At 71.7% G+C, this 115343-nt stretch carries 96 protein-coding genes (2 of these 96 only partly in view); 34 read left to right on the forward strand and 62 right to left on the reverse strand.

The genetic code is table 11. The features are described 5' to 3' along the window. From ACZ9QC_RS29200 to ACZ9QC_RS29210, 3 genes are all read right to left on the reverse strand, one after another. Positions 1-142, reverse strand: the start of a protein-coding gene (locus tag ACZ9QC_RS29200) for a sulfite oxidase (protein WP_472921843.1). 1364 nt of this gene lie to the left of the window's left edge; the window shows 142 of its 1506 coding nt (coding positions 1-142); its start codon is at positions 140-142; the stop codon falls past the left edge of the window. Positions 143-752: 610 nt separating this feature from the next. Beyond that, positions 753-1505: an anti-sigma factor gene (locus ACZ9QC_RS29205; protein ID WP_472915831.1), complete on the reverse strand. Its 753-nt coding sequence runs from the start codon at positions 1503-1505 to the stop codon at positions 753-755. Continuing rightward, positions 1502-2086, reverse strand: coding sequence for a sigma-70 family RNA polymerase sigma factor (locus ACZ9QC_RS29210; RefSeq protein WP_472915832.1), 585 nt, complete (start codon positions 2084-2086; stop codon positions 1502-1504). Before ACZ9QC_RS29210 ends, ACZ9QC_RS29205 begins: the two co-directional genes overlap by 4 nt. 314 nt (positions 2087-2400) lie before the next feature. Here ACZ9QC_RS29210 and ACZ9QC_RS29215 point away from each other — a divergent pair, with 314 nt between their 5' ends. After that, entirely contained in the window at positions 2401-2643 is a 243-nt protein-coding gene (locus ACZ9QC_RS29215) for a chaplin (RefSeq protein WP_472915833.1), read from the forward strand. A 260-nt stretch (positions 2644-2903) separates the two neighbouring features. Further along, positions 2904-3758, forward strand: coding sequence for a DUF4394 domain-containing protein (locus ACZ9QC_RS29220; RefSeq protein ID WP_472915834.1), 855 nt, complete (start codon positions 2904-2906; stop codon positions 3756-3758). Between the two features lie 199 nt (positions 3759-3957). On the opposite strand, the gene ACZ9QC_RS29225 is transcribed toward ACZ9QC_RS29220, so the two are convergent. Together ACZ9QC_RS29225 and ACZ9QC_RS29230 are read right to left on the reverse strand one after the other, a co-directional pair. Continuing rightward, on the reverse strand, positions 3958-4245 hold the full coding sequence (locus tag ACZ9QC_RS29225; RefSeq protein WP_472915835.1) for a hypothetical protein: 288 nt from the start codon (positions 4243-4245) through the stop codon (positions 3958-3960). Between the two features lie 574 nt (positions 4246-4819). Continuing rightward, on the reverse strand, positions 4820-5539 hold the full coding sequence (locus tag ACZ9QC_RS29230) for a TetR/AcrR family transcriptional regulator (protein ID WP_472915836.1): 720 nt from the start codon (positions 5537-5539) through the stop codon (positions 4820-4822). A gap of 134 nt (positions 5540-5673) precedes the next feature. On the opposite strand from ACZ9QC_RS29230, the gene ACZ9QC_RS29235 reads away from it, so the two are divergent. The 3 genes from ACZ9QC_RS29235 (at position 5674) to ACZ9QC_RS29245 (ending at position 8109) form a co-directional block, all read left to right on the forward strand. Beyond that, a complete protein-coding gene (locus tag ACZ9QC_RS29235; protein WP_472915837.1) occupies positions 5674-7317 on the forward strand; it encodes an MFS transporter in 1644 nt (547 codons plus the stop codon). 97 nt (positions 7318-7414) lie between these two features. Continuing rightward, the gene (locus tag ACZ9QC_RS29240) at positions 7415-7591 is read left to right on the forward strand and encodes a hypothetical protein (RefSeq protein ID WP_472915838.1); all 177 of its coding nucleotides are present in this window, start codon (positions 7415-7417) and stop codon (positions 7589-7591) included. Positions 7592-7647: 56 nt separating this feature from the next. Continuing rightward, entirely contained in the window at positions 7648-8109 is a 462-nt protein-coding gene (locus tag ACZ9QC_RS29245) for a GNAT family N-acetyltransferase (protein WP_472915839.1), read from the forward strand. A 7-nt stretch (positions 8110-8116) separates the two neighbouring features. On the opposite strand, the gene kstD is transcribed toward ACZ9QC_RS29245, so the two are convergent. Further along, complete coding sequence (kstD, locus tag ACZ9QC_RS29250) at positions 8117-9910, reverse strand: 3-oxosteroid 1-dehydrogenase (RefSeq protein ID WP_472915840.1); 1794 nt, start codon at positions 9908-9910, stop codon at positions 8117-8119. Between the two features lie 288 nt (positions 9911-10198). Between kstD and ACZ9QC_RS29255 the strand changes: the two genes are divergently transcribed. Next, positions 10199-11110, forward strand: coding sequence for an alpha/beta fold hydrolase (locus tag ACZ9QC_RS29255; RefSeq protein WP_472915841.1), 912 nt, complete (start codon positions 10199-10201; stop codon positions 11108-11110). A 31-nt stretch (positions 11111-11141) separates the two neighbouring features. Here the strand turns inward: ACZ9QC_RS29255 and fxsT are convergent, their stop codons facing one another. From fxsT to fxsBH, 4 genes are all read right to left on the reverse strand, one after another. Continuing rightward, positions 11142-15080 carry an FxSxx-COOH system tetratricopeptide repeat protein gene (gene fxsT / locus ACZ9QC_RS29260; protein WP_472915842.1) on the reverse strand — a complete coding sequence of 1313 codons (3939 nt, stop codon included), beginning with the start codon at positions 15078-15080 and terminating at the stop codon, positions 11142-11144. Then, complete coding sequence (locus ACZ9QC_RS29265) at positions 15077-16414, reverse strand: TIR-like protein FxsC (RefSeq protein ID WP_472915843.1); 1338 nt, start codon at positions 16412-16414, stop codon at positions 15077-15079. The genes fxsT and ACZ9QC_RS29265 overlap by 4 nt, the downstream gene beginning before the upstream one ends. A gap of 111 nt (positions 16415-16525) precedes the next feature. Further along, positions 16526-17308, reverse strand: a complete 783-nt coding sequence (locus tag ACZ9QC_RS29270) for an AAC(3) family N-acetyltransferase (RefSeq protein ID WP_472915844.1) — start codon at positions 17306-17308, stop codon at positions 16526-16528. Continuing rightward, the gene (gene fxsBH / locus ACZ9QC_RS29275; RefSeq protein WP_472915845.1) at positions 17301-19463 is read right to left on the reverse strand and encodes a radical SAM/SPASM protein FxsBH, inactivated beta-hydroxylase extension form; all 2163 of its coding nucleotides are present in this window, start codon (positions 19461-19463) and stop codon (positions 17301-17303) included. Before fxsBH ends, ACZ9QC_RS29270 begins: the two co-directional genes overlap by 8 nt. A 545-nt stretch (positions 19464-20008) precedes the next feature. Here fxsBH and ACZ9QC_RS29280 point away from each other — a divergent pair. Beyond that, positions 20009-20923, forward strand: coding sequence for a DUF4231 domain-containing protein (locus ACZ9QC_RS29280; protein ID WP_472915846.1), 915 nt, complete (start codon positions 20009-20011; stop codon positions 20921-20923). 38 nt (positions 20924-20961) lie between these two features. On the opposite strand, the gene ACZ9QC_RS29285 is transcribed toward ACZ9QC_RS29280, so the two are convergent. The 5 genes from ACZ9QC_RS29285 to ACZ9QC_RS29305 all read right to left on the reverse strand — a co-directional run bounded on the left by ACZ9QC_RS29285 (position 20962) and on the right by ACZ9QC_RS29305 (position 27590). After that, positions 20962-21453, reverse strand: coding sequence for a hypothetical protein (locus tag ACZ9QC_RS29285; protein ID WP_472915847.1), 492 nt, complete (start codon positions 21451-21453; stop codon positions 20962-20964). Between the two features lie 285 nt (positions 21454-21738). Beyond that, entirely contained in the window at positions 21739-22776 is a 1038-nt protein-coding gene (locus ACZ9QC_RS29290; RefSeq protein ID WP_467333557.1) for a rod shape-determining protein, read from the reverse strand. Between the two features lie 176 nt (positions 22777-22952). After that, a complete protein-coding gene (locus tag ACZ9QC_RS29295) occupies positions 22953-24446 on the reverse strand; it encodes a carboxyl transferase domain-containing protein (protein ID WP_472915848.1) in 1494 nt (497 codons plus the stop codon). A gap of 52 nt (positions 24447-24498) precedes the next feature. Continuing rightward, positions 24499-26016, reverse strand: coding sequence for an acyl-CoA synthetase (locus ACZ9QC_RS29300; protein ID WP_472915849.1), 1518 nt, complete (start codon positions 26014-26016; stop codon positions 24499-24501). 119 nt (positions 26017-26135) lie between these two features. Further along, the gene (locus ACZ9QC_RS29305) at positions 26136-27590 is read right to left on the reverse strand and encodes an SLC13 family permease (protein WP_472915850.1); all 1455 of its coding nucleotides are present in this window, start codon (positions 27588-27590) and stop codon (positions 26136-26138) included. A gap of 274 nt (positions 27591-27864) precedes the next feature. On the opposite strand from ACZ9QC_RS29305, the gene ACZ9QC_RS29310 reads away from it, so the two are divergent. After that, complete coding sequence (locus tag ACZ9QC_RS29310; protein ID WP_472915851.1) at positions 27865-28575, forward strand: FadR/GntR family transcriptional regulator; 711 nt, start codon at positions 27865-27867, stop codon at positions 28573-28575. 36 nt (positions 28576-28611) lie between these two features. Here ACZ9QC_RS29310 and ACZ9QC_RS29315 read toward each other — a convergent pair whose 3' ends face one another. Continuing rightward, on the reverse strand, positions 28612-29682 hold the full coding sequence (locus tag ACZ9QC_RS29315; RefSeq protein WP_472915852.1) for a MerR family transcriptional regulator: 1071 nt from the start codon (positions 29680-29682) through the stop codon (positions 28612-28614). 345 nt (positions 29683-30027) lie between these two features. Between ACZ9QC_RS29315 and ACZ9QC_RS29320 the strand changes: the two genes are divergently transcribed. The 3 genes from ACZ9QC_RS29320 to ACZ9QC_RS29330 all read left to right on the forward strand — a co-directional run bounded on the left by ACZ9QC_RS29320 (position 30028) and on the right by ACZ9QC_RS29330 (position 34777). Then, the gene (locus ACZ9QC_RS29320) at positions 30028-30867 is read left to right on the forward strand and encodes a DUF3152 domain-containing protein (protein WP_472915853.1); all 840 of its coding nucleotides are present in this window, start codon (positions 30028-30030) and stop codon (positions 30865-30867) included. 315 nt (positions 30868-31182) lie between these two features. Beyond that, positions 31183-32070 carry an ATP-grasp domain-containing protein gene (locus tag ACZ9QC_RS29325; protein ID WP_472915854.1) on the forward strand — a complete coding sequence of 296 codons (888 nt, stop codon included), beginning with the start codon at positions 31183-31185 and terminating at the stop codon, positions 32068-32070. Between the two features lie 130 nt (positions 32071-32200). Then, positions 32201-34777 carry a LuxR C-terminal-related transcriptional regulator gene (locus ACZ9QC_RS29330; RefSeq protein WP_472915855.1) on the forward strand — a complete coding sequence of 859 codons (2577 nt, stop codon included), beginning with the start codon at positions 32201-32203 and terminating at the stop codon, positions 34775-34777. Here ACZ9QC_RS29330 and ACZ9QC_RS29335 read toward each other — a convergent pair. The 12 genes from ACZ9QC_RS29335 to pgfA all read right to left on the reverse strand — a co-directional run bounded on the left by ACZ9QC_RS29335 (position 34755) and on the right by pgfA (position 49110). Continuing rightward, positions 34755-35222, reverse strand: a complete 468-nt coding sequence (locus ACZ9QC_RS29335; RefSeq protein ID WP_472915856.1) for an ATP-binding protein — start codon at positions 35220-35222, stop codon at positions 34755-34757. The two genes, ACZ9QC_RS29330 and ACZ9QC_RS29335, sit on opposite strands and share 23 nt — an antisense overlap. Continuing rightward, on the reverse strand, positions 35219-36139 hold the full coding sequence (locus ACZ9QC_RS29340) for an MEDS domain-containing protein (RefSeq protein ID WP_472915857.1): 921 nt from the start codon (positions 36137-36139) through the stop codon (positions 35219-35221). The genes ACZ9QC_RS29335 and ACZ9QC_RS29340 overlap by 4 nt, the downstream gene beginning before the upstream one ends. A 171-nt stretch (positions 36140-36310) precedes the next feature. Then, positions 36311-36907 (reverse strand): hypothetical protein, encoded by a 597-nt coding sequence (locus ACZ9QC_RS29345; protein ID WP_472915858.1) that lies wholly within the window; start codon positions 36905-36907, stop codon positions 36311-36313. Then, positions 36876-37712 carry an FkbM family methyltransferase gene (locus ACZ9QC_RS29350; RefSeq protein WP_472915859.1) on the reverse strand — a complete coding sequence of 279 codons (837 nt, stop codon included), beginning with the start codon at positions 37710-37712 and terminating at the stop codon, positions 36876-36878. Before ACZ9QC_RS29350 ends, ACZ9QC_RS29345 begins: the two co-directional genes overlap by 32 nt. After that, positions 37709-37975 (reverse strand): Trm112 family protein, encoded by a 267-nt coding sequence (locus ACZ9QC_RS29355; protein WP_472915860.1) that lies wholly within the window; start codon positions 37973-37975, stop codon positions 37709-37711. Before ACZ9QC_RS29355 ends, ACZ9QC_RS29350 begins: the two co-directional genes overlap by 4 nt. Next, complete coding sequence (locus ACZ9QC_RS29360) at positions 37972-38886, reverse strand: hypothetical protein (protein ID WP_472921844.1); 915 nt, start codon at positions 38884-38886, stop codon at positions 37972-37974. The genes ACZ9QC_RS29355 and ACZ9QC_RS29360 overlap by 4 nt, the downstream gene beginning before the upstream one ends. 15 nt (positions 38887-38901) lie before the next feature. Then, positions 38902-39660 carry a class I SAM-dependent methyltransferase gene (locus tag ACZ9QC_RS29365; RefSeq protein ID WP_472915861.1) on the reverse strand — a complete coding sequence of 253 codons (759 nt, stop codon included), beginning with the start codon at positions 39658-39660 and terminating at the stop codon, positions 38902-38904. Then, on the reverse strand, positions 39660-41324 hold the full coding sequence (locus ACZ9QC_RS29370; protein ID WP_472915862.1) for a condensation protein: 1665 nt from the start codon (positions 41322-41324) through the stop codon (positions 39660-39662). Before ACZ9QC_RS29370 ends, ACZ9QC_RS29365 begins: the two co-directional genes overlap by 1 nt. Further along, complete coding sequence (locus ACZ9QC_RS29375; protein ID WP_472921845.1) at positions 41321-45763, reverse strand: alpha-(1->3)-arabinofuranosyltransferase domain-containing protein; 4443 nt, start codon at positions 45761-45763, stop codon at positions 41321-41323. The genes ACZ9QC_RS29370 and ACZ9QC_RS29375 overlap by 4 nt, the downstream gene beginning before the upstream one ends. Further along, positions 45760-46440 (reverse strand): class I SAM-dependent methyltransferase, encoded by a 681-nt coding sequence (locus ACZ9QC_RS29380; protein WP_472915863.1) that lies wholly within the window; start codon positions 46438-46440, stop codon positions 45760-45762. Before ACZ9QC_RS29380 ends, ACZ9QC_RS29375 begins: the two co-directional genes overlap by 4 nt. A 164-nt stretch (positions 46441-46604) precedes the next feature. Continuing rightward, positions 46605-47756, reverse strand: coding sequence for a glycosyltransferase family 4 protein (locus ACZ9QC_RS29385; protein ID WP_472915864.1), 1152 nt, complete (start codon positions 47754-47756; stop codon positions 46605-46607). Positions 47757-48078: 322 nt separating this feature from the next. Next, positions 48079-49110 (reverse strand): cell envelope lipid trafficking protein PgfA, encoded by a 1032-nt coding sequence (pgfA, locus tag ACZ9QC_RS29390; protein WP_472915865.1) that lies wholly within the window; start codon positions 49108-49110, stop codon positions 48079-48081. Positions 49111-49426: 316 nt separating this feature from the next. On the opposite strand from pgfA, the gene ACZ9QC_RS29395 reads away from it, so the two are divergent. The 4 genes from ACZ9QC_RS29395 to ACZ9QC_RS29410 all read left to right on the forward strand — a co-directional run bounded on the left by ACZ9QC_RS29395 (position 49427) and on the right by ACZ9QC_RS29410 (position 52804). Beyond that, positions 49427-49579 carry a hypothetical protein gene (locus ACZ9QC_RS29395; protein WP_472915866.1) on the forward strand — a complete coding sequence of 51 codons (153 nt, stop codon included), beginning with the start codon at positions 49427-49429 and terminating at the stop codon, positions 49577-49579. Positions 49580-49582: 3 nt separating this feature from the next. Then, entirely contained in the window at positions 49583-50824 is a 1242-nt protein-coding gene (locus tag ACZ9QC_RS29400) for a PucR-like N-terminal domain-containing protein (RefSeq protein WP_184894554.1), read from the forward strand. Positions 50825-51155: 331 nt separating this feature from the next. Further along, positions 51156-51929, forward strand: coding sequence for an IclR family transcriptional regulator (locus tag ACZ9QC_RS29405; RefSeq protein ID WP_184894556.1), 774 nt, complete (start codon positions 51156-51158; stop codon positions 51927-51929). Beyond that, complete coding sequence (locus tag ACZ9QC_RS29410; protein WP_472915867.1) at positions 51926-52804, forward strand: SMP-30/gluconolactonase/LRE family protein; 879 nt, start codon at positions 51926-51928, stop codon at positions 52802-52804. Before ACZ9QC_RS29405 ends, ACZ9QC_RS29410 begins: the two co-directional genes overlap by 4 nt. Positions 52805-52843: 39 nt before the next feature. On the opposite strand, the gene ACZ9QC_RS29415 is transcribed toward ACZ9QC_RS29410, so the two are convergent. From ACZ9QC_RS29415 to ACZ9QC_RS29425, 3 genes are read right to left on the reverse strand one after another with little or no spacing between them, the layout of a single operon-like run. Continuing rightward, complete coding sequence (locus ACZ9QC_RS29415; protein WP_472915868.1) at positions 52844-54304, reverse strand: MAB_1171c family putative transporter; 1461 nt, start codon at positions 54302-54304, stop codon at positions 52844-52846. After that, positions 54301-55071, reverse strand: a complete 771-nt coding sequence (locus ACZ9QC_RS29420; protein WP_472915869.1) for a toxin-antitoxin system, toxin component — start codon at positions 55069-55071, stop codon at positions 54301-54303. Before ACZ9QC_RS29420 ends, ACZ9QC_RS29415 begins: the two co-directional genes overlap by 4 nt. Then, a complete protein-coding gene (locus tag ACZ9QC_RS29425) occupies positions 55068-55700 on the reverse strand; it encodes a transcriptional regulator (RefSeq protein ID WP_472915870.1) in 633 nt (210 codons plus the stop codon). The genes ACZ9QC_RS29420 and ACZ9QC_RS29425 overlap by 4 nt, the downstream gene beginning before the upstream one ends. Before the next feature lie 346 nt (positions 55701-56046). On the opposite strand from ACZ9QC_RS29425, the gene arfA reads away from it, so the two are divergent. The 3 genes from arfA to ACZ9QC_RS29440 are packed head-to-tail and all read left to right on the forward strand — an operon-like array spanning position 56047 to position 59354. After that, a complete protein-coding gene (gene arfA / locus ACZ9QC_RS29430; protein WP_472915871.1) occupies positions 56047-57561 on the forward strand; it encodes an arabinosylfuranosidase ArfA in 1515 nt (504 codons plus the stop codon). Positions 57562-57607: 46 nt separating this feature from the next. Continuing rightward, positions 57608-58066, forward strand: coding sequence for an RrF2 family transcriptional regulator (locus ACZ9QC_RS29435; RefSeq protein WP_472915872.1), 459 nt, complete (start codon positions 57608-57610; stop codon positions 58064-58066). 52 nt (positions 58067-58118) lie between these two features. Next, a complete protein-coding gene (locus ACZ9QC_RS29440) occupies positions 58119-59354 on the forward strand; it encodes an IS701 family transposase (protein ID WP_472915873.1) in 1236 nt (411 codons plus the stop codon). Positions 59355-59553: 199 nt separating this feature from the next. On the opposite strand, the gene ACZ9QC_RS29445 is transcribed toward ACZ9QC_RS29440, so the two are convergent. The 13 genes from ACZ9QC_RS29445 to ACZ9QC_RS29505 form a co-directional block, all read right to left on the reverse strand. After that, positions 59554-60390, reverse strand: a complete 837-nt coding sequence (locus tag ACZ9QC_RS29445; protein ID WP_472915874.1) for a phosphotransferase — start codon at positions 60388-60390, stop codon at positions 59554-59556. A gap of 86 nt (positions 60391-60476) precedes the next feature. Continuing rightward, positions 60477-60938: an ATP-binding protein gene (locus tag ACZ9QC_RS29450; protein WP_472921846.1), complete on the reverse strand. Its 462-nt coding sequence runs from the start codon at positions 60936-60938 to the stop codon at positions 60477-60479. A 371-nt stretch (positions 60939-61309) separates the two neighbouring features. After that, entirely contained in the window at positions 61310-62050 is a 741-nt protein-coding gene (locus ACZ9QC_RS29455) for an SDR family NAD(P)-dependent oxidoreductase (RefSeq protein ID WP_472915875.1), read from the reverse strand. Positions 62051-62176: 126 nt separating this feature from the next. After that, a complete protein-coding gene (locus tag ACZ9QC_RS29460) occupies positions 62177-63715 on the reverse strand; it encodes a BTAD domain-containing putative transcriptional regulator (RefSeq protein WP_472915876.1) in 1539 nt (512 codons plus the stop codon). Positions 63716-63827: 112 nt separating this feature from the next. Continuing rightward, positions 63828-65087 (reverse strand): ABC transporter substrate-binding protein, encoded by a 1260-nt coding sequence (locus ACZ9QC_RS29465; protein ID WP_472915877.1) that lies wholly within the window; start codon positions 65085-65087, stop codon positions 63828-63830. Positions 65088-65421: 334 nt separating this feature from the next. Beyond that, positions 65422-67089, reverse strand: coding sequence for a pyridoxal phosphate-dependent aminotransferase (locus ACZ9QC_RS29470; protein WP_472915878.1), 1668 nt, complete (start codon positions 67087-67089; stop codon positions 65422-65424). Between the two features lie 188 nt (positions 67090-67277). Next, positions 67278-68405, reverse strand: coding sequence for an aldose epimerase family protein (locus ACZ9QC_RS29475; protein WP_472915879.1), 1128 nt, complete (start codon positions 68403-68405; stop codon positions 67278-67280). 6 nt (positions 68406-68411) lie between these two features. Next, a complete protein-coding gene (gene mmsB / locus ACZ9QC_RS29480; protein ID WP_472915880.1) occupies positions 68412-69656 on the reverse strand; it encodes a multiple monosaccharide ABC transporter permease in 1245 nt (414 codons plus the stop codon). Beyond that, entirely contained in the window at positions 69653-71203 is a 1551-nt protein-coding gene (mmsA, locus tag ACZ9QC_RS29485; protein WP_472915881.1) for a multiple monosaccharide ABC transporter ATP-binding protein, read from the reverse strand. The genes mmsB and mmsA overlap by 4 nt, the downstream gene beginning before the upstream one ends. A 32-nt stretch (positions 71204-71235) precedes the next feature. Further along, positions 71236-72348 (reverse strand): multiple monosaccharide ABC transporter substrate-binding protein, encoded by a 1113-nt coding sequence (gene chvE, locus ACZ9QC_RS29490; protein WP_472915882.1) that lies wholly within the window; start codon positions 72346-72348, stop codon positions 71236-71238. A gap of 136 nt (positions 72349-72484) precedes the next feature. Then, positions 72485-73453, reverse strand: coding sequence for a hypothetical protein (locus ACZ9QC_RS29495; protein ID WP_472915883.1), 969 nt, complete (start codon positions 73451-73453; stop codon positions 72485-72487). Positions 73454-73575: 122 nt separating this feature from the next. Next, positions 73576-74598, reverse strand: a complete 1023-nt coding sequence (locus ACZ9QC_RS29500) for a zinc-dependent alcohol dehydrogenase (protein WP_472915884.1) — start codon at positions 74596-74598, stop codon at positions 73576-73578. Beyond that, entirely contained in the window at positions 74595-75752 is a 1158-nt protein-coding gene (locus ACZ9QC_RS29505) for a mandelate racemase/muconate lactonizing enzyme family protein (RefSeq protein WP_472915885.1), read from the reverse strand. The genes ACZ9QC_RS29500 and ACZ9QC_RS29505 overlap by 4 nt, the downstream gene beginning before the upstream one ends. A gap of 763 nt (positions 75753-76515) precedes the next feature. Here ACZ9QC_RS29505 and ACZ9QC_RS29510 point away from each other — a divergent pair. From ACZ9QC_RS29510 to ACZ9QC_RS29535, 6 genes are all read left to right on the forward strand, one after another. Beyond that, complete coding sequence (locus ACZ9QC_RS29510) at positions 76516-77559, forward strand: LacI family DNA-binding transcriptional regulator (protein ID WP_472915886.1); 1044 nt, start codon at positions 76516-76518, stop codon at positions 77557-77559. Between the two features lie 141 nt (positions 77560-77700). After that, a complete protein-coding gene (locus ACZ9QC_RS29515) occupies positions 77701-78702 on the forward strand; it encodes an ABC transporter substrate-binding protein (RefSeq protein WP_472915887.1) in 1002 nt (333 codons plus the stop codon). Positions 78703-78800: 98 nt separating this feature from the next. Continuing rightward, complete coding sequence (locus tag ACZ9QC_RS29520; RefSeq protein ID WP_472915888.1) at positions 78801-80339, forward strand: sugar ABC transporter ATP-binding protein; 1539 nt, start codon at positions 78801-78803, stop codon at positions 80337-80339. Then, positions 80336-81436 (forward strand): ABC transporter permease, encoded by a 1101-nt coding sequence (locus tag ACZ9QC_RS29525; RefSeq protein WP_472915889.1) that lies wholly within the window; start codon positions 80336-80338, stop codon positions 81434-81436. The genes ACZ9QC_RS29520 and ACZ9QC_RS29525 overlap by 4 nt, the downstream gene beginning before the upstream one ends. After that, entirely contained in the window at positions 81433-82464 is a 1032-nt protein-coding gene (yjfF, locus tag ACZ9QC_RS29530; protein ID WP_472915890.1) for a galactofuranose ABC transporter, permease protein YjfF, read from the forward strand. The genes ACZ9QC_RS29525 and yjfF overlap by 4 nt, the downstream gene beginning before the upstream one ends. 198 nt (positions 82465-82662) lie before the next feature. Continuing rightward, complete coding sequence (locus ACZ9QC_RS29535) at positions 82663-83388, forward strand: SCO2400 family protein (protein ID WP_472915891.1); 726 nt, start codon at positions 82663-82665, stop codon at positions 83386-83388. Positions 83389-83913: 525 nt separating this feature from the next. Here the strand turns inward: ACZ9QC_RS29535 and ACZ9QC_RS29540 are convergent. From ACZ9QC_RS29540 to ACZ9QC_RS29555, 4 genes are all read right to left on the reverse strand, one after another. Continuing rightward, complete coding sequence (locus ACZ9QC_RS29540) at positions 83914-86286, reverse strand: hypothetical protein (RefSeq protein WP_472915892.1); 2373 nt, start codon at positions 86284-86286, stop codon at positions 83914-83916. 303 nt (positions 86287-86589) lie between these two features. Further along, a complete protein-coding gene (locus ACZ9QC_RS29545; RefSeq protein ID WP_472915893.1) occupies positions 86590-86898 on the reverse strand; it encodes a hypothetical protein in 309 nt (102 codons plus the stop codon). Next, a complete protein-coding gene (locus ACZ9QC_RS29550) occupies positions 86891-88129 on the reverse strand; it encodes a hypothetical protein (protein WP_472915894.1) in 1239 nt (412 codons plus the stop codon). Before ACZ9QC_RS29550 ends, ACZ9QC_RS29545 begins: the two co-directional genes overlap by 8 nt. Positions 88130-88245: 116 nt before the next feature. Beyond that, complete coding sequence (locus ACZ9QC_RS29555; protein WP_472915895.1) at positions 88246-88683, reverse strand: MarR family winged helix-turn-helix transcriptional regulator; 438 nt, start codon at positions 88681-88683, stop codon at positions 88246-88248. A gap of 140 nt (positions 88684-88823) precedes the next feature. Between ACZ9QC_RS29555 and ACZ9QC_RS29560 the strand changes: the two genes are divergently transcribed. Beyond that, positions 88824-89846: an NADP-dependent oxidoreductase gene (locus tag ACZ9QC_RS29560; protein ID WP_472915896.1), complete on the forward strand. Its 1023-nt coding sequence runs from the start codon at positions 88824-88826 to the stop codon at positions 89844-89846. Positions 89847-89957: 111 nt separating this feature from the next. On the opposite strand, the gene ACZ9QC_RS29565 is transcribed toward ACZ9QC_RS29560, so the two are convergent. Together ACZ9QC_RS29565 and ACZ9QC_RS29570 are read right to left on the reverse strand one after the other, a co-directional pair. Then, complete coding sequence (locus ACZ9QC_RS29565) at positions 89958-91166, reverse strand: serine hydrolase domain-containing protein (protein ID WP_472915897.1); 1209 nt, start codon at positions 91164-91166, stop codon at positions 89958-89960. A gap of 26 nt (positions 91167-91192) precedes the next feature. Then, the gene (locus ACZ9QC_RS29570; RefSeq protein WP_472915898.1) at positions 91193-93748 is read right to left on the reverse strand and encodes a M14 family zinc carboxypeptidase; all 2556 of its coding nucleotides are present in this window, start codon (positions 93746-93748) and stop codon (positions 91193-91195) included. 222 nt (positions 93749-93970) lie between these two features. Here ACZ9QC_RS29570 and ACZ9QC_RS29575 point away from each other — a divergent pair, with 222 nt between their 5' ends. The 4 genes from ACZ9QC_RS29575 (at position 93971) to ACZ9QC_RS29590 (ending at position 97369) form a co-directional block, all read left to right on the forward strand. Beyond that, positions 93971-94594, forward strand: coding sequence for a TetR/AcrR family transcriptional regulator (locus ACZ9QC_RS29575; protein WP_472915899.1), 624 nt, complete (start codon positions 93971-93973; stop codon positions 94592-94594). 62 nt (positions 94595-94656) lie between these two features. Further along, on the forward strand, positions 94657-95826 hold the full coding sequence (locus tag ACZ9QC_RS29580; RefSeq protein WP_472915900.1) for a GDSL-type esterase/lipase family protein: 1170 nt from the start codon (positions 94657-94659) through the stop codon (positions 95824-95826). Positions 95827-95921: 95 nt separating this feature from the next. After that, positions 95922-96755: an EI24 domain-containing protein gene (locus tag ACZ9QC_RS29585; protein WP_472915901.1), complete on the forward strand. Its 834-nt coding sequence runs from the start codon at positions 95922-95924 to the stop codon at positions 96753-96755. Beyond that, positions 96752-97369, forward strand: coding sequence for a LysE family transporter (locus tag ACZ9QC_RS29590; RefSeq protein ID WP_472915902.1), 618 nt, complete (start codon positions 96752-96754; stop codon positions 97367-97369). The genes ACZ9QC_RS29585 and ACZ9QC_RS29590 overlap by 4 nt, the downstream gene beginning before the upstream one ends. Here the strand turns inward: ACZ9QC_RS29590 and ACZ9QC_RS29595 are convergent. Both ACZ9QC_RS29595 and ACZ9QC_RS29600 read right to left on the reverse strand, forming a co-directional pair. Next, positions 97341-98642, reverse strand: a complete 1302-nt coding sequence (locus tag ACZ9QC_RS29595) for a pyroglutamyl-peptidase I (RefSeq protein ID WP_472915903.1) — start codon at positions 98640-98642, stop codon at positions 97341-97343. The two genes, ACZ9QC_RS29590 and ACZ9QC_RS29595, sit on opposite strands and share 29 nt — an antisense overlap. Before the next feature lie 171 nt (positions 98643-98813). Next, positions 98814-99410 carry a TetR/AcrR family transcriptional regulator gene (locus ACZ9QC_RS29600; protein ID WP_472915904.1) on the reverse strand — a complete coding sequence of 199 codons (597 nt, stop codon included), beginning with the start codon at positions 99408-99410 and terminating at the stop codon, positions 98814-98816. A 116-nt stretch (positions 99411-99526) separates the two neighbouring features. On the opposite strand from ACZ9QC_RS29600, the gene ACZ9QC_RS29605 reads away from it, so the two are divergent. Further along, a complete protein-coding gene (locus ACZ9QC_RS29605) occupies positions 99527-102001 on the forward strand; it encodes a glycoside hydrolase family 3 protein (RefSeq protein ID WP_472915905.1) in 2475 nt (824 codons plus the stop codon). 23 nt (positions 102002-102024) lie between these two features. Here the strand turns inward: ACZ9QC_RS29605 and ACZ9QC_RS29610 are convergent, their stop codons facing one another. Continuing rightward, complete coding sequence (locus ACZ9QC_RS29610) at positions 102025-103014, reverse strand: aldose epimerase family protein (RefSeq protein WP_472915906.1); 990 nt, start codon at positions 103012-103014, stop codon at positions 102025-102027. 15 nt (positions 103015-103029) lie between these two features. Further along, positions 103030-103929 carry an SGNH/GDSL hydrolase family protein gene (locus ACZ9QC_RS29615; protein ID WP_472915907.1) on the reverse strand — a complete coding sequence of 300 codons (900 nt, stop codon included), beginning with the start codon at positions 103927-103929 and terminating at the stop codon, positions 103030-103032. Between the two features lie 276 nt (positions 103930-104205). On the opposite strand from ACZ9QC_RS29615, the gene ACZ9QC_RS29620 reads away from it, so the two are divergent. After that, on the forward strand, positions 104206-104700 hold the full coding sequence (locus ACZ9QC_RS29620; protein ID WP_152168417.1) for a DUF3145 domain-containing protein: 495 nt from the start codon (positions 104206-104208) through the stop codon (positions 104698-104700). Positions 104701-104862: 162 nt separating this feature from the next. Here ACZ9QC_RS29620 and fabF read toward each other — a convergent pair whose 3' ends face one another. The 5 genes from fabF to fasR form a co-directional block, all read right to left on the reverse strand. Next, on the reverse strand, positions 104863-106134 hold the full coding sequence (gene fabF, locus ACZ9QC_RS29625) for a beta-ketoacyl-ACP synthase II (RefSeq protein ID WP_184894639.1): 1272 nt from the start codon (positions 106132-106134) through the stop codon (positions 104863-104865). A 103-nt stretch (positions 106135-106237) separates the two neighbouring features. After that, entirely contained in the window at positions 106238-106486 is a 249-nt protein-coding gene (locus tag ACZ9QC_RS29630; protein ID WP_152775753.1) for an acyl carrier protein, read from the reverse strand. A 113-nt stretch (positions 106487-106599) separates the two neighbouring features. Next, complete coding sequence (locus ACZ9QC_RS29635) at positions 106600-107631, reverse strand: ketoacyl-ACP synthase III (protein ID WP_215455200.1); 1032 nt, start codon at positions 107629-107631, stop codon at positions 106600-106602. A 13-nt stretch (positions 107632-107644) separates the two neighbouring features. Beyond that, positions 107645-108559 (reverse strand): ACP S-malonyltransferase, encoded by a 915-nt coding sequence (locus ACZ9QC_RS29640; RefSeq protein ID WP_472915908.1) that lies wholly within the window; start codon positions 108557-108559, stop codon positions 107645-107647. A gap of 89 nt (positions 108560-108648) precedes the next feature. Further along, positions 108649-109851 carry a fatty acid biosynthesis transcriptional regulator FasR gene (gene fasR, locus ACZ9QC_RS29645; protein ID WP_472915909.1) on the reverse strand — a complete coding sequence of 401 codons (1203 nt, stop codon included), beginning with the start codon at positions 109849-109851 and terminating at the stop codon, positions 108649-108651. Positions 109852-110038: 187 nt separating this feature from the next. Here fasR and ACZ9QC_RS29650 point away from each other — a divergent pair, with 187 nt between their 5' ends. Next, positions 110039-110698, forward strand: coding sequence for a pirin family protein (locus ACZ9QC_RS29650; RefSeq protein ID WP_472921847.1), 660 nt, complete (start codon positions 110039-110041; stop codon positions 110696-110698). Between the two features lie 7 nt (positions 110699-110705). Here ACZ9QC_RS29650 and ACZ9QC_RS29655 read toward each other — a convergent pair whose 3' ends face one another. The 3 genes from ACZ9QC_RS29655 to ACZ9QC_RS29665 form a co-directional block, all read right to left on the reverse strand. After that, positions 110706-112520 carry a serine/threonine-protein kinase gene (locus tag ACZ9QC_RS29655; RefSeq protein ID WP_472915910.1) on the reverse strand — a complete coding sequence of 605 codons (1815 nt, stop codon included), beginning with the start codon at positions 112518-112520 and terminating at the stop codon, positions 110706-110708. A gap of 123 nt (positions 112521-112643) precedes the next feature. Further along, entirely contained in the window at positions 112644-113471 is an 828-nt protein-coding gene (locus ACZ9QC_RS29660; protein ID WP_472915911.1) for a serine hydrolase domain-containing protein, read from the reverse strand. Positions 113472-113506: 35 nt separating this feature from the next. Then, a complete protein-coding gene (locus tag ACZ9QC_RS29665; RefSeq protein ID WP_472915912.1) occupies positions 113507-113983 on the reverse strand; it encodes a GNAT family N-acetyltransferase in 477 nt (158 codons plus the stop codon). 95 nt (positions 113984-114078) lie between these two features. On the opposite strand from ACZ9QC_RS29665, the gene ACZ9QC_RS29670 reads away from it, so the two are divergent. Together ACZ9QC_RS29670 and ACZ9QC_RS29675 are read left to right on the forward strand one after the other, a co-directional pair. Continuing rightward, positions 114079-114573 carry a MerR family transcriptional regulator gene (locus ACZ9QC_RS29670; protein WP_472915913.1) on the forward strand — a complete coding sequence of 165 codons (495 nt, stop codon included), beginning with the start codon at positions 114079-114081 and terminating at the stop codon, positions 114571-114573. Further along, a protein-coding gene (locus ACZ9QC_RS29675) for an aldo/keto reductase (RefSeq protein WP_472915914.1) crosses the window boundary here: on the forward strand, positions 114570-115343 show its 5' portion. Its footprint extends 252 nt past the window's final position; 774 of the gene's 1026 nt are visible here — the first part of the coding sequence; it begins with the start codon at positions 114570-114572; its stop codon lies beyond the right edge, outside the window. Before ACZ9QC_RS29670 ends, ACZ9QC_RS29675 begins: the two co-directional genes overlap by 4 nt.

The raw sequence follows: 115343 nt of genomic DNA on the forward strand, positions 1-115343 counted from the left end.
GGACACCCCATTGGAGAACGAGTTTGTCGGCCGTCCCGAAATTCCGGATGGCCCAGTCCTTCACGGCCGCGGGTGTGCGGTCGATGGTCGCGCCACCGACCGCGACGACGGGGCTGGACTCGGGCCTGACCAGCGCCGACATCAGCTCGGCCGCGGCCAGTGCCGCCAAGCCGGCCAGCGCGCCGCTGAGCGCGCCCAGGGCCGGCCGTGCCCGGCCGATGCCCTGTCGCGTTTCCTTCTCGTCGTCCCTCACGTGAGGAATCCGGCCCCGGGCGGACGGCGGATTGGTCGGAACCCCGATCCGGTGAATCTTTTTCTCGGACCAATCCGCCGCCGCTGCCGCTACGGATGTAAAGCCGCTGCCTTCGCCACGGATGGAATAGCGGATTGCTTGACCGGTGGAATGGAATTCGCCGGACCGCGTGCCGCGCCGCCCCTTCGCGAGAATCGCCGGGCCGGTGCGTCGGTCCGGCCCCCGCCCGGAGAGCCGCCGGTCGCACCACGCGTCGCTCGCGGCGACCGCGGCGCCCGCCCCCGGGGAGGGAGCACGCGGCCGGAGGCCGAGGGCCCCGGCCCGTGGACATCCACGTCGTGCCGCTCCGGCAGGCCAGGGCCCTGGACGTGGCACGCGCCGCCCGTGACATCGTGGCGCGCGCCGCCCGTGACATCGTCGAGCGGCAGCTCGCCGCCTGCTCCCGACCCGGATCCCGGCACAGGTCACGGGGCGGCCACGGGCCGGGTTCTCGCGCCGCTCAGGCCGGGAGGGTCATCAGGGCGAGCGGGGCCGAGGTGGGTTGCTTCGAGCCGCCGCCGGGTTCGACGGTGATGCCCATGCCCGTCGCCGTGCCCACGGCGCCTCGCATCAGCACGGCCTGGTCGGCGCGACCGGGGTCCATCAGGCCGGCCGACCGCATGGTGCCGCCGTCGTCGAACCACAGCTGGTAGACCTTGCCGCGCGGGGGGCCGGTCATCCCGGAGGCCAGAAACACGGCCTTGTCCCGGCTGCGGGAGACCACCACCGCGCCGGTGGCGCCCCCCGGCAGCGCGGCGGCCTCGGTCCTGGCGTCCGGTGCGGCCAGTACGCCGGCGATCTCCTCCGTCCCCTGCTCGGCCCGCTGCGCCCGGCTCAGTGCGTCCTCGGCCCGCTCGTGCTGCCACACCGTCGTCCCGCCGAGCGCCGCCGCGGCCACGAAGCAGGCGGCCAGCGTCCACCGCGACAGCAGACGGGCCCGCAGCCTCGTCCGGCCCCGGGCGGCCTGGACCGGTCCGCCCGGTCCCTCCTGCCGGACGGTGGTGATCCGCCGCAGAACCCGCTCGCGCAGCGCCGCCGGCGGCGTCACCGACGAGGCGAGTCCCAGCCGGGCCGCGGTGGCGGCCAGTTCGGCCGTCTCCCGCGCGCACGCCTCGCAGCCGGAGAGGTGCCGCTCGAACGCGTCGCGTTCCCTGTCGGGCAGTGCGTGCAGGGCGTAGGCGCCTGTCATCAGGTGCGGATCGGTGGTCGTCACGCCGTCACTCCCAGGCAGTCGCGCAGCCGGATGAGTCCGTCCCGCAAGCGGGTCTTCACCGTGCCGAGCGGAAGCGACAGCGCCTCCGCCACCTGGCGGTAGGACAGCCCGCGGTAGTAGGCCAGGGTGACGGCCTGGTGCTGGATCTCGGTCAGCGTGCGCAGACAGCGCCGTACCTGTTCGCGCTCCAGCCGTGCCTCGACCTGCTCGGTGACCTCGTCGTACTCGGGCGTCCGCTCCAGCAGGGCGGCCTTGTGGTCCCGGATGCCCGCGGCCTCCACCGAACGCACCCGGTCCACCGCCCGACGGTGCGCCAGTGTGAGGATCCAGTTGATGGCGGTCCCCCGGTCACGGCGGTATCGGGGGGCGGTGCGCCACACCTCCACCAGGACCTCCTGTGCCACCTCCTCCGACTGGGCCTGGTCGCGCAGTACCGCCCGCACGACTCCCAGGACCGGGCCGGCGACGGCGTCGTACACGGAGGCGAACGCGGTGTCGTCCCCCAGCGCGACAGAGCTCACGAGCTCCTCCAGGTCCGGCTCGTTCGAGGGGTTTCTACCGATGTGTACGGCTTCTTTCACTGACGGCCTCCACGCCTGGGACTTCTCCGGACGTAATCCGATCCCGGTGGGGCGGCGGATTGGTGTCCCTGCCGAGATAAACGCAGGTGGGCGGTTCGGGAAGCGCCGGGTGCCCGCATCGTGGCCACCACACTCGTATGCCTGTTCACCGCTCGCCCGTGGGCTCGTCCCCGCCGCCCCCTTCGAGTGACTCACGCGGGCCGCGGCAATCCACGCCGGTCGCGTGCCCGGATCAACCGTGGCCGTCGCACCGTGCGGCGGACTCGTCGGCCTGTGGCCGCCGACGTCGAACGTCGACCGAAGAAGAGGTCCCCATGAAGTCTCGCGTCATCACGTACTCCGCGGCGTGCGCCGTCGCCGGTGCCGTCGTCCTGGCCGGTGCGGCCGTCGCGTCGGCCGACAGCGGCGCGCAGGGCGCGGCCGTCGGCTCTCCCGGGGTCGTGTCGGGCAACGTCGTCCAGGTGCCGGTCAACGTTCCGGTCAATGTCTGCGGCAACACCGTCAGCGTCATCGGGCTGCTCAACCCCACGTTCGGCAACACGTGCGTCAACGGCTGAGGCCACCGCGTCCTTCACGAGCCGTCCGGTGAGGCAGGCGCCCAAGGGCGTCCGTGGCCGCTGACACCGGGACCCGTCCGTACGACTCAGGGCTCTCCGCCCGGCCGTGCGGACGGGTCCTGTGTGTGACGGCCGCGGAGGCGGGCCATGGGCCGTACGGGTGTCATTCGAGGCGGGTGCCCATCCGCACGGTGTGGGGCGACGGATTCCGGCAGAGCCTCGACGGTCCCGTCCGGGGCGTTCCACCTCTGGGAGTGAACATGCGTAAACGTACTGTCGCGGCCGTCGGGCTCCTGCTCGCCGCCTCGTGCGCCGGGCCCGCGCTCGCGTCCGGCGAGACCCCGACCGTGGCCTGGCACGCCGGACCGAGCGCCATCGGTCTGACCGGCGACCAGCGCCTGGTGGAGTTCCATGTCGACCGGCCCGCCGGCGCCTGGTCACTGGGCAGGGTTTCCGGACTCACCGGCGACACCAGGCTCGTCGGGATCGACTTCCGGGTCCAGAACGAGAGGCTCTACGGCGTCGGAGACAAGGGCGGCATCTATACGCTCGACACCGGCAACGCCAAAGCCAGGAAGGTCTCCCGGCTGACCGTCGCGCTCTCCGGCACCGCGTTCGGCGTCGACTTCAACCCCGCGGCCAACCGACTCCGGGTCATCTCCGACACCGGGCAGAACCTACGGCACAACATCGACGACCCCGCGGCCCCGCTCACCACGACGGTCGACGGCGTCCTGACCAACCCGACCACGCCGCCGTCCACCGCCACCGGCGTGACCGGCGCCGCCTACACCAACAACGACCTCGCCCCGGCGACCGCGACCACCCTGTTCGACCTCGACACCACCCTGGACCGGATCTCCCTCCAGTCACCGGCCAACGCCGGCACCCTCGCCCCCACCGGCAACCTCGGCACCGACGCGGCCCGCGACGCCGGCTTCGACATCCACCACAACCCCGTCACCGGGGCGAACCGGGGCTACGCGGCCATCGCCACCGGCGGTGTCCACCGCCTGTACAGCGTGAACGTACTCAACGGCAGGGCAACCGACCAGGGCGCCTTCCCGAAGAAGTACCGGGTCACAGACCTGGCACTGCCCATCGACCAGAAGTAGAGGCCGGTACTCCGGTCGGCCTTCGCGAGAAGGGGCGGCCGGAGCGCAGTGAGTTCGACACCCTGGCCGCCTACGTCGATGCCTGCTCCGGCCTGGTGAGAGCGAGCATCGCGGAGTCACGTGTGACGGCCCGTCCGCCGGGCGACGGACCGTCACACGTGCCGGGGGCGCGGGCGCCGAAGCGAGCGGCCGGCACTTCTCAGCACTTCTCGTCGTCTATGTACGCGGTCAGCGCGTCCAGGTCCACCGACGAGTCGTCGAGGGCTTCGCGCAGCAGATCGCCGGCGCCCTTCGCGTCGTCCGCCACCAGCAGCTTGCACACCGTCGCCTGCATCCCGGGGCTCCGGGCGTTCCAGATCTCGTCGTAGCGTGCCTCGTCCCCCGTGGGGGCGGTGCTGCTGGGCGTCGAGGCGGTCGTGTCGTCGCTGGTGCCGCAGGCGACGAGGAACAGGCCGGCGGCGATCAGGACGGTTGCGGTGCGGCGCATGGGGCTCCCTGTGAGGCGGTTATGAGGCAGCATCGTGCGCGTGGTGGGGGTGAGGCAACCCCTGTGTGGCCATGTTGTGACCCGTTGTAGCGGTGGCCTCAGTGGGCGGTGGGGGGTGCCTGCCATAGCCTGGTCCCGCTCGCCCATAGACGTCACGAAATGCCCTGTGGGCGGGGGCACTTGGCTCCGAACGCGTCGCCGAAGCGCTCGCGGCGGCCCGTGAGGCCGCCACCGGGATCCTGGAGCGCGGGCAGCGGGACGGTGTCTTCCAACTCCCAGCTGCCGCCCGCCGTGCGGAGCGCCGGAGAGCGCCGGACCGGAGGCGATGCACGTAGCCCTGCTGGAGTCCGTCAACACCGGGGCACTGGAGGACGACGGGCACCGCATCGCCACGACCGCCCTCATCGCGGCCGGCGTGCTGGAGAAGTGGGCGAGTGCCGTGGTCGAGGAGGTCGCGTCGGCGATGCGCGCGGCCGCGGCCGGCGAGGTCTGCCCCGGCCTACCGCCGGCTCGGGTCGGCCGGGCGGAAGGCGGTCGGCCCCGGCGGGTGCGAGCGGGGCGCGGCCCCGGGGTTTCAGAAGGGGCTCGGGGGCGACCCGGTCCCGCGTACGTGGGCGACCTTCGCGGCGGCGGCGTCGGGGGCGACTCCGGCGGCGATCAGGGCGGCGGTGGCGGCGCCGGTGCCGTCGTCGGACCAGATGCCGCGGCTCACGCAGTCGAGCAGGGTCAGCAGCTGGGACTCGATGACTCGGCCGAGCGGGGCGGGCGGGACGGTCGCCTGGAAGACCCCCTGTCGGCGGCCGTGGGCGAGGACCGCCGTGACCAAGTCGCGGGCGGGGGCCAGTAGTTCGTCGGCGCGGGCGGGGAGGAGGTCGTGGCCGCGGGCCAGCCGGATGAGGGTGCGGTAGCGGTCGCCGACGGGCCACAGCGTGAGGACGCATCGCGCGAGGTCGGCGGCGGCGTCGGCGGTCGCCGCGGGGGTGCCCGTGACCGCGAGCCGGATCGCCTCCGCGGCCTCGGCGGCCAGGCCCTCCACGAGCGCGGCGCGGCCGGCGAAGTGGACGTACACGGTGCGCCGGGCCACACCGGCGGCAGCGGCGATGTCCTCCAGGCGGCTGTCGGGGTCGCGGGCCAGTTGACGCCGGGCGGCCTCAAGGATCCGGGCGCGGGTGGCGCGCGCGTCACGGCGCTGTGCGGCGGGAGCCCGGGCCGGGGCGTGAGCACGGGGGCGTATCGGTGCCGTTGCCGGTGGCGGCGGTGGCGGCGGTGGCGGCGGTGCTGGGCGGGTCGTCACAGCGGTACCTCGGGAGCGGGTGGAAGGAGGGGGTCCACTGCAATAGTTGCACAGCAACGGGCAATAAAATAGTCTGCACATCGATGAGCAATTAAGTGCTTCCGTTCGTCGTCCCGTCCCCTTAGGAGCTTCCGATGCCCTTCCTCGCGAACACCCCCGTGGAGAAGATGACCGGTCCGTACACACGGCGCTGGTGGGCGCTGCTCGTGCTGTGCCTGAGCCTGCTGATCGTGGTGATGGCGAACACGTCGCTGATCGTCGCCGCCCCCGACATGACCACGGACCTGGGCCTGAGCAGCAGCGATCTGCAGTGGGTCGTCGACGGCTACACCGTCCCGTACGCGGCGCTGATGCTGGTGCTGGGCGCGATCGGCGACAAGTACAGCCGGCGCGGCGCGCTGGTCCTGGGGCTGCTGGTCTTCGCGGGTGGTTCGGTGATGGGGAGCATGGTCGACGAGACCTCGCTGGTCATCGCGGCCCGCGCGATCATGGGCGTCGGTGCCGCGGTCGTGATGCCGGCCACGCTGTCCCTGCTGGTCGCGACCTTCCCCCGGAGCGAGCGCGTCAAGGCCATCACCGCCTGGACCGCGACCTCCGGCCTGGCGATAGCCGTCGGACCGCTGGTCGCCGGCTGGCTGCTGGAGGACCATGCCTGGGGCTCGACCTTCCTGATCAACGTGCCGATCGCCGTCGTCGCCGTCGTCGGCGCGCTCGCCCTGGTGCCGCCGTCGAAGGCGGAGGGCATGGGCCGGATCGACTACGTCGGTGGTCTGCTGTCGATCGTCTCCGTCGGTTCCCTGGTCTACGCGGCCATCGAGGGCCCGCACTTCGGCTGGGGCGCCGGCCCCGTCACCGCGGCGGTGGTCGCCGGTGCCGGCCTGGTCGCGTTCGTCGCCTGGGAGCTGCGGCACCCGCACCCGATGCTGGACGTCCGCAAGTTCACGCTGCGGCCCTTCAGCGGCTCGATGCTCGCGGTGCTGTTCTTCTTCTTCGGTACGTTCGGCGCGATCTACTACTCGACCCAGTTCCTGCAGTTCGTCCTCGGCTACGACGCGCTCGAGACGGGTGTACGGCTGCTGCCGCTGGCCGGGGCGGTGTTCCTCGGGGCCCTGGCGACCGGGAAGCTGACCCCGCGGCTGGGCGTGAAGGCGATGGTCGTGACCGGCATGGTCATCGGCACGGCGGGGGTGTTCCTGCTGACCCGGATCGACGAGGGTTCGACGTACGGCGACTTCCTGACGCCGATGATGATGCTGGGCTTCGCGATCGGGCTGAGCGTCTCCCCGGCGACCGACACGATCATGGACTCCTTCCCCGAGTCCGAGCTGGGTGTCGGCGGCGGTGCCAACGACACCGCGCTGGAGCTGGGCGGTGCGCTCGGTATCGCGGTGCTGGGCTCGCTGCTGGGCACGGCCTACCGGGACGAACTGACCGACCTGGTCGGCAACCGGCTGCCGGCCGAGGCGATGGAGACGGCCAAGGACTCGGTGGGGGGTGGCCTGGCCGTCGCCGAGCGCGTCGCCCAGGAACCGTCCGTGGGTCCTCAGCAGGCCCAGGCCCTCGTGGACGCCGTCCACCAGGCGTTCGCCCACGGCGTCGCCCAGACCAGCCTCGTCGGCGGCGTCATCATGGCCGCCGGAACGCTGATCGTCCTCGCGGTCCTGCCGGGTCGGCGGGGGTTCGCCAAGAAGGAAGCCGAGCGGGCCGAGCGCGAGGCCGGGACGGCGAGCGAGGCCGGCGTACGGGAGCACGCCGGGTCGACCCGCTCGACGGGTTGATCGACCTCGAAGAAGTCGCCGTGCGCGTCGACGGTGTGGCCGACCGCGGCCGAGCCGTCGACCGGGCGGCACGCCGTGGCCTGGCTGGGGGAGCAGGGTGTCCGTCCTCGTCGGGGCGGACACCCTCGACACCCTCGACACCGCCGACACCCTCGACATCGACGACACCGGCGACCGCACCCGCCCCGCCCCCACCGGCCTCCTCGCCGCGCCCCCGGCCGTCGAGGGCATGGGCGCGTTCCCGGTGCGGGCGTACGCGCTTCTCGACGCGTAACGCGTAGGCGGGGAAAGTCGATGTCCCGGCTCCAGGACTCTGTCTAGGCTGACGCCGTGACCGACCTCGACATCAGACGGGTGGACGGTGCGGCCGGGGACGGGGAACTCGAAGCCTGGCGGCACGTCCACAACGCGATCATCCCGGCCCACCTGCTCTCCCTCGACGACGTCCGCGAGCGCGCCGTACGCAACCACCTCGAACTCGCGTACGTCGACGGCGTCCTCGTCGGCAACTCCACCGTCCGGCCGCCCGAGGGGGACGGCGCCACGGCCACGGTGATCGCGCGCGTGCTCGCCGAACACCGGCGCCGGGGGTTCGGCGAGCAGCTGTACGAACGGGCCGTGCGGCGGGCGCGGGAACTGGGCGCCCGGGCGATCGAGACCTGCGTCCTGGCATCCAACGAGGACGGCCTGCGGTTCGCGCTCGACCACGGTTTCGTGGAGACCGAGCGCTATCTGCTGGACGGCGACACGATCCCGTGGATCGACCTCAGGCTCGACGCCGCCGTCCCCTAGCGCGCGGCTAGAGCTTCCCGGCGATGTCCAGTGCGGCCACGTACCCGAAGGTCATCGCCGGTCCGATCGTCGACCCGGCGCCCGCGTAACTGCGGCCCATCACGGCCGCGCTGGCGTTGCCCGCCGCGTAGAGGCCGGGGATCACCGTGCCGTCCGGGCGCAGGACACGGGCGCGGGCGTCGGTGAGGAGCCCGCCCTTGGTGCCGAGGTCGCCCGGGACGATGCGCAGGGCGTAGTAGGGCGGCAACCACAGGGGTGCCAGGCAGGAGTTGGGCCGCACGGACGGGTCCGTGTAGTAGTGGTCGTACACGCTGTCGCCGCGCCCGAAGTCCGTGTCGTCCCCTTGCCGGGCAAGGGAGTTGAAGCGGTCGACGGTGGAGCGGAGCGCGGCGGCCGGTACGCCGATCGCGCCGGCCAGCGCGTCGAGCGTCCACGCCCTGTGGACGGCCCCGGCGTCGTACCACTCGTCGGGGAACGGGAAGGTCGGCGCGATGTCCTTGAACAGGTACCGGTTGCGGTAGTTCTGGTCGACGATCAGCCAGGCCGGGATGTGGGAGGCGGACGAGGTGTCCTGCTCGTACATCGTGTGGACGACATCGCTGTACGGGCCCGCCTCGTTGACGAACCGCGCACCGGCCCCGTTGACCAACAGCCCACCGGGCAGCGTGCGTTCGGCGAGACAGAACCAGGCCTGGCCCGGGGTGTCGACGGCCGGCCCCCACCAGGCGTCGTCCATCAGCGCGACATCGGCACCGGCGCGCTGACCGGCCCGTATCCCGTCGCCGGTGTTCTCCTTGGCCCCCACCGTCCACCGGGTCCCGACGGGCTGCTCCTGGTACTGCGCCCGCATGGCCGCGTTGTGCTCGAAGCCGCCGGAGCCCACGATGACGCCGCGGCGGGCGCGGACGAGCCCGGGGGAGCCGTTCCTGCTGACGACCACTCCCTTCACGGCCCCGCTCTCCGTGTACAGGTCGGTCAGCGGGGTGTCGAGCCACACGGGGACGTCGGCGCCGAGCAGCCCGGCCCGCAGTCCGCCCGCCAGCGCCTGCCCCATGGTGAGCGGCTTCTGCCCGAGCAGGGCGGCCTTCGTGCCCCGGGCGAGGCACTCGGCGGCGACGGCCAGCCCCTTCGCGCTCACGACGGTCAGCGCCAGCCACTTGTAGTCGGCGCTGAACACCACCATCCCGGCCGGGGTGGCCAGATAGGCGGGATTCAGCCGCGCCAGCTCGGCCCCCAGCAGATTGCCGTCGAACTGGTCCGGCTCGATGGACCGCCCGTTCGCCAGCCCGCCCGGCAGTTCGGGGTAGTAGTCGCTGTACCCCTCCATCCAGCGGAACCTCAGCGGGCTGTTCGCCATGACGAACGACAGCATCGCGGGCCCGTGGTCGAGGAACGCCTTCTGCCGGTCGGCGGGCACGTCGTCCCCGACCACGGCCGCGAGGTACTGCGCCGCCTTGGCCGGGGTGTCCGGCACCCCCGCCGCCTTGATCACGCTGTTGTTCGGCAGCCAGATCCCGGCGCCCGAGCGCGCCGCCGACCCGCCGAAGGTCGGCGCCTTCTCCACGACGACACAACTCAGCCCCTGCTTGGCCGCCGTGAGCGCGGCGGTCATCCCGGCCGCGCCGGAACCGACGACGACCACGTCGTAGGTGCCGAGCAGGGGCGGTGCGGCGGCGACGGCGGTCCCCGCGAGCCCACCGCCCGCGGCGATCGCGGCCCCCGCGCCCGCGGCCGTCCCCAGCACCCGCCGCCGACTCGGGCCCGCCTCGGCCCCCGTACGTCTCTCAGGATCCGCGCTCATGGACATGCAGGACGCTCCAGCCTCGCGAAGGGACGGGTGGCGGTGCTGATCCCCCGGCGGCAACGCTCCCGTACGCCCCGGGCTGTGTGCGGAGCCTCGAATCTGACGTGAAGGCATGGTGAAGTCAAGACACGCGTCGGGCATGGTGCTTGTGGGGTGCGAGCCGCACGCACGCGTGCCCGTCCCCGGGGGAGAGGAGCGCCGGCGCGGTTCGTTTCGTGGGGTGGGCGGCCGGGAAATCTTCCGGCAGCGTGTTCTCGGCCCTCGGGCCGAGGGAGGGGGAGCGCTGTGTATGACCTGGCACGGGCACCGACCCATGTCCGGGCGCCCGACGGGCGGTTGCTGAGGGTCGAGTGCTCGGGGGATCCCGCCGGGCGGCCCGTCTTCCTGTTCCACGGCATGCCCGGCAGCCGCGTCGGCCCACGGCCCCGGCCGATGTTCCTCTACCAGCGGGGGACCCGGCTCATCAGCTACGACCGCCCGGGGTACGGAGGATCCGACCGCAGACCCGGCCGCCGGGTCGTCGACGCCGTCGAGGACGTGACCGTCGTCGCCGACGCGCTGGGCGTGGACCGCTTCGCCGTGGTGGGCCGCTCCGGCGGCGCCCCGCACGCCCTGGCCTGCGCGGCACTGCTGCCGCACCGGGTGACACGGGCGGCGGCGCTGGTGACGTTGGCGCCGCAGGACGCCGCCGGACTCGACTGGTACGCCGGCATGGCCCCCTCCAACGTCCATGAGTTCCATTCCGCGCACACCGACCCCCAGGGCTTCACCGCCCGGCTGATCCCGCGCTCCGCGGCGATCCGCTCCGATCCCGCGCGGCTGCTGGAGCAACTGCGCGACGACCTCACCGACGAGGACCGGCTCATCGTCTCCGACAACGGCATCCGGGCGATGCTGCTGCGCAACTACCAGGAGGCGGTGCGGACTTCACCGTACGGATGGATCGACGACGCCCTCGCGCTGACCTCCCCCTGGGGGTTCGAGCCCGGCGAGATACGGGTGCCGGTGCTGTTCTGGTACGGCGCGAAGGACGTCTTCTCCCCGGCCGCCCACTCCTCCTGGCTGGCCGACCGCGTCCCCCGCGCCACCGCCGTCCTCGAACCCGCCGCCGCCCACTTCGCCTCGCTCCGCGCCCTGCCGGAGGTCCTCAGCTGGCTCCTGCGGGGCACGCTGCTGTCCCTGGCCCCGCCGGTCTGACCTACCTGCGCGCGGCCCCGTGCACGGGCCGTCACACCGCAAGTGGTTCCAGATCGCGGTAGACCCGCCGGCCCTGCGCCACCAGCTGGGTGACACCGCTGCCCTCGCCCAACTGCCTTCTGAGCTTGGCGAGTTCGGCTACGACCGCCTCGCGCAGCCGGTCCGCCTCCGACACCCGGCCCAGTGCGCGCAGCGTCAGCGTGGAGTTGGCGACCACGGCCAGGGCCTCCGGATGGTGTTCACCGAGCATCTCCGTCAGGGCCTCACGTGAGGGCTCCTCCAGCACCCACGCCTCCTCCGCGCGGCCCTGCTCGGCCAGCACGTTGGCGTAGTTGGTGCGGCAGAAGAGCGTGTGGGGATGATGGTCGCCCAGCACCTCGACCATGCGGAGCATCACCCGCAGGAAGACCTTCTCCGCCTCTTCCGCGTCGCCGCAGGCCCAGTGGTAGATGCCCAGGTTGTTCAGCGCGGCCTGGGTGTACGGATGCTCCTCACCCGGTACCTTCCGGTACTCGGCCAGCGCCTCCAGCGCGATCCGGCGCGCCTCCTCCCTCTTGTCGGCGGCGTACAGGTCGGCCGCCAGGTTCAGGTCGCAGGCGAGCGAGTCGGGGGTGTGGGCGTCGTACTGCGCGTGGTACTGGTCCCGGGTCGCCTGCGTCAGGCGGTGCGCGTCCTTGAACTCGCCCGCCCGCCTCAGCGACACGGCCAGCGACTTCGCGCAGCTGAGCGTGCCGGGGAAGTCCTTGCCGAGCACCCGCTTGTGCGCCTCGTAGGCCCCCGACAGCAGGGTGACCGACTCGGTGTAGTGGCCCACCTCACGCAGGTCCCGGCCGAGACTGGAGGCCGACGACAGGGTGTAGGGGTGGTCGGGGCCGAGAACGTCCCTGCGGCGGAGGTAGGTGTCCTGGTCGATGTCCCGCGCGTCGTCGTAGCGCCCGACCATGCGCAGGGCCAGCGCCAGGTTGTTCGCCGCGCTCAGTGTCCGGGGGTGCGAGGGGTAGAAGGTGCGGCTGAAGCCCTCCCGTGCCTCGCGGGCCAGCTTCTCCGCCTTGCTGTACTCGCCCAGGGCCGCGTAGTCACTGGCGAGGGACGACGTGGTGATGTACGTGTGGGCGTCCGAGGGCCCCAGCACCCGGCGCTGACGGTCCAGCAGGTCCCGGTCGATCTCCTCGGCCTCGACATAACGCCCCTGCGAGCGCAGCACGTTGGCGAGTTGGCAGCGGAGATAGAGGTACTGCCGGTGGTTCTCGCCCAGTTCGGGCTTCCAGTGCGCCAGCAGGTCGTCGGCGAGCCGCTGGGCGCCGGGGAAGTCCCCGCGCTTCCACATGTACCGGACGCGGTCGATGAGGAGCCGGCGAGGCTCCGACTCCACGCAGTTACGGATGTCCGAGGCGCGCAGATGGGGCCATATCACCTCGAACCGCGGCCAGTCCTCGGGATTGTCCGTGGGTTCGTCGTCGTCGGGCCGCGCACCCGCGAGCACGGTGTGCACGACGTGCCGGGCGTGGCGCTGCTCCTCCTCGGTGAGCTGGGAACGGATGACGGCCTGCACCAGCCGGTGGATCTGGACGCTGTTGCTGACCTGGTCGACCTTCGCGAGGGCGAGCCGGGCGATCTCGCTGATGGCCCGGCCCACCATCAGGCTCTCCTGGAAGGCGGGGTCCACCTTGCGCAGCTCGTCCCGCATCTCCTTGCTGTAGAGCAGGCGGGACGATATCGGCTCGGGGGCCATGAACGCGCACAGCTGCAGCAGCCGCACCGAGGCAGGAGAACGTTCCTGCAGCCGGGCGATGGAGATGTTCCAGGTCGCGGCCACCGTAGTGGGGTAGTCCGTGGGCTGGTTGAGGTCGAGCACATGGGTGGTCTGTTCGGCGAGCTCGCTGAGGTACTCCTCGACCGGAGTGGCCGTCTCGGCGAGCCAGGCCGCCGCCTGTTCCACGGCGAGCGGGAGATCGCCCACGGCTTCCGCCACCCGGTCGGCCTCCTCGGGGCTGAGGCCGGGTGCCCGCAGGGAGAGGTGCTCCACGCTCTCCTGGCGGAGGAACACGTCGACGGGCAGTGACGCGCCCTGCTGCGCCCACGCCTGGTTCCGGGAGGTGACGAGGATGTGCCCGCCGCCACCCGTGGGGAAGAAGCGGGTGAGCTCCTCGGGGGTGTCCGCGTTGTCGAAGACCAGCAGCCAGCGCTTGGTGGGCACCCCCCGGCCCAGCATGCGTACGGCCTCCTGGCAGGCCAGCGCCATGTCCTCGCCACCGGGGGCGCCGATCCGGGCACCGAGTTCGGCGAGCGAGGCCACCACGTTGTCGATGTGCTCGGCGGAGATCCACCACACCAGGTCGTAATCGGCCATGAAGCGGTGCACGTACTCCAACGCCACCTGGGTCTTGCCGACACCGCCGAGCCCGAAGAGCGCCTGGGGGCGCGGCAGTACGACGGAGATGCCGCCGCGGAGCTGTTCACGGAGCTGGTCGAGGATCACGCTCCGGCCGGTGAAGGTGGTGTTGCGCTGGGGCGCGTCCCAGATGTCGGGTGCCCGGCCCGGGAACCTGGGGTCCGACCCGGCGGGGGCCCCGGGCTCGGCCCGCAGCCGCAGGATCTCGTGCAGTCCGTCGGCGCCGTCCGCCTCGCCGAGCCGGTGCAGGTCCACCACCTCGGTGTAGGCGCCGGTCGGCCGGACCTCCTCGACGCGGGCCAGGGCCGGCAGGGCGGTCGGGGCGTTCGGTGCGGCGGTGGTGAGGGCCTGGCGGACTCTGCCCGCGTGCCGGGACTTGTCGAAGGCGTGCGACAGCAGCAGCAGGACGCGGGTGTCCGGGGCCGGGGGCTCCGGAGGCCCGAGGGCCACGTCGTGCAGGGTGACTCGGCAGCCGGACCGCTTGAGCACGCCCTCCACCCACTCGGCCCACATACGGTTCTCCGCCGCGTGGACCACCAGGACCTCCACGGCCTGCGTCTGCGGCAGCTGCCGGGTGAACGCCTCCAGACAGCGCAGCCGCACCTGTTCCGGTACGGGCGGCAGTGTGGTGACCTCGTCGTCGGAGAGCACCGAGGTCAGCCGTTCGAAGGCGGACAGCAGGGAGTTCGCGTTGCCGCTCTTGTCGCCGACGGTCGCGAGGGTCTCCTCGTAGGCGTAATAGGGGCGGTAGGGGATCTCGACCTTGCCCCAGTACGCGTTCAGTTCCTCGGGCGCCAGATCCTGGCGGTCGGCCCCTTTCGGTAACCCCTCGAACTTCAGCCGGGCCAGGGCCCGTCCCGCGTCGGCCTTCTCCTTCTCGGCCTCGTCGACCCGCATCGGGACGGGCAGCACCCGGATCCACCGCTTGCCGTACCCCTTCTGGGCGCTGTGCGCCACGGCGGCCGCGCCGTCCAGGGCCTGGCCGCTGAGGGTGAAGCAGTCCACCAGCACGTCGGGCATCTGGATGGTGCAGATGTCCGCGTTGTCGGACAGTCCCGTCCGGCTGTCGATGAGGACGTAGTCGTAGGACGCCTTCATGTCCTCGCGGAGCGTGTCCAGGAACAGGCCCCCGCCCAGCCGCTCGTAGAAGTTGTCCCACTCGAAGGACGACACGGTCGCCGAGTACTCGCGGTTCTGCCGCCCGGCCGACAGGAAGTCGAGCGAACCGCCCTTCGGGAAAGCCAGGTTGAGGCGCTCGGGCGCGAGCGAGATGGCGTGGTCCTCGACACGGGCGTACTCCCGGTGCCAGGGCCCCGACCGAGGCCCGCCGGTGGTCGCGGCCCAGCAGTACTCGGTGATGATGTCGATCACGCCCGAGGTGGCGGCGAGCACGTTGGGGTCCAGGAACGGTTCGAAGAAGCGGTGCAGACCCGGGGCCTCCAGGTCCCAGTCGACCGTCAGGACCCGTTTGCCGTTCGCGGCGAGGATCCACGCCGTGTTGGCCAGGGCCATCGTGCGGCCCGTACCACCCTTGTACGAATAGAAGGTGATGATCCGTCCACGCTCCCCGGCCGTCATGCTTCTCCTCCGTGATCGGAACCCGCGGCGGGCTGCTGCGGGTAGGTGGGGCCCATGAGACGGGGCTGTGGCAACTGTGGGCCCTCGGGCGGATGCGCCTGCGCGTGCCTGAGGTACTGCCGGGTCGTGTGCGCCGCCAGAGCCGGCAGCACGTCGGCGAACACCTGGAGCGAGGGCACGCCGTTGGCCGCGATCCGGCAGTCGGTCCGGCGCCCCCGCTCCAGGATCAGGGGGAGGGTGCGTTCCAGCTTCGCCTTGACCTGTCGTCCTTCCGCGCCGTGACACTCCTCGTCGTTGTGGTTCCAGGGGACGATCGCGCCGACCCAGGGGCGGGCGTTGGCGTCGAACGCCTTGAGCCTGCGCCGCCGGTCCTCGTCGAGGACCGCCCAGCAGTCGACCAGCAGGATCGCGGGGTGGCCGGGCTCGGGCTCCTCGGCCCCGGGGTGCTCGTCGGACCCGCCGGCCGCCAGTTCGTCGGTGGTCGGATCCTCGTTGTCGAAGTCGGACACGGTGATCCGGTAGTCCAGCGACCGGATCAGTTCCTCCGCCAGTGTGGCGATGGGCCGGGGAGTCTCCTCGCCGTAGGGGTTCCACTGCAGGGAGCTCTCGCCGTAGCGGCCGTTCTTCCGGGACTCCGGCACCCGATGACGGGCGGGTGCCGCCACGGTCAGATGGATACGGCGGGGTCCGTCCCCCGGGGGAGCGAAGGCACTCGGCGTGGACTCGAAGGGCCTCGGGGTGCTCGACGGCAGCGGCGACTCCTCGGCGACCTGCACGATGCGCTGGGCGAGCGTGAACACCGTCTCGTCGTACTCGTCCCGCAGCCGCTTGAGTTTGATCAACCCGTAGATCCCGTGGTCCAGATAGCGCTCCCCGAACGCGTTCCGCTCCACCTGGAGGTGGCGCACGGACTCGGGCAGCCGGTCCATGCCGACGCGACTCCACAGCACCGGCACGATCGCCGGGATGTCGCCGGCCCCGGCGTCCCTGGCCTGGCGTATGCGGTCGCTGAACGCGAACCACTCCCGGCCGCAGGCCTCGCTGCTGAAGTACCGCGGGGAGTACAGCGGCACGAACACCCGGCAGTGCGCCAGGTTGTCGCTGAGCCGGACGGGCCAGCCCTCTCCCGAGCGCATCTCCCGGTCCATGAAGCCCGCGGGCGTACCCGCCGGCAGATCGGTGATGGCCAGGATGTCGGCGCACAGATCCTTGTAGAGCGTGTACACCCAGTGGTCCGGGTCCCCGCTGTCGGGGCCGGACGGGGTGTGGGCATAGCTCAGAAAGAAGTAGGGCCGGTTGTCCGGTGCGCCTCGCCCTCGTACATGTCTGTTCACGCGCCCCCCGCCTGTCGATGCCCTCTGTTCCCCCGCCGGAGAGTCATCTGGCCGGAACCAACAATGTGCCCGACCACCCCCGTGACCGCATGGCTTGTTTCACGTCATTTGTCAGCGATATCCGGACATGAGCAGAGCAGCGGTGTCGACAGCGGCTCGCATGTCCAGGAGGAGGACGGGCTTCCCCGCGCATTCCCGCACCCGGATGAGCTCACGCGGCAGCTGCGCCCCGATCTCCCCGAAGTCCCCGTCGAACAGGGCGAGATCCTCGTACTCGAACCAGTTGCCCTTCTCCTCCAGCACACAGCGGTACGTCCGCGTCGGCGGGGGCGGGCTGGTCCGGTACTCGGCGAGGTGGAAAGCGGTGCACACCTCGAACCCCACACGCAGCAGGAGTATCTGGGCGTCCGCCGCGTAGAGCGTGGCCATCGGGGACCGCTCACCGAGATGGCAGCGCGGATCGTGGTCGGCGAGCAGTTCCGCCGCGCGCGGGCCGAGGGCGGCGAAGGAGGTCTGGGGGTGGGCGCTGCGCACGGCCCCCGGTGTGCTCCGCACGCACTCGGCGAGCGCGCCCATGGACGGACAGGGCGTGGCGTCCTTCTCGAACGGCAGCATCCCCGCCCGGAACTCGGCCTTCTCCCGCTCGGACATGCCCTCCGTGAACGCCTGGTACTCGCGGGAGGTGTCGGAGTTCTCCGGGGTGAACGCGGGGACGACGAGTGTGCCGTCGGGGCCCAGGGCGCTCAGCAGCGCGTCGCGTACGGCGACGGGGGCGAGGCCGGTGCCGCTCAGTGAGGAGTGCACCATCAGGACGCCTCCGGCGCGGACGCCCCACTCGGCCAGGTCGTCGCGGAGACGGGCCGCCAGGCCCTGCGGTCGAGTGGCGTCAGCCATGCAGCGTCACCCATTCTCTTCGTAGTTCCTCTGCCAAGTGAACTCCACTCTCGGTGAGTTGGGCATCGGGCAGGGCGCCGAGCCGGTCCAGGGTGTGTCGGGCGTGGAGCAGTTCCTCGGTGCGGGCGGCCCGGTCGGTCGACACGGTGGCCCGGCCGATGGCCTCGCTCGCCTCGTCGAGGAGCCGTCCGGCGCCGGTGCCGGGCACGTTCAGGTCCGCGACCTGCCGCAGGGCGGCGAGCCTGGACCGCCGCAGCAGCAGGGGCAGTTCGCGTGCCAGTTCCTCGGGCTCGAAGTCGACGGCCACCCCCAGGGCGCCCGGTGTGTCCGTTCCCGGCAGCAGGCCGGTGCCTGCCGCGAGGGGGGTGATCGTGGTGCAGAGGGAGACGTTCGGGGTCGGCCGTGGGCTCGGATCGTGTGCGTCCGGCGCGTCGTACGCGGCGCGCAGCCGTTTGGTGAAGAGCGCCAGGTCGCTGGGGTTCAGCGGGGCCGCGGCCGGTGCCGGGTAGCAGTCGCGGTACGGGTCGGCGTCGTCGATGAGGAGCGCCGGCCCGCCGGTGGGCTTCAGCGACTTCAACGGGCGCCATTCGACGTGCAGTTCACCGCCCTCCTGGTCCGTTCCGGTCACCTGGAGGCCGTCCGCCGTGATCGCGCACTCGACCCGTCCGGGTGCCGAGAGGCGCAGGGTCCCGAGGGTCGGGAGGTACAGGTCCCGGTCCTGCTGCCACCAGGTGAGGGTTGCTTCCCGCTCCGCGAGCACGGCGGCCGCCGAGGCCGTCGCCGCCAGCCGCGCGAGGTCGGCGTGCCCCTCCAGGGCGCGCAGCAGCACGGTACGCAGATACGGGTGGGCGAGAACGGTGTCGAGGTGGGGCGCGGTGACGGCGTCGGAGTCCAGCTCGACCAGCAGGTCCCAGGTCGTGGCCCAGTCGGGGTGACCGGACAGCTCGGTGTTCACCCTGGCCAACAGGCTCCGGTTCAGCTCCAGTTGGGCCAGCCGGAGGCTGCCGGTGTCCGTGACCGCCGGGTGCAGCGCGCGCTCGGTGATCCGCTCGGCGACGCCCTCGACCAGGCCCCGCAGGTCGGAGCAGAACACGGAGGGGTTGTCGAAGCCTCGCTCGCCGCTGTACCGGTGGGCGTAGAGGCCGCCGCCGCAGGACGTGACGACCGGGCAGCGGCGGCAGGTCTCGCTGACGCCCGCGATGCCGAGCTGGCGGGCCCGGACGCCGGGGTGCTCGGCGAACTCGGCGAAGCCGTGCCGGAAGACGTCGTAGCCGGTGGCGGGTGCGCCCTCGTAGGCGGTCTTGAGGCTGTCGGCCTGTTCGAAGGTGCCGTCGGTCTCGATCACCGCCAGGTCGGACGGGGCGAGGCCCAGCGCCTCGGTGAGGCTGGGGCCGCCGCGCAGGGTGCTGAGCACCGAGTCGAAGGTTCTGACCGGCATGGGGCGTCCCTGCTCCTCCCAGCGGTCGAAGACCTTCAGCAGCCAGTCGGCGTAGGGCGTTCCCCTGCCGTGTCCGGGCGGAGGGCTCTCCCACGTCGAATGGGGGAGGAGGTAGTCCACGCGGGGCGGTTCCAGGGCGGTCAGGGCGTCGTGCACCGCGACCGGGTCATTGGCCACGTCCACCGTGCACAGCAGGCCCTGGAACAGGTCCCGGTACTCCGGCAGGCGGAGGAGCCCGATCGCGCGCAACACCCGGTCGTAGCTGCTGCGACCGCGACGGTCCAGCCGATGGCGGTCGTTGGCCACCCGGTCACCGTCGAGTGAAATTCCGACCTTCACACCGAATTCCCGGAACACTTCCAGGTGCCGCTTGTTCAGCTGTACGCCATTCGTATGAATGCGCAGGTCCAATGTCGTGACCGGCGCCAATACGCGGGTGAGTTCCGCGCACATGTGCCGTAGCCGGGCCGGACCGGCGAGAAGCGGTTCTCCACCGTGCAGAATCACGGCGACGGATTCCAGTTCGCTCTCGACCGCGTATTCGGCGAGGCGGCGAGCCACTTGGCCGAGGGTCTCCTCGGCGATCACCACCGGCCGCCCACGCCAGCTCTGGTCGGCGTGTTCGTACACGTAGCAGTGGTCGCATGCCAGGTCGCAGCGGCTGTGCACCTTGAGGACCAGTTGCTGGATCGGTCGCTGGCCGCGGAAGTCCGTCACTTTCCGGAAGTGTACGCGCCGACGCGTCCCCGTGGAGGCGGCGCGAGACCCCAACGCCCTTGTTGATCAAGAAGGTTGGGGTCTCGGATGTCGTGCTCGGGAGTCAGATGGACGAGTTGAACTCGCCCGCTCCCGCGGGGCGCGACTCGCGAACCTCGGTCACACGACCGGTGAACCGCTGGACGCGGGGCTCACGCGTGTCGATCGTCGCGAGTGTGGCCGTCCGCTTGGTAGCCGGTCGAGTCGCGCCCGGTCGGCGGATCGGCTTCGTGCCCGGTACGTTCATGGATTTCTCGTCCTCCTCAGGAGACCAATGCGTCATCAGCCCCTGGCCGACGAGATCCCGTGGCAAGGGCCTGGTCATTGAGGTTCGGACGACACTGTAGGGCATGGTTCTATCATGCACGCCCTTTACCACGCACGCCTCCGACGGTAAAGGGTGCCTGCGCCCGGCCGTGTTCTCCGACAGGCGGCCTGGCGCGAATTCAAGATTGACGAGAGCATGACCGTTCCGTCGGCTTCCCGGTATCCGTATTGAGGTCTGCATGGCTGTGACGCCCGGCCCCAGCACTACGGTGAGTGATCGTGATCTGTCCCCGTTGTTCCAGGTGTGCGATGAGAAGGCGGTGACCCATCAGGGTGAAAGCTTCAAGGTCGTCCGGATGCAACTGGTCGTCCTGCTGCTCGCGACCGCGACCGCTTCGCTGGCCGAGCGGGTCGGGAGCCGGGTGCCCTCGGCCGTCGCGGCCGTGCTGTACGCCCTGACGTTCGTGATCGGTCTGTACGTGTCCCGTCGGCGGGCGCGGGCGCAGTGGCAGGCGCACAGGGCGGCGGCCGAGGTGGTCAAGTCGCTGGCCTGGCAGTTCATGGTGCACGGCGGGCCCTTCCACTCACGGCTCGTCAACCCCGAGGCGCTGTTCGCCGAACGGCTTGAGCTACGGCTCAGCGAGCTGCGCAAGGTCGGGTGGCAGGACCCGCGCGAGACCGTCACCGAACTCGGGCTCGGACAGATCACGCCGATGATGCGTGCGGTGCGCGCCAAGGCGTTCGCCACCCGGCGCGACATCTACCTCCGTGACCGGGTCCTGCAACAGCTGGCCTGGTATCGCGGCAAGGCCGGGGAGGCGCACCAGGCGTCCGTGCGCTGGTCGGGCGTCACCACCACCTTGACCGCGCTGGCTCTGGCCACCGCCGTCGCGCGGGCCACCGGGGTGATCGGCAGCCGCTGGGACCCGACCGGTGTCCTCAGTGCCGCCGCCGCGGCCGGCGTCGCCTGGCAGGAGGTGCGACGGCACCGCCCGCTCACGTACGCCCACAAGCTGGTGGAGCAGGACCTGGACACACACCGCGTCACCATGATCACCACCGTCACCGAGGACGGGTGGGCCGACGCGGTCGCGGAGGCGGAGCGGCTGGTGTCGCCGCAGCACACGGACTGGCTGGTGCGGTTCGGCTCCTGACGGGGTGGCGGACACGCCGGGCGGAGGCGGGAGGCTGGTCAGGCGCGGCGTACGCCGGGGCTCCACAGGACCGTCACCGGGACGCCCGTGAGGCGTGCGTAGTCGACGATGTCGGCCGTGCCGCCCAGGCCGCGGGCCGGGGCGCCGTCCCAGACGGCGATCATGCGGTCGGTGTGGTCGACGATGTAGCGGCCGGCCGCGTAGTACGCCTCCTCGTGGGTGCGCTCGTACGGCAGTTGCTCGCGTTCGGCACAGCATTTGAGGAGGCGGCGGTAGGCGCCGCGGACCTGGTCGTCGCCGAGGTGGGTCTCGTAGTCCATGCCGGGGATCACGGCCGTGAGCTGGAGGCCGCTCTCCAGGGCGATCTCCGCGAAGAGCTGATCGGCGCCGGCGGCGAGACTGCTGAGGGCCCGGGTGGTGGAGGGGCGGCCGCGTAACTCCGCCCGGATGCCCGAGCGGACGGCGGACAGGGCGGCCTCCGGGATCTCCCGGTGTCCGGTGATACCGATCCGGGTCACGGGCCCTGGCATCCGCGCGCTCACCTCCCTGGCCGTGTTTCTCCAAGTAACCCTAGCGGCGAGGGACTTCGGCGAGAACGACACGTACGGGCGTTCGGTGGGGCGTCATGGGCTCACGGGGGCGACGATCGGGTGACCGACGTGGTGCCGACCGCCCTCGTGTGCCCCGGGTGCTGCCGCTCGTGGGCATGTTCGGAGAACTGTTCGTAGGGGGAGGGGCGAGGGAGGGGTGGGGCTGTCTGTGGCGCGTGCCGGTGCGGGCCGGTGGGGGCCGGTGCGGCGGCCGGGACGTGTCGGTCAGTCGCCCACCGGGTCCAGGCTGATGGGTTCGATCCGGCCGTCGAGCATGGCGCCGACACCGAGCGCGGCGCAGACGTCGGGGCGTTCGGCGATGTGGACCGGCATGCCGGTGGCGTGGCGCAGCATCTGGTCGAAGCCGGGGAGCAGGGCGCTGCCGCCGACCATCATGATGCCCCGGTCGGCGAGGTCGGCCACCAGGTCGGGCGGGCAGTCGCGGAGCACCTTGCCGATGCCGTCGACCACGGCGGTGAGGGGGGTCTGGATGGCGTCCCGTACGGCGGCGGTGTCCACCTGGACGGAACGGGCCAGCCCCGTCGCCACGTCCAGGCCGTGGATCTCGGTGGAGGTGGGGCCGTGCGGGGTGAGGCCGTTGCCCGACAGGGCCAGCTGGAGCGGCCGTACGGACTGGCTCGGCAGCGTCAGTTCGTGGCGCAGGCGCAGATGCTGCACGATCGCGTGGTCGATGGTCTCGCCGCCGACGGGGATGCGTACCGCGCTGACGACCGAGCCGAGGGAGAGGACGGCGAGTTCGGTGGCACCCGCACCACACACCATGATCATGGTGGCTTCGGGCTGCTCCACCGGCAGACCGCAGCCGACCGCCGCCGCGATGAGGGTGTCCACCAGTTCCACCCGGCGGGCTCCGAGGCCCACCAGGGTCTCGATCGTGGCGCGTTGGGCGAGCGGGTCCGCGCCGTGCGGGGTGCAGGCGGCGGCACGCAGCACGGGCTTGCGGCGCAGATTGCGGCGGACCCGGTCGCCCAGCAGCTGGCGCAGCATCCGCTGGGCCATCTCGATGTCGACGACCGTGCCGCCGGATACGGGCCGCACGACCCGGATGTAGTCGGGCGTACGGCCCGTCATCTTCTCCGCGAACTCCCCGACCGCGATCAGCGCGCCCGTCCGGGTGTTCACGGCGGCGACGCTCGGCTGGTCCACGACCAGGCCCGCCCCCTTCACATACACCCGGGTCCGCGCGGCCCCGAGGTCGACGCCGAAGTGGCAGCGGCGCAGCTGCTCCAGACTGGCGGTCATCGCGGTCATTGCGGATCCTCCCGAGAGCACGGACCGTACGGACCGCCGCCGGTCGGCGGTTCCGGGTTCCCTTTGCATCGTGCGGGGGGCGGGGGTGGGGTGCCTGTTGGGGTGGGCCGGGTGGGGTGCGGCTGGACGGGTGGTTCGGTGGGGCGGGACGGCCGCGCCTCTTCGCGTCAGTCGGGTGCGGGTGTTGTCGCGGGGGGCTTCACGGGGGGCGTCGCGGGGGTGACTATGCCGCGCACGACGCCCAGTTCCACCAGGTCCTGCGGTCGCAGGCGGAGTTCGTCGGCCGTCGCCCGCACCTGGTCCCCCGGGCGTTTGAGAATCGCGGCCGCCAGTTCGGGGGCGATCACCGAGAAGTAGGAGTCGGGGGTGGCCCAGGTGTCGCTGGGGGCGGCCAGGGCGAGGGCGCCGCCGGAGCCGCCCTCGCCGATGAGGAGGGTGGTGACGGGGGTGCGGGCGGTGGCGACGGTGGTGAAGAGGGCGGCGATGGCGGGGCCCGCGCCCTGGCGTTCGGCGTCGGCGTCGTTCGCGGCGCCGGGGGTGTCCACCAGGGTCAGGACGGGGATGCCGAGGCGGTCGGCGAGGCGGATGAGGCGGGCGGCCGTGCGGTAGCCCGCCGGGCGGGTCGGGGTGCCGCACTGGGCCGCGTAGGCGACGGTCCGCCCCTCGTGTTCGCCGAAGCCGCAGAGCATGCCGGGGTCGGTGCCGCCGGCGCGGTCACCCCGCAGCGGGGCTCGGCGGGTGAAGTAGGCGTCCAGATAGGCCTCGGCTCGGGGACGGTGGGGGGAGCGGGCGCGTTGTACGGCGTCCCAGCCTGTGGTGGGGAGGGTGGGGAGGGGCGCCTGTCGGGGTGGGGGGTTCGGTTGCTCGGCGGCCGGTGGCTCATGGGGGCTGGGCGCGCCGTTCCCCGCGCCCCTCGTGGGCCTGCGGCCCTCGTGAGGAGCGGCGGGGGATGGGAGCGCGTGGGGTGGGGGCGCGGGTTCTGTGGACGAGGCGGTCAGGAGCGTCAGATAGAGGGCCAGGCTGTCGCGCAGGGCTGTGGCGGGGACCACCGCGTCGATCGAGCCCGCCGCGAGCTGGGACTCCGCCGTGTACGCCGTCGGGTCCGCGTCCGGCGGGCGGACCCGGGAGCCGGCGAAGCCCACCTGGGCGTCCGGGAGGGCCAGGACGATGTCGGCGGCGGCGCCGAGGGCGGCCCAGCCGCCGCCCGTCGTGGGGTCGCGCAGGACCGCGATCTGCGGCAGTCCCGCCTCGCCCGTCAACGCCGACTGGCGTGCCACGCGCTGGAGTTGGGTGAGGGCGCGCATGCCCTCCTGCATACGGCTGCCACCGGTCGCGATCAGGGAGACGACCGGGAGGCGGTGCTCACGGGCATATACGTGGGCCGCTTCCAGGCGGTCGCCGGTGCGTTCGCCGAGGGAGCCGCCGAGGAAGCCGAACTCGAAGGAGATCAGGACCGTTTGTGCGGTTCCGACGGTCGCCCGCCCCCACACCACCGACTCCTCCTCCCCGGTGCGCTCGGCGGCGCGGGCGCGGGAGGCGTCGTAACCGGGCCAGCCGAGGGGGCCGTCGGGGGCGGCGGCCCCGTGCGGGGTGGGGAGTCCCGTGAAGTCGTCCGTCAGGAGGGCGACGGCGTCGCGGGCCGAGTGGCTTCGGCTGTTCATCTGTGCACTCATCCGTTCGCTCGGCGGTTCGCTCTGCAGTTCGCTCTGCGGTTCACTCGGCGGTTCGCTCGGCCGTCTTCAGCGCGCGCTTCATGATCTTGCCCATGTCGTTGCGGGGGAGGGAGGCGAGGTAGTGAACGGTGCGGGGGCGCTTGTGGGGGGAGAGGAGGGCGGCTACGTGGGTCGCCAACTCCTCTGCCGGGGGCGGTGATTGGGGGTCCTGCGGGACGATCCAGGCGACCACGCGTTCGCCGAGGTCGGGGTCCGGTGCGCCGGTGACGGCCGCCTCCCGGACGCCCGGGTGTTCCAGGAGGGCGTTCTCGATCTCGCCCGCGCCGATCTTGTAGCCGCCGCTCTTGATGAGGTCGGTGGCCTTCCGGCCGACGATGCGGACGTAGCCGTCGGGGTCGCGGACGGCCATGTCGCCGGTGCGGAACCAGCCGTCGGCGGTGAACGCGGCCGCGGTGGCGTCGGGGCGGTTGAGGTACTCGGTGAAGAGGTTCGGACCGCGCACCTGGATCTCGCCGACCGACTCGCCGTCGTACGCGGTGAGGGGGGTGCCGTCCTCCTCGACCAGCCTCAACTCCACGCCGGGCAGCGGGACTCCGACCGTACCGGCGCGGGGTTCGCCGTCGGCACGGACGCTGGTGTTCATGAGCGTCTCCGTCATGCCGTACCGCTCGATGACCCGGCGGCCGGTCGCCGCCGCGATCCGCTCGTGGTCGTGCACCGGCAGCGCGGCCGAGCCGGAGACGAGGAGGCGGGCGCGGCCGAGCGCCTTCGCCAGGTCCGGATCGGTGGGGAGGGTCTCGGCGATGCGGTGGTACATCGTCGGGACGCCGAACAGCATCGTCGCGCCCGACGACAGCTCCCGGGCGACGGCACCCGTGTCGAACCTGCCGAGGTGGCGGACCGCGCCGCCGCGCCGCAGCGGGCCCAGGATGCCCAGGATCAGGCCGTGCACATGGAAGAGGGGCAGGGCGTGGACCAGTACGTCGTCGGCGGTCCACCGCCAGGCGTCGGCCAGCGCGTCCAGGGTGGTCGCGATGGCGCGGCGGGGGATGACGGCGCCCTTGGGCGGGCCGGTGGTGCCGGAGGTGTAGACGATGAGGGCGGGGGCTTCGGGGGCCGGTTCGTCCGCGAGTGGTGAGTGCGAGGTCGAGGTCGGGGTTGACGCCGGGCTCGACGTCGGGGTTGACGTCGGGTGGTCCGGTACGTCGACGTTCACCCGTTCCAACTCCGCCAACGGGGAGGGGAGTTCGGTTCCGGGTTCGGTGAGGATCAGTGTGGGGGCGCTGTCCTTCAGGATGTGTCCCAGCTCGCTCTGGCCCGACTTCGGGTTGAGCGGTACGACGGGGACGCCGGCCCGTAGCGCGGCCACGACGCCCACCGCCGTCTCCAGCGTCGGTGTCGCCCACACGGCCACGCGGCCCGCGTCGCGGATCCGGGCGGCGAGCGAGTCGGTCACGGCCGAGAGTTCCGCGTACGTCAGCGAGCGCTCACCGAAGCGCAGGGCGGGGTGCTCGGGGGTTCGGGCTTCGCCGGTGAGGGCCGGGAAGAGAGAGGACACGTTCTGCACTCCTTGGTCGTCGCCTTGTTCGTGGGCGGGGTCGTCGTTTCCTCGGTCCTCGCCGTTCGAGGTACCGCACTGCCCTGGGGAGCCCCGATCGGCGGGGCTCCCCGACGGGGTTACCCGAATCCCGGGACCACCAGCACCAGCCACACCACGGCGGGTACCACGGCCACCACGATCCCTCCGTAGATCATCAGCTGTCGGAAGAAACGCTCGCGGTCGACGTCCGGTGCGGCGGCCAGGACCAGGGCGCCGTTGGTGGAGAAGGGGCTGACGTCCACGACCGTCGCGGAGACGGCGAGTGCCGCGACCATGCCGACCGCGCCGATCTCGCCCTGGGCCAGGAACGGTACGGCCAGGGGGATCAAGGCGCCCATGATGCCGACGGAGGAGGCGAAGGCCGAGACGACGGCGCCGATGTAGCAGAGGAGTACGGCGGCGAGGAGGGGGATGCCGATGTCGCCGACGCCCTCGCCGGCCCAGGTGATGGTGCCCATCTCGTCGAGCACGCCAACGTAGGTGAGGACGCCGCAGATGAGGAGGACCGTGGACCAGGCGATCTGGGTCACGGCCTTGCGGCTGTCGTCCGGCCAGAGCGCGCTGAGGAGGGCGGCGAGGGTGACGGCGGTGAGGCCGGCGTCGAGGTCGAAGGCGAGGACCGCGATGACCAGGGCGGCGAGGGAGGTGAGGGTGGCTGTGCGGGCGGGGGTGAGCGTGGGGGTGGTTTCGGTGGGGGCGGTGGCGGTGGCGGTGGCGGTGCCGGTGGTGGTGGTTTTCGGGTGCCCGGGGGTGGGGTCGGCCGGGGGGTGTTGCCGCTGCTCGGCGGTTCGAGGTGCCGCTGCGCCCACCCTCCCCCACTCTCGGCTGCGCTCGAGCGGGGGGACCCCCATCGCCCCAGCGGCACGATTGCCCGCAGCTACGGAGGACGGGGAGGGGGAGGCGGCGGCGGAGCCCCCGGTGTCGGTCGAGGTCAGTTTCAGGCCGCCGAACAGGACGAAGACCACTCCTGCGATCACCAGGTTGGCGATCAGGGACGTCAGGAACAGGGCCAGTTCGTTGCCGGGGAGGTTCTCGCGCTCGACGATGCCGTTGACGATCGTCCCGTAGATGCTGATGGGGGAGAAACCGCCGCCCTGCGCGCCGTGGACCACCATCGCGCCCATCAGCAGGGGGCTGATGCCGTAGCGCGAGGCGAAGCTGAGGGCGATGGGGGCGACGATCGCGACCGCCGCCGGACTCACCGCACCGATCGCCGTGAGCGCGCCCGTGAGGAAGAACATCACCCAGGGGATCAGCACCACCCGTCCCCGCACCAGGCGGATCGAGGCATGCACCAGCCAGTCGGTCGTGCCGTTGGCACGGGCGATCGCGAAGAGATAGGTGACACCGACGAGGACGACGAACAGGTCACCGGGGAAGCCGGCGAAGATGCCGTCCGTGTCGAGGTCGGCGACGAGTTCGCCCACCCCGAAGGCTGCGGCGAACGCGAGCGCGCCCATGTTCACGGAACGGGTCGTGGCGATGACGAACACCACGGCGAGGACGAGGATCGAGATCAGTTCGGGGGACATACGGGCTCCCGTCGTTGGGTCCCGGAACGGCAGGGGGAGGCGGGCTGGGCGAGTGGTGGAGTGGCCGAGTGGCTGAGCCACTTACGGGTCGTCAGCGTGGGGGCGTACGGCGGTGGCGTCAAGAGGGTGCGAGCGAAATTGGTTCAGCCACTCGGCCACCGGTCCACTGGCACCCCCGGTGTTACGCTCCGGACGTCGACGTCACATCGACATCACGACAAGTCACGTCGACGTCGGACGAGACGACGAGCCGCGAGCAGCACGAGGGGGAATCGTGAGCGACGCCCTGCGCCCCATGGCCAAGCAGCGGCTCTACGAGCAGGTCCTCGACCGGCTGCGTCAGTACGTCGTCGAGGGCGGGCTGAGGGCCGGTGACCGGCTGCCGCCCGAGCGGGACCTGGCCCAGCGGCTCGGGGTGAGCCGGGCCTCGGTCAAGCAGGCCATCGTGGTGCTGGAGGTCCAGGGTCTGGTGGAGGCCCGGCACGGCGGCGGCACGTATCTCGTCCGGGACAGCCTGGACGTCGAGCCGGTCGAGCGGATGGTCGAACGGCGTCGGCGGCTGCCCGATGTGCTGGAGGCCCGCGAGGCACTGGAGACGAAGCTCGCCGAACTGGCCGCCGAGCGCCGCACGGAGGACGACCTGACCGCCATGCGGGACGCGCTCACGCACATGGCCGGGGAGATCGGGCGGGACGGGCACGGCGTCGAGGGCGACCGGCTCTTCCACGCGGCGGTCACGGCGGCCGCGCACAGCAGTCTGCTCGCCGAGTTCATGCGTTCCATCGCCGACCAGATCGCCGAGAGCCGCACCGAGTCGCTGCGCCAGCCCGGCCGCCCCGACCGTTCCCTCGCCCAGCACCAGGCGATCCTCGACGCCATCGCCGCCCGGCAGCCCCAGCAGGCGGCCGCCGCGATGCGCCGCCATGTCCGCACGGTCGCGAAGGTCCGCCTGCTGGACTGGGACCCGGGCGAATCGCCCTCCTGAGGCATGCCGGGTCGCCATCTTCGCCCTCCCGGGCCTCTACCGCTCCCTGCTCTGTCGACCCACCACGTCCGCCACCACGCAGCTCACGTTGTCGGGGCCGCCCGCCCCGTTCGCCTCGGTGACGAGGGCGCGCACGGCGGTGTCGGGGTCGGCGGCCGAGGACAGGGTGCGCCGGATGACCGGGTCGGGGACGACCGAGGAGAGGCCGTCGGAGCAGAGGAGGTAGCGGTCGCCGGGGTGGGCGTCGTGGAGGCGCAGGTCGGGTGTCGCGGTGGCCTCGCCGTTGGTCAACGCCTTGAGGAGCAGGGCGGGTTGGGGGTGTGCGGTGGCCTCCTCCGGGGTGAGCCGGCCCTCGTCGATCATCGACTGGACGACCGTGTGGTCATGGGTGATCCGGAACAGTTCGCCGTCGCGCAGCAGATACGCGCGTGAGTCGCCGATGTGGACGAGGGCGAGCTGCGAGCCGGTCCAGAGCATCGCCGTCAGGGTCGTGCCGTCGTCCCCGGTCCCCGCGACGTCCCGTACGGCGTCGCTCGCGTCCTGAACCGCGTCCTCCAGCAGGTTCAGCACACTGCCCGCCGGGAGGGTCTCGCGGTCCAGGGTCTTCAGTGCCTCCACGGCGGCCGTGCTCGCGGGGGCCCCGGCGGGGCCGAAGCCGTCGGCCACGGCGAGGACACGGGTGCCGGCGTACGCGGTGTCCTGGTTGGCGGCGCGGACGAGGCCGGTGTCGGAAAGGGCGGCGTAACGGAGTTCGAGCATCGCGGTGTCCTCCTCGGACGTGTGGGTGAGGTGGTCCACGAGGAACGCCGCCAGGTCGCGTCGGGTCGCCGTCTCGGCCTCGACGCCGGCCCAGTACGCCCGGATCTCCCGGGCCGCGGGGCCCGGCTCCAGCGCGCACACCGTACGGATGCGGGCCAGCGGCATCCCGAGCCGGCGGAGCCAGGCCACCAGCCGGGCCTGCTCCAACTGCTCGGCGGCGTAGTAGCGGTAGCCGGTGTCGGGGTCGACCCGGGCGGGCCGCAGCAGCTCCAGCTCGTCGTAGAGCCGCAGTGCCTTCGGCGACAGCCGGCACGCCTTGGCGAAGGCCCCGATCGTCAGCATCCGCATGCTTCCCCCTGGCTTCCTGTCGGTCCCTTGGGTTCCTCGGGTCCTGTCGGTCCTGTCGGTCCTGTCGGTCCTGTCGGTCCCGGCGTTCCTCGTTCCGCGATCGATGTTGGGGCTTCACCGAAGGTGAAGGTCAAGCGGTGGTACGGAGTCGAGTCGACCATCCGTTATCTTTTCGTGACCGAGTCGGCCACATCCGATCACATACTGATCACACTCTGAAGGAACATGAGCGCGCACAAGGCACCACGTTCTCGCGGCCGCAGCCACAGTCGAACCCGTAGCCGCCGGCGGCGGAAGGCTCCCACGTCGCGAGCGAGGGCGCCTCTGTGGGGCGGTCTCGGGGCGGTGGCGGTCGTCGGTGTCGCCGGGTTCGCCGCGGTGGGGTGGATGAACGGCGGGACGGGCGAGTCGGCGGGCGAGCGCGGCAGCAGCGCGTCCGCCGAGTCCTCGGCCGAGCGGTCCCGGCGCCCGTCCGGGCCGAGCGCCCAGGCGGGCGGACCTCCTTCCGGAAGCCCCTCCTCGCCCAGCTCCTCTCCCAGCTCGTCCCCGAGTTCCTCGTCGAGTTCCTCACCGAGCGCGTCCGGGTCGCCCTCGCCCAGCGGCTCGGGGACGATCACCATCCCCAGGACCGGGCCCGGCACGTTCACCACGGCGTCCGGAAGCAGCGACAAGGTCGGGAAGGGGACGCCGCTGCGCTACCGGGTCGACATCGAGAAAGGGTTGTCGCTGTCGGCCGCAGCCGTCGCCGAGGAGGTGGAGGCCGTCCTCGCCGACCCACGCGGCTGGACCGCCGACGGAGAATCGGCCTTCAAGCGGGTCTCCGACGGTCCCGCCGACTTCGTCGTCAAGGTCGCGACCCCGGGCACCGTCGACGACGTCTGCGGTCGGGCCGGGCTGAACACCCGGGGCGAGTACAACTGCCGGGCCGGTGACGACGTCATGGTCAACCTGGAGCGCTGGGAGCTGGCGACCCCCGTCTACGCCGAGGACGTCAAGGCCTACCGCGCCCTGATCATCAACCACGAGGTCGGCCACTTCCTCGACCACGGCCACGTCACGTGCCCCGGCAAGGGCAAGCCCGCTCCGGCGATGATGCAGCAGATCAAGGGCATGAAGGGCTGCGTCCCCAACGTCTGGCCGTACGACCGCGACGGCCGCCTCATCACGGGACCGGCGGTGCCGTGACCCGCCCCGCGGCACGGTGAGCCGACGTAGGGCCCGCCCCGCGACACGGTGAGCCGACGCACGGCGGCCCGCCCCACGGCCCCGTACGCCCCCCGGCCGCAGGACCCGCCGGTCGTGTCCCGGGGTCCCGCGGAAACCCGCTCCCTTCACGGTGCCCGAGGTTGTTAGCCTCGGCGGACATCCGTCTTCCGGGCCCCTCGTCGGGCGCAGCCTCCCGGCAGGTGCTCCGCCGTCGCCGGTGCTCCGCCGTCACCGGAGTGCCCTTCGCGCCACGGTCCCCGGAAGGCGCCGTAGACGTACGAGATCGGAGTTCCCGTGGCCCGCACAGCCGCTCCCCGTATCGCCCTCGCCACCTACGATCCCGGGCCCGGGATCAACCACGACCGGGATCTGCCGGTGCTGGTGGAGGCGCTGCGGGCGGCCGGGGCCGACGCGGTGGCCGTGCACTGGGACGATCCGGCGGTCGACTGGGCCGCACACGACCTGGTCGTCATCCGGTCCACCTGGGACTACAGCTGGCGCGCGGCCGAGTTCGTGGCCTGGGCGGAGAAGACCGGCGCGGCCACCCGGCTCGCCAACCCGGCCGAGGTCGTGCGCTGGAACACCGACAAGCGGTACATCGGCGATCTCGCGCGGGCCGGTGTGCCCGTCGTGCCGACGGACTATCTCGCACCCGGCGACCCCCTGCGGCTGCCCGAGGCGCACCCGTACGTCGTGAAGCCCACCTCCGGCGCCGGCGCCCGGTACGCCGCCCGCTACACCCCCGACCAGTGGGAGACCGCGTCGGCACATGTCGAGCGGATGCACGGCGAGGGGCTCACCGCGATGGTGCAGCCGTTCGTGACCAGCATCGACACCGAGGGCGAGCGGGCCCTGCAGTTCTTCGGCGGCCGACTCCTGCACGCCAGCCGCAAGGGTGCGGTCCTCGTGCCCGACACGGCGTACGACGCGGAGAAGACCGCCCACCCCGACCTGGTGCCCTGGGCCCCGACCGAGGCCGAACTCGCCGTCGCCGAGCGGGCGTTGGCCGCCGTACCGGACCGGCCCGAGCTGCTGTACGCGCGCGTCGACCTGGTCACCGGGGCCGACGGGCAGCCGTGCGTGATGGAGTTGGAGCTCGTCGAGCCCAACCTCTTCCTGTGGCTGCACCCGGACTCGCTGCCCCGGGCCGTGGACGCGGTCCTGGCCGCCGCCACCGCCTGACCCGCGGCCCGCCCACCCGCGAGCCCCCTCACCCGAAGAGGCGGCAAATCCACGAAGCGGGCGTCCCGCCCGTGCCCGCTGCCTACCCTTCGGGGTTACAACAGCGCGTACGGGAACCACAACTGAGGGCGTGACCAGCATCGTGGGCGGATCGGAGTCGCGGCGCCCTTCCGGTTTCCCGGCGGAGCTGACGAGCTTCGTGGGGCGACGGGACGAGGCGGCCGATGTCAGGCGGCTGTTGTCGGCGGGCAGACTGCTGACGCTGACGGGACCCGGCGGGGTGGGCAAGACCCGGCTCGCCGGGCATGTGGCGGGACAGGTCGCACGCGCCTTCCCGGACGGTGTGTGGCTCGTGCCGCTGGCCGCGCTCAGCGACGAGGCGTTCGTCCCGCACGCCGTCAACGACGCGCTCGGCGTCCGCAACGAGACCGTGCGGCCCCCGCTGGAGATCCTCGTCGACCATCTGCGCGAGCGACGGTTATTGATCGTCCTCGACAACTGCGAACATCTGCTGCGCAGTTGCGCGGTCCTCGCGGGGACGGTGCTGGCGGGCACCGAGGGCGTACGGATCCTCGCCACCAGCAGGCACCGGCTCGGGCTGGCCGGGGAGCAGCTGTTCGAGGTGCCGCCGCTGCCCGCGCCCGCGCCGGAGGAGCTGAGCCCGTCCACGGGTTCGGCGGCGAGTTCGTCGGCGGCGGAGTCCTTCCCCGCGCTGCGGCTGTTCGCCGACCGGGCGGCGGCCGTGGTCCCCGGCTTCACCGTCGGCGAGGCGAACCAGCAGGCCGTGGCCCGGCTCTGCCGCCGCCTCGACGGGCTGCCGCTCGCCATCGAACTGGCGGCGGTCCGGGTGCGCGCCCTCGGCGTGGACCAGCTCGTCGAACGCCTCGACGACCGCTACCAGCTCCTGACCTGCGGCAGCCCGACCTCCGCGCCCCGCCACCGCACCCTGCGCTCCGCCGTCGACTGGAGCCACGAACTGTGCACCCCGCGGGAGCAGTTGGTGTGGGCGTGGCTGTCGGTGTTCGTCGGCGGCTTCGACCTGGCCGCCGCCGAGGCCGTCTGCGCCGGGAAGGACGTCGGGACCGGGAAGGACGGCAGGAGCGGGGAGAGGATCGCCCCGTGCGCGGTGCTGGACGCCGTCGCCGGACTCGTCGACAAGTCCGTCCTCGTCCGGGAGGAGCACGCCGGTCAGGTCCGCTACCGGCTGCTGGTGTCGCTGCGCGACTACGGGCTGGAGAAACTGCACGGCCTGGGCGAGGTGACCGAGACCCGGCGACGGCACCGGGACCATTTCGCGCGCCTCGGAGCCGAGTACGAGCAGGCGTGGTTCGGCCCCGACCAGACGGAGATCACCGAACGCATCCGGATCGACCAGGACAACTTCCGGGCCGCCCTGGACTTCTGCCTCACCACCCCCGGCGAGGCGCAAGCCGGGCTGCGGCTCGCCGCCCGGCTGTGGTTCCACTGGGTCGCGGGCGGCATCTGGGGCGAGGGACGGCACTGGATGGACGGGGCCCTGCGCGCCGGTGCCCGGCCCGATGTGGCCCTGACCCGCGCCATGTGGGCGGGCGCCCTGACGTCCCTGGTGCACAGCCGCTCCGCCGCCGTCCTGGCCGGCCTCGACCCGGTGCGGGCCGCGGCCGACGCCGACGCGGAACTTCCGGTGCCGGCGCCCCCGCCCGTGCCGGCCGGTGCCCTCGCCCCGGGCCGGGCCCGCGCCTGCACCGCCTTCGTCGTCCTCACCCGCGTCGAACTGGCCTGCACCCTCGTCAGCAGGGGACGTGCCGACGAGGCGATCCCGCTGTGCGCCGAGGCCGTCGCCCTCTGCGAGGCCCACGGGGAACAGTGGGCCCGCTCCTGGGCGCTGCGCACCCTCGCCCTCGCGCACTGGTCGGCCGGGCAGTACGACCGGGCCGCCGAACACGCCCGTGCCTGTCTGCGGCTGCCGTACACCGTGAGCCAGCACCAGAGCCTCGCCCGCACCCTCGATCTGCTCGCCGCCGCCGAGGCGCTGGCGGGTGACGCCGAGCGGGCCGGTGTGCTGCGCGGTGCCGTCGACCGGATCTGGCACGACATCGGCGGCAACCCCGTGGAGGCCCTCCAGCCCGGCCGCGCCCGCGCCGCCGAACACCACGCCCGCCGCGCCCTCGGCGACCACGCCTACGCCCTGGCCCACCGCCGGGGCGGCCGTCTCACACCCGAGCAGGCGGTGGCCTACGCCCTGGGCGAGCCGGGGGAGAGCCCGGCCGCCGCGCGGACGGGCGGGCGGCGGGACGGCGTGGGTCCGGCCTCCCGCACGGGCGGACGGCGTGACGGCGCGGCCTTCGGGCCGAGCGCGGACGACGGGCGGGACGGCTCGGGCCCCGGTCCGCGTACGGGGGAGGCGTCCGCCGTACGCCGGAACGCGCGGGGGGGCTCCTCCTCGGGCCCCCGGGAGGGCGCCCTCCCGGCCGGGGGGCCGGCCCGTGCCCTGGCGTCGACGAAGGCATCGGCTCCCGCCCCCGTCGCCGACCCGGTCCCGCTGACCCGCCGTGAACTGCAGGTCGCGGCCCTCGTCGCCCAGGGCCGCACCAACAAGCAGATCGCCGACCACCTCGTCATCGCCCGCCGCACCGCCGAGGGCCATGTCGAACGCATCCTGGTGAAGCTGGGGTTCCACAACCGCAGTCAGGTGGCGGCCTGGTTCAGCGCGCGGGCGGGGCTGTAGCGGGCGGCGTACGCACCGGGTCGGGCGACGGAGCGGACAGCGGGCCGGGCGGCGGATCCGACAGCGGGCCGGGGAGCGGGGCGGACAGGGTGACCGTGGTGCCGCGGGGCGTGTCGCGGACGTCGATCCGGGCGGGAGCGCCGATACCGGCGATCAGCGCCTCCGCGAGGCCCGCGCCGTGCCCCGCGGGCCGTACCGGCGGGGGGACGGCAACGCCGTACACCACCTCGCAGAGCAACGCGCCATCGTCTGCGCGGAGTTCGACGACTCCCGGGTCGGCGCCCCGGGCGGCGGCGTCCGTGGCGATCTCCATGGCGGCCTGCCCGAAGGCACCTCTGAGGGAGGTCGGGAGACGGGCGCGCAGGGACGCCTCCTCCACCAGGGCGCGCACCAGCGGGAGTTCGGGACCACGGAACTCCATCCGCAGCCGCAGCCCCTCGCTCACCCGGCGTCCCCCTCGTCCCCTTCGCCCTCCACGCGGACCAGCAGCTGGGGCACCTCGTCGGCACCCAGTTGCTCCAGCACCAGCCCCAGCAGTTCCCCGCAGCGCACGGTGACCTCGCTGCCGGCCGGGAGCGAGGCGGCGAGGCTGATCAGCTGCCAGGCGCAGTGGGCCTCCATGAAACACAGGTCGCGAAGGTCGAGGACGAAGTGGCTGGGCCCCGAGTCGTCACGGTGTTCCAGCGCCTCGCGCAGCGCCTCGACGAACTCGCTGCGGGTGCTCAGCTCGGCGGTGCCGGCCATCCGGCCGCCGTCCGGTGTGCCGGTGACGTCCAGGGAGTCCAGGCGTTCCATGACCCGCAGCGGATGGACCTTGCCGACGCGGGAGGTGAGTTCGTCGTCGAAGCGCTGGCGGTCGTACCAGCAGATCGCTGTGAACAGCGGGTCCGCGAAGAGCGGCGCCACCGAGGCCTCGTAGTCGAGCAGCCGGTCGTGACCGAGGTTGACCCGCGGCGCCCAGCTCATGTCGGCGGTGACCCGCAGCCCCGCCCAGCCCTCGTCGCAGGCGCGGTCGACCTCGGCGGCGTAGGTGTCGATCGTGCGCCGCTCCTGGAAACGGCCGTCGGGCACATAGATCTCCGTGTTGCGCCGGAGCGACAGCTGGCCGCCGTCCCGCGCCGCCACCACCTGCCCGCTGCCCCGGTCCAGCAGCGCGACCACCTCGTCGTCGCTCAGATCGTCCGGGTCCATGACCAGCAGCACCTTCTCGCCGCGCGCCAGACTCGTCCGGGTGTACGCGGTGAAGACCTTCCACGGCGACTCGTCGGCCTCCTCCAGGTCCCTCGGCCCCATGCACGCGTGATCGCCCAGCCGCAGCCGCTCGACGGGCACGGTTCGCTCCGCGGGGTGCTGGGTCGTCATGGGGGCGCCTTCCCGTGAGGATCAGGACTCTGCACGGACAGTAGGCCCACCGGTGCCCGAGACGGCCGGATGATCGCCAATCTTCTGCTTGGGGGGATTTCGGGGCGGGTCGGAGAGAAGTCTGATCGAGAGTGGGTGCCGACCGACCGGGGGTGACCGGGTGCTTTCTGCTTAGGCCACCCTCTGCAACAACCCCCACGTGAACTCCGCGACACACTCCCGCCGCACCCCGTCCCTGTCCGGCGCGACGAACCGCAACCCCCACCGCGTGGGCGCCGTCCCCTCCAACGGCCGGGCCGGCGCGAACGCCCGCGCCACCTCGTCCACCGTGCAGGACCACGGCACCAGATCCTCCAGAGCGCGCAGTTCGGGCCCGGCCGCCCCGGGCGCGCGCACCAGCCACTCGTTCCACACCGCCCCGTTCGGCGCCAGCAGCACCTCGAACCGGAGGTCGTCCCACAGCGGCACCCGCCACAGCCACGCCTCGCACTCCAGGTCCCCGATACGGCGCCCGGTCACGGACTCGGGCGCGCCCAGGACCGACCGGTACCGCGACGCCGACCCCCGGGCCCGGGGCGAGCGCACCATGGCCTGCCACCTCCGGTTCGCCTCACGCATCTCGCTGATCGAGACGCCCAGTTGGCGCCGGGCGTCCTCGACGAGCCCGGGGTTGTGGTCGGCCATCCGGCGCAGCAGCACGAGCTGGAAGTCGAGCGGGGTGAACGGACCGGAGGGCCTATCCGGCCCGGGGCGTTTCGCGGAGGACATGCCCTCCATGGTCGCGTACGGCGCCGGACGCGGCGGGCGGCTCACCCGGGCAGCGCCCGTCCGGCAGAAACAGCACCGAGTTGACGTACCGCCCGGCGAACGGCAGGACCCGCCGGAGCAGCCCCATGGACGCCCTGTGCGACGTACGCGCCTGGTGGGCCTCCAGGGTGGCCGGGTCCAGCCGGCGCCACGTCTTCGCGGGCAGGACCCAGCCCGCGTAGCCGAGGCCCGCGAGCAGGTCGACGACGGGGGCGATCGGCTGGATACGGCACTCCAGCTCGACGAAGAGCGCCGGGCGGTCGCGGACGAGGAGGCCGGACGCGCCGCGCAGGACGGCCAGTTCGTTGCCGTCGACGTCGATCTTGACGAAGCCGACGTCGGTCAGACCGAGACCGTCGAGGGTCACACAGCGGACGTCCAGCGCACGGCCGTGGATGTCCCGGCGGACCAGCGACGACACCCCGCGCCCCCCGTCGTCGCCCGGCGGCAGCCAGAGCCGGGCCGTGCCCGGCCGGTCCGAGGCGGCGGCCTGGACGACCCGGACGTTGGCGGGGGCCGACGAGACGAGCAGCCGGGCCAGCCGAGGCACCGGCTCGACGGTCACCACCCGCCCGGCGCGTGCCGCCAGCCGGCGCGTCCAGGGGCCGTACCAGCCGCCCACGTCCACGGCCGTGCCGCACCCCGGCGGGCACAGCTCGGCGAGCCGGGCCAGCTCCGGTTCGAAGCGCGGGTAGACGAGCCGTGCGGTCGCGGCGACCAGCGGGTCCGGGAGGAGCGGCGCGAGCCGGGCGGCGAGTGTGGTCATGAGTCCAACTTTCGGATCAATGCCTCGTGTTCGTCCTCCGTCACCTGCTCGCCCGACGACGGCAGCAGCTGCGGAATGCCGTCGACGATCGGGTAACGGCGGTGCAGCCGGGGGTTGTAGAGCGACTCCGGCGCCCGGGAGGCGTCGGAGGCGGCTTCGGCACCGGAGCCGCCGGGGCGCTCCTCCTCGTGGACCACCAGATGCAGCGGCCCCTTGTCCAGCGGGCACGCCAGGATCTGGAGCAACGGGTCGTCGGGGTTCAAGGCGGGGTCAACTCCTTGGCGGGTGCGGGGGATGGGGATGTCGGCGGGGGACTGTCGTGCTTGGGCATGCTCAGCAGCACACCGACCGCCAGTACCGTGCCCGAGAGCCGCAGCGTCAGCCGCAGTGGATCGTCGGGCAGCGACTCGCCGAACGACAGCGTGCCGAGCACGGCCGTGAACAGACAGGTCACCGTCGTGCAGACCGGCACGATCAGCGAGGCCCGGCAGCGCTGGAGCGCGGCCTGCGACAGCACCAGACCGAACGCGCCGGTGAACAGCAGGAGGTACGGGTACGGGGAGCGCAGCAGGCCGACGACCGCCTCGCCGAGAGCACTGGTCGTCAGATAGCTCGACACACCCTTGATCGCGAGCGAGCTGACGCCGTACAGCAGGCCCACGGCCACGCCGTACTCGACGCCCGTGGTCGGCAGCCGGTGCCGGTGCCGGGCGCGCCGCTCGGCGGACCGGTACAGCCCGACCCCCGCCGCCAGCGCGGGCAGACAGATCGTGAGGACCAGTGCGTACGGCGCCTCGCGGCTGACCGTGTCGGTGCCCTCGTCCAGGGACAGCACCACCATCAGCAGGGCGGCGAGGATGGCCCCGAGGGCGTACCGCTCCCGGCCGGTCGTCTCCTCCCCGAGCAGCCGCGCCGACAGCAGGACCAGCAGCACCAGGCCCGAGACGAAGATGGCCTGGGCGGCGGCGATCGGCAGTGTCCGGTAGACGACGAGCTGGGCGGCGAACCCGGCGGCCAGCGACAGGGAGCCCGCGATCCACAGCGGGCTGCCGACGACCAGACGCAACAGTTTGAACGGCTCCCTGACCGTCACCTGGGGCATCGCGGTGAGGGCGCGTTTCTCCAGGACGAATCCCGTGCTGTACAGCGCGTTCGCCAACAGGGCCGCGGCCACTCCCCACCACATCGCCTACGTCCTCCGCGCGTGCAGCAGCAGGATGGACGCCGCCGAGGGGGCCGCGCAGGCCAGCCGGTCCAGTGGACGCAGCGGCCGCGGTACGCCGTGGAAGGGCGCCCCGCGCAGCCGGACGACCTCGAAGCCGGACGCGGCCACGAACTCCCGTAGCGCGCGGGCGGTGTAGAGCCGCAGATGGCCCACGACCTCCGTCCCCGGGCGGCCGTGGATGCCGCGCAGGCTCACCTCGGAGAACACCGGCTGCACGCCCGCTAGGAGCAGGGCGCGGTTGTACCAGGCGGCCAGGTTGGGCGTCGACAGCATCAGATGGCCGCCCGGTCGCAGGACGCGGCGGATCTCGTCGAGGGCCGCGTCCGGGTCGACGAGGTGCTCGATGACCTCGCTGAACAGCACGGCGTCGGCGGACTCCGACCGCAACGGCAGCCCGCCGTCGGCCAGTTCGCCGCGGATCGCGTACGGGACACGGGTACGGGCGCGGCGGAGGGCGTCCTGGGACCAGTCGACGCCGATGATGCGGTGACCCGGGAGCAGGGGCGCGGCGGTGGCCGCGGCCGTGCCGTCGCCGCAGCCGATGTCGAGGATCGTGCGGGGGCCGGTGCGGGTCGCCGGGCCCAGGGCGGCCGCCAGCATGCGGGCCTGGGCGAGGCTGCGGGGGGTGCCGGAGGCGACCGGGACGGACGGGTCCTCGTAGAAGTCGCGAAGTCCCTTGACCCGAGGCGGTGTTGTCGTGGTGGTGGGTGAGGTGGTCGGCATCACTCGATGTCCTCTTCCGTCGCGTGCAGGTAGTGCTCGAAGAGGTCGCGGAGGTGGGCGCCGTCGCCGTGGCTGAGCAGGGCCCGGGACCAGCGCAGGGCCAGGTGGAGGCGGCCCGCCGTCGACGCGGTCGTGACGGTGAGGCCGCGGGGCATGCGGGCGGGGGCGGAGAACCAGACGGCGTGGGCGCGGCCCGCCTCCTCGCCGAAGTCCAGCGCGTACGGGATACGGCCGATGTTGCTGAGCAGGGTGGTCGACGTCCAGGGCGCGGCCGCCCGGCGCAGGCCCTTGGTGAGGGCGGCGCGCCAGGACACGGGGACCACCGGCGCCGTCAACAGGGAGGCCCCGTGGCCCAGTTGGGGGCGCGGGAGGGACTTCAGGGCGCGGGTGCGGTCCGCCGTGCGGCGCAGGAGGGTGGCGAGCGGGGTGTGGTTCTGGTTCAACTCCGCCGGGGAGAAGGGGACTTCGACCAGGCGGGTGCCGTTGCCGATCGGCATGTGCGTGTCCCTGGGGCGGTCGTCCACCGGCATGGTGATACGGAGGGGGCGCGGGTGGGCGCCGTGCTCCCGGTTCCAGTGGGCGAGCATCAGGGCCGTGGTGACCATGAGCTGGTCGTTCACGGTGTAGGGGGCGGACTTCGGGCGGCGGGGGACGGGCAGCTCGGTGACGAGCAGGCCGTTGCCGGGGGAGGGTTCGGGGGTGCCCTGCGCCACGCGGGCGGGGCGGGACCAGTTGGAGGGGGCGTCCGTCTCGGCCGGGGTCGGTTCGTCCTGGGCCGGCGTGGGGCGGACGGGTGGGGCGGTGGGGGAGTTGTCCTGTCCGCCGTAGAGCTGTGCTGCGGTGGCGAGGATGCGGAGGCAGGCGGGGCCGTCCAGGGCGGTGTGGTTGATGGTGAGGAAGAGGACGGTGCCGGGGGTTTTTGGGCCGGTGGGGGTGGGGGTGGGGTCGGTGCCGGTGGTTTTCGGGTGCCCGGGGGTGGGGTCGGCCGGGGGTTGGGTCCGCTGCTCGGCGGGTCGAGGTGCCGCTGCGCCCACCCTCCCCCACTCTCGGCTGCGCTCGAGCGGGGGGACCCCCATCGCCCCAGCGGCACGATTGCCCGCAGCTAGGGAGGGCGGGGAGGTGGCGGCACGATTGCCCGCAGCTACGGGAGACGGGGAGGGGGTGGCGCGGTTGCCCGCGGCTGGGGAGGGCGGGGAGGTGGTGGCGCGGCTGGCTGTCGGTAGGCCCACCGCGTCCGAGGCCTCGCTGCCTACTGCCGGGCCCGCGCCTTCCACCACCTCCAGGCGGATCGGCGGGGACAGCGTCAGCGGGGGCGCTTCGATCAGTGCCCTCGTCCGCGCGTCCCGCAGCGCGTGCGGCCCGGCCGGCAGGAAGGTCACCACCTCCACCTCCGGCTCCCGCGTCAGCTCCCACTCGTAGCGGCGGCGGTACCAGCGCCCCGGAGCCTCGCGCATGAGGATCCGGGGGTGCTGCTGGAGCGCCGCCGTGAAGGCGGTGCGCAGACGGTCGGGGTCGAGCCGGCCGGGCAGGTGGACCTCGATGTGGACGGTCTCGGGCTCCTCCTCCTGGAGACAGTGGCGGGACACCTCGTCCACCACCGGGAAGGGGATCCGTACGGGCCCCGGTGCGGCCTCGTCCCGCGCGGGCCGGTCCAGCGCCGTCATCCCGGTTCCCCCCTTCCCGTACCGCCCTCGTCCTCCGGCTCAGTCGCTTTGAACTTCGGCTTGGTGAGGGGGATGCGGCGGGTCGGGGTGTCGGGGTCCCCTTGCAGGGCACCGGGACCGCGCGCCGAGATCGTCGGACTCGCGACCGATCCGCCGCCGCCTCCGCTTCCCGCGCCGCCTGCTTCGCCGCCCGGCCCGCCGTTCAGCGTCCTGCCCGCGCGCTGCCGCTGCGGCAGCGGCTCCGTCGGCGCCTCCGCCCCCGGTGGACGCTCGAACTCCCGCGTGGCGCCGGGGCGTTCCGGCGCGGTCGCGACGTCCGCGCCCACACTCACCAGTGCCGCGAACAGGCCGATGAGGGCGAGGAGTTGGGCCACCGGGCCGAACGCGCCCGTGTCGGCCGCGACCGGCTCGCCCGCCCCGAACGCGGCGGTGATCCCTGCACCCGCCAGCGCCAGGAAGGCGATCGGCACGAGCAGGGTGTGCCGCTTCCAGGCAAGGAGGGCCAGCGCCGGCACGAGGAGGGCGAAGAAGCCCGCGATGACGATGCCGACCAGGGTGAGCGCGACCGTGCCGAGCCAGAGGCCGGGGCCCGGCGGCGTCGGCTGCGGTGCGTCGGGGTTGGGCTCCCGCCGGCGCCAGAGGGTCAGCCCGACGAGGGCCGCGAGGCCGACGCCCGCCCCGATCAGCCCCGCCTCGTAGGTCACGGACGGCTCGTACGACAGCTTGACCGTGCCGCCCGCGCCGCCGGGGACGCGCCAGCCCTGCTGCCAGCCGTCGAGCCTGACCGGGGTCAGCTCGCGGCCGTTCAGCGTCGCCTTCCAGCCGTCGTTGAAGTTCTCGTACGTCGTCAGGTAGGAGGCCGCGCCGTCGCCGACGGTGACCGCGCGGCGGTCGCCGAGCCAGTCCCGAATGCCCAACTCGCGCCCGGAGGAGGCGGGTTCGGTGACCGTGCCCCGGGTGAGCGTGACGGTCGTGACGGCCAGCGCGCCCGTGTCCTCGGACTCGAAGGTGTGCCGGTCGGCGGCGTCGAGCTCCAACCCGCCGCCCGCGCGCCCCTCCTGGCAGAGCGTCAGGTCGACCGGCCGGCGCTCCACGAGGTCCCGTACGGTCCCTCGCGCGCTCGTCTCGTACAGGGTCCCGTCGACCTCGACCGTCGGTCCCTCGCCGCACGGCAGCTCGAAGTCCCGGGTCGGGGCGGGCTGCGGTGTGCGGTACTGGTCGAGGGCCGGGACGTACGCCTCGGTGAGTCCGACCGGGAGTTGCAGGTCGTCGTCGGCGACGGGGTTGTGGACGGTCATCGGGGCCGTCTCGGTGACGGTGATGTCGAGCTGGTCGGTGTTGATCGGGTCGAAGCGCACCCAGCCGTTCTCGTCGACCCCGGCGACGACCGCGCCGTCCGGGGAGCTGATCTCGACCTGGGTGGGCCGGGCCGACAGCCCGCCCGCCGGGGCCAGGACGAGCGAGCCGACCGGCCACTTGTCCTTCCAGCTCAGATGGATCGTCGGCTCGTCGCCCGCGATCCACGCCGTGGTCAGGTCGCCGTCGGTGAGGTTGCGGGGCGAGAGTCCGGCCCCGAGCGAGGCGGTGGAGTCGGCGGTCGCCGTCATCCGGGTCTGCTGGTCGGGGGCGACCTCGTACAGCAGCTTGTCCAGCTCGTCGCCCGGCACGGGCACGGCCGTCGCCTTCAGCTCGTACGTCCCCGCCGTGCCGGTGGCGAAGGTGCGGTGCAGGCCGGGCTCGGTGCCCGTGGGGGAGAGGCCGGTCGGGTCGGCGGCCCGCTGGAGCGAGACCACCTCGGCGGAGGCGGCCGTGCCCTCGGCATCCCGGGCGTCGGTCGGAAGCCGCAGCATGCGGGTGACCTTGACACCCGGGATGTCGACCTCGGCGAAGCCCGCGCCGACCAGACCGGTGTGCCGCTCCGCCGAGTCGAGAATCGTGATCTTCAGCCAACGTGTCTCGCCGGGGCGGGCGTTGACGGTCTGCGTGGAGCCGTCCGCCTGGAGGTTCGTGGAGCGTGAGCCCCGCTCGGTCTCCACCTTGATCCGCGTCGGCGCCGACCGCACCCCGTCCTGCGGCAGCGGTGTCACCTCGAACGTCTCCGGGATGTCCTGGCCGCCGTCGAAGTCGATCCGCAGCCACTGTCCGTTCGCCGAACCGGCCGCGCCCTCCGCCCAGGCGGTGTCCCGGTCGCCGTCGAAGGCGTTCACCGGGTCGTACTGCGGCAGGTGGAAGAGCCAGTTGCCGCTGGTCGAGGCGGTCACGGACCTGGCGCCGCGCAGCTCGGCCACCGTCTGATGGTCGAGCCCGGACACCGGCAGAATCTGTTTCGGCGGCTCACCGGCGTCCTGCACACTCCCGCTCGGGTTCCGCTCGTTCGCCGTGTACGTGTACGACGTGTTGGCGTTGACCAGGCCGAACCGGGTGTCCGCCCGGCGCAGCCCGTCCCCGACCACCTGGACGGCCGGGGTGCCGAGACCGGGATGGTTGTCGCCGGTCAGCACGGTGGCCCGGTCGCGCAGCTCCGGGTCGGCGGCCAGCGGCAGCAGCGACTCGGGCCCGCCGGAGACGACGGCCGTGTCCGCGATCGCCTTCAGTCCGGCCTGCCCGGGACGCGGCACGTCCTGGGCGGGCCGGTAGATCTCCACGGCCCGCTGCCGCGCGTACAGGCCCTCGACCTGGAGCGGGGTGCCCTCGGCGATCCGCCCGCCGGTCATGACCGGCCCCAGCCCGGTGACCCGCTCGTACCCCGACTGCTCCAGGGTCCGCTTCACGGTCGTGGTCGGTACGGCACCGATCTGGTCGGGGTCCAGGTCGTTGCGGACGACGACGTAGTACAGGCCCGCCCGGCTCAAGTAGTCCGCGAGGCCGGGCACTTCGGCGCCCGTCAGCAGGGCCTGCTCGACCGCGTCCATCGCGCGCCGGTTGCCGGGGGTGCCGAACGGCACGTAGTCGCGCTGCGCCCAGCGGGACTCGGCGAGCACGTCCAGGGGCTGGTCGACGGTGGTGCCCCAGGTGTGGATGCCGTGCGCGGTGGCCGGCACGACCAGCGCCCGCGAGTCCGGCGAGTACTTCTCCAGCCAATCGGCCGTCGCCTGCCAGTACTTGGGAAGTTCCCGGAACGAACCGGGTTGCAGCACCGACCCGTTGAGGTACGGCCACAGCAGCCCGGGTACGACGAGCACGGCCGCGATCAGCGGTGCGAACCGCCGCCCCCGCACCCGGCGGGCCCCGCGCGCCTGCGCGGCCACCCCCACCAGGTGCGCGAGCCCCAGCACCAGCGCCAGCGCCAGCCCGGTCTGGAACTTGTAGATGTTCCGGAACGGCGCGAGGCCCCCGTTCAGCCAGTCCTGGACGACCCCGTGGAAGGGCGCACCGAAGGCACCGCCGTACCCGGCGAGCGTGACCAGCGCGACGACCAGCACGGTCAGCACCAGCCACCGCCGCTCCGGCATGTCCCGCCGCGCGAGCCCGGCCAGCCCCAGGCCGGCCGCCAGGGCCGACGACAGGATCACCAGCACGGAGGCGGCGACGGACCAGCCGGCCGGCAGCCAGGGCTCACCGAAGTTCAGATACGCCACCCAGTTCCCGGCACCCCGCAGCGCCTCGGTGGCGGACATCGTGGCCGTCGTGGTCTGCGAACTCTCCACGTACGGAAGGAAGTTCTCCCCGTAGAAGCCGAGCAGCAGCAGCGGCACCACCCACCAGGCGGTCGCCAGGACCACCCCCGGCACCCACCAGGCGATGAGTCCGCGCTGTCTGGGCCCCGGTGTCCGGGTGAGCAGATACAGCCCGACGGGCAGCAGCGAGGCCAGGGTCGCCGAGGCGTTGACGCCGCCCATGAAGGGGATGACCAGCGCCGACCGCAGGGCCGCCACCCGTGCGCTGTACCGCTCGTCCGTCAGCGGCAGCAGCACCCACGGCAGGAACGCCCCGGGCAGCGCGGCGGCCGAGGTCGACCCCACGACCGTGGTGAACACCGGCCACAGCGCATAGGCACCGGCGGCCAGCAGGCGGGACGCGGAACTGCCGACGTTCAGCCGCTCGGCCAGCCGCAGCGCACCCCAGAAGGCCACCGACACGATCAGCGACAGCCACAGCCGCTCCGCCAGCCACACCGGCAGCCCGACCAGATCGGTCATGCCGTAGTACGGCAGCATCGGCCACAGATAGCCGACGTACTGGTCCTGGATGCCGCCGAACCCGCCCCGGTCGTGCCAGAGCTGCCCGAGGTCGGAGACGAACTGCCAGGGGTCGGTGGTGACCCCGAGCTTGGTGTCGAAGGTCTGCCGCCCCGGCTGCGCCGCGACCAGCAGCACGAACACCACGGCCCAGAACCCCAGCAGCCAGCGCCGCGACCGAGGGCCCTCAGGAGGGGGTCCCTCGGTCGTGCCCGGCGGCCGTACCGGCGCGGGAGGTGGAGCCTGGACCGTGCTCGTCATGGTGGACACCGCCGGAGGATGAGGAGGAGGTTCCAGGTGGCGAACTCACGCAGGCCCGGCGCCTTCACGACGGTCTCCGCGAGGAACGGCCAGTAGCGGGAGCGCGCCGACACGACCGTCACGTCGTCCCGGCCGCGCACCTGCCGCAGAGTGCGTCCGATGTGCACGGCGAAGAGGTTCTCGCCGAGGGTGTGCTTGGCGTCCTTACCCGTACGGCGCCGATAGCGGGCCCGTGCCCGCTCCGCCCCCAGGTAGTGCCAGGGCGCCCACTCGTGACCGCCCCACGGGGACAGCCAGTTCGTGAACGACACGTAGATCAGCCCGCCGGGCCTGGTGACCCGGACGAGCTCGCTGATGAAGGTCGGCGGATCGGCGACGTGCTCCAGCACGTTGGAGGTGAAGGTGACGTCCGCGACCCCGTCGGCCAGCGGCAGCAGATACCCGTCGGCGACGACGGCCCCGTCGGGCGGCTTCGTCCCCAACTCCCGCAGATCCGGCTCGAAGAGGTACGCCTGCGCGCCGCGCCGCCGGAACTCCTCGGTGAAGTACCCGCTCCCACCGCCGACATCGACGACGGTGAGCCCGTCGACGGCCCTCCCGCCGTACGCCTCCACCTGATCGACGGCATCCCGGGCGAGCAGGGAGTAGCAGTGCTCGGGATCGTCCTGCTCGCGCATGAAGGCCCGAAAGAGGGTGAGGGAGCGGCGTAGCGAGGGGTCCTTGTGACCACCGGTACTCAAGGGGCGCGGGGCTGTGACAGGTGCGGCTCCGCCGCGTGGGCGCGACCAGCCACGAACAACCCGCAGCCGCCGACGGCCGGTCGAGGCATCCCCTTTGGCGCTCAAGGAGACCAACCCCGCACCGCCTCCGCAGCCACCGCACGAAACTGCCGCACCGTGCGATCCCACCGAAAATGCGCGGCGCGCTCCCGCGCCGCCTTCCCCATCAGCACCCGCCGGTCGGTCGACAGCGCCAGCGCGCACCAGGCCGCCGCGAACGACGACTCCCCCCGGGCGAGCACCCCGGTCTCCCCGTCCACCACGGAGTCACGCAGCCCGGGCACGTCGAAGGCGACCGAGGGGGTCTCCCGCACGGCGGCCTCCGTGACGACCAGCCCCCACCCCTCCACCGACGACGGATGCAGCAGCAGCCAGGCCGCGCACAGCAGCCGGTGCTTCTCCTCCTCGGTGACGTGACCGGCGAACTCGACACCGGCTCCGGCCATCGCCTCCAGCCGTGCCCGCTCGGGCCCGTCGCCGACGATCACGAGCCGTCCGCCCGTGACCGGCCGCACACGCTCCCAGAGCCGCAGCAGCAGGTCGATCCGCTTGTACTCGACCAGCCTGCCCACCGCCACGAACAGCGGTTCGGACGAGCGGTCGGCACGCGGCCCCGGCTCCTCGACGCCGTTGTGCACGACCCTTATCCGCTCCCGCTCCACCCCGATCGAGCGGAGCGCGGTGGCCGTGGACGAGGAGACGGCGACCAGTAGGTTCCGGCGTTGCGCGGCCGTCAGCGACCAGTGTTCCAGTCTTCGGCCGAGCCGGGCGGCGGGCGCCAGCGGGCCGCCGAACCGCTGCTTCCACAGATCCGTGTGCACATGGTTGACCAGGCACATCGTCGGCCCGTGGTGCCAGAGCGGCGCGAGGTAGGGCATGCCGTTGCAGACCTCGACGAGGAGGTCGCAGTCGCCGACCTGACGGGCGAAGGTCGACCGGGCGCGCAGATGGTGGCTCAGGTCGCCGCCGGCGGAGACGACCCGGTAGTCGCGGTAGGCGGCGGGACCGCCGCACAGCAGGGTGACCTGGTGGCCGAGTCGGGTCAGTCCGTCGGCGAGCCGGTCGACGAGGAGCTCGGAGCCCCCCGCCGCCGGATTACCGAGGTCACGGCGGGCGAGAAAGACGATCCGGCGCGGCTGTGGGGGGCCTGCCGAACGGTGCTGGTCCAGGCGCGGAAACACCTCGACCAGCGAGAACGGCACGTGCTGGGGCATGGGTGCTCCAACTCGTCTCGGGGTGCGGAACTCAGCGGGGAGAAGGACGTTCGCTGTGGGGGATGTTCCGGTGGGCGGGGGGTCCGGATGGGTCGGGCGGGTCGGGCGGGTCGGGCAGGTCTCTTGTCCGGTGGAGATGTCGGACGTCGCTGGTATGCGGGGCGGGGGCTTGTATGCGAGATGTTGCTTGTACGCGGGTTGTTGCCTGTATGCGGGATGTGGGTGGGCTGTGCTCGGGTGGGGTGGACAGTTTTCGCCCAGCGGTACGAAGCTGCTACTCACCGGCGTGACAATTTCCGGGGTTTATTGAACTGACGCCCTGTCACATCGTGATCGGAGCCTGGGACGACTCGGGCGTATCAGGGCGCCGCCTGCCGCGTACGACCAAAACGGCACCCGTCGCGGCGAGGACGAAACCGAGCACAGCGGTACCGATCGGCACCGTCCGCCCCACCAGTCGCAGCAGTCCGCTGTCCTTCTCCGCCTGGTCCACCGCGAACTTCTGCGTCGCCGGGGTGAACGCGAGCTTCCGGCTGTCGAGCAGCACCGCCGCGTCCTCGTCGCCGCCGGGTGCCCGCAGGGTCCGGCGCGGCCCGGTCTGCGCGTAGAGCACACGGCCCGTGCTCTGGTCGACGACGAGTTCGAGCCCGTGGTTGGCGTACCACTCCTCGGCGAGCACCTGCGGCCGGCTCGGCTCGTCGACGAGGGCGCCGGGGACGAGGCGGGTGCCGGTCCTGGTGGCCGGAACCTTCGCGGTGAAGCGCAGCCCCTCGTAGCCCTGGATCTTCTTCCGGCCCTCGTAGTGGAGCGTCACCGTCGCGCCGAGCGTGTTGTCCCACCAGCGGTAGGAGCGTTCCTGCACGTCGAAGGGGAACTTCAGGTACGCCTCGCCCTCGATGTACGGCTTCTCGTCGCAGCAGTGCACCGGCCGGTTGGTCTTCCGGTCGCTGACCCAGCGGTGCGGGGTGAAGTCCAGCGCGTCGTGCGGGTCGGCCGCCGGCAGCGACTTGTCGGTGTCGACCGAGGTGATCACGTCCCACACCGCGGCCCCGCTGCGCTCACTTTCGGCCACATCGCCGCGTACCCGCTGGGTCACGGTGATCTTCTGGTCCGGCACGGTCTTCACCTGCTCCACGTCGAAGACGCTGCCCGTGCCGGTGTAGACGGCGGTCGTGTCGATGTCGATCGGATTCACGGCGGCCCGTGGCTGCACATACCAGGCGAGCAGCGGCGCGAGCACCAGCAGGAAGGTGCCGAGGCCCAGCAGGACCAGGGACAACGCGACTGGCGGGTGCGGCCCGAAGGGCCTCGATGAGGGGTGGTGGTCGGGCGACGGGTGGGATGTACGGCGCATCCGGGCACTCCAGTTGGCGTTGGGAGGTGCGGCTCGGGCAGGCGCGGGGCGGAGGCCACGCCGGGGGAACGTGCGCGTGCGGAGAGGGCGGAGCAGGGGGCGGGGCAGGGGCTGCGCATCGTGCTACCGACGGGTTGCGTATGGGCCGGGAACCGTAGGCGGAGTCTTGACGCAGTGTCAATGCATTGCTGACACTGGGCCGGAGCCGACGGCCTGGACGGGGTGTCGGCCGGGGGACCGCCCGTCGGTCCCGTCGACGTGCGCGTGCGGGGTGCCCTGGGTGGGGACGACCTGTCGACCGAGAGGCTGCCCTGCCATGTCCAGACTGCTCGCCGCCGTGCTGACCATGGCGGCCGCCGCCGCTCTCGCCGTGGGGGCCGCGCTCGGTGTCGTCGCGCTGCTGGAGGCGACGCCGGACCAGCCGAACACGCCGCTCATCACCTACGAGAACGCCGGTCGGGAGCGCTGAGGGGTGACCGGAACCCCGGGAACCGTCACAGTCCGCTCCGCCTGGCACGACGTGCCGCGGCTCCAGGTGCGCGAGTTCGCCGCGATCGCCATGGCCGAGGCCCCCGCCCTCGCCGAGGAGATCCTGGGCGAGATCCGCCGCGAGTACCCGCACCTGCCCGTCGTCCTCGACGACTCCGGCGAACCGATGGCCCTCATCGGCATCCGCCGCGCGATCGAGGTCTTCGTGCAGCACCTGGAGACCGCTGAGGGCCGCCCGCGCGTCCCTCCCGGCGTCTTCCAGGAGTTCGGGCGCGGCGAGGGCCTGCACGGCCGCAGTCTCGACTCGCTCCAGGCGATCTACCGCCTCGGCGTACGCCTCGCCTGGCGCCGTTTCGCGGAGATCGGCCAGCGCGTACAGATCCCGCCGCCCGCGATGTACGAGCTCGTCGACGCCGGGTACGAGTATCTGGACGGCCTGGTGGACCAGTCGGTGCGCGGCTACGCGGAGGCGGCGGCCCGGCAGGCGGGTGAGCGTCTGCGACTGCAACGCCGGTTGATGGAGCTGCTGCTCGCCGAGCACCATCGGGGCGACCCGGCCGACGCGCTCGCCGAACGCGCGGCCCGGATCGGCTGGACCCTCCCGGAGAAGGTCGCGGTCGGGGTCCTGTTACGCCCGGCCCGCGAGGCCATGGCGCCCGCCGTCGGCCAGAGCGTCCTGCTCGACATGGAGTACGAGCAGCCCCGCATGGTCGTCCCCGAACCGGACGCGGCCGGCCGGCCCGAGCTGCTGCACCGCGCGCTCACCGGCTGGTCCGGAGCGATCGGCCCGCCGGTTCCGCTGGCCGACGCCGCGAAGTCGCTGCGCTGGGCGGAGGCGGCGGTGCGGTTGATGGAACGCCGGCTGCTGCCCGGCGGTGAGGTGTTGCACTGCACCGAGCACACCGAGGCCCTCGTCCTCCTCCAGCCCGAGGAGCTGATCGACGACCTCGCGCTGCGGTGCCTGGCGCCGCTGGCGCACTGCGGTCCCACGCACGGCCGCCGGCTCGCGGAGACGTTGCTGGCGTGGCTGGAGACACGGGGCGGGGCGCCGGAGATCGCTACGCGACTCGGTGTGCATCCGCAAACCGTGCGGTATCGCCTTCGGCAGATACGTGAGCTCTGGGGTGACGAGATCGATGATCCCGATCGCCGCTTCGAGCTGGAGCTGGTGCTTCGGGCGCAGCGGTTGAGGGGGGAGCTGGGGGATCCGCGCGGTCGGAGGTGACCGGGGGCGCCTGATGGCTCGGGGGCGCGGGTTCGGCGGACGGGTGCGGCTCCGGTGGGGCTTCTCGCGCAGTTCCCCGCGCCCCTGAAGACAAGAGGCATGGGGCGCAGCCCCTGCTCTTTGAGGGGCGCGGGGAACTGTGCGAGCAACCCCCACTCGGTCGCACCCGACAACACACCCCCCGGCCCCCTCCCTCGTCGCTCGATCGTCCGAGGTTATTGCCCGGTCAACGCACTATGACTAGCCTGTGTTCGTCATGCCGATCGACCGTTGAAATTTCGAACACTGCCGCCGCAGACACGAACCGACTGACAGAGGAAGGGGGCCGGCCGTGGGACGCCTCGTACCTGCCGTGACCCGGGCGCTCGACATATTGGAGCTCTTCCTGGACGGGGACGGCACGCTGTCCGCCCCCGACATCGTGCGCAGACTCCAGCTGCCCCGCACCACGGTGCACGAGCTGGTCACCACGCTCGCCGCCCGCGGCTACATCGTCCAGGTGCAGGGCCAGCCCGGCCGCTACCGCCTCGGCGTCCGCCCGTACCAGCTCGGCAGCCGCTACGCCGAGCAGCTGGACCTCGCCGCCGAGGGCCAGCAGGTCGCCCGGTCCGTCGCCGAGACCTGCGACGAGACGGTGCACGTGGCGATCCTGGAGTACACCGACGTCATCTACATCGCCAAGGTCGACTCCACGCACGCCGTGCGCATGGTCTCCGCCGCGGGCCGCCGCCTCCCGGCGCACTGCACCTCCGTCGGCAAGATGCTCCTCGCCTCCCTTCCCGAGGTCGAGCTGTCCGCCCGGATCCCGGACGACGCCGACCTGGTCGCCATGACCCCCAACAGCATCACCGACCCGGCCGCTCTGCGCGAGGCCCTGGCCCGGATCCGTGAGCGGGGTCTCGCCGTGGAGAACCGCGAGTCCAACCCGGACGTCTCCTGTGTCGCCGCGCCGGTCCGCGACCGCGCGGGCAAGGTCGTCGCCGCGCTCTCCATCTCCGTCCCCATGATCCGCTGGAGCGACGAGCGCCGGATCGAGCTGGAGCAGCTCGCCGCCAAGGGCGCCGCGGAACTGTCCGAGCGCCTCGGCCACCGGAGCGTGGCGTGAGCGGCCACACGAGCCACTCGGGGTACGAGGTCGCGGTCCGCGAGTACGCGGCCCTCGGTGAGGGCCCCACCTGGGACCCCGCCGCCCAGCGCCTGATCTGGATCGACATCCTCGGCTCCCGGGTCCACACCTACGACCCGGCCTCCGGCCGCCGCTCGGTTCTCGTCACCGAGCAGCACGTCGGTGCGGTCAAGCCCCGCGCCGGCGGCGGCCTCGTGCTGAACCTGCGGGACGGCGTCGGCCTGACCGACCCCGACGGCACCTTCCGGTGGCTGCACCGCGAGCCGGTCCCCGGCCGCCGCGCCAACGACGCCGCCGTCGCCCCCGACGGCTCCCTCTTCGCCGGCACCATGCGCTACGACGAGGCCCCGGGCGGCGGCACCCTGGCCCGCTTCACCGCCGAGGGCCTGACCACGACCGTCCTGGACGACGTCGCCGTGAGCAACGGCACGGGCTGGAGCCCGGACGGCCGGCTCATGTACTACATCGACTCGCCGACCCGCCGGATCGACGTCTTCGACTACGCGGAGACCGGGGACGGCGTCCGCCTGCCCGTCGACCGGCGCCCGTTCGTCACCATCGAGGACGGCGGCGGCTTCCCCGACGGCCTCACCGTCGACGCCGAGGGCTGTGTCTGGGTCGCCCTCTGGGAAGGGAGCGCGGTCCGCCGCTACACCCCGGCCGGAACCCTCGACCGCGTCATCACCCTGCCCACCCCCCGCCCCACGGCCTGCGCCTTCGCCGGCCCCGACCTCACCGATCTCTACATCACCACGGCCCGTACGGGGACGGACACCCCGCATCCCCTCTCGGGCTCCCTGCTGGTGGTGCCGGGAGCGGGCAAGGGCCTCGCCCAGCCCCCGTTCGCCGGCTGAGCCCACGGGCCGGCCCCGGGGTCAGTGGGCCGGCCGTCCTCACTCCCGTGCGGGTGCGCCGCTCTTCGCCGGGGAGGCGGCGGCGAGGGCCCGTACCGCCTCGATCTCGGCCGGCTCGCGCAGCGCCAGCGACACGGCCTCGATGTCCTGCAACAGATCGGTGGGATCGGAGGAGACCGTGAACTCGGGGAAGACCGCCCGCCCGGGCGCCCCCGCCGGATCACCCGAACTCGCCCCCGAGTCGAAACCCGAGCCCGAACCCGCCCCCGAGCCCTCGCCTGAACCCCCGGCCGAACCCGAACCCGAACCCGTACCCGCACCTGTGCCTGTGCCGAGGCCGGGGAAGACCAGAGGGCCCGCGACGAGCGTGGCCGTCACGCCGCCCTCCGGCGACCTCCGCCGTGTCGCCACCGCGTCCTGGATCGCCACGGCGGCGGCGAGGGCCTTCGCCCGGTCGGCCTCGTGTCCGAGGTCCAGCGCGGCGTCGAACGCGCGGCGCCGCAGATCCTCGTCGAGGTGACGGGTGAGCCGGAGGAGGGCGTCCCGGATGAACGTCTCCCGGCGGGTGAGCCGCAACTCCGGTGTGGCGCGCAGCGCGAAGGGGACGCGGGAGTCGTCGACGGTCCGGGTCAGCAGATACAGCGGCCGCAGCCGCCGATGGCTCGTGCGCACCCGCCAGCGGTCCTGCAGATACTGACCGCTGTGCGGCAGGATGAAGCCCACCGCTATGCAGATGGCCGCCAGGGCGGCGGCCGGCGGCGCCACGTCCGTGCTCAGCCAGTCCAGGTCGTGCCCCGTCCAGCGGGCGACCACCGCCGTGAGCTTCGCGGCGTCGAACACCAGGTTGAGCGCACAGCCCAGGGCCAGCGCCTGCAGACCGCCGCGCAGCCACACGTCCAGGCTCTCCGCGCGGACCCAGTTGCGGATCAGCCGGTAGGTGATCAGACAGGCCGCCGTGTGCGCGACGAGGTAGAGCAGGATCTCCTCGCGCATGAAGGGCGTGGTGGCGTAGTACGTGTCCAGGTCGCGCAGCCGCTCGCGGGGGACGTCCGCCAGCGCGAACAGCACCCACAGGACGACGATCACCGTCGCGTAGACGGCGACCACCCATCGCATGAGCCGACGGGTCGCCGGGGAGCGGTCGGCGGGGCCGTTGCGCCAGGCGACGATCATCAGCAGGCAGCATGCGCAGAACGCGGTGATCAGGGAGTACACCCAGGGCGCGGCGACGTTCGGCACGCCCACGACCCGGTTGGTCCAGGCGATGACCGAGGGCACCGCGAACACGAACACGCAGCAGGCGAGCAGCAGCAGTCCGCCGACCGCGCGCAGCAGCGAGTCCCGCCAGAGCTTGACGATGCTGGGCAGTTTGATCACCAGGGCGGCGGTCAGGACGGCCGTGGGGATCCAGAACGAGATGTACAGCTCGCCGAAGAAGTCGGCGGGGCCGGTGAAGTGGAGGGCCCCGGTCGTCGTCGCGGGCACGGCCGTCCCCCTCATCTCCCGTGCCGGCGATAGCCCAGGGAGGCCTGGATGGCCCGCCCGACGGGGTCGTCGGCGCCGGCCGGCCCGGCGGCCCCGGCCGATCCGCTCGGCCCGGTGTCCACCCAGGAACGGAAGGCGGTCGCCAGCCGGTGGCCGAAGTCCTCGGCCTCCTGCTCGTCCGACTCGTGCGAGCCGTTGCGGGCCGCGATGGGAGTGCCGCCCTGCCCGAGGGCGGCCGACAACTCCGGGGAGAGCGGCGGCAACGCGGACGTGTGCTCGCCCGGCCCGCCAGGTTCGCCTGGCCTGCCAAGTCCGCCCGGCCTGTCCGGTCCAGCCGGCTTGCCTGTTCCGCTCGGCTCCGCTGACGCGAGTGCCGCGGCGTCCGCCCCCGGCAGATGGTGATGGCAGTGGCCGGCGTGCATGTGCCACAACTCATGTCCCAGGATGACCAGTTGCTGCACGGCCTCGGCCCGTTCCTCGACGATCACCAGGTCGAAGTCGGGGAACTCCATCCACAGTCCGGTCACCCCGATCCCGTCCGGGAACCGCTCGAAGCGCAGTTGCACCGGCCGCCCGCCGCGCCGCGCGCTCATCTCCGCACACAGCGCCGCGCCCAACTCCCTTACGCCGACGGGTGTGTCGAGCCTGCCCCGCACCGCCTTGCTGAGTCCGGCCGTCAGCTTCCGCATCTCGGCGGTGGACCGCGACGGCACCAGCGCACCCCGCACCCTGCCGAGGACTCCGCGCAGCCCACCGGCCCCGGTGCGCTCGCCGCGGCTCATCGCCGGGCCTCCTGGTCGCCGTCGATGCCGAGCAGTCCTTCGAGCATGACGCCGAGCGCCTCCTGCTGGCGACGGGTGAGCCGTTGCCCGCGCAGCGCGAGCGTGACGACCCCGTGCCGGGTGGCGAAATCGACCAACGGCCCGTCGCCGGCCCCCTCCCCGTCCCCGTCCTCCTCAAGTCCCGCCAGGACACGGCCGAGTTCCCGGTTCAGCACGGTCGCCGCCGGGTCGGTGAAGAACCGCACGCCCTCCTCGATCCCGAAGAACTCCGCGAGTTCGGTCAGATCGGGCACGTTCGGCATCTTTCTGCCGAGCAGCAGCTGCCGGGCCCACTCGGGACTGATCGAGAGCCGCTCCGCGACCTCTCTGCCGACCTCCCCGGCCCGCTTCCCGCTCCGCGCGACATACGCCTCGTGCACCGCCCGCACCCGCCGGCGCACCCGGTCGTCGACCCGGCCCGCCTCCCGAGCGCCTCCGTCGAGCAGGGCCCGCACCTCGTCCTCGCCGAGGGCCGTACGCTCCGCCAGGGCCGCCGCGTCGAGCAGCCGGCCCCGGTCGGCACCGGTCTCCGCGATGCGGACGTCGAGTCGGGTCAGGGTCTCGGCAAGGGCATCGGGCAGCGAAGGCACGCGCCGACCCTACGTGTCCCCGACCGCCCACACCACGAACTTCCAACGATCGTTGAATTTCGACAGAACGATGGTTGCGCTGTCCAACAGGGGTCCGGGGGCCCAGGGGCGCGGGGAACTGCGCGAGCAACCACGAACTACCCGCACTCGCCAGACGGACGCACCCGGCAGACGATGAGGCGCAGGACCCACCTGGCGGACGGCGAGGCGCAGGGCCCACCCCGGCAGACAGCGGAGCGCCCCGCAGCCACCCCGCCCCATTGACTTGCCCCTCCTTCGACCATAGCGTCCCGTTCGGTTCGACGATCACCATCCGTAATACCGAACAGCGAAGGGGCCGCCCTCGATGACCCGCACCGCCCGCTTCACCCTCGACCCCGCCTTCAAGGTCGGCGAGGTCAACCCCCGCCTCTTCGGCTCCTTCGTCGAACACCTCGGCCGCTGCGTCTACACCGGCATCTTCGAACCGGACCACCCCGCCGCCGACGAGGCGGGCCTGCGCACCGACGTCCTGGACCTGGTCCGCGAACTCGGCGTCACCACGATCCGCTACCCCGGCGGCAACTTCGTCTCCGGCTACAAGTGGGAGGACTCCGTCGGCCCCGCCGAGGACCGCCCCACCCGCCTCGACCTCGCCTGGCGCTCCACCGAGACCAACCGCTTCGGCCTCTCCGAGTACATCGCCTTCCTGAAGAAGGTCGGGCCCCAGGCGGAGCCGATGATGGCCCTCAACCTCGGCACCCGAGGCGTCGCCGAGGCCCTCGAACTCCAGGAGTACGCCAACCACCCCGCCGGCACCGCCCTCTCGGACCTCCGCGCCGCCCATGGCGACAAGGACCCCTTCGGCATCAAGCTGTGGTGCCTCGGCAACGAGATGGACGGCCCCTGGCAGACCGGCCACAAGACGGCGACCGAGTACGGCCGCATCGCCGCCGAGACGGCCCGCGCGATGCGCCAGATCGACCCGAACGTCGAACTCGTCGCCTGCGGCTCCTCCAGCCAGTCCATGCCGACGTTCGCCGAGTGGGAGGCGACGGTCCTGACGGAGACGTACGACCTCGTCGACCACATCTCCCTGCACGCCTACTACCAGCCCGAGAACGGCGACATCGACTCCTTCCTGGCCTCCGCCGTCGACATGGAGTCCTTCATCCAGAACGTGGTCGCCACCGCCGACCACGTGGGCGCGAAGCTCAAGTCCAAGAAGAAGATCAACCTCTCCTTCGACGAGTGGAACGTCTGGTACATCTCGGAGTGGCACGCGATCGAGAACTCCGACACCCGGGACTGGGCGGTGGCCCCCCGCCTGCTGGAGGACAACTACAGCGTCACCGACGCGGTCGTCTTCGGCTCCCTCCTCATCGCCCTCCTCCGGCACGCCGACCGGGTCACCGTCGCCTGCCTCGCCCAACTCGTCAACGTCATCGCCCCGATCATGACCGAGCCGGGCGGACCGGCCTGGCGGCAGACGACGTTCTTCCCCTTCGCCCAGGCCTCCCGGCACGGGCGGGGCGAGGTGCTCGACGTACGGGTGGACTCGCCGACGTACGAGACGAAGAAGTACGGCGAGGCGGATCTGCTGCACGCGACGGCGGTGCGGGCCGAGGACGGGTCGGTGACCGTGTTCGCGGTCAACCGGGGCCGTACGGCGGCGCTGCCGCTGGAAGTCGCCCTGAACGGGCTGGACTTGACCCGGGTCGTCGAGCACAGCGTGCTGGCCGACGCGGATCCGGACGCGCGGAACACGCTGGCGGAGCCCGAGCGGGTCGCTCCGCGGGTGGTGGAGGGCGCGTCGCTGGAGGACGGTGTGCTGAGCGTGATCCTCGAACCGCTGTCGTGGAATGTGATCCGGCTCGGCTGAGAGGGCGCGGGGCCACCGGGTGTCCGGTGTGGCCGACAATGTGTCCATGAGGATCTCGGCACGGGCGGACTACGCCGTACGCGCGGTACTGGAAGTCGCGGTCCGGCAGGACGGCGGGCCGGTGAAGGCGGAGGTCATCGCGACCGTGCAGGAGATCCCGCACAAGTTCCTGGAGGGCATCCTCGGGGACCTGCGGCGCGGCGGCCTGGTCACCAGCAGACGGGGCGGCAGCGGCGGCTACCGCCTGGCCCGCGAGGCTTCCGCCATCACCGTCGCCGACGTGATCCGGGCCGTCGACGGCCCCATCGTGTCCGTACGGGGGGAGCGTCCGACCGGTCTGACCTACACCGGGTCGGCGGAGCCGCTGCTGCCGCTGTGGATCGCGCTGCGGGCCAACGTCCGCCGCATCCTGGAGGGCGTCACCGTGGCCGACATCGCGGCCGGCGCGCTCCCCGGCCCGGTGAAGGACCTGGCGGCCGAGCCGACGGCGTGGGAGAACCCCTAGTAGTGCTTCGTTACGTTGGGTGATCTCGGCTGTTCGTGGGCAGCTTCCTCGGGTGAGGTTGGGGGAGGTGGAACGGCTCCGGGGTGAGTTGGCGGAGTTCGTTGCCGATGTGTTCGGGTCGTTGTCGCGGCGTGATCAGCGGCGGTGGGGCGAGTGTTATCTGCGGGGTCTGATGCTGGACGGTCGGCGCAAGTCGGTCCAGCCGATGGCCGAGCGTCTGCCGGACGGGAACATGCAGGCCCTGCAGCAGTTCGTGAGCCAGTCACCGTGGGATCCGCTGCCGGTTAGGCGGCGGATCGCCGAGCGGCTGTCCCAAGTTGTCGGGCCCGAGGTGTGGGTGATCGACGATGTGTCGTTCCCCAAGTGCGGCACGGCGTCGGTCGGGGTGGCCCGCCAGTACTGCGGAGCGGTCGGCAAACGGGCGAACTGCCAGGTCGCGGTCAGTGTCCATGCCGCCACCGACACCGCCTCGTGCCCGTTGGAATGGCAGTTGTATCTGCCGCGTGAGTGGACGGACGAGCCGGACCGATGCCGCAGGGCAGGCGTCCCCGACGGCGTGGTGCACCGGGAGAAGTGGCGTCTGGCGCTCGGCCTGCTGGACACACTCGCCACCTGGCAGTTGAAGGCGCCGGTCGTGGTCGCCGACGCCGGCTACGGCGTCAGCACCCCCTTCCGGCTCGGTCTGGAGGAGCGCGGGCTGGCCTATGTCCTGGCCCTGACCGGGAAGGAAGTCGCCCATGCGGAGGATGCCGAGCCTGGCCGGCCTGCCTATGGCGGGCTCGGACCGCCCACCCTTCCCCGCTACCGCACCCCACCGCGAGCCGTTTGTGTCCTCGCAGCACAGGCGGGGGCAGAGCGGTTCACCGAGGTGACCTGGAGGCAGGGCAGCAAGGGCGCGATGACCTCACGGTTCGCGGTGCTGAGGGTGCGGCCCGCGGGCAAGCAGTCCCTGGCCGCAGCCCAGGAGGCGGGCGGCGGCCGCAACCGGTGGGACGGCGTCCTGCCTGTCCAGACACTCCTTGTCGAGTGGCCGGACGGCCAGGACACTCCCACGGACTACTGGATATCGAACCTGCCTGCCACCACACCGGCCGCTGACCTGGTGCGATGGGCCAAGATGCGCTGGCGGATCGAGCACGACTACCGCGAGCTCAAGCACGGCCTGGGGCTGGACCACTTCGAGGGCCGCACCTGGCGCGGCTGGCACCACCACGTCACCCTCGTCACCGCCGCCCAGGCCTTCCTCACCCTGCGGCGGCTCGACCCAAAAGTCCGCACACCGGCCTAACCCTCTACCAGGTCCTCGACGTCCTTCAGGACCTGCTGAGGTGCTGGACCGGTACCTGCACCACCTGCGGCCGCCCCCTACCCAGCCCTCGGAGACGCCGCAGACAGCCCACAACCTAACGAAGCACTACTAGGGCCCTTCTGACGGATCTCCGCGGCGTCGCGACGCCCGGCACGCACTCTCGCCGCACCAGAAGGCCCTAACCGCAGCGATCGAGTGCGGCACGAAGCCGGCTGAGGCCCTCCGCCCTCCAGTGGCCCCGATCGGGCATCCGGTCGTCTCGGCGCCATCGCCAGGCCGAGAACATCGCCCAGTTCAGGGCGCGGCACCGGTGGATCAGGCCGTGGTCGGCCCCTGGGTAGTGCTGTGCCACGTCCTCGGGCGCGTGGGCGAGGTCGAACTCGACCGGGCCACGGCAACACGTGGCGAGGTCCACGAAGAGCGGGCCTCGCCTCGTGTTGAGGAGGTTGCCCGGATGAGGCTCGCCGTGCAGGAGCTGTTCGCCGGCCTTCCCGATGCCGATCGCGGTGCTCAGCCCACTGAGTGTGTCGCTGAGGAGTTCCCGGCCGGAATCGGGCAGCTCGGGGGAACGCTCCTGGTCGTTCACCTCCCTGAGAGCCGCGGTGACTCGATCAGTCACATGCGGTGCGTCCAGAGCGATCCGGCGCAGGGCGGCATGATGCCGCAGGAACGCGTCTGCGTAGTCGGCCGAAGCGATCTCCGGCCCCACCGGTTCGTAGTAGGTCCAGAACGAGAGGGCGAAGGCATCACGCACATGGACCCGTGGCTCGACCCGGGGCTCAAGCTCCGCCACCGGAGCCCCGGCGTCGGTGAGACGGCGAGCAACCTCCACTTCGAACTCGGAATCGGCCAGATGCCCCACGGGCGCGATCCGAACCAGCACGTCGCAAGGAGCCAGCCGCAGCGCGACGCGGTCCGAGTCATGGACGACGACCACGTCGTCGACCTGAAGGCCCAGACCCGAAGCGGTCGCCCGTCCCACATCAACCGCACGGCGGAGCTCCGACGGCTTCATACGCCCTCCCTGCATCTCAAGTAGGTCGCACCCGCACGCCCCCGAGGGGCCTCCCACCAGACAAACGGACAGAGGCCCGTGGGTACTCATCCCAGCCGCATCGCCAGTGTCACCTCGGCCCCCACCCCCGTCGTGTCCGTGGTGACCGTCAGGCGGTCGGTGACCAGATGGGCGAGCCAGAGGCCGCGGCCGGGGCAGGTGCCGGTGAGGCCGGGGAGTTCCGGGATGGCGGGGGTGAAGCCGGGACCGTCGTCGGTGATGCGGCACTCCAACTCGTGGGGGAGCAGGCGCAGTTCGAGGCGGCCCTGACCGCCGGCGTGCTCGACCGCGTTGGCCGCGATCTCGCTGACCGCGAGGGTGAACTCGCCGAGCCGTACGCCGCCCAGGCCCGCCGCCGCGGCCGTGTCCTCGACCTGGGCCCGCACCTGGGGCAGGTTCTCCCCGGTGAAGTGGCGTTTCAGCAGAAGCGTCGCGCGAGGGAGGGCGGTGGCCTCGCCGCCCGCTCCGCCCGTCGTGAGGGCTCCGCCGTTTCTCTCCCCGCCCGGCATGACGGCCGCCTCCTCTCGATGGGTGTCGATCGATACGGGCACGGGGCGCCGGGAGTCAAAGGCGAACTGCCGCACATCGCCCACGCTAGCCGTGCTCGCCCGATGAGTACCCAGTGGATCGAGAGGACATCACGCCTGGTCGTAACCGTATGAATGAGATCGAGTGGTGATCGGATTCGCCCGACCTCGGCTGATCGGTTTCCGTCCATCGATCGGTCGAGGGAGCCTGCGATGCAGCGTCGGCCCCCTCCCGCACGTTCGTCGGCCCCCTCCCGCACGTTCTGGGAGGGGGCCGACGAGACGACGAGGATGCAGAGGATGACGAGGATGACGATGACTACGGCGGCTGAGCAGCCGATCCGGGCGACCCCTCAGGTCGCGATGTAGCCGCCGTCGGCGGCGAGCACCGCACCGGTGATGTAGCCCGCCCTGTCGGAGGCCAGGAACGCCACGGCCTCGGCGATCTCCTCGGGCTCGCCGGCGCGGGCGAGCGGCGTGTTCTGGCTGAACGTCTCGAACATCTCGCCCACCGTGTCGACGGCCATGTCGGTACGGATCGGACCGGGTGCCACGGAGTTGACGCGCACGCCCGCGGCCCCGAACTCGACGGCCCACGATCGGGTCAGTGCGTCCATCGCGGCCTTGGAGGCGTTGTACACGGAGCCCATGGCGGTGCCGATCTGCCCGGCGACCGACGACACGTTGACGATCGCGCCCTTCTTCCTCGCCACCATGGCCGGCACGAGCGCGGCCGTCAGGAAATAGGCCGCGCGGACATTGACGTCGAATATCTGCTCGTACTCGTGGAGCGACTGCTCGGGGGTCGGCGAGAGCGGGAAGACGCCCGCGTTGTTCACGAGCACGTCCACCTCGCCGACCTCCCCGGCGAGCCTGCGGACCTCGTCGAGGTTCGCGACGTCCGCGACGACGAAGTGGCCCGTGCCGCCCGCCCGCTCGATCAGCTCGACGGTCTCCTTGCCGAGTTCGGCCCTGCGCCCGGTCGCATAGACGGTGGCACCCGCCTCCGCGAGCTTGACCGCGATCGCGCGGCCGATGCCCGAGGTGGCGCCGGTGACGAGTGCCTTCTTGCCCTGAAGTTCCTTGGTTGACATGTCTGCCAACGTGGCCCCGCAGGATGGTCGGCGCATAAATTCCGTATATACCGCCTGGTCAGGGCTTGAGGAACGAAGTTGGCCGGTCCCGACGCGCTGCGCCTCGCCTCGCACCCCACTCGCCCCTCAGCTGACCGGCGCCGGTGTGCGCAGGGCGAAGTAGACGCGGACGAACCGCGGCAACCGGTAGCGGCCGAGCACGAGCGGCTCGATGAGGTGGACCTCCGCGAGCGACTCCAGCACCCGCTCGATCTCACCGGGGTCGGACCCGGACATCCGTGCCGCCTCGTGGCAGTCGATCACCTCGGTGTCCTGGCGCGCGAAACAGCTGAGCAGGTGCCGTTCGGGATCGGTGAGATCCTGGTCGGCCGCGATCATCGGGGCCAGCATCGCGACGCAGTCGGACGGGAGCGCGTCGGCGGACCCGCCCTCCCGCCGCATCTGCAGCAGAAACATCTCGATCGTCCAGTCGGGGCGCGAGCCGAGCTTGCCGCCGACGACCCTGATCGGGGCCGGCAGTCGCGAGAGATGTTCCAGCAGTACCTCGACGTGCTCGGGTTCCGCGTCCGCGCGCGCCGGTCCGATGGTCCTGCGGAAGAACTCCCGCGCCTCCTGCCCGCTCAGCCCGGCGATCTGCACCCAGCTCACCCCGGGCAGCTCGTGCAACCGGCGGACGCTCGTGAGGATCATCGCCGAGCCGGGCGTGGCCAGATCGCGCACGGAAGCCGCGTCCCGCACGTCGTCGACCACGACGAGGAACCGCTTGCCGCGCGCCTTCTCCCGCCACAGCGTGGCCTTGTCGCCGACGGGGTGCTCCACACCGACCGCCCTTAACAGCTCACCGGCGACGTCCCTGCCCCTGACGAAGATCTGCCCGTCCGGAAAGCGGCCCTTCACGAGGTGGCCGATCCGGGTGGCCAGCACGGTCCTGCCGCTGCCCCGCATACCGGTGATGCCCACGGTGCCCGGCAGCGTCCGCAGAGCCTCGGCGATCTCCTCGGCGCGGCCGGTGAAGTCGGTCAGATCCGGCGGAAGCTGCTCCGGCCTGTGCGGCGGGGTGAGATCGCCGCTGAGGATCTGCGCGTGGACCCTGCGCAGCTCAGGACCCGGTTCGAGACCGAGCTCCTCGCGGAGGAGCGCGCGTGCCCGGTGGAAGTGGTCGAGTGCCTCGCCCTGCCTGCCCTCCAGGTAGAGCGCGCGCATCAGGAGGGCGCGGGGACGCTCCCTGAGAGGGAAGGCGGAGACATGGGCCTGTAGCTGAAGCACGTCGAACTCGCGTTCAAGGCAGTCCTCGCGCGCCTTGAGCCGGTGGTCGCCGAGCCGCACCCGCTGTGCGTCGAAGTAGGCACTCCGCAGACCCTCCAGGGGTGCGCCGTCGCAGCCGTCGACGATCTCCGCGCGGGCCGTGTACCCGCCGTCCCTGGTCCTCAGGTCCAACTCCGGAAGCGCCTTGCGGATCTTGTACACATACGTCCGCAGCGCCATGACCGCGCTCGGCGTCGGGTCGTCCCAGACCATACCGATCAGCTGGTCGTTGCTCAGCCGGACGCCGTTGTTCAGCAGCAACGCCGCGAGCACCGAACGCTGTTGGCGCGGCCCCAGCTCGATCTCCTCCTCGTCGCGCCATGCTCGTACCGGACCCATCAGCGAAAATCGCAGGCTCATGCGACAGTGCAACGCGCACGCGGATCGCCTGCTTCCCCGCGCTCTCCGCACGGTGCCACGTTCCGAGCCGCCTCTCCGCGCCAGGACGACCGCCCCTGCCGTACCGGTCCTCCTACCGCGCCACCTTCGCGATCGACTCCAGCACCTCTTGGGGGTCTCCGTCCGGGGTCACCGCCTTGCCGATGCGGCGGCGGATCTCCGTGGCCACCTCGGACCAGTTGGTCTCGGCGACGGGGTAGAGGCGGAGGTTCTGGAGGGTGTCCAGGCCGTTCCACAGCGGCTTGTGGGCCTTGTCGGCGCGCATCGCGTCGGCGGCGGAGGTGGTGACGGGGAGCAGTTCGTACTGGGCGGCCTGCTCGGTCACGTACTTGTCGGAGTAGAGGAAGTCGAGGAACTCGCCGATGGCGGCCCGGTGGTCGTCGTTGCGGAAGGCGACGACCCAGTCCGCCGTACCCATGGTCGGCGTCGTGTCGCCGTCGCGGCTCGGCAGCGGTACGGCACCGTAGGGCACGGAGTCGGAGGAGTCCTCGATCTGGCGGATCAGCGACAGCGGCGCGTTGACCATGGCCGCCTCACCGGTGAGGAACGCGGCGACCGCCTCGGACCGGTTCAGCTCGCCGGGCGGGACCGGGCCGGTGAGGCCCTCGCCGATCAGGTTCTGCTTCAGCCAGGTCAGTGTCGCCACATTGGCGGTGGACGCGATGTCGTAGCGGTTGGTGGAGTCGGTGTAGCCGCCGTCGCCGGCCAGCAGCCACGTCAGGGTCTCCGCCTCCGCCTCCTCCGGGCCGAGCGGCACGGCGATCGGGTACTTCACGCCCAGCGCCTTCAACGCCCGTGCGCCGGCGACGAGTTCGTCCCACGTGGTCGGCGGCTCCAGGCCCGCCGCCGTGAACAGATCCTTGTTGTAGTAGAGCAGCCGGGTGCTCGCCGTGAAGGGCATGCCGTACTGGGCGCGGTCCATCTCTCCGGCGTTCGCGAGGCTCCGTACGAAGGACGCCTGGACCGGGACCGACAGCACCTCGTCGGCGCTGTAGAGGAGGTCGCGCGCGGCGTACTCGGAGTAGCTGTCCGTCTGGACGATGTCCGGTGCCTCGCCCCGCTCGACGAGTTCCGCGACCTTCTTGTCGACCTCGTCCGGTTCGTGGACCTGGACGTCCACCTCGATGCCCGGGTGCTCGGCGCCGAACGCGAGGGCCACCCGGTCCCAGTAGCCCTCGGAGTTCTTGCGGACGCTGTCGCCGTAGTTGGTCGCGACGACCGTCAGGGAGACCGTCCCCGACTCCGCGTCCGTGTCACCGCCGCAGCCGGACAGCCCGGCCGCGAGTCCCAGGGCGGCCGTGACCGCCACGATCGTCCGGGCGTTGTGGCGCACGGTCCACCCACTTCCAGCTTCCGTCCGGCTTCCGGCCGAGTCCGCGACGCGCGAGTAAGCAGACGCGCGAGTACAGGAGTTGTGATCGGGCTTGATCGTATGGTGCGTGCCGGCGCGTACGGGCCCGTGGGCGTTGCGTTTTGATTCCGACGGTGTGACGGAGAGTGGGGAAGTGCCCGAGATGACCCACCGGCTCCAGGAAGTACGGAATCGGCGGTCCCGCCGTTCAGCCACCCGGAGGGGCGGCAGACGAGCAGACGCCCCCGACAGGGGCCCGTGCGGGGCCTGTCGGGGGCGTCTGCTGGTGCGATCGACCGTCCGGGAGGGCCGAGCCTCACCCGACCTGGTTGTACACCGCTCCTGCCGCCGGCCACCCCTGCGGCTCCTCCAGGGGCTCCGGCTGGGTGCGGCCGCGTACCTGGGCGGCGGTGAGGCCCTGGGCCGCGCCCATGGCGCGGCGGCCCTGAGCGGCGGTCGCGAGACCCGGCATCCCGGTCTGGGCGACGGGCTGGAGCCCGGGGGCCGGCATGCCGGGGGGCATCGGGGCCTGCGCGGGGACCGGTACCGGCATCGGGGCCGGCGTGGGCACCGGCGTCGGCATGGGCATGGGAGCCGGCGCGGGCGCCGGGGCCGGGAACTGCGTGGCGGCGGGCGCCGGGGCCGGGAACTGCATGGAGGCGGCGGCGGGCATCGGGGCCGGGGCCGGTGCGGGCGCCGGGGTCGCGAACTGCATGGAGGACGCGGGGGCCGGGGTCGGCATGCTCATCGCCTGTGCGGCGAGGTTCTGCATGCCGGTCCCGCTGGTCTCGCCCATCAGCCGGTCCACGGCCGCCGTACCCGAGCTGTAGCTGGTCCCGGTGCTCAGCTCGGGTACGGCGGCTCCCCTCCTGGACCCGTAGAGAACCGACTCCAGGCCGGACACCAGGCGACGCACGTCGACCTGGGGCCGGACCACGAGTCGCAGGAAGCGACTGGACGAGCCGACCTTGTTGCCGCACTCGCGGACCAGGATCCGGTGCTCGGTGAGCAGCCGGTCGCGGACCACGGTGCCCTCGGCGCCCACGGGCAGACGCACGAAGAGGAAGTTCCCCTGTGACGGGTAGACCGTCAGCCCGGGGAGGGCGGAGAGCTGGCGGGCCATGTCCAGCCGGTCACGGCGGACCTGGTGCAGGCTCTCCATGTACTCGGCGCCGTGGTTCTTCAGCATGAACACCACGTGCTCGGCGAAGGAGTTGAGGTTCCACTTCGGCAGCATCGAGCGGATCTTCCCGGCGAGCGCCGGGTTGGCGACCAGGTAGCCGAAGCGGATGCCGTGCAGCCCGAAGTTCTTGCCGAGCGAACGCAGTACGACGACGTTGGGCCGCATCACCGCGTCCTGCACCGTGCTCGGCTCGGACTCGGCGTCGGCGAACTCCAGGAAGGACTCGTCGATGACGATCAGGTCCAGGTCGGCCATGGCGTCCATGAACTGCACCAGCGCGTGCCGGTGGAGGAAGCCGCCGTCGGGGTTGTTGGGGTTGCAGATGACGGCGACCCTGGTGCCGCGGGCCCGGATGAACTCGGCGTACTGCGCGAGGTCGAGGGCGAAGCCGCTGGACTCCTGGAGCGGGAACATGTCGACCCGCTTGCCGGTCTCCATGGGCTGGTCGGTCCAGCGGCCGAAGGTGGGGACGGGGACGGCGAGGGACTCCCGGACGAGCAGGTGGTCGATCCAGGTGATGAGTTCGGTCGAGCCGTTGCCCATCGCCACGCACTGCGGCGGCAGTTGGAGCAGGTTGCACAGCTCGGCCGTGATGGTGTCGGCGCTGCTCGGGTAGTACGTGATGATGTCGCGCAGCTTGCTGGCCATGTCGTCGAACATGGCCGGGGTGGGGAAGTAGGGGTTGCAGGGGATACAGAAGTCCACCGGACCCACCCCGTCGCCGCCCTCACGTGTCAGCGCAGCCATCGAGGGGCTGTGCGCCGCAGTGCTGCGGAACAACGAGGTGACGTTGTCGGCCATGGAACCTCCGTAGGGGGCGGACCCGTTGGGGACGACCGGGTCCGACGACTAAGGGCGGCCCGCGCGGGGGAGCACGGGCCGTCCCTACATACGCGGGCTGGGGTGGCGCCGTTCAACCACTGAGGGTTCCGTGGGAAATTGTGAGCGCGCTGTGAAGATCTTACAGAAGATTCTGCGTCATGTTCGCGTCACGAGAACGCGTGCACGGTCGTCGACCGGTAGGTCTCCCCGGGCCGCAGCACCGTCGACGGGTACGAGGGCTTGTTCGGCGAGTCGGGGAAGTGCTGGGTCTCCAGGCACAGTGCGTCCCCTTGCCGGTAGATCCTCCCGGAGGACCCGACGAGCGTGCCGTCGAGGAAGTTCCCGGAGTAGAACTGCAGCCCCGGCTCGGTCGTGGAGACCGTCAGGGTGCGGCCGGACGCCGGGTCGGTGAGGGTGGCGGCCCACTCCGGCTCCGCCGTGACGCCCTTGTCGAGCACCCAGTTGTGGTCGAACCCCTTGGCGTACAGCAGCTGGGGGTCGGCCACGCGGAGGTCCTCGGCGATCGTCTTGCCCGTGCGGAAGTCGAAGGGGGTGCCCTCGACCCCGGCCGGCTCACCGGTGGGGATCAGACCGGAGTCGACGGGCGTGTAGCGACCGGCGGCGATCGTCAGCCGATGGTCGCCGACCGAGCCGCTGCCCTCGCCCGCGAGGTTCCAGTACACGTGGCTGGTGAGGTTGACGACGGTGGCCCGGTCGGTGGTGGCCTCGTAGTCGACGCGCCACTCGCCCCGCGCGGTGAGCGTGTACGTCACCTTCACGTCGAGCGTGCCCGGGTAGCCCATGTCGCCGTCGGCGCTCGTGTGGGTCAGGTACAGCCCGACCTCCGAGTCCCGCTCGAACGGCTCGACCTCCCACACGACCTTGTCGAAGCCCCCGGCACCACCGTGCAGGCTGTTGGCGCCGTCGTTGACGGACAGCTCGTACGTCGTGCCGTCCAGCGTGAAGCGGCCCTCGCCGAGACGGTTGCCGTACCGGCCGATCAGCGCGCCGAAGTACGGGGAGTCGGCGACGTACTCCTCGACGGCGGCGAACCCGAGGGAGACGTTCGCGTACCGGCCCTCGGCGTCCGGGACCTCCAGCGACTGCACGATCCCGCCGTACGACAGGACCTTCAGCCTCGTCCCGCCGTTCTCCAGCGACCAGCGGTGGATCTCGGTCCCGTCGGCGAGCTTGCCGAAGACTTCCTTCACGGGTGACGCCCCACTTTCCTGTTCGTGCCTGTTCATGTCCGTCCATGAAAAAAGGGGCCCCGCCTTTCGGCGAGGCCCCCTCACGGTGTGTCAGGAACCGCTCTTGCGCTTGTTCCACACGTCGAAGCCGACGGCCGCCAGCAGGGCCAGGCCCTTGATGACCTGCTGCCAGTCGGTGCCGATGCTCAGGAGGTTCATGCCGTTGTTCAGCACGCCGAGGACGAGGCCGCCGATGATCGCGCCGAGGACGGTGCCGACACCGCCGCTCATGGACGCGCCGCCGATGAACGCCGAGGCGATGGCCTCCAGTTCGTAGCTCAGACCCGCCTTCGGCGAGGCCGCGTTGAGCCGGGCGGCGATCGCCAGGCCCGCCAGGGCCGCGAGCACGCCCATGTTGACGAAGACCAGGAAGGTGACCTTCTTGTCCTTCACACCGGAGAGCTTCGCGGCCGGCAGGTTGCCGCCGATCGCGTAGATGTGCCGGCCGAAGACGGAGTTGCGCATCACATAGCCGTAGCCGACCACCAGCGCGCCCAGGACCAGCAGGATGATCGGCGCGCCGCGGAAGCTGGCGAGCAGCAGCGTGACCGTGAGGAGCGCGGCCGAGATGGCGACCAGCTTGAGCACGAAGATGTTGCGCGGGGCCACCTCAAGGGCGAACTCCTGCTGGCGCTTGCGGTCACGCACCTCCTGGAGGACCACGAAGGCGATCAGCGTGAAGCCCAGCAGCAGCGTGATGTTGTGGTAGTTCGTGGTGGGGCCGACCTCGGGCAGGAAGCCGTTGCCCATCTTCTCCAGACCCTTGGGGAAGGGGCCGAGGGTCTGGCCCTCCAGCAGGATCTCCGTGACACCGCGGAAGACGAGCATGCCGGCGAGGGTGACGATGAACGACGGTATGCCGAGATACGCGATGAAGAACCCTTGTGCCGCGCCCGCGGCCGCGCCCGCCATCAGGCAGAGCACCACGGCGAGCGGCCACGGTATGTCGTGCTGCACCGTCAGCACCGCCGCGAACGCGCCCACGAACGCCGTGAGCGACCCGACCGACAGGTCGATGTGGCCCGCGACGATCACCAGCATCATGCCGATCGCGAGGATCAGGATGTAGCTGTTCTGCAGGACCAGGTTGGAGACGTTGCGCGGCAGCAGCAGGTCGCCGCCGGTCAGGATCGCGAAGAAGGCGACGATCAGGCCGAGGGCGATCAGCATGCCGTACTGCCGCATGTTGCGGCGCATACCGTCCAGCATCAGCTGCAACAGGCCGCTGCCCGTGGCGGATCCGGTGCCGCCCGGCGGCGCCGGGGCCGGGCTCTTGGCGGTCACGTCCGTGCTCATCGGGTTACCTCTTTGTCCTTCGTCATCTGGCGCATCAGCGATTCCTGCGTGGCCTCGGCACGCGAGAACTCGCCTGTCAGCCGCCCCGCGGCCATCGTGTAGATGCGGTCGCACATCCCGAGGAGCTCCGGCAGCTCGGAGGAGATGAAGACGACCGCCTTGCCCTCGGCGGCCAGCTTGTCGATCACCGTGTAGATCTCGTACTTGGCGCCGACGTCGATGCCGCGCGTCGGCTCGTCCAGGATCAGCACGTCCGGACCGGCGAAGATCCACTTGCTGAGGACGACCTTCTGCTGGTTGCCGCCGGACAGCTTGCCCACCGGCTCGAACACCGTCGGGGCCTTGATGTTCATGGTCTTGCGGTAGCGCTCGGCGACCTGGCGTTCCTCGTGCTCGTCGACGACGCCCCGCTTGGCGACCTTGTTCAGTGCGGTCAGCGAGATGTTCCGGTTGATCGTGTCGATCAGGTTGAGGCCGTAGTGCTTGCGGTCCTCGGTGACGTACGCGATGCCGTGCTTGACCGCCTCGGCGACCGACTTCGTACGGATCTCGGTGCCGTCCTTGAGGACCGTGCCGCCCGCGTAGCGGCCGTAGGTCCGGCCGAAGACGCTCATCGCGAGCTCCGTGCGACCGGCGCCCATGAGGCCCGCGATCCCGACGATCTCCCCGCGCCGCACGTTGATCGACACATCGTCGACGACCTTGCGCTGCTGGTCGATGGGGTGGAGCACGGTCCAGTCGCGGATCTCCAGGGCGGGTGCCGCGCCCACCTCCGGCTCGTGCGGGGTGCGCTCGGGGAAGCGGTTGTCGAGGTCGCGGCCCACCATGCCGCTGATGATCCGGTCCTCGGTGGTCTCCTCGGCCTTGACGTCGAGGGTCTCGATCGACTTCCCGTCGCGGATGATCGTCACCGAGTCGGCGACCTTGCGGATCTCGTTGAGCTTGTGGGAGATGATGATCGAGGTGATGCCCTGCTTCTTCAACTCCAGGATGAGATCGAGGAGTTTGCCGCTGTCCTCGTCGTTCAGGGCGGCGGTCGGCTCGTCCAGGATGAGCAGCTTCACCTTCTTGGACAGCGCCTTGGCGATCTCCACCAGCTGCTGCTTGCCCACACCGATGTCGGTGACCCGGGTCTCCGGGTGGTCGTCGAGGCCGACCCTGCGCAGCAGTTGGCTCGCGTGCCGCAGGGTCTCCCGCCAGTCGATGAACCCGCCCTTGGCGTGCTCGTTGCCGAGGAAGATGTTCTCCGCCAGGGAGAGGTACGGCGACAGCGCCAGCTCCTGGTGGATGATGACGATGCCGCGCTGCTCGCTCGCGCGGATGTCCTTGAACTCGCAGACCTCTCCCTCGAAGAGGATCTCGCCCTCGTAGCTGCCGTGCGGATGGACGCCGGAGAGCACCTTCATCAAGGTGGACTTTCCGGCGCCGTTCTCACCGCAGATGGCGTGGACCTCGCCCTGGCGGACGGTCAGGGTGACGTCCGACAGCGCCTTGACGCCGGGAAAGGTCTTGACGATCGAGCGCATTTCCAGGACGGGTCCCGCCATGGTCGTGCCTTCCAATCAGTTGGAGCCGGCGGTTACTTGAGGTCGCCGGCCTTGATGTAGCCGGAGTCGACGACGACCGTCTGGTAGTTGGTCTTGTCGACGGCGACCGGCTCGAGCAGGTAGGCGGGGACGACCTTGGAGCCGTTGTCGTAGGTCTCGGTGTCGTTGGTCTCGGGCTTCTTGTCGTTCAGCAGCGCGTCGACCATGTTCGAGGCGACCTTGGCGAGCTCGCGGGTGTCCTTGTAGACGGTCATCGACTGCTCGTCCGCGATGATCGACTTCACCGAGCCGACCTCGGCGTCCTGGCCGGTGACGATCGGCAGCGGCTTGTCCTTGGAGCCGTAGCCGTCGGACTTCAGCGCGGAGAGGATGCCGATGGAGATGCCGTCGTACGGCGAGAGGACGGCGTCGACCTTGCCGCTCTTGTAGTCCTTGGTGAGGATGTCGTCCATGCGGCGCTGGGCGGTGGCGCCGTCCCAGCGCAGCGTGGTGACCTTGGTGATCTCGGTCTCGCCGGACTTCACGACCAGCTGCTTCTTGTCGATGTACGGCTTGAGGACGTTCATCGCGCCGTTGAAGAAGTAGCGGGTGTTGTTGTCGTCGTTGGAGCCGGCGAACAACTCGATGTTGAAGGGGCCCTTCTTGGAGCCGTCCTTCAGGCCGAGCTTCTCGACGATGTAGTTGCCCTGGAGCTCGCCGACCTTCTCGTTGTCGAAGGAGGCGTAGTAGTCGACGTTCTCGGTGCCGAGGATCAGGCGGTCGTAGGAGATGACCGGGATGTCGGCGTCCTTGGCCTGCTGGAGCACGTTGTTCATCGACTTGTTGTCGATCGCGGCGACGATCAGGGCCTTCACGCCCTGCGTGATCATGTTCTCGATCTGGGAGACCTGCTTGGCGGGGTCGTCCTCGCCGAAGACCAGCTGGGTCTTGTAGCCCTTGGACTTGAGGTCCTTGACCACGTTGTCGCCGTCGGCGATCCAGCGCTCGGAGGACTTGGTCGGCATCGAGATGCCGATGGTGGCGCCCTCGGTGCTGCCGCCCTCCTCCTTGCTGCCGCCCTCGCCGCTCTGGCCACAGGCGGAGAGGGTGAGGGCCAGCGAGGCGGCGGAGGCTATGGCGGCGAGTGCGGCTCGGCGAGTGCGCATGATCATCATCCTTGATGTCTTGAAGGCCTGGATCGTGCTGGCGAGATCGGCGTTTCAGGAGCCGAAAGCTGCCAGAGAAGACGTGGGGGATTGTGTGTGACTGCGTCGTCTTCTGTGAAGACAGTTGTCCGGTTCGTTATGAGGGAGTTCCGAACCGCTTCAATTCGCCCGGCAGTCGGGAGCCGAGCGGCGCCATGTCGCCGTCCGCTCCGTGCCGTGCGAGCAGGTCCAGGGCCAGCCGGCCGCGCCGTACGCGTTCCTTGGCCGTGGACAGTGTGAGGTCCCGCATGTGATGCCCGTAGGGGTAGATCCCGGGGGCCTTCGACAGGCCGAACTTCAGATAGATCGGCGCGCCGCGCCGGATCAGCTCGGCGACCTCGTACATGCGGACGTAGCCGCCGAGGTCGTCGGGCGCCTCGATGTACATGTCCATGGGGGCGCCGGACGCCCGCCGGATCTCCGTGAGGTGGTCGAGAGTGAGGTCGCTCGGCACGTTGATCGAGTCGCCGCCGAGGTTCTCGTACACGGCGTACGCGGTCGGGTTCACCGGTCCGATCAGCGCCGACACCTTGAACGTCGTGTCGGCCGGCAGGATCCCCGCCACCCGCGCCTTGTGCAGCGTCCACAGCACGCCCTCGTCGGCGACGAGCAGGCACTTCACGCCCAGCTCGGTCGCGCGCACGGCGTCCTCCACACAGCCGGCGACCGCGTCGTGGCCCCGGGCGCGCAGACCGCCGCCCTTGGAGTCGGTGCGGGTGGAGCCCCCGATGTCCCAGGTGCCGCGCGGGCCGGTGAACAGGCAGAGCTCGATGTCGCGCTCGGCCGTCGCCTCCACCATCTCGGTGATCTCGGCGTCGGTGAGCATCCACACACCGCTGCCCTGGCTGATCCGGTGGATCGGGACGTCGAGTCGCGAGGCCTCCTTGAGGACCACGGCGAGCGCCTCCGGCCCCTCCACGGAGGGCACCTCGGTGCGCCACCGGCCGCCACCGGGGAAGGTGTGCGGGGAGGCGTCGGACGGGTCGAGGGCGGGTGCGTCGAGCCCGAGCGCGGCGAGGGCCTGCTCGCCGGGTCGGCGCGGGGCCGGGGCGGTGGTGTCGGTCACAAGCTGTCCTTCATGTTCGGTATTTCGGACGAGGTTCGCGGCTCTTGGTGCACAAAGCTCTTGGATGTACGCCGGTACGCAGTCGTCAGGTACCCCGTACCGGCGTACGGCTCAGGGGTGTGTCATGGCCGCAGCAGGACCTTTCCGACCGTCGGGTCGCCGGACCCCACCAACTCGATGGCCTGCGAGAACTCCGCCAGCGGAAGCTCGTGCGTGACGAGCGGCAGCGGGTCCAGCAGCCCGGCTCCGAAGACCCGCACCGTGTGCGCCCACGCGTCCGGCGCCGCGCCGAACACCGTGTGCACCTCCAGTTGCCGTACGACGAGATCCGTCGGGTCGAGCCCGTCGGCGCCCGGCGCCGGGATGCCCGTGAGGACCAGCCGGCCGCCGCGCCGCAGCAGGGCGGCTGCCGTGCGCGCCGCGTCCGCCGACCCGGCGGTCTCGATGACCACGTCGAAGTCGCCCGGCAGCGCCTGGTCCTTGGTGCGGAAGTCGGTGGCGCCGAAGCGCTTCGACAGCTCCGCGCGGTCCGGCCGCGTGCCCACGACGAGCAGCTCGGCGGGCGAGGCCGCCTTCAAGAACTGAACGGCGAACATCCCGAGCGTCCCGGTGCCCACCACGGCGACCCGCTCACCCGGAACGGCGTTCGCCTTGAGCGCGGCGGCCGCGATGCACGCGGCCGGCTCCAGCAGCGCCGCCGCCGTCAGATCCGCGTCGTCCGGCAGGACGTGCAGCAGACGGGCGGGCAGGGTGAGCGTCGTGGCCATCGCGCCGGGCTGGGTGAACCCGGTCTCCTCGTATCCCGCGGAGCACAGCGTGGTCTCGCCCGCGTGGCAGCGGTCGCACACCTGGCAGTTGCGGAAACCCTCACCAACTACCTTGCGCCCTACAAGAGTTGAAGGTACTCCGGTGCCGACCTCGACGACCGTGCCGGACCACTCGTGGCCCGGGGTGAGCGGGTAACGGACGTACCCCTCCGGCCGGTTGCCCTGGAAGACCTCGCGGTCGCTGCCGCAGATCCCGGAGGCGTGCACCCGGACCAGGGCCTCGCCGGCCTCCGGCGGCCTGGCCTCGTGCGGGACGAGACGGTGCTCGCCCGGCGCCTCGATGACGACGGCGGCTGCCGCGTCGGGGGAGGAGCTCACTTGGTCCCCTTGGGCTTGCGCTGCTCCCAGCCCTCGGCCCACAGGTCGAAGCGCGCCTGCTGCTGCGGGAACTCCGCCGCCGCGTCCACGTCCAGCTCGACCCCGAGGCCGGGCTTGTCGGAGAGGTGGAAGTAGCCGTCCACGACCTCCGGGGCGCCCGAGACGACCTTCTTGATGTCCGCGTCCGCGAAGTCGTTGAAGTGCTCGAGGATCTTGAAGTTCGGGGAGGTGAAGCCGACCTGGAGGGAGGCCGCCGTCAGCACCGGGCCGCCCACGTTGTGCGGCGCGACCAGCATGTAGTGGGTCTCGGCGGTCGCGGCCAGCTTGCGGGTCTCCCAGATGCCGCCGATGTGGCCGACGTCCGGCTGGATGATGTCCACGGCCTGGCTCTCGAAGAGCTCACGGAACTCGATCCGGTCGTGGATGCGCTCACCCGTGGCCACCGGCATGTCGACCTTGGCGGCCACCTTCTCCAGCGCCTTCAGGTTCTCCGGCGGCACCGGCTCCTCCAGCCACGCGGGCTTGAAGGGTGCCAGGTCCTTGGCGAGCCGCACGGCGGTCGAGGGCGAGAAGCGGCCGTGCATCTCCAGCATCAGCTCGGCGTCCGGCCCGATGGCGTCACGCACGGCCTCGATCAGCGAGACGGCGTACAGGCTCTGCTGGTGGTCCAGCTCGAAGTGGCCGGTCCCGAAGGGGTCGATCTTGAGCGCCTTGTAGCCGCGCTCCATCACGCCGCGCGCCGCCTTGTGGTACGCCTCGGGCGTGCGCTCGGTGGTGTACCAGCCGTTGGCGTACGCCTTGACCTTGTCGGTGACCTTGCCGCCCAGCAGCTGCCAGACCGGCACACCGAGGGCCTTGCCCTTGATGTCCCAGCAGGCCATCTCGATGACGGCGATGCCGGACATCACGATCTCGCCGGCGCGCCCGTAGTCGCCGTACTTCATACGCTTGACCAGATCCTCGACAGCGAACGGGTCGGAGCCGAGAATGTGGTTGGTCTTCGCCTCGTGCAGATAGCCGAGCAGCGCGTCGGTGTGGCCCAGCATGCGGGTCTCGCCGACGCCGGTGAGACCCTCGTCGGTGTGCACGAGGACGTAGGTCAGGTTCCGCCACGGCGTCCCGACCACGTGCGTGCTGATTCCCGTGATGCGCACGGTACTCCCTGTCCTCTGTAGTCTGTTCGAAATTTCGTCGCTCGTTCGAAATGCTGGTCGCGACAGTAAGGACGACCCGGTCGGAGTGTCAATGGGTCGAACACACAACGGTCCAGGGCGACCCGCGCGGCCCGCGCCCCGGGAACGGTACGGGGTGATCTGGGCGCAGGTGAACGCGGCGCGCGGCGAGCGGATGTGAGCGGTGTCCTTGACGGGGGCGCGGATGTCCAAGCGGCCTCTGGTGGCGGGTGTGATGTCCGTTGCGTCCAGGGTGAGTTGGGTGCCGAGCGGCGAGTTCCGGTCTTGCCGGGGGTGCCGGGTTCGGCTTGCCGTCGACCCGTCGTCGTGCCGGAACACGGCCTCTGCCAGGGAGGTCGCGCCGAACGCTGAAGCCGACGCGGGGTCGCGAGGTGGCTCGCGTCAACGCGTTCGGGCCAAAAGCCTGTTGCGCGGCCGATGAGTGCCTCCGGACGCCCTCGTCGTGACCCGTGCCGCCCGGCGCGTTACGCAAACGTGACCGCCCTCTCTGCTGCAGCCCTCTTGACCGCCAGGAATTGTTAGCGCTCACAATGACCTCCGCAACGCACCATTCATCGCCCGGCAACATCCAGGGAGGTACGAGCGTCGTGTCGGACTCGCGCCAACTCGGCTTCCCCTCGGATGTCTTGGGGCGTTCCGGAAATTTGTTATGAAACCGGCGGCACGGGAGCGCGCTCCCGCACGACGGGTCCTATCGGCAGACGACCGCCAAGGAGGTGCGGCCGTGACGTCCTCGCAGCTGCGACCGCCCACCATGGCCGACGTCGCCCGCCAGGCCGGGGTCTCCCACCAGACCGTCTCCCGTGTGCTGGGGGATCACCCCAACGTGCGGGACGAGACCCGGGCCAAGGTGCTCCGCGCGATCGAGGAGATGGGCTACCGCCGCAACTTCTCCGCACGGGCCCTGGCGACCAGGCGCACCCAGACCCTGGGCGTGGTCGCCTCCAACACCACGCTCTACGGCCCGGCCAGCACCCTCTTCGCACTGGAGGAGGCGGCACGGGCCGAGGGATACCTCGTCTCGACGGTCAGTCTGCGGGAGCTGACCGTGGAGGCACTGTCCGAGGCCCTGGACCGTCTCAGCGACGGCGGGGTGGAGGGAGTGATCGCCCTCGCCCCGCAGCGCTCGGCGGTCGCGGCCCTCAGCGAACTGCGCCACCCCTTCCCGGTGGTGGCCGTGGGCACCGGCTCCGGCGCGGAGATCCCCAGCGTCAACGTCGACCAGCACCTGGGCGCGCGGCTGGCCACCGGCCATCTGCTCGCCGCCGGTCACCGCAAGGTCTGGCACCTCGCCGGACCCGAGTACTGGCAGGAGGCCGCCGACCGGACCGCCGGCTGGCGGGCCACCCTGGAGGAGGCCGGCGTCGAACCGCCGCAGCCGCTGCGGGGGGACTGGAGTCCGCTCTCGGGCTACCGGGCGGGCCAGGAACTGGCCGGCTGGGTGGGCCGTGGTCTGACCGCCGTCTTCGTCGCCAACGACCAGATGGCGCTGGGGGTGTTGCGGGCCCTGCGCGAGGCGGGCGTACGGACCCCCCAGGACGTGGCGGTGGTGGGCTTCGACGACATCCCGGAGTCGGAGTTCTTCGCCCCGCCGCTCACCACCGTCCGACAGGACTTCGCCACGGTGGGGCAGCGGAGCATCGCCCTGCTGCTGGACCTCATCGAGGGCCGGGCCCCCACGGTCTCCAGGGTCGCCATCGAACCCCAGCTGGTCGTCCGCGCCAGCACCTTTCCGTACGTCCCCCTGGCGGGGACCGCTCCGGGCTGACGCGGCACCGAACAAACAAACGTCATTCCCTCATCAGTATGGCCGACATTTCGAACAATGATCGACAGGTTGGACGCGGTGCGGCCGGCCCCTGAGTGCCAACGGTCCGTCCTCGGACCGGCTCTTCAAAGGAGAAGAAACATGCTCAACAGACGGAACTTCCTGACCGCGGCGATCGGTGTGGCGGCGGCGGGCACCCTGGCGGCCTGCGCCAAGGAGGACGACAGCTCCACCGGCACCTCCTCCGGCGGCGGCAAGAAGATCACCCTCGGCTTCTCCCAGGTCGGTTCCGAGAGCGGCTGGCGCAGCGCCAACACCGACTCCGTGAAGTCGGCCGCCAAGGAGGCGGGCTACAACCTCAAGTTCTCCGACGCGCAGCAGAAGCAGGAGAACCAGATCTCCGCGATCCGCAGCTACATCGCGCAGAAGGTGGACGTCATCGCCTTCTCGCCGGTCGTCGTCACCGGCTGGGACGCCATCCTCAAGGAGGCCCAGGCCGCGAAGATCCCCGTCGTCCTGACCGACCGCTCCGTCGAGAGCGACGAGTCCCTGTTCGTCACCCTGGTCGGCTCCGACTTCACCGACGAGGGCCGCCGCGCCGCCAAGATCCTGGAGAAGGTCCTGGAGAAGGCCGGCCACAAGGGCAAGGTCAAGATCGCCCAGCTGGAGGGCACCACCGGTGCCGCCCCGGCGATCGAGCGTGCCAAGGGCTTCAAGGAGATCATGGACGCCGAGCACAAGGACGACTGGGAGATCGTCGTCAGCCAGACCGGCGACTTCACCCGCGCCGGCGGCAAGCAGGTCATGGCGGCCTTCCTGCAGTCCAACCCGGACATCAACGTCCTCTACGCGCACAACGACGACATGGGCCTCGGCGCCATCCAGGCCATCGAGGCGGCCGGCAAGAAGCCCGGCAAGGACATCCTCATCGTCACGGTCGACGGTGTGAAGGACGGCTTCATCGCGATGTCCGAAGGCAAGATCAACGCGATCGTCGAGTGCAACCCGCTGCTCGGCCCCCAGCTGATGGAGGTCGTGCAGAAGGTCCACGACGGCGAGAAGGTCGAGCGCTGGATCAAGACCGAGGAGAGCGACTTCCTGCAGGACCAGGCCAAGGACGCGCTCCCCACCCGTAAGTACTGACCCTCCCGCACCGGCAGGGAGCCTCCAGGGGACCCGGGTTCGCCCCGGTCCCGGAGGCTCCCCGCGGGCCTGAACCCATGTCAAGAGGAGCGCTGCTCATGGCAGAGCCGCGGCCCGTCCTGGAGATGACGGGCATAGTCAAGGAATTTCCGGGGGTACGGGCTCTGTCGGGCGTCGACTTCCGGCTCTTCCCGGGCGAGATCCACGCCCTGATGGGCGAGAACGGCGCAGGGAAGTCCACCCTCATCAAGGTGCTGACGGGGGTCTACTCCCTGGACGGCGGCACCGTCACCCTCGACGGGAAGTCCGTGCGGTTCGGCAGCCCGCTGCAGGCGCAGCAGGCCGGCATCAGCACGGTCTACCAGGAGGTCAACCTCTGCCCCAACCTCTCGGTGGCGGAGAACATCTTCATCGGACGTGAGCCCACGCGCGCGGGCCGCATCCAGTGGAAGCAGATGCGCAGGGAAGCCGCGGAGATGGTCGACCGCCTCGGCCTCGACATCGACGTGACGGCCCCGCTGTCCTCGTACCCGCTGGCCGTGCAGCAACTGGTCGCGATCGTACGGTCGGTGGGCCACGGCGACAGCGACGGCGAGGGCTCCGGCACCAAGGTGCTGGTCCTGGACGAGCCCACCTCCAGCCTCGACCGCGACGAGGTCCTCGAACTGTTCCGCCTGATGCGGCGGCTGCGGGACGAGGGCGTCGCCATCCTCTTCGTCTCGCACTTCCTGGACCAGATCTACGAGATCTGCGACCGGATGACGGTCCTGCGCAACGGCACCCTGGTCGGCGAGCACATGGTGGCCGACCTCGACCAGGTCGGGCTGATCGAGCTGATGATCGGCAAGGCCCTGGACCAGCTGGAGGAGCTCCACGAGCACCAGCTGCGCTCCGACGTCGGCGAGACCCTCGTCGAGGCCGAGGGCCTCGGCCGGACCGGTGGCATCGCCCCCTTCGACCTGGAGATCAAGAAGGGCGAGGTCGTCGGCCTCGCCGGCCTGCTCGGCTCGGGCCGCACCGAACTCGCCCGGCTGCTCTTCGGCGCCGACCAGCCCGACAGCGGCAAGGTCACCGTGGGCGGCAGGCAGGTCTCGATGAGCGCCCCGAACGACGCCATCGGCGCCGGGGTCGCGTTCTGCTCGGAGAACCGCAAGACCGAGGGCCTGGTCCCCGATCTGACGGTCCGGGAGAACATCATCCTGGCCCTCCAGGCGTCCCGCGGCTGGACCCGGCCCATCCCGGCCGGCCAGCGCGACGAACTGGTCGCCAAGTACATCAAGGCGCTGGACATCCGCCCCGCCAACCCGGAGGCCCGGGTCGGCCAGCTCAGCGGCGGCAACCAGCAGAAGGTGCTGCTCGCCCGCTGGCTGATCACCCAGCCGAAGCTGCTCATCCTGGACGAGCCCACGCGCGGCATCGACATCGGCGCGAAGGCGGAGATCCAGAAGCTGGTCGTCTCCCTCTCCGAGGACGGCATGTCCGTCCTCTACATCGCGGCCGAACTGGAGGAGGTCCTGCGCCTCAGCCACACCATCGGCGTCCTGCGCGACCGCAAGCTGGTGGCCCGGCTCACCAACGGGCCGGAGATCACCACCAGCAAGATCCTGGAGACCATCGCGAGCGGAGAACACCAGTGAGCACCCCATCCGCAGCCACCACCTCCCGCTGGCGGGCGCTGACGCACCACCACCTGTTCTGGCCGGTGGCGGTCCTGGTGGCCCTGCTGCTCGTCAACGTCCCCTTCACCCCCGACTTCTTCGCGATCAGGATGACGGACGGCCACCTCTACGGCAGCCTCGTCTCGATCGTGCTGTTCGGCTCGCCGCTGATCCTGGTCGCGGTCGGCATGACTCTGGTCATCGCCACCGGCGGCATCGACCTCTCCGTCGGCGCGGTCGTCGCCATCACCGGCGCCCTGACCTGCTCGTACATCAGCGACCAGGCCGACCAGAACGCGCTGGCCGGGGTCTTCCTCGCCATGGGCATCGGCCTGGTGGCCGCCGTCGTCTGCGGTCTGTGGAACGGCTTCCTGGTCGCCCGGATGGGCATCCAGCCGATCATCGCGACCCTCATCATCATGGTCGCCGGACGCGGTGTCGCCCAGCTGATCACCGACGGCCAGATCATCACCATCAACAGCGAGCCGTACAAGCTGATCGGCGGCGGCTACTGGCTGACGCTGCCCTTCTCCATCTTCGTGGTGGCCGCGGTCGTCGCCGTCACGGTGGCGCTGACCCGCAGGACGGCTCTCGGTCTGCTCGTCGAGTCGGTCGGCGGGAACGCCGAGGCCAGCCGTCTGGTGGGCATCCGGTCCCGGCGCATCAAGATCATGGTCTATATGTTCTGCGCCCTGTGCGCGGGCATCGCGGGCCTGATGATCAGCTCCAACACCTCGGCCGCGGACGGCAACAACGCCGGCCTGTGGATCGAGCTGGACGCGATCCTCGCGGTGGTCATCGGCGGCACCTCGCTGCTCGGCGGCCGGTTCTCGATCGGCGGCACCGTGATCGGCGCCCTGGTCATCCAGACCCTGACCACCACGATCTACACCATCGGCGTGCCGACCCAGACCAACCTGGTCTTCAAGGCCGCCGTCGTCATCGTCGTCTGCCTGCTGCAGTCCCCGAAGTTCCGGGCCAAGGTCTTCGGCGCCAAGGGGCGCGGGAAGCCCGCCGCCCCGGCGGAGCCGACCGCCCCGGCCGACGCCGCCCCGAAGATGGAGGTGTCGCGATGAGCGCGACCACCAAGACGCGTCCCGCCTCGGAGGGCGGGACGGCGTCCCAGGCGTCCGCGATCACGCGCCTGCTCGGTGACCGGCGGCTGCCGGTCCTGGTCACGGCCGCCCTGTTCCTCGCGATGTACATCACCGGCCTGAGCCGGTACCAGAACTACGGGTTCGCCGAACCGCAGGTGTTCCTCAACCTGTTCATCGACAACGGCTACCTCCTGGTCGCCGCCGTCGGCGCCACCTTCGTCATCATGTCCGGCGGCATCGACCTGTCCGTGGGCTCGCTGATCGGCTTCACCACCATGTTCACCGCCTGGCTGGTGGAGCGTCAGGGCCTGCCCCTGATCGTGGTCGTCCCGCTCGCCCTCGGCGTCGGCGCGTTCGGCGGCTTCCTCATGGGCTATGTGATCCACAACTTCGAGATCCAGCCGTTCATCGTGACCCTCGCCGGGCTCTTCCTCTTCCGGGGCCTGTGCCTGGTCATCAGCAAGGAGTCCATCTCCATCAGCGACTCCACGGTGAGCAGCCTGGCCCAGACCCGGGTGCCGCTGGGGCTCGGGGACCTCTCGATCGGCGCCCTCGTGGCCCTGGCCGTCCTCGGCGCCGCCTTCTACGTCCTGCACTACACGCGCTTCGGACGCCGTGTGTACGCCATCGGCGGCAACGAGCAGTCGGCGCTGCTGATGGGACTCCCGCTCGGCGGCACCAAGATCGCCGTCTACACGGTGAGCGGCTTCTGCTCGGCCCTGGCCGGCCTGCTGTTCATGCTGTACATCCAGTCCGGTGACCCGCTGCACGCCGTCGGCATGGAACTCGACGCCATCGCCGCGGTGGTCATCGGCGGCACCCTGCTGACCGGCGGCTCCGGCTATGTCATCGGTACCCTCTTCGGCGTCCTGGTGCTGGGCCTGATCAAGAGCATCATCCAGTTCGAGGGCACCCTCAGCTCCTGGTGGACGAAGATCGCCACCGGTGTGCTGCTCTGCGCGTTCATCCTGATCCAGCGGGCCATGACGGCCCGGAAACAGACCTGAACCGAGCAGTTCCCGGCCCCTCGGCCCCTGTGGTCCGTCGCACCCCGCGTGCGGCGGACCTGCTCGGCGTGCGCCGACATCAGGGGCGAATGCTCGGGCTTGACCTCAACTGGGCAAACCGGAAAGACAAGTTCCGCACACAACCTTCACAAGAGCCTCTAGGAACGCCCCCCGTGCGGAATCTAGTCTTCCCGCGTCATGGACTACTGCCACCCGTGCCGACGGCACCTCAACGGCGCCCTCGCCTGCCCGGGCTGCGGCACCCCCGTCGAAGAGCTCCCCGCGTACGCGGACGACGCCGACGCGCACGCCGAGGAAGCCGAGGAGACCTCCCCGGCGCCCGAGGGCGAGCCCGGCCCCCGCGCCTCGCGCCGCCGGGCCGGCCGGGAGCGCGCGACCGGGACACGCTCCAACCGCCGCGACCGCAAGGCCGCCGCCCATCGGCGCCGCCGCAAGCGCGTCCTGCTGATCGGCTCCGGGCTGCTGCTGGCCGTCGGGGCGCTGAGCCTGGCGGAGCTGGGTATCGAGTCCCCCGGCTCCGCTCCGACGACCAACGCGGCCGACGACGAGGCCGCGGGCGGTTCCTCGGCCTCTCCCGACGGCGGGTCGGCCGAGCGGGACGGCACGGCCGACGGCACCGGCGAGGACGCCTCCCCGTCCGCCTCGCCCTCCAAGTCGGCCTCCCCGTCCGCCTCCGAGTCGGAGAAGGACGACAAGGACAAGGACGAGGCCGAGCAGGAGAAGGAACGCGACAGCCAGTCCGCGACCGGGGACTCCCGCCCCGCCCCGTCCCCCACCGGCCCGGCCGCCACGGCCGCCCCCGACCCGACGACGAAACCCACCGCCGACCCCACCCCCGACGACCCGGCCCCCGACCCGTCGCCCTCGGAGACGTGCGAAAGGTTCCTGTGGTGGTGCGCCTGACGGCAAGCGCGCCCACACGACCGGCAACGACCGGCTGACGGCGACCGGCTGCCGGTGGCCGGCTGGGGGGCGAGCGGCTGACGGCCGAGCGACCGACGTCGACCGAATGACGGGTGACCGACTGACGGCGAGGGGCTAAGGGCGAGCGACTGCCGGCGCCGATTGGCGGTGAACGGCGGAGGGCGAGCGGCTGAGGGGCGACCGGCCCCGGCGGCCGGCTGCCGGCTGGGGGGCGAGCGGCTGACGGCCGAGCGACCGACGTCGACCGAATGACGGGTGACCGACTGACGGCGAGGGGCTAAGGGGCGAGCGACTGCCGGCGGCCGACTGACGGGCGAACGGCTGACGTCGACCGATGCCGGCGGCCGACTGACGGGCGAACGGCTGACGTCGACCGATGCCGGCGGCCGACTGCCGGTGACCGGCTGACGCCGACCGACTGACGCCGACCGACTGACAGGTGACCGACCGACGGGTTACGGCCCCTGGCGTATCGTCAGGGGCCGTCGTTCGGTCGGTGCGGAGTCACCGGTCGGCGTGGCCCTCCGCGATCTGCTGCCTCTCCCACTGCACCTTCCGCACCACGTCGGGCTTCACCTGGCGCTCCTCCAGGGTGTGGGCCAGCCCGTCCAGCAGCCGGGTCGCCGAGTCACGCCGGCCCAGCTCGTCCAGACCCGCCGCGTAACGCGTCAGGTCGTTCGTCAGACGGATGTGACCGAACGTGTCCGCCGCGGCCCCGAGGTCACCGTAGGCGTGCTCGCCCAGCTGTCCGCCCGCCTCGGCGTCGGTCCCGGCGGCCTCGACGCTCACCGCGCCGTTCCGGGCCGCGAGGACCTTGCCGGGAACGGCCGTCGCGGTGGCGAGACACGCGGCCGAGTGCCTGGCCACCGCCGTGTCGGGGATCCGCTCGGTCACCTCGCGCAGCACGTCGTTCGCGTCGTCCAGAACCCTGCTGCCGCCCAGCGCGAGGACGCGTCCGACGGTGTCGGTGAACACGTCGTCCGCGAGGCGTTCCTGGTCGCGGCTGGCCGGGCGCTCCACCCGGACGGTGATCGGGTCCGCCAGGATCTGGCCGCCGGCCGGGTCGGCGGCGGCCGAGGCCCCGTCGCGGGCGGACCGCAGCGCCGCGTACACCCGGTAGGCACCGGGCTCGGAGATCTGCCAGCCGCCGAGACCCGAGGAGAGGACGACCTCCTCGTACAGCGATTCGTTCGGCTGGAGCAGGACGGGCTCGGGGCGCAGGCAGTAGCGCAGGTACGGCTGGACGACCCGGGCCTCCGTCGTGCCGTCCCGCTGGACGAGGATGCTGAGTTCGTCACTGCGCAGCGTCGCGCGGTTCACCATCGTGGGGACCCCGGAGGTGTTGGTCAGCTTCAGCTCCCCGATCACCGGCTCCAGCATGCCGAAGCGGTAGGCCTGTTGCCGGTCGGTGCCGCGGTTGAACCGCAGGGTGAGCCGCAACGGCCCCGTACCGGCGCTGCGTCGCGCCTGCTCGAAGCCGTGGTGGTCGAACCAGGGGATGTTGCCCTGTTGCACGAACCGCTCGGGAGCGTGCCGCAGGAAGCGGAGTTCGTCCTCGGAGAAGAAGTACCGGAAGCCCGCGAAGAACGCCTGCGGTCCGCCGGGGAACTCGTGCGGGTAGTTCATGAAGCTGAAGGCGCGGGGCTCGTCGCGCAGCGGGATCCAGGGCGTCTCCAGCGACTTCTGCCACGAGTGCGCGAGGTTGAAGCAGTGACCGATCTCGTGCACCGCCGTCCAGTAGGCCATCCGACGCGCGAACGCCTCGGGGGCGGGGTCGTGGGGCGGCCGTTCGGAGATGAACGACTTCGAGAACACCGCGCAGCCCTGCCGCTGTGCGGAGCCGATGTCGTCGAACATGATGCCGCCCAGGCCGGGACCCTCGTCGTGCCGACCGGCGAAGAGCGTCCAGACCTGCCACTGGGCGACCCCCTGCCCCGTGGGGCCGGGCTGCCAGGCGGACCAGTGCCGCTGCATGGCGTCGTGCATCTCGATGTCGGACCACGAGCCGTTCACCGACTCCGAGAGCGGGATCTCGTTGCTGCCCCGGGTCCGCGTGACATGGATGCCCTGCCGGCTGAACGCGTCCTCCACGGTGAGGGTGGTGTTCGGCAGGTCGGGCGGCCGTACGGGGTGGTCGTGCAACGCGTACTCGACGGTCTGTTCGGCGTCGGAGACCCGGTCGTACTCGATCTCCACCTCACGGAAGTGTGGCGTGACCTGCGCGTAGCGCACCACCTCGTCCGGGGCGTCCGGCCGTACGAAGGTCACCAGCGCGCCCATGGGCTGCAGGGGCGGAGTGCCCGTGAGCTGGACGCGGATCGCGGTGCCGGGCCGCAGGGCCGTGTTGCCGTCGCGGTACTTGATCGGTCCCGCGTACGTGCCGTTCGGCTCCTTGCGGACCTTGGCGAGCCAGGTGAGCCGGCCGCTGGTGAGCCGCCAGACCGTGCCGGAGACCGTCATGGTGGGGGCGGGGCCGTCCACGTCCACGCGCAGTTCCTCGAAGGACACGACGGCGCTCTCGGGTGCCGCGAGCTCGGCCTGTGCCGGGGCCTGACCGGACACGAACGCCGGTGAGGAGACCGGTTCGCCGTCGCCCGACGACACGGCCGACATCAGGGGAAAGCCCACCGCCGTCGGTACCGGCCCCGCCTCGACGGGGCGAACGGCCTCGGCGGCCTGCGCGAGGCCCCCGGGCGGCACGGGGAGGTCGAGGCGCAGGTACACGCCGCTGCGTCCGGTCGCCGCGATGCCTTCGCCTTCCGCGGCCGCCTCGGGCCCGGTCTGGCTCTCGCCGCCCAGACGGCGGGTGATCGTGCCCATCACCGCGCTGACGAGCTGGTCGAACTCACTGCGCGGGCTGGATCCCTGAGTGGTCATGCTGCCTCCCGCTTCCGCCCGTGCGGAGCACGCGCGGATGAAGGTGAACGGTGAACGGCCGGGAGCCCGGACCGTTCCGGACCGGAGAAACGTGGGCCTGAGCGACGTCCGCGTACGAGCCGGAGCCGTCTGAAGCGGCTGCGGGGGCGTCGTGCGGGGAACGTGACGTCGGACGGCGCACGGAATGTGGTGATTCACCCGACAGGTGGGTTTGTTCCCACTGGCCAGTCAAAGCCCGGCAGGGGAGAGCCGCAACCGCACCGCTGGGACCGGACGGTCACGAGACCCTTGCGGCGAGGGGCCTCACGCGTATCCGCGAGGACCGCTGCCGGTCACGGCGTGGAGACCGCCGTCGGCGGCACGATCGATCCGCACCCATCGGGTGACACCCGCGTCGACACGGATGTCCAGCCGCTCGACGCCGTCGACCCGCACACCGATCGCGTGGTCTCCCTCCGACAGGGGGACCGGAACCGAGCGGGCGAGGCCGATCTGCAGCCGGGTGCGGACCTCCGGATCGTCCAGGACGACGTCCCCGTCCACCGCGACCACGACGTGCTGGCCGGTGAAGCCCTCCTCCAGCGCGATGGTCAGCTCATCCGGCTCACGCACGGCTCTGCCCTCCGTCGGGGGCTCGTCGCTCGGGCGGGTCGGACGGCGGCCGCCCCACGTCCGACAGAGTCTCGCGCGCGCGTGCGTCGACGAAACGGGTCACCAGATGCTGGGCCGCGCCGAAGATGACGGCCCACGCGACGATCTGCGGGCTGGAGTCCAGGTCGCTCAGGCCGGGCACGAACGCACCCCTGATGAGCAGCACCCCGATGAACGCGGTCAGCGCGCCGGTGGGGAACTTCAACAGGGCCGCCGCGAGCGGCAGCATGTACGGCGAACTCGTCCCCTGGATGCGGCGCAGGGACGCGATGACCGTGAGCGCCGCGCCGGCGAGCCCGGCGGCCTCCACGACGAGGACGTCGACGGACCTGGCGTAGTCGCTCGGAGCCAACTTCTGGTCCTCCCGGCGGACCTCCCCGGAGGGGCAGGCGGCGAAGTCGCTCTTCTCCGGGAGAAAACACATGTTCAGGGAATCGGGGCAGTACCACCCCCAGACCGCGAGCCCGCCCGCGCCGAGGAGGACGAAGAAGGTCGCGATGCGCAGGATGATGCTGAGGCTGCGCACCCTGCTGAACTCGCCGTCCAGGGCCTCGTAGGAGGCGCTCTGGGCGGAGACGAGCAGTTCACGGTCGCCCGGCAGCCGTTGCCCCGCCTCCACGCGTCCGACGGCCTCGGCCGCCTTCACCCGCAGCGGGTCGTTCGGGCGGAGATGCTGCTCGACATGGCTCAGCACATCGGGGCTGCGTCCGGCCAACTCCTGCTCCGAACACAGCTTGAGCAGCATCACGTCGGTCGCGCGCACATTGGCCCAGGTGCGCTCCAGGGCGGCGGCTCCCGTGAACAGGCGGCGCCGCACGGAGACGGCTTGGCGCGCTTCTTCCAGTTGCCGTGCGATCCCGTCCAGTGTCTTCTCCCGCTGACACTGCTCGGTCGGGTCCTCGACGACTCGGCACCTCTCCCGGGCCGCCTGCTGTTCGAGGTAGAGGATGTGGGCGACGGCCCGCTCGCGCCAGGCCGTTCTGTGCCCCCGGAACATCTCCTCGGCGGAACCGGGGAGTTGAGAACGAGGGGGTCGGGCAGGCTCTTCCACCCGGTCCGGCGGCGGTCTGCGCCTGAGTACGTGTGAGGCGATCCGCAGGAGTACGACGGCGGCGACGCCGTCGCGGGTCCTTCTGGTGCCGTCCGCACCGTCCGCACCGTCCGGGCCGTTCAGGGCTTTCCCGTTGGCCATCCAGACCTCCAGCAAAGACTCCCCTGCTCAGCGTAGGACGGACGGCTGGCCGCTGCACCCAGGCCCGTTTCCCAGCCCGTTTCCGCGCCCGTCCCCCAGCGCCCGTCGCCCGCGCGCTACGCCCCGAGCATCCGCCGCAACAGATCCCGCAGCGTCTCCCGTTCGGCGGCGCTCAGGCCCGCCAGCGGCTCGCGGGCGAAGTCCAGGGAGTTCCGGAGGCTGCCGGCCACCCGGCGGCCCTCGGCGGTGGCGGCCGCCACTTTCACCCGGCGGTCATTGGGGTCGGGGCGGCGCTCCACCAGGCCCCGCGTCTCCAGCCGGTCCACGATGCCGGTCACGTTCGACGGCTCGCAGCGCAGTTTCTGGGCGAGGCGACGCATGGGCAGCGGCTCCAGGGAAAGGAGGCCGAGGAGACGGGCCTGGGCGCCGGTGAGGCTGTGCTCGGCGGCGGCGTCCTCGTACTCCTCGTGGTAGCGGGCCACCACCGCGCCGATGAGTTCGACGACCTCCATGGTCAACGGGTCGATGCGGGGGGTCGTCTTCTGCGTGGGCATGGCTCCGAGGGTACCCCTTTACTTGACAACATGAAATATTCAGGAGCATGGTTGTTTCAGATGCTGAAGTAACCGCACGGTATGTATCACGGTGTGTGCGCACCACGGCATGCCCCTCGCAGCGCAGAAAGGCCGACCCCATGTCCGACACCCCCGCCCTCCCCGCCACCAGCCGTGAATGGCACCTGCTGAGCCGCCCCGTCGGCTGGCCCAAGGACGAGGACTTCGCCCTGGTGGAGGCGGAGATCCGGCAGCCCGGCGCGGGTGAGGTCCTCGTACGGAACAAGTACCTCTCCGTGGACCCGTACATGCGTGGCCGCATGAGCGACGCGAAGTCCTACGTCGCCCCGTTCGAGCTGGGCAAGGTCATGCAGGGCGGTGCGGTCGGCGAGGTCGTCGCCTCGGCGGCCGACGGCATCGCCGTGGGCGACCACGTGCTGCACTTCGGCGGCTGGCGCGAGTACGCCACCTTCGACGCCAAGCAGGCCGTGAAGGTCGACCCGGACGCCGCGCCGCTCTCCACCTACCTCGGCGTCCTCGGGATGACCGGCCTGACCGCCTACGCGGGTCTGCTGCGGGTCGGCGCCTTCAAGGAGGGCGACGCGGTCTTCGTCTCCGGCGCCGCCGGTGCCGTCGGCAGCCAGGTCGGCCAGATCGCCAGGCTCAAGGGCGCCTCCCGCGTCATCGGCTCGGCCGGCTCCGACGAGAAGGTCAAGCTGCTGGTGGAGGAGTACGGCTTCAACGCGGCCTTCAACTACAAGAACGGCCCGGTCTGGGAGCAGCTCAAGGCGGCCGCCCCCGACGGCATCGACGTCTACTTCGACAACGTCGGCGGCGAGCACCTGGAGGCCGCGATCGGCGCGCTCAACCTGCGCGGCCGGGCCGTGATCTGCGGCATGATCTCCCAGTACAACTCGACGGAGCCGACCCCCGGCCCGCGCAACATGGTCAAGATCCTGCAGAACCGCCTGCGCGTCGAGGGCGTCCTCGTCGGCGACCACTACGACCTCCAGTCGCAGTTCGTCCAGGAGGTCGGCCCCTGGGTCGCGTCGGGCGAGCTCAAGTACCGCGAGACGGTCGTCGAGGGCATCGAGAACAACCTGGAGGCCTTCCTCGGCGTCCTGCGCGGCGACAACACGGGCAAGATGATCGTCAAGCTCTGAGCCCCGCCCCGTGACGGTCGCCCGTCCACGGTCGTTGCACAGCGCGGAGTCCGCACTCCTGGACGTGGGGTGCGGACTCCGTCGTGTGCGGCCCCGCCGGTTCGGCGGGGATCAGAGCGCCAGGGCCGCCGTGTGCACCGCCCGTACCAGTCCCGCGTTCTCCGGCGCCGCCCCGCCCGGGAAGGCCATGCGGCGGCGGGTGTAGCCGTAGGCGAGGCCGCTGCGGGGGTCGGCGAAGGCCTGGGAGCCGCCGGCCCCGCTGTGGCCGAAGGTGCCCGCGCCGAGGAACGGGTGGACCAGCTCGGCGGTGGCCTGGAAGCCGAGCCCGAACGCCTTCGGGGCGCGGGCGACGAGGTCGTGGCCGAAGGAGTGGACCTGGCCGATCTCGGCGACCGTGTCGGGCTTCAGCAGCGGCGGGCGGCCGTCCACCGAGCTGATGGCCGCCGCGTACATCCCGGCGAGCCCCCCTGCCGAGCCGACACCGCCCGCCGACGACTGCCCGCTCGCCCGCACGATCCGCGCGTTGGGGAAGTCCGTCAGCTCACCCGGCTCCGGCACCTGGTTGTTGAACGCGATCGACGCCAGCGTGTGCGGGCCGTGCGGCACGGCGTCCAGCTCGGCCTGCTGCGCGGGCGTCGGCGTCATCGGCAGGACGGTCCGGAAGCGGGGCTCGTGCTCGGCCGGCAGCCCCAGGAAGAGATCGAGCCCGTAGGGGGCACGGACCCGCTCCTCGTACACCTCCTGGAGCGTACGGCCCGTCGCCCGCCGTACGACCTCGCCGGTGAGCGCCCCGATGACCAGCGCGTGGTAGCCGAAGGCGGCTCCGGGGCGCCAGTACGGGCGCTGCCCGGCGAGGCGCTCGGCGACGACACGGTCGTCCGCCAGCTCCTCCAGGGTGAACCCGGCATCGGTGCCGATGAGCCCCGCCCGGTGCGAGATCAGCTCCCGCAGGGTCACCGCCCCCTTGCCCTCGGCCGCGAACTCCGGCCAGTAGTGGGCGACTTCGCGGTCCAGCTCCAGCACCCCGTCCTGGACGAGGAGCGCGACGACCAGATGGGCGGCGCCCTTGGTGGAGGAGAACACGCCGTGCAGCGTGTCGCCGCCCGTCGTCGCCTCCTCCACGGGACCCGCCCACAGGTCGACGACCCGCCGCCCGTGCACGTACGCGGTCAACTGGCCCTCGTAGTCGCCCCGTTCACCGGCCACGAACGCGGCGAACTCCTCGCGCACCGCCTCGAAGCCGTCGGCGACCGTGCCGTGCACTTCGGCCGTGACCGCTGCCGTGCCGTGGACGGCGGCCGTCCGGTTTCCCTCGGTCATGCACGCTCCCGTTTCCTTGACGCCCGCTACCGGCTCACCGTCAGCAACGCCCGCCCCATCTGCGGAAATTCCCCCTTCGGGTGGGCGCGGAACAGCGGTTCGGTGCCGAACAGGACCGCGTGCGGTCCGCTGACCACGGACGCCCGGCCCGCCGCTGCCGCCGGGCCACCGGATCCGTCCTCCGACGGCCGCCAGTGCCCGGACACCAGCGGGTTCCCGCCGCCGTACGACTGCTCGACCCGCACCCCGTCGCCCAGTCCGGTGAACCACACGGGCGCGTAGACGAAGCTGTGGTCCGGCGCCCCGCCGGTCACCGCGCCGCCCGCGTTCACCACGCGCACCACGCCGTTGGCGTCCCCGTTGCCCTGGACCGCCGTGGCCTTAAGCCGCCCGGTGGCCGTGGCGAGCGCCGCGCCGGCCGCACCCCGGCCGACCAGCCCGTGCGTGGAGAGGAAGCCGGTCAGGCCCGTACGGGCGGATTCGTTCAGAGCGCCGTACGACAGGCCCGACGACACGAACAGCACGTCGGCCCGGGACCAGTCGAAGCCCGCGTTGAGGACGGCCGTCGACACCGGGACCACGTCGAAGTTCATCTCGCGCAGCGCGAACAGCTCGCCCGCCGTGACGGCGGCGGCCACCCGGACCGGACGCAGGGGCGTGCCCTTCAGCGCGCCCTTGGCCGCCTCGAAGACCACGTCGTGGGACCGGGCGAGCGCCTGGGCCTTCCGCCGCGCCGAGGACGGCACGAGCGCGCTGCCGTCGGCCGCCTGACGTACCGAAACACCGTCCTTGAGAAGGGAGTTGAGGGCGGCGATCTCCTGCGGGGAGTCGAGCCGGAGGCGCAGGTTGCCGCGCGGCGCGACCTGACCCACACGGGCGGCGGACGTCACCGGCCGGTCCGGCACGGCGGACGGACGACCGCTGTGCGCCGCCACCACGGTGGCGCCCCACAGCCGTCCCAGGCTCCAGCCGGAGATGTCGTACATCGCCGAGACCTTGCCGCTGATGTCGGTGCCGTCGGCGAGCAGCACATTGGCCATGCCACGCTTGGGCTGACGCAGGTCGACGACGTACGACCCCTTCGCGTACGACCGGCCGCCGAGCCGGAAGGCGCGGGTCGCGCGGGTCACGCGGACGTCGTTGGCGAGCAGGTGGTCGACCAGTCGCGCGGCGGCCGTGGCGGAGCGCTGCCCGCCACCCGCGGGGACGACGTAGGCGCGCGGGAAGTCGGTCGTGTAGACGTCCTCGGGGCCGATGCCGGGCACGCCGGGGACGGTCTCCGCCGAGACCGGGACCTGGGCGGCGCCCGCCGCGCCGCGCCGGAACACCTCGATCTGGTCGGCGACCAGCGAAGTCCGCTTCTCCCGTACGAAGTCGAGGGTCGCGCGCAGGGCCGCGCCCGCCACGTCGACGTTGATCGCGGACCGGCGGCGCAGTTCCTCGACCGGCAGCGACTCGTACGCCGCGTTGTTCACCTGGAGCGGGATCTCCACGGTGTGCGCGGCGACCGCGCCGTGGAAGGCCGCGTACTGCGGGGTGAAGATCGGCGGCCAGTCGTCCCACCCCTCCTCCGAGTCGCGGAACGGGATCTGCACCGGGTCGACGCCGTCCTTCGCGGGGGTGTGACCGAGGCCGTTGACGGCGGACTCCATGCGGAGCGCGTTCGCGTAGGTGTTCTTCAGGAAGAGGTCGTACTCGTAGTTCTCGCCGTGCGGGGGAGTGGTCGGCTCGATGAGCGTGCCGTTGACGTACCCGTGCAGGTCGAGCATGACGACGGGCTGCTTGTCGATCTGGATCCGCCGCATCGCCCGCACCTCGGGCTGCGAGGCGGTGACGAAGTCCCGGTTCATGTCGAAGCCGACCGCGTTGGCGCGGGTGCCCGCGATCCGGCCGTCCGGGTTGGCGGTGATGTTGAAGTACAGCCGGGAGTGGGCGAGCAGGTCCTTCGTCCGGGCGTCGGTCGCCGTCGCGAGCCGCTCGATGAGCTTCAGGGACGCGTCGGTGCCCTCCCACTCGTTGCCGTGGATGTTGTTGTTGAAGAAGACGGGCGCCTTGTACGTCTTCCTGATCTCCGGGCTCCTGGCGGCCGACCGGGGCGCGGACTCGATGAGTTCGCGCATCCGCGCCTGGTCGCGGGCCTGCCGCGCTGTCTCGGGGGCGGTCACGGTGACGAGGTAGAGCCGGTGGCCGCCGGCCGACCGGCCCGCGATCTCCACGCTCACCCGGTCGCCGAGCCGCTGGAGGGCGTTCAGCTTCGGCGCGATAGCGTGGTACGGGGTGAGCCCCAGCTTGAGGGACTTGTCGGCGGGGTTCTCCGGGTCGGGGGAGAGGACCTGCTCACGGGGGTAACCGCGGCTGGAACCGGCCGTGTCGGCGAGGTCGGCGACCGGTTGGGCCAGGGCCCGCCGGGTCGCGCTCGCCGGGGCCTGGGCGGCGCCCGGCGACAGGGCCGAGCCCTCACGGACCGGCGGCTTGGGGTCGGCGCCCGCGGGATGCGGGGCGACGAGCAGGGATCCTGCGGTGACGGTGACGGCGGCGACGCTGAACAGTGCGGATCTCGGGCCGGGTCTCGGCGGACGCACGCAACCTCCTGGAGTGGGGTTCCTTCTGAAGCGGTTCCTACGACGTGCCGGTGCGGGTGACCACAGGTGGTCTACATGTTCGACTCCCGGGCAACAAGAGGGCACAGACGACACAGGCACTCAGGAAACTCCGTAACCTAGGGGGCATCCCTACTTGCCTAAAAGCTTTAGGAAACTGCATCATCGTCACTGTCGAACGGATCGGAAGGACGGGGTCGGGGCATGGCACGCGCGGGGCTCAGCCCGGAACGTCTCGCCCTGGCGGGCGCCGAGTTGGCCGACGAGATCGGTTTCGACGAGGTGACCGTCTCGGAGTTGGCCCGCCGCTTCGACGTGAAGGTCGCGAGCCTGTACTCGCACGTACGCAACTCCCAGGACCTCAAGACCCGGATCGCTCTCCTCGCCCTGGAGGAGATGGCCGACCGGGGCGCCACCGCACTCGCCGGCCGCGCCGGGAAGGACGCCCTGGCGGCCCTGGGCGACGTGTACCGCGACTACGCCCGCGCGCACCCAGGCCGGTACGCGGCGGCCCGGCTGAGACTCGACCCCGAGGCGGCCGCGGCGAGCGCCGGCGGCCGGCACGCACAGATGACCAGGGCGATCCTGCGCGGGTACGACCTCACCGAGCCGGACCAGACCCACGCCGTCCGGCTCCTCGGCAGCGTCTTCCACGGCTACGTCAGCCTGGAGGCGGCCGGCGGCTTCAGCCACAGCGCCCCCGACTCGCAGGAGAGCTGGGAACGCGTCCTGGACGCCCTCGACGCCCTGCTGCGCAACTGGCCGCCACCGCCGCCCGGTTGCCCTCCGGGAGCCCCGCCGCCGGCAACGGCCGCCCGGTCGACCTGAGGGCGCCCCGCCGCCGACCACCGCCGAACCCACCCTCCCCCCGCCGATCGTCAGGTTGCGCCATGACCTCCCCCTGGATCACCACCCCCATCACCGCCGACCTCCTGCGCGGCGCCCTGGAGCTGGAACGCACCGAACACGGCGTCCTGCCGCACCGGTTGCCCGCCCGGGCCCGCGCCCAGTGCACCGATCCGCAGCTGGCCACGGTCGAGTCCCAGCCCTCCGGCGTACGCCTGGTCTTCCGCACCCGCGCCACCGCCGTCGAACTCGACGCCCTGCGCACCAAGCGGACCTACGTGGGCGCCCCACCCCGCCCGGACGGCCTGTACGACCTGGTCGTCGACGGTCGCCCGACCGCCCGGGGGAGTGTGCCGGACGGCAACACCCTGACCATCGACATGACCACCGGTACGGCGGAGCACCGGACGGGCCGGCCCGGCACGGTGGCCTTCTCCGACCTCCCCGCCGGCCTCAAGACGGTCGAGATCTGGCTCCCGCACAACGAGACCACCGAACTCGTCGCCCTGCGCACCGACGCCCCCGTCGAGCCCGCCCCCGACCCGGACCGCCGGGTCTGGCTGCACCACGGCAGCTCCATCAGCCACGGCTCCGACGCCGCGAGCCCCCTCGGCATCTGGCCCGCGCACGCCGCCCGGCTGGCCGGCGTCGAACTCGTCAACCTCGGCTTCGGCGGCAGCGCCCTCCTCGACCCCTTCGTCGCCCGCGCCATCCGGGACACCCCGGCCGACCTGATCAGCGTCAAGATCGGCATCAACCTCGTCAACCACGACGCGATGCGGCTGCGCGCCTTCACCCCGGCCGTGCACGGCTTCCTCGACACGATCCGCGAGGGCCACCCCACCACCCCGCTCCTCGTCGTCTCCCCGATCCTCTGCCCCATCCACGAGGACACCCCCGGCCCCAGCGCCCCCGACCTCACCGGCCTCGCCGAGGGCGGCCTCCGCTTCCGCCCCATGGGCGACCCGGAGGACCTCACCCCCGGCCGGCTCACCCTCCGCGTCATCCGCGACGAACTCGCGTCGATCGTGGCCCGCCGCACCCCGGAGGACCCCCACCTCCACTACCTCGACGGCCTCACCCTCTACGGCGAGCAGGACGCCACCACGTTCCCCCTCCCGGACGACCTCCACCCGGACGCGGAGACCCACCACCTGATCGGAGATCGCTTCGCGGAGCTGGCCTTCTCGACAGGGGGCGCCTTCGCCCCGTAAGGGGAAGTGCGGGGAACTGCGCGAACAGCCACGCACGACCCGCGCGTACGCTCCCGGGGAAGGCCCCCGCACCACTGCTGGGTAAAGTTCGCCCCATGCGCGATCTAGGGGTGGGTTTCCAGTACCTCGTCCAGGGCCAACGCTGGGTGGCCAGGCACGGGAAGCAGTACGGCTTCGGCCTGATCCCGGGCCTCATCACCCTGGTCCTCTACATAGCCGCCCTGGTGGCCCTCGCCGTCTGGGGCCCCGACTTCGTCACCTGGGCCACGCCCTTCGCGGACGACTGGTCCAGCCCCTGGCCCGGGCTCTTCCGCGGCTTTCTCACGGCCGTCCTGTTCGCCCTGGCCCTGGCCCTCGCGGTCATCACCTTCACCGCCGTGACCCTCCTCATCGGCCAGCCCTTCTACGAGAACCTCTCGGAGAAGGTCGACCGGGACGTCTCACCGGACGGCACCGCCCCGGAGTCCGACCTGCCGCTGTGGCGGGAGCTGTGGATCTCGGCCCGGGACAGCCTCCGGGTCCTCCTGCGGGCGCTGGTCTGGGCGATCCTGCTCTTCGCCCTCGGCTTCGTCCCGTTCATCGGCCAGACGGTGGTCCCGGTGATCGGCTTCTTCGTCACCGGCTTCTTCCTCACCGAGGAGCTGACCGCCGTCGCCCTCCAGCGCCGAGGCGTCGAACTCCGCGACCGCCTCACCCTCCTGCGCTCCCGCAGGACCCTCATCTGGGGCTTCGGCACCCCGCTGGGCCTCGCCTTCGTGGTGCCGTTCGTCGCCGTCTTCCTGATGCCGGGCGCGGTCGCGGGCGCCACCCTCATGGCCCGTGACCTGCTGGGCGAGGAGACGACCGGCGAGGACGAGCGCAACCGCGTCCCCGCCGCCCACCACCCCGCCACCCCGCCCGCGTTCCGCAAGCCGGAGGTCGGCGCGTGAACGAGATCCTCGCCGTCGCCGTCATCACCGTCCTCGCGGTCATCGCCCCCGGCGCCGACTTCGCCATGGTCATCCGCAACAGCTACCTCTACGGCCGTGCGACCGGCCTGCTCTCCGCGACCGGCGTCGCGGCCGGCGTCCTCGTGCACGTCACGTACACGATGCTCGGCGTGGGCCTGCTGATCGCCTCCTCCACCTTCCTGTTCACGGTGATCAAGCTGGTCGGCGCGGCCTACCTCGTCTACATCGGCGTCCGCACCTTCCGCACCCGCGACGAGGTCACCGTGGACCTGGCCCGGCCGACCGCGGCCGTGACCCCGCTCGCCGCCCTGCGCTCCGGCTTCCTGACGAACGTCCTCAACCCCAAGACGACCCTCTTCGTCGTCTCGACGTTCGCCCAGGTCGTCAGCCCCGGCACACCGCTGGTCCAGCAGGCGGGCTACGGCCTGTTCATGGCCCTCGCCCACCTGCTGTGGTTCGGTGTCGTCGCCGTGTTCTTCTCGCACGACCGGATGCGTGCCGTGATGCTGCGCGGCCAGAAGGCGCTGAACAAGGCCATCGGCTCCGTCCTGGCCGGCCTCGGCATCAGCCTCGCGTTCGCCCCGTCGCACTGACGGAAGCGTCGGCCGAGGTACCCACCCCGGAATCCACCGAGGCCTCCAGGGCCACCCGCACGATCTCCCGCACCTGGGCGATGATGTCCAACCGGTTCCGCACGAAGTCGGGATCGGTCACCGTCCCGGTCGCCGGGTCGGTGTTGCCGGTCCCGAACTGCAGGACGGGCGTGTGCACATGCCCGCCCGGCAGCGAGGAGCCGAGCCCCAGCCGGTCGCGCAGGAGCGTCGCCCGGTAGGCGATCTCGTTGGAGAGGTAGTCGCCGCCGCCCCCGGCCCGCGCGGTCGAGCCCGGCGTCGGCCCGTTCGGGCGGACGACCGCCGCCGTACCGCCGGCCGGTATCTCGGTCACGCTCGTGTTGTCGTAGACGGGGAAGCGCCCGGTCTGCGCGGCGACGATGTCCGCGTACGGCAGGGTCGTGGAGGTCCACTGGGGCTGGGTGGCGGGGTCGGCCACCGGGATGGTCCCGGTCACGCCGATGTTGTCGTTGTCACCGAAGCCGCCGCGCCAGGCCCCGTTGGTCCGCTCGATGTCGAAACGGCCCACCCGGCCCTGGCTGACGGTCGCGAAGAGATCCACGCGGGGCAACCGGCTCCCGAGCGTCCGCTCGACCGTGCCGTCCGCGAAGTCCTGCCAGCGGACGGGGAAGACGGCCGTCTCGACGCGGGCGAGCCCTTCGGCGGTCCGGATCACCGTCCCGTCGAGGGCGAGCGCCGTCGCCCCGGACGGGTTGGAGATGCGGACGTCCCGGTCCAGCGTGAAGGGATCGAATCCGGTGACGAGAACCCGCTTCACCCCCTCGCCGCCGTGCGGAAAGCGCAGGGAGTCCTGTCCGCGCGAAGTCCTCTCCAACGTGTCCAGCAGCCGCGCCCTCTGACCGTCACTCAGCTCGAACGACGGCTCCCAGCCGCGTACTTCCCGTGTCATGCCGAGCCGCGCCCAGTACAGCGGACGGTCGTCGTCCCGGCTCAGATCGCCGACCGCGGGCCCCCGCCCCTGGGCCCGGTCCACGGCCCGGGTCCACAGCCGTTCGCCCTGCCGTGCGACGATCCGCTCGGCCTGCGCGTACGACCGCGTCCCGTCCAGGGCCCGCGCGAACTCCGGTGCCACGGTGTCGAATCCGGACCGCCGCAGGATCTCCTGGGGCACGGCCCGGTCGAGCCGCAGCTCCTCGACGGTGGGGGCCGCGGCCGCGGAGACCGCTGCCGCCGTCGAGGGCGAGGCGGAGGCGGAGGTGGGGGCGCTCAGCCCGGCGAGCAGAGCCGCCAGCACTGTCGTCGCTCCGCGTGCACGCCGATGAGTCAGTGGGGAAGTCAAGGGAGTTCGGGTCCTTCCGTCGCTGTTCGGTGCCGTGGGGGTGTCGCTCCGGACGGCGGAAGTATCGCGTGACGGAAGGGGCGCGCGCCACGCCCGGCGCGCCGGGCATCTCAGTCGGCTGCCGACTCAGTCGACGTCCTCGCCCAGCAGCGCCAGGAAGTCCCGGAACGCCCCCGGCATGTCCACCGTGCCCGGGTCCAGCAGCCACTGGTACTGCAGACCGTCCATCACGGCCACCAGCAGCGGCGCCGCGCGCTCCGGGGTGAGCCCGCTCGGGAGGCGGTCGCCGTACTCGGCGCGCAGCACCTCGGCCATGGAGCCCCGCACTCGCCCGTACCGCTCGGTGAAGAACTCGCGCGCGGGATGCCCCTCGGTGACGCTCTCGCCGAGCAGCGCGGAGAAGGTCTGCACGATCCCGGGCCGCATGGCGTTGTACTCGACCAGGGAGCCCAGCAGATCGAGGCGCAACGGGCTGTCGGGCACGGCGTCCCACCGGTCCCGCTCCCGCAGGACGGCGACGAGCAGCGCCTCCTTGGTGGGGAAGTAGTGCAGCAGCCCCTGCTGGGTGAGTCCGACGCGCTCGGCGACCGCGGCCATGCTCGCGCCCCGGTAACCGCGCTCGGCGATCACCTCCAGCGTCGCCAGCACGATCTCCGCGCGCCGCTCCTCACCCTTCACGCTCCTGGTTCCCCTGGTGCCGCTCATGCCGTCACCGTACGGCATCGGAGCCCGCCGGACCGGCGTGAATATAACGGCAACATAACGAAACCTACTAATCTACAGGTGATGCGTGCACGATGGCGGAGACGGAGAACGTGACTCGAAGAGGAGGCACCGCGATGGCGGCAACCCCGGGCACCCGCCCCACCCCGGCCGACGAGGCCCGCGAAGCGGCCGTGGAGAAAGCCCTCGCCAGGCTGGACCTGGACGCCAAGGCGAGGCTCCTCTCCGGCCAGGACATGTGGACCCTGCCCGCGCTGCCCGAGATCGGCCTGCCCTCGCTGGTCATGTCCGACGGCCCCATCGGCGTCCGGGGAGTGCGCTGGACCGCCGAGGACCCGTCCGTCGCGCTGCCCTCCCCGACCGCCCTGGCCGCCACCTGGGACCCCGAACTCGCCCGCCGCGCAGGGGTGTTGCTGGCCCAGGAGGCCCGCCGCAAGGGCGTCCACGTCCTGCTCGCCCCCACGGTCAACCTGCACCGCTCACCGCTGGGCGGCCGCCACTTCGAGGCGTACAGCGAGGACCCGTACCTCACCGGCGAGATCGGCTCGGGCTATGTGACGGGCGTGCAGTCCGGCGGCGTCGGCACCACGGTCAAGCACTTCGTCGCCAACGACGCCGAGACCGACCGCTTCACGGTGGACAACCTGGTCTCCGAACGCGCCCTGCGCGAGCTGTACCTGGCCCCGTTCGAGGCGATCTTGGCGGGCGCCCACCCCTGGGGCATCATGACCGCCTACAACCAGGTCAACGGCACCACCATGACCGAGCACCGCCACCTCGTGAACGAGGTCCTGCGCGGCGAGTGGGGCTTCGAGGGCTTCAACGTCTCCGACTGGACGGCGGCACGCTCGACGACCGACGCCCTCACCGGCGGCCTCGACGTCGCCATGCCCGGCCCGGTCACCGTCTACGGCGAGCCCCTGGCCGCCGCCGTCCGCGCCGGCGAGGTCACGGAGGCCGAACTCGACGAGGCGGTCCGCCGCGTCCTGCGCCTGGCCGCCCGCGTCGGCATCCTGGAAGGCGCCGACCCGGTGGTCACCGAACTCCCCGCCCCCGTCGACGGCGAGGCCCTGACCCGCGAGATCGCCCGCCGCTCCTTCGTCCTCGTCCGCAACGACGCACCGGCCGGCCGGCCGGACGCTCGGGCGGCCCTCCCCCTCGCACCGGGCTCGACGGTCGCCCTCAGCGGCGCCGCGGCCCGCGACGCCCGCGTCCTCGGCGGTGGCTCGGCCATCGTCTTCCCCTCCCGCGTCGTCTCCCCGCTCGACGGCCTCACCGCCGCCCTCCCCGAGGGCGCGCTGACGTACTCCGTGGGCGCGGACCCCAACGAGGAACTGGCCGTCGCCGACAAGGGGTTCACCCTCCGGGCCGTCTGCCGAGACGTCTCCGGCACGGTCATCGGCACCCGCTCCGCCCCCAACGGCCACATCCAGTGGATGGGTTCGGACCTTCCCGACGGCGTCACCCACACCACCCTGCACACCGTCGAGATCACCGGCACCTTCACCCCGCGCGAGACCGGCACCCACACCTTCGGCGTCAAGGGCCTCGGCGCCTACACCCTCACCGTCGACGGCACCACCCACTTCGACGGTGTGCGGACCACCGACACCGACGACCCCTTCGTGTCGTTCTTCGGCGCCCCCGTCCCCCTGGCCCGGGTCGACCTGACCGAGGGCACCCCGGTGCGGGTCTCCCTCACCCATGTCGTGGAGCTCGCCCCCGACACCCCCATCACGATGCTCGCCTTCTCGCTCTGCCACCAGGGCCCGCAGCGCGACCCCGACGACCTGATCGCCGAGGCCGCCCGGGCCGCCCGCGCCGCCGACACGGCCGTCGTCGTGGTCGCCACCACCGAGCGCGTCGAGTCCGAGGGCTTCGACCGCGAGAACCTCCGCCTGCCCGGCCGCCAGGACGACCTGGTCCGCGCGGTGGCCGCCGCCAACCCCGCCACGGTCGTGGTCGTCAACGCGGGCTCCCCGGTGGAACTCCCGTGGCGCGACGACGTGGCCGCCGTCCTCCTCACCTGGTTCCCCGGCCAGGAGGGCGGCGCCGCCCTCGCCGACGTCCTCACCGGCACCCACGAGCCCGGCGGCCGCCTCCCCACCACCTGGGGCGACCTGTCCGAGGCCCCCGTCACCCAGGTCACCCCCACGTCCGGCGAACTCGCCTACGACGAGGGCGTCTTCATCGGCTACCGGGCCTGGGACAAGGAACACAGGACCCCCACGTACCCCTTCGGCCACGGCCTCGGCTACACCGACTGGACGTACGAGTCCCTCGACGTCAGCGGCACGACGGCGACGGTACGGGTACGCAACTCGGGCACCCGCGAGGGCCGGGAGACCGTCCAGCTCTACCTGGCCCCCACGACCCCGGACGAGAACCGCCCGACCCGCTGGCTGGCGGGCTTCGCGACGGTGGAGGCGGCCCCGGGCGAGACGGCGGAAGCCGTCGTCCAACTCCCGCGCCGCGCCTTCGAGATCTGGGACGAGAACACCAACGCGTGGGTGTACATGGAGGGTTCGTACGAGGTGGCAGCGGGCCGTTCGATCGCCGACCGCCGCATCACGGTGACGGTCGAGGCATAGGGACTCACCCGCACCCGACCCACCTACGCACGCACCCCGAACCCATAAACCGTCTCCGACCGGTGGACGCCGCCCGGCCGCAACTCCGTACTCGGGAACCGCGGCCGGTTCGGCGAGTCGGGAAAGTGCTGGGTCTCCAGCGCGATCCCGTCCCCGGGCCCGAAGGGCCCCTCCAGATGATCCGCCGTGTAGAGCTGCATCCCCGGCTCGGTCGTCGCCACGCCCAACACCCGTCCCGACCCCGGCTCCCACAGCTCGGCGACGGGCTCGGCGCCCTCCGTGACCCCCTTGTCGAGCACGAAGTTGTGGTCGTACCCGCTCCCCACCTTCCGCGCCACCCGGAAGTCGAACCGGGTCCCCTCGACGTCCGCCGGCTCGCCGGTCGGAATCAGATCCGCGTCGACCGGCGTCACCCGCGACGCGTCGATCCGCAGCTCGTGCCCACCGGCAGGCCCCGACGTCGCCCCGGCCAGGTTCCAGTACGAGTGATTGGTCAGGTTCACCACGGTCGGCGCGTCCGTGACCGCCTCGTACGCGATCCGCAGCGCGCTCCCGTCCTCCGCCAGCGTGTACGTGGCCGAGACCTCCAGCCGCCCGGGGAACCCCTCCTCCCCGTCCGGGCTCACCCGCGACAGCCGCACCCCGGCCCCGCCCGCGACGCCCTCCGCCTCCCACACCCGCTTGTCGAAGCCGAGCGGACCGCCGTGCAAGGAGTTCGGCGGGTCGTTGCGCACCAGCTCGTACACCCGCCCGTCGAGAGTGAACCGGCCGCCGGCGATCCGGTTGGCGTACCGGCCGATGAGCGCCCCGAAGAACGGCCCTTGATGGCGCAGGTACCCGTCGAGGCCGGCGAACCCCAGCACCACGTCGGCGGTCCGCCCGTCCCGGTCGGGAATCTCCACGGACTGCACGATCCCGCCGTACGTCAGAACGCGCACCCGCGTCCCGCCCCGCTCCAGCGTCCACCGACGCACGGCCGTGCCGTCGGGAAGTGTGCCGAAAGGTTCGCTCATGAGCGAAACCCTAGGTCACGACTCCTTGGCGCTGACGATCCGGTACGCGATCTCCGCCAGCCGCGCCTGCCCGTCCACGCTCGGATGGAACCAGTCCCACTGGCTGAGCTGGGCCCGCCCGAAGCGGTAGTCGAAGACGGCGTCCCCGTCGTACCGGCAGTGGCGGTCCTTCGCGCAGACCTCGCGCAGCACGTCGTTGTACGCCTCCACCCGATCCTGCACCGCGTCGCGCCGCTGCCCGGCCGCCGTGGTGAGGGCGTCCGGGTCGGCCAGCATCGACGGGCAGATGCCCAGCTTCCACACCTGCTTGCCGACCTGGCTGGTACGGCCCTCGGACCACAGCCGCTTCAGATCCGGCACGCTCGCCACGAACACCTGTGCCTTGGGCAGGGCGTCCCGCAGCGTCGCCATCGAGTCCTCGAAGTCCGCGCGGAAGTCGGCCACCGGCGTCATGGCGGCGACGGTCGCGCGGCACGCGTCGTTCGCGCCGACCATCACCGTGACCAGCTCGGGCTCACGGGTCACCGCCCGGGCCATCTGGTTCGGCAGGTCGGCCATCCGGGCCCCGGTGACCGCGTAGTTCCAGCTCCGCTCCAGTGCTCCGGAGCGCCCCAGCAGCCGTACGGCGAGACTGTCGACGGAGACGTCGGTGCCGGTCGCCCAGGACACCTCGGGGCAGTCGGAGAGGACCTTGCACGCGTCGAAGCCCCGGGTGATGGAATCCCCCACGGCGACCAGCGACTCGGGGGTGCTGTCCCAGGCCGGTGTGGGCGTGGCCGACGCGGCGGCGCGCGGGCCCGTCCCCTCGGGGCCGGGGGAGTCGCCGCCGGTGGCGTCGCACCCGGTCACGGCCAGCAGGACCGCCGCCGAGACAGCGCCCCACACCGCCCTCGATCGGTGGCGTCGCTTCCGCATCCCCTGGTCCCCTCGTCGGTCCTACACGTGCAAGTTCCCACCCATGACAACGCCCGGGAGTTCCCGACACGGGAGACCGACGAGAACGATGAGGCGAAAGGTGCAACTGTTCCGTACCGCACACGCGTCCCCCCGGGTGAAACAGCGCCGCGTCCTGGCGTCGGCTCCGACGGTACGTCACACTCCTTGCCCCGCCGCACGGTAGCCTCGCCACGTGGCCGCCCTGCCACTGCCGTTCCGTCAAAAGACAAGATGCCCTGCTCTGTGGAGGCCCCGGTGACGACACGTGGAGTCCTGTACGTGCACTCCGCGCCGCGTGCGCTGTGCCCGCACGTCGAGTGGGCCGTCGCCGGTGTCCTCGGGACCCGCGTGAACCTCGACTGGATCCGCCAGCCGGCCGCCCCGGGCACCTGGCGCTCCGAGTTCTCCTGGCAGGGCCAGGCCGGCACCGCCTCCAAGCTGGCGTCCGCACTGCGCGGCTGGCACCTCCTGCGTTTCGAGGTCACCGCCGAGCCCTGCGCCACCGCCGAGGGCGAGCGCTACAGCTGCACCCCCGATCTCGGCATCTTCCACGCCGTCACCGGCATCCACGGCGACATCCTCATCCCCGAGGACCGCCTGCGCGCGGCGCTGCTCCGCAGCCAACGAGGCGAGACCGACCTGGAGGCCGACCTCTCCAAGCTCCTCGGCAAGCCCTGGGACGACGAGTTGGAGCCGTTCAGATACGCGGGCGAGGGCGCCCCGGTCCGCTGGCTCCACCAGGTGGTGTGAGGAGCGCCCCGTCAGGGGCGCGGGGCTGTGTCGATATGCGGCTCCGCCGCGCGGGCGCGACAAGCCCCCACCGGCCGGCAGCCGGCTGACAACGGACGCACAACGACGAGTGGCCCGCCCCCCAACCCGGGGTACGGGCCACTCACCGTTCACGGCGGAAAATCAGACCGTCCGGAACGCCAGCACCACGTTGTGCCCACCGAACCCGAACGAGTCGTTGAGGGCGGCGATGCGGCCCTCGACCGGCAGCTTGCGAGCCTCACCCCGCACGATGTCGGCGTTCGCCTCCGCCTCGGGGTCCAGGTCGTTCACATTGATCGTCGGCGGAGCCACCCGGTGGTACAGCGCGAGCACCGTCGCCACCGTCTCGACACCACCGGCGCCGCCCAGCAGATGCCCGGTCATCGACTTCGTCGCCGACACCGCGAAGTGGTCGGTGTCGTCGCCGAACACCTTCCGCAGCGCCTTCAGCTCCGCGATGTCACCGGCCGGCGTCGACGTCCCGTGCGCGTTGACGTGCACGATCTCCGCCGGGTCCAGGTCGGTGCTGTCCAGCAGGTTCTGCAGGGCGTGGGCGATGCCCCGCCCCTCCGGCTCCGGCTGCACGATGTCGTGGCCGTCGGCGGAGATGCCCTGGCCCACGGCCTCGGCGTAGACCCGCGCACCCCGCGCCGCCGCGTGCTCCGCCGACTCCAGGACGACGACACCGGCGCCCTCGCCCAGGACGAAGCCGTCACGGCCGGTGTCGTACGGACGGGAGGCGCCCTGCGGGTCCTCGTTGTTCTTGGACATCGCCATCATGTTGCCGAACGCGGCGATCGGCAGCGGGTGGATGGCGGCCTCGGTACCACCGGCGATCACGACGTCGGCGCGGCCGGTGCGGATCATCTCGATGGCGTAGCCGATGGCCTCGGCGCCCGACGCGCAGGCGGAGACCGGGGTGTGCACACCGGCGCGCGCGCCGACGTACAGACCGACGTTGGCCGACGGGCCGTTGGGCATCAGCATCGGCACGGTGTGCGGGGAGACGCGGCGTACGCCCTTCTCCTTCAGCACGTCGTACTGGTCCAGCAGGGTCGTCACACCACCGATGCCGGAGGCGATGACCGCGCCGACACGGTCCGCGTCGACGGTGCCGTCGTCGGCCGAGGTCTCCGAGTAACCGGCGTCGGCCCACGCCTCCTTGGCCGCGATCAGCGCGAACTGCGCCGAGCGGTCCAGTCGGCGGGCCTGCGGCCGGGGGATGACCTCGGTCGGCTCCACGGCGATCTGCGCGGCGATGCGGACCGCCTGGTCGGCGGCCCACTCCTGCTCCAGGGGACCGACACCGGACTTGCCGGCGACCAGCCCCTCCCAGGTGGAAGTCGCGTCGCCACCCAGCGGTGTGGTTGCGCCGATACCGGTGACGACCACGGTGCGATTGGTCGAGCTCACGGGAATGTTCTCCAACGGTTACGAGGATTCAGCGGCGCCACCGCCGGGTGGCGGGGCAAACGGACTGCTCCGCGGGGGATCGGGCCGGACCCGATCCGCCGGATCAGCCCTGGTGCTTGAGGATGTACTCGGTCGCGTCGCCGACCGTCTTGAGGTTCTTGACGTCGTCGTCCGGGATCTTGACGTCGAAGCGCTCTTCGGCGGCGACGACGACCTCGACCATGGACAGCGAGTCGACGTCCAGGTCGTCGGTGAAGGACTTGTCCAGCTGGACGTCCTCGACCGGGATGCCGGCGATCTCGTTCACGATGTCGGCGAGACCGGCGACGATCTCTTCCTGGGTGGCGGCCATGTCAGGCGCTCCTTCGTTGTTTTTCAGACGGTTTCGAGAGGGTGGGGCGGCCCGCCGCGTCAGCGGCAGGTTGTGCTGTTCCCGCGCCGGACCACAAGATCCGGCTCGGGTGCCTAGGGGAGGGTAACGACCGTCGCGGCGTACACGAGACCCGCCCCGAAGCCGATGACGAGCGCGGTGTCGCCGCTCTTCGCCTCGCCGGTCGCCAGGAGCCGCTCCATCGCGAGCGGGATCGAGGCGGCCGAGGTGTTGCCGGTGGTACGCACGTCACGCGCGACCGTGACGTGCTCCGGCAGCTTGAGTGTCTTCACCATCGAGTCGATGATCCGCTCGTTGGCCTGGTGGGGGATGAAGACGTCCAGGTCGTCCGAGCTGATCCCGGCCGCGTCCAGCGCCTGCTGAGCGACCTTCGCCATCTCGAACACGGCCCAGCGGAACACCGCCTGGCCCTCCTGCGTGATCGCGGGGAACTTGACGTTGCCCTCGCTGTCGAGCGGGAGCTTCTCGAGGTCACCGATCCGGTACTCGTTCCACGGAACCGTCTGCTTGATCGTGCCGGCCTTGTCGCCCTCGGAACCCCACACCGTCGGGCCGATGTGCGGCTCCTGGGAGGGGCCGACGACGACCGCGCCGGCGCCGTCACCGAAGAGGAAGGCCGTGGCCCGGTCCTCCAGGTCGGTCAGGTCGGACAGCCGCTCGACCCCGATGACGAGGACGTACTCGGCCGAGCCCTCGACGATCATGCCCTTGGCGAGGGTGAGACCGTAGCCGAAGCCCGCGCAGCCGGCCGAGATGTCGAAGGCGGCGGCCTTGGCCGTGCCCAGCTTGTCGGCGATCTCGGTGGCGACGGCCGGGGTCTGGCTGAAGTGCGAGACGGTCGAGACGACGACCGCGCCGATCTGCTCGGCGGAGATCCCGGCGTCTGCGATCGCCTTGCCGGACGCCTCGACCGACATGGCGGCGACGGTCTCCTCGTCGTTCGCCCAGTGCCGGGTCTCGATGCCGGAGCGGGAGCGGATCCACTCGTCGGACGAGTCGATCTTCTCCAGGATCACGTCGTTGGGCACCACCCGGACCGGGCGGTAGCCACCCACGCCGAGGATGCGCGCGTACGGAGCGCCCTTGCCTGGCCTGATCTTCGACATAGCTCCGGGGCTCCTAGTTCTGGTGCTCGGCGATGAGCGCGCGAGCAGCGTCGAGGTCGTCCGGTGTCTTCAGCGCCACCGTCGCCACACCCGGCAGCGCGCGCTTGGCGAGTCCGGTGAGCGTGCCGCCGGGGCACACCTCGACGAGCGCGGTCACGCCCAGCTCCTGGAAGGTCTCCATGCACAGGTCCCAGCGGACCGGGTTGGCGACCTGTCCGACGAGACGGGAGAGCACCTCGGCGCCGGTGGCGACGGCCTGCCCGTCCTTGTTGGAGACGTAGGTGAGCTTCGGGTCCCCGGGGGCGATCTCCTCGGCGGCCTTGGCGAGGGTGTCCACGGCGGGGGCCATGTGGTGCGTGTGGAAGGCGCCCGCGACCTTCAGGGGCACCACGCGACGGACGCCCTCGGGCTTCTCGGCCGTCAGGGCGGCCAGCTGCTCCAGGGTGCCGGCGGCGACGATCTGGCCCGCGCCGTTCACGTTGGCCGGGGTCAGTCCCAGCCGCTCCAGGTGCGGGATCGTCACCTCGGGGTCGCCGCCGAGCAGCGCCGACATCCCGGTCTCGGTGATCGCGGCGGCCTCGGCCATGGCCAGGCCCCGCTTGCGGACGAGAGTCAGCGCGGCGGTGTCGTCGAGGACACCGGCGAACGCGGCGGCGGTGATCTCGCCGACGCTGTGGCCGGCGACCGCGCCGGGCGTCACCTCTCCCAGGGCGGCGGCGGACAGCAGTCCGGCCGCCACGAGCAGCGGCTGGGCCACGGCGGTGTCGCGGATCGCGTCGGCGTCGGCCTCGGTGCCGTAGTGGGCGAGGTCCAGCCCGATGGCGTCCGACCACGCGCCGAGGCGGTCGGCGGCACCGGGGAGGTCGAGCCAAGGAGTCAGGAAGCCGGGCGTCTGGGCGCCCTGGCCGGGAGCGACGAGTACGAGCACTCTCACACTCTCTCTTGGGGACGGCTCAGGCCGCCCGTGGGGACAGGGACGAAGAACACGAGGGGGTTTTGTAGCCCTCCGACAAAACCCTAGAGCTGAGGATCCCCATCCACCAGACGCCCCAGGATCAGCGCGATCCTCAGGGTGAAGGCCGAGCGTACATCGGAGGGCGACCAACCGGTGACGTCAGTCACACGTCGGAGCCGGTAGCGCACGGTGTTGGGGTGGACGAACAGCATCCGGGCCGCTCCCTCGAGGCTCGAGGCTTGTTCGAGGTAAACACTGAGCGTTTCCAAGAGAGCGGAGCCGGCTTCCTCCAGCGGTCTGTAGATCTCCTCCACCAGTTGCTCGCGCGCACTGGGATCACCAGCGATCGCGCGCTCCGGAAGCAGATCGTCCGCCAGAACGGGGCGCGGTGCGTCCTGCCACGCCGAGCACGCCTTGAGTCCGGCGGCGGCGGCCTGCGCGGACCGGGTCGCGGCCAGCAGGTCGGGCACGATCGGCCCGGCCACCACGGGCCCCGCCGCGTACGGTCCGATCAGCGACTTCGCCACCTGCAGCGGGTCGTTGTTCCCGCCGGCGATCACCACGAGGCGGTCGCCCAGCACCCCGGTGAGCACCTGGAGCTTGGCGTGCCGGGCGGCGCGCCGGATGGCCTCCACCGTCAGCTCGCTGTCCCCCTCCGGGGCGGTTCCGAGGACCACACAGACATGGTCGGGGGAGTTCCAGCCGAGCGCGGCGGCCCTGCTCACGGCGCCCTCGTCGGCCTCGCCGCTGAGCACCGCGTTCACCACCAGGGACTCCAGCCGGGCGTCCCAGGCGCCGCGGGCCTCGGCGGCCTGCGCGTACACCTGCGCGGTGGCGAAGGCGATCTCCCGCGCGTAGACGAGCAGGGCCTCGCGGAGCACGCCCTCGTCGCCGGGGGCGGCGACCTCGTCGATGGCGGACTCCATGACCTCGATGGTCGTGCGCACCATCTCCACGGTCTGCCGGAGCGTGATCGCCCGGGTCAGTTCACGCGGCGCGGTCCCGAAGACGTCCGTCGAGATGGCCTGCGGGGCGTCCGGATGCCGGAACCACTCCGTGAAGGCGGCGATACCGGCCTGGGCGACCAGCCCGATCCACGACCGGTTCTCCGGTGGCATCGCCCGGTACCAGGGCAACGTCTCGTCCATCCGCGCGATGGCCTGCGCGGCGAGGCTTCCGGACGACTTCTCCAGCCGCCTCAGCGTCGCGGAGTGCGGATGGGCGTACGGCGCGGTTGCGGATTTGCTGGTTTCGGGTTCGGGCACGGGACAAGACTGCCTTATCGCCGCGCGGGCTCGCGCCGGAGGGGTGCGGGCCGGGCGCACGAGTCCGCCCACGGGGGCGTGCCCACCAGGGGCTGCCGCTCCGGCCCCGCCTTCGGCCCGAGCGGCCTCGTCCGCAAGCGCCGGACGGGCTGGGCGGTGCCGGATCGGAGCTACCTTGGGAACCGTGATGGACCTACGGCGCGCCGGCACGCGCTACCCCGGCGGGGACCCGGAGGCCGGGATCGCCTCGCTGCACGCCTTCTCCTTCGGGGCGCACTACGACCCGGACAACCTGCGGTTCGGCGCGGTCATCGCCTGCAACGAGGAGCGTCTCGCGCCCGGCGCCGGGTTCGACGAGCATCCGCACAGCCACACCGAGATCGTCACCTGGGTCGTCGAGGGCGAGCTGACGCACCGCGACACCACCGGCCACGAGACGGTCGTGCGCCCCGGTGACGTCCAGCGGCTGAGCTCGGCGGGCGGCGTACGCCACGTCGAGCGCAACGACGGCTCGGCGCCGCTGACCTTCGTGCAGATGTGGCTGGCCCCGCTGGACCCGGGCGGCGACCCCGCCTACGAGATCGTGCGCGGCATCGCCGACTCCACCCCGTACGCCGTCCCCGAGGCCGGGGCCATGCTGCATGTCCGGCGCCTGGGCACGGCGGGGGAGCGGACCGCGGTGCCGGACGCGGCGCGGGCGTATGTGCACGTCGTCCGGGGCTCGGTGCGCCTCGGGCCGCACGAGCTGGAGCCCGGGGACGCGGTACGGGCCGCGGACGAGAAGGGGCTGGAGCTGGTCGCGGTCGCCGCCCCGGCCGAGGTGCTGGTGTGGGAGCTCGACGGGTGACGGGCCGTCAGTTCCCGGTGGTCGGCTCCTCCGCGTTGCGCCACACCGTGATGTCCACCGAGACGTAGTCGCTGGGGTCGCCGCTCGGCGCCGAGCCCTGGAAGGTGACCAGCGCCATGTGACCGGAGTCGGTGCGCACACACATCTGGGAGCCCTTGGAGACCTGGCCGAGCTTGACGGCGTCCGTGTACCGGGTCTCGCTCCGGCAGGTCTCGAGGGAACCCTTCTGGGAGTTGTTCAGCAGGACGAGCTTGTCGCTGCTGCTCCCCACCTTCTTCTCCTCGAACAGCGGGTCCGAGTAGTAGTAGAAGTCGCCGTCGTCCTCGTACGACACGCCCATCTCGCTGTCGACGGGCTTGGGCGGGGAGTCCGCGAAGCGCACGTAGTAGTTGCCGGGGATGTTGATGCCCTTGAAGGTGACCGGCTTGGGATCCGACTTCGGTTTCGACGCGGAGTCGCCGCCGGTGCCGGTGGACGCCCCGCTGGAGGACTCGCTCGACGACCCGCTCGACCCGTTCGTCAGGGCGTCCACGAGCGTGGCGCAGCTGCCGAGCAGCGCCACCCCGAGGACCGCCGCGACACCGAGCCCGATCCACTTCCCGGCGCTGCTGCGCGGCGGCGGAACGGGCAGCGGACGAGGAGGCCCCTGCGGATGGCCGTGGCCCTGCGGGTACGGCTGCTGCCAGCCCCCTTGCTGCCAGCCACCCTGCTGCGGGTACGGCGCCGACGGCGGGCCCACCGGACCGGGCGGGGGCGGGGTCGCCGGCCCGGAGTGCATGGTGGGCGCCGCGTGCATCGTCTGAGCCCCGTGGTCCACGGACGGGGGACTCAGCTGGGTGACCGGGGCGGTGGGCGGCGGCGTCTGGGTCGCCGGGGTCGCGGTCGCGGCCGTCCTGTTCCGCTCCGCGAGCAGCTCGGCCGACGCCGAGACCCGCCGGGTGATGTCGGCGCCGATCGCCTCCGGCAGCCACGAGCCCGACTGCACCAGCGGGGTGGGCGACGCCTCCTGGCAGAGGGCGACGACCTCGGCGGGGGAGGGGCGCTCGGCCGGGTCCTTGGCCAGACAGCGCTCGACGAACCGGAGTTCGTCGGCGAGACCGCTGAGGTCGGGCTCCTCGTGGACGATCCGGTAGAGCACGGCGTGCGAGGGACCGTCGCCGTACGCGCCGGCCCCACGGGCGGCGAACGCGGCCACCTGACCGAGGGCGAACACGTCCGACGCGGGGGTGACCGGCTTCCCGGCCGCCTGCTCGGGCGACATGAACGCCGGGGTGCCGATGGAGACGCCGGTGCCGGTCAGGGCGGTCGCGTCGGCGGCGCGCGCGATGCCGAAGTCGATGACCCGGGGCCCGTCGGCGGCGAGCAGCACGTTCGAGGGCTTCAGGTCGCGGTGCACGATGCCGGCGCCGTGGATGACCGAGAGTGCCTCCGCGACGCCGGCGAGCAGCAGCAGGACCGAGTTCAGCGGCAGCGCGCCGTGCTCGGCGACCGCCGCGTGCAGCGAGGGGCCGGGCACATAGGCGGTGGCCAGCCAGGGCTGCGCGCCCTCGGTGTCGTGGTCGAGGACGGGCGCGGTGTACAGGCCCTGCACGCGCTGGGCGGCCTGCACCTCCTGCTTGAACCGGCGCCGGAACTCCGGGTCCTCGCTCAGCTCGGGCCGGATCGTCTTCAGCGCGATCGGGTGCCCGCCCGGCGTGTACGACAGATACACCGTGCCCATGCCGCCGGAGCCGAGCCGCGCCGCGAGCCGGTAGCTCGCCACGGTCGTCGGATCACCGGCCTCCAACGGCCGGAACTGCCCGCCCGCGCGGTCCTCGCTCATGGTCTCCCCCGAAAGCTGTGCGGCTGTTGTGCACGGGGGAGGCTAGCGGACGGAGGGGGCCGCGTGGCCGTCGCAGCGGGCCGTCCCCCCTCTCCGTCGAAGAGTTGTCGCTTCCTTCACGAGTCAGACACCGTTTCCGACCTCCGCGAGCACCGCGTCCGTGAACGGGGTCCAGGCCTCGACCGCCCACGGCCCGAACGCCCGGTCCGTCAACGCGACGCACGCCACCCCGGCGACGGGGTCGATCCACAGGAACGTCCCCGACTGGCCGAAGTGCCCGAAGGTCCCCGGCGACGACGACGTGCCCGTCCAGTGCGGCGCCTTGGAGTCCCGGATCTCGAAGCCGAGCCCCCAGTCGTTGGGGTTCTGGTGCCCGTAGCCCGGCAGGACGCCCTTCGTGCCCGGGTACTGCACGGTCATCGCCGCCGCGACCGTACGCGGGTCCAGCAGCCGGGGCGCCTGCACCTCGGCGGCGAACCGCACCAGGTCCTCGACGGTCGACACGCCGTCCTTCGCCGGGGAGCCGTCGAGCGAGGTGGACGTCATGCCCAGCGGTTCCAGCACCGCCTGCCGCGCGTACTCCGCGAACGGGATGTCCGCCGCCTTGGCCACATGGTCCCCGAGCACCTCGAACCCGGCGTTGGAGTACAGTCGCCGCCCCCCGGGCGGGGCCGTCACCCGGTGCTCGTCGAAGGCCAGCCCGGAGGTGTGCGCCAGCAGATGCCGCACGGTCGACCCCGCCGGGCCCGCCGGCTCGTCCAGCTCGACCGCCCCCTCCTCGTACGCGACGAGCACGGCGTACGCGGCGAGCGGCTTGGTGACCGAGGCGAGCGGGAAGCGGTGCCCGAGGGGACCGTGGGTCCCGAGGACGGTGCCGTCCGCCCGCACGACAGCGGCGGCGGCGGTGGGAACCGGCCAGTTCTCGATCAGGGCGAGGCTCTGCAGTGACATGCCCACGAGCTTAGAACCTGTCGTTCGGGAGCGGCTCAGAGGTTCAGCTGCATCAAGGGGTCGGGCCTGCGCCGGAACCCCATCGCCGCGTACAGGGGCTCGGCCTCGGCGGAGGCCGTCAGATGGACGTGTCGGGCGCCGGCCTCGCGGAACCACGCGACGAGGGTCTCCATACAGGCGCGCGCGTACCCCCGGCGCCGGCAGTCCGGGTCGGTGGCCACGCTGAAGACGTGGCCGACCGCGCCGCGCGGGTTGCCGGGCTTGCCGATCCGGTAGTCGACCGTCCCCACCACCAGCGCCGCCAGCGCGTCCGGGCGCTCCGGATGGTCGACGACGAAGGCCGCGAACTCCCCGTCGGCGCCGTCGAGTCGGCGGCGCAGGACCGGCAGGGACTCGGTGTGCCAGTCGGTCGCGGCGCCCGCTCCCGGGGGCGCCATCGAGTCGAGCATCACCTGGCGCAGCCGGAGCACTTCGGCCGCGTCCTCGGCCGTGGCACGTCGTACGGGACTCATGTCCGCACGCTAGCCAGCGGGTCGACGCCATGTCCTGGTGTTTTCTCACGGATCCGCTTGCTTCGAGCGCACTCCAGGGTTTTAGCGTGGTGGTCATGACGGTGACGCAGACCACGAGTACGACGAGTGTCGAGAGTGCCGACGGTGCTGCCGGTACCGACAGTTGCGCCGGTCCGCCGCTCAAGCCGCGTCGGCCGGACGGGCAGGACAGATACACGATCAGCGAGGTGGTCGACCTCACCGGGCTGACGGCGCACACCCTGCGCTGGTACGAGCGGATCGGGCTGATGCCGCACATCGACCGCTCCCACACCGGCCAGCGCCGCTACCGCAACCGCGACCTCGACTGGCTCGACCTCGTGGGCAAGCTCCGGCTCACCGGAATGCCGGTGGCCGACATGGTCCGCTACGCCGAGCTGGTGCGCGAGGGCGACCACACCTACACCGAGCGCTTCGACCTGCTCAAGTCGACCCGGGACGACGTCCTGTCCCGGATCGCCGAACTCCAGGACACCCTGAACGTGCTCGACCGCAAGATCAACTTCTACGCTGACGCCGGGCGTGCCCTGGCGTCGGAGAGGGCCTCATGACGGACGGCAGGACGACGGGCACGATAGCGACGGCACGGCTGGGCGCGGGCGGCCCCGAGGTCGGCGTCCAGGGCCTCGGCTGCATGGGCATGAGCTTCGCGTACGGCCCCTCGGACGCGGCGGAGTCCAGGGCCACCCTGGAGCGCGCGCTGGAACTCGGCGTCACGCTGTACGACACGGCCCATGCGTACGGCGCCGGGGAGAACGAGCGGTTCCTCTCCCCGTTCTTCCGGGCACACCGTGACGAGGTCGTCGTCGCCACCAAGTTCGGTCTGGCGATCGACCCCGACGACCCGACGAAACGGATCATCCGCAACGACGCCGCCCACATCCGGGAGTCCGTCGAGGGAAGCCTGCGCCGGCTCGACGTCGACGTGATCGATCTCTACTACATGCACCGGCGCGATGTGCGTGTGCCCATCGAGGAGACCGTCGGCGTGATGGCCGAGCTGGTCCGCGAGGGCAAGGTCAGGCAGCTGGGCCTGAGCGAGGTCACGGCCGCCGAGCTGCGCACCGCCCACGCCGTGCACCCCATCGCCGCGCTCCAGTCCGAGTGGTCGCTGTTCAGCCGTGACATCGAGGCGAACGTGGTCCCCACGGCCCGCGAGCTGGACGTCACCCTGGTCGCCTACTCCCCGCTCGGCCGGGGCTTCCTCACCGGTTCCTTCGCCAAGGCGGAGGACCTCACCGCCGACGACTTCCGCCGCCAGCAGCCGCGCTTCACCGGCGACAACGCCGAGGCCAACGCGGCCCTCCTGAACCCGATCCGC

The sequence above is a fragment of the Streptomyces sp. HUAS MS02 genome, assembly GCF_055702265.1.

Excerpts from the sequence above, each read along its gene's own strand:
- ACZ9QC_RS29215 (WP_472915833.1), top strand. The coding sequence starts at position 2,401 with ATGAAGTCTCGCGTCATCACGTACTCCGCGGCGTGCGCCGTCGCCGGT.
- ACZ9QC_RS29220 (WP_472915834.1), top strand. The coding sequence starts at position 2,904 with ATGCGTAAACGTACTGTCGCGGCCGTCGGGCTCCTGCTCGCCGCCTCG.
- ACZ9QC_RS29225 (WP_472915835.1), bottom strand. The coding sequence starts at position 4,245 with ATGCGCCGCACCGCAACCGTCCTGATCGCCGCCGGCCTGTTCCTCGTC.
- ACZ9QC_RS29235 (WP_472915837.1), top strand. The coding sequence starts at position 5,674 with ATGCCCTTCCTCGCGAACACCCCCGTGGAGAAGATGACCGGTCCGTAC.
- kstD (WP_472915840.1), bottom strand. The coding sequence starts at position 9,910 with ATGAGCGCGGATCCTGAGAGACGTACGGGGGCCGAGGCGGGCCCGAGT.
- fxsT (WP_472915842.1), bottom strand. The coding sequence starts at position 15,080 with ATGACGGCCGGGGAGCGTGGACGGATCATCACCTTCTATTCGTACAAG.
- ACZ9QC_RS29270 (WP_472915844.1), bottom strand. The coding sequence starts at position 17,308 with ATGGCTGACGCCACTCGACCGCAGGGCCTGGCGGCCCGTCTCCGCGAC.
- ACZ9QC_RS29280 (WP_472915846.1), top strand. The coding sequence starts at position 20,009 with ATGGCTGTGACGCCCGGCCCCAGCACTACGGTGAGTGATCGTGATCTG.
- ACZ9QC_RS29285 (WP_472915847.1), bottom strand. The coding sequence starts at position 21,453 with ATGCCAGGGCCCGTGACCCGGATCGGTATCACCGGACACCGGGAGATC.
- ACZ9QC_RS29290 (WP_467333557.1), bottom strand. The coding sequence starts at position 22,776 with ATGACCGCCAGTCTGGAGCAGCTGCGCCGCTGCCACTTCGGCGTCGAC.
- ACZ9QC_RS29295 (WP_472915848.1), bottom strand. The coding sequence starts at position 24,446 with ATGAACAGCCGAAGCCACTCGGCCCGCGACGCCGTCGCCCTCCTGACG.
- ACZ9QC_RS29305 (WP_472915850.1), bottom strand. The coding sequence starts at position 27,590 with ATGTCCCCCGAACTGATCTCGATCCTCGTCCTCGCCGTGGTGTTCGTC.
- ACZ9QC_RS29315 (WP_472915852.1), bottom strand. The coding sequence starts at position 29,682 with ATGCGGATGCTGACGATCGGGGCCTTCGCCAAGGCGTGCCGGCTGTCG.
- ACZ9QC_RS29340 (WP_472915857.1), bottom strand. The coding sequence starts at position 36,139 with ATGACGACCCAGCACCCCGCGGAGCGAACCGTGCCCGTCGAGCGGCTG.
- ACZ9QC_RS29345 (WP_472915858.1), bottom strand. The coding sequence starts at position 36,907 with ATGTCCTCCGCGAAACGCCCCGGGCCGGATAGGCCCTCCGGTCCGTTC.
- ACZ9QC_RS29350 (WP_472915859.1), bottom strand. The coding sequence starts at position 37,712 with ATGACCACACTCGCCGCCCGGCTCGCGCCGCTCCTCCCGGACCCGCTG.
- ACZ9QC_RS29365 (WP_472915861.1), bottom strand. The coding sequence starts at position 39,660 with ATGCCGACCACCTCACCCACCACCACGACAACACCGCCTCGGGTCAAG.
- ACZ9QC_RS29370 (WP_472915862.1), bottom strand. The coding sequence starts at position 41,324 with ATGACGGCGCTGGACCGGCCCGCGCGGGACGAGGCCGCACCGGGGCCC.
- ACZ9QC_RS29375 (WP_472921845.1), bottom strand. The coding sequence starts at position 45,763 with ATGACGAGCACGGTCCAGGCTCCACCTCCCGCGCCGGTACGGCCGCCG.
- ACZ9QC_RS29380 (WP_472915863.1), bottom strand. The coding sequence starts at position 46,440 with ATGCGCGAGCAGGACGATCCCGAGCACTGCTACTCCCTGCTCGCCCGG.
- ACZ9QC_RS29385 (WP_472915864.1), bottom strand. The coding sequence starts at position 47,756 with ATGCCCCAGCACGTGCCGTTCTCGCTGGTCGAGGTGTTTCCGCGCCTG.
- pgfA (WP_472915865.1), bottom strand. The coding sequence starts at position 49,110 with ATGCGCCGTACATCCCACCCGTCGCCCGACCACCACCCCTCATCGAGG.
- ACZ9QC_RS29395 (WP_472915866.1), top strand. The coding sequence starts at position 49,427 with ATGTCCAGACTGCTCGCCGCCGTGCTGACCATGGCGGCCGCCGCCGCT.
- ACZ9QC_RS29415 (WP_472915868.1), bottom strand. The coding sequence starts at position 54,304 with ATGAGGGGGACGGCCGTGCCCGCGACGACGACCGGGGCCCTCCACTTC.
- ACZ9QC_RS29420 (WP_472915869.1), bottom strand. The coding sequence starts at position 55,071 with ATGAGCCGCGGCGAGCGCACCGGGGCCGGTGGGCTGCGCGGAGTCCTC.
- arfA (WP_472915871.1), top strand. The coding sequence starts at position 56,047 with ATGACCCGCACCGCCCGCTTCACCCTCGACCCCGCCTTCAAGGTCGGC.
- ACZ9QC_RS29435 (WP_472915872.1), top strand. The coding sequence starts at position 57,608 with ATGAGGATCTCGGCACGGGCGGACTACGCCGTACGCGCGGTACTGGAA.
- ACZ9QC_RS29445 (WP_472915874.1), bottom strand. The coding sequence starts at position 60,390 with ATGAAGCCGTCGGAGCTCCGCCGTGCGGTTGATGTGGGACGGGCGACC.
- ACZ9QC_RS29450 (WP_472921846.1), bottom strand. The coding sequence starts at position 60,938 with ATGCCGGGCGGGGAGAGAAACGGCGGAGCCCTCACGACGGGCGGAGCG.
- ACZ9QC_RS29455 (WP_472915875.1), bottom strand. The coding sequence starts at position 62,050 with ATGTCAACCAAGGAACTTCAGGGCAAGAAGGCACTCGTCACCGGCGCC.
- ACZ9QC_RS29460 (WP_472915876.1), bottom strand. The coding sequence starts at position 63,715 with ATGAGCCTGCGATTTTCGCTGATGGGTCCGGTACGAGCATGGCGCGAC.
- ACZ9QC_RS29470 (WP_472915878.1), bottom strand. The coding sequence starts at position 67,089 with ATGGCCGACAACGTCACCTCGTTGTTCCGCAGCACTGCGGCGCACAGC.
- mmsB (WP_472915880.1), bottom strand. The coding sequence starts at position 69,656 with ATGAGCACGGACGTGACCGCCAAGAGCCCGGCCCCGGCGCCGCCGGGC.
- mmsA (WP_472915881.1), bottom strand. The coding sequence starts at position 71,203 with ATGGCGGGACCCGTCCTGGAAATGCGCTCGATCGTCAAGACCTTTCCC.
- chvE (WP_472915882.1), bottom strand. The coding sequence starts at position 72,348 with ATGCGCACTCGCCGAGCCGCACTCGCCGCCATAGCCTCCGCCGCCTCG.
- ACZ9QC_RS29515 (WP_472915887.1), top strand. The coding sequence starts at position 77,701 with ATGCTCAACAGACGGAACTTCCTGACCGCGGCGATCGGTGTGGCGGCG.
- ACZ9QC_RS29520 (WP_472915888.1), top strand. The coding sequence starts at position 78,801 with ATGGCAGAGCCGCGGCCCGTCCTGGAGATGACGGGCATAGTCAAGGAA.
- yjfF (WP_472915890.1), top strand. The coding sequence starts at position 81,433 with ATGAGCGCGACCACCAAGACGCGTCCCGCCTCGGAGGGCGGGACGGCG.
- ACZ9QC_RS29535 (WP_472915891.1), top strand. The coding sequence starts at position 82,663 with ATGGACTACTGCCACCCGTGCCGACGGCACCTCAACGGCGCCCTCGCC.
- ACZ9QC_RS29540 (WP_472915892.1), bottom strand. The coding sequence starts at position 86,286 with ATGACCACTCAGGGATCCAGCCCGCGCAGTGAGTTCGACCAGCTCGTC.
- ACZ9QC_RS29550 (WP_472915894.1), bottom strand. The coding sequence starts at position 88,129 with ATGGCCAACGGGAAAGCCCTGAACGGCCCGGACGGTGCGGACGGTGCG.
- ACZ9QC_RS29555 (WP_472915895.1), bottom strand. The coding sequence starts at position 88,683 with ATGCCCACGCAGAAGACGACCCCCCGCATCGACCCGTTGACCATGGAG.
- ACZ9QC_RS29560 (WP_472915896.1), top strand. The coding sequence starts at position 88,824 with ATGTCCGACACCCCCGCCCTCCCCGCCACCAGCCGTGAATGGCACCTG.
- ACZ9QC_RS29565 (WP_472915897.1), bottom strand. The coding sequence starts at position 91,166 with ATGACCGAGGGAAACCGGACGGCCGCCGTCCACGGCACGGCAGCGGTC.
- ACZ9QC_RS29575 (WP_472915899.1), top strand. The coding sequence starts at position 93,971 with ATGGCACGCGCGGGGCTCAGCCCGGAACGTCTCGCCCTGGCGGGCGCC.
- ACZ9QC_RS29580 (WP_472915900.1), top strand. The coding sequence starts at position 94,657 with ATGACCTCCCCCTGGATCACCACCCCCATCACCGCCGACCTCCTGCGC.
- ACZ9QC_RS29585 (WP_472915901.1), top strand. The coding sequence starts at position 95,922 with ATGCGCGATCTAGGGGTGGGTTTCCAGTACCTCGTCCAGGGCCAACGC.
- ACZ9QC_RS29600 (WP_472915904.1), bottom strand. The coding sequence starts at position 99,410 with ATGCCGTACGGTGACGGCATGAGCGGCACCAGGGGAACCAGGAGCGTG.
- ACZ9QC_RS29605 (WP_472915905.1), top strand. The coding sequence starts at position 99,527 with ATGGCGGCAACCCCGGGCACCCGCCCCACCCCGGCCGACGAGGCCCGC.
- ACZ9QC_RS29610 (WP_472915906.1), bottom strand. The coding sequence starts at position 103,014 with ATGAGCGAACCTTTCGGCACACTTCCCGACGGCACGGCCGTGCGTCGG.
- ACZ9QC_RS29615 (WP_472915907.1), bottom strand. The coding sequence starts at position 103,929 with ATGCGGAAGCGACGCCACCGATCGAGGGCGGTGTGGGGCGCTGTCTCG.
- ACZ9QC_RS29630 (WP_152775753.1), bottom strand. The coding sequence starts at position 106,486 with ATGGCCGCCACCCAGGAAGAGATCGTCGCCGGTCTCGCCGACATCGTG.
- ACZ9QC_RS29635 (WP_215455200.1), bottom strand. The coding sequence starts at position 107,631 with ATGTCGAAGATCAGGCCAGGCAAGGGCGCTCCGTACGCGCGCATCCTC.
- ACZ9QC_RS29650 (WP_472921847.1), top strand. The coding sequence starts at position 110,039 with ATGGACCTACGGCGCGCCGGCACGCGCTACCCCGGCGGGGACCCGGAG.
- ACZ9QC_RS29655 (WP_472915910.1), bottom strand. The coding sequence starts at position 112,520 with ATGAGCGAGGACCGCGCGGGCGGGCAGTTCCGGCCGTTGGAGGCCGGT.
- ACZ9QC_RS29660 (WP_472915911.1), bottom strand. The coding sequence starts at position 113,471 with ATGTCACTGCAGAGCCTCGCCCTGATCGAGAACTGGCCGGTTCCCACC.
- ACZ9QC_RS29665 (WP_472915912.1), bottom strand. The coding sequence starts at position 113,983 with ATGAGTCCCGTACGACGTGCCACGGCCGAGGACGCGGCCGAAGTGCTC.
- ACZ9QC_RS29670 (WP_472915913.1), top strand. The coding sequence starts at position 114,079 with ATGACGGTGACGCAGACCACGAGTACGACGAGTGTCGAGAGTGCCGAC.